At 40.5% G+C, this 115,343-nt stretch carries 103 protein-coding genes and 2 pseudogenes (1 of these 105 running past the window's edge); 51 read left to right on the forward strand and 54 right to left on the reverse strand.

Annotated features, from left to right (window positions below; genetic code table 11):
• The first annotated feature begins 629 nt into the window (after positions 1–629).
• From Q4533_RS07080 to Q4533_RS07095, 4 genes are all read left to right on the forward strand, one after another.
• Entirely contained in the window at positions 630–1,004 is a 375-nt protein-coding gene (locus Q4533_RS07080; RefSeq protein ID WP_133149353.1) for a hypothetical protein, read from the forward strand.
• Between the two features lie 142 nt (positions 1,005–1,146).
• The gene (locus tag Q4533_RS07085) at positions 1,147–1,755 is read left to right on the forward strand and encodes an NAD(P)H-dependent oxidoreductase (protein ID WP_303502506.1); all 609 of its coding nucleotides are present in this window, start codon (positions 1,147–1,149) and stop codon (positions 1,753–1,755) included.
• Positions 1,756–1,784: 29 nt separating this feature from the next.
• The gene (locus Q4533_RS07090) at positions 1,785–2,147 is read left to right on the forward strand and encodes a hypothetical protein (protein WP_102436174.1); all 363 of its coding nucleotides are present in this window, start codon (positions 1,785–1,787) and stop codon (positions 2,145–2,147) included.
• A gap of 145 nt (positions 2,148–2,292) precedes the next feature.
• A complete protein-coding gene (locus Q4533_RS07095) occupies positions 2,293–2,730 on the forward strand; it encodes a hypothetical protein (RefSeq protein WP_303502507.1) in 438 nt (145 codons plus the stop codon).
• Between the two features lie 255 nt (positions 2,731–2,985).
• Here Q4533_RS07095 and Q4533_RS07100 read toward each other — a convergent pair.
• From Q4533_RS07100 to Q4533_RS07120, 5 genes and pseudogenes are all read right to left on the reverse strand, one after another.
• A pseudogene (locus Q4533_RS07100) lies at positions 2,986–3,132 on the reverse strand (IS91 family transposase); the annotation flags it as partial.
• 844 nt (positions 3,133–3,976) lie between these two features.
• Positions 3,977–6,337 (reverse strand): fatty acid cis/trans isomerase, encoded by a 2,361-nt coding sequence (locus Q4533_RS07105; protein ID WP_303502508.1) that lies wholly within the window; start codon positions 6,335–6,337, stop codon positions 3,977–3,979.
• A gap of 756 nt (positions 6,338–7,093) precedes the next feature.
• Positions 7,094–8,284, reverse strand: coding sequence for a class I SAM-dependent rRNA methyltransferase (locus Q4533_RS07110; protein WP_102436505.1), 1,191 nt, complete (start codon positions 8,282–8,284; stop codon positions 7,094–7,096).
• A gap of 374 nt (positions 8,285–8,658) precedes the next feature.
• Complete coding sequence (locus tag Q4533_RS07115) at positions 8,659–9,087, reverse strand: DUF2057 family protein (protein ID WP_303502509.1); 429 nt, start codon at positions 9,085–9,087, stop codon at positions 8,659–8,661.
• Positions 9,088–9,361: 274 nt separating this feature from the next.
• Complete coding sequence (locus tag Q4533_RS07120) at positions 9,362–10,282, reverse strand: LysR family transcriptional regulator (RefSeq protein WP_102530663.1); 921 nt, start codon at positions 10,280–10,282, stop codon at positions 9,362–9,364.
• A gap of 212 nt (positions 10,283–10,494) precedes the next feature.
• Between Q4533_RS07120 and Q4533_RS07125 the strand changes: the two genes are divergently transcribed.
• Together Q4533_RS07125 and Q4533_RS07130 are read left to right on the forward strand one after the other, a co-directional pair.
• The gene (locus Q4533_RS07125) at positions 10,495–11,184 is read left to right on the forward strand and encodes a type 1 glutamine amidotransferase domain-containing protein (protein WP_102476261.1); all 690 of its coding nucleotides are present in this window, start codon (positions 10,495–10,497) and stop codon (positions 11,182–11,184) included.
• Positions 11,185–11,206: 22 nt separating this feature from the next.
• Positions 11,207–12,364 (forward strand): iron-containing alcohol dehydrogenase, encoded by a 1,158-nt coding sequence (locus Q4533_RS07130; protein WP_303502510.1) that lies wholly within the window; start codon positions 11,207–11,209, stop codon positions 12,362–12,364.
• Between the two features lie 41 nt (positions 12,365–12,405).
• Here the strand turns inward: Q4533_RS07130 and Q4533_RS07135 are convergent, their stop codons facing one another.
• On the reverse strand, positions 12,406–12,573 hold the full coding sequence (locus tag Q4533_RS07135; RefSeq protein ID WP_303502511.1) for a hypothetical protein: 168 nt from the start codon (positions 12,571–12,573) through the stop codon (positions 12,406–12,408).
• A 199-nt stretch (positions 12,574–12,772) separates the two neighbouring features.
• On the opposite strand from Q4533_RS07135, the gene Q4533_RS07140 reads away from it, so the two are divergent.
• Genes Q4533_RS07140 through Q4533_RS07150 form a run of 3 tightly spaced genes read left to right on the forward strand, consistent with a single transcriptional unit; the run spans position 12,773 to position 17,899 of the window.
• The gene (locus Q4533_RS07140) at positions 12,773–13,441 is read left to right on the forward strand and encodes a TetR/AcrR family transcriptional regulator (protein WP_102436515.1); all 669 of its coding nucleotides are present in this window, start codon (positions 12,773–12,775) and stop codon (positions 13,439–13,441) included.
• Between the two features lies 1 nt (position 13,442).
• On the forward strand, positions 13,443–14,795 hold the full coding sequence (locus tag Q4533_RS07145) for an efflux RND transporter periplasmic adaptor subunit (RefSeq protein WP_303445784.1): 1,353 nt from the start codon (positions 13,443–13,445) through the stop codon (positions 14,793–14,795).
• Complete coding sequence (locus Q4533_RS07150) at positions 14,792–17,899, forward strand: efflux RND transporter permease subunit (protein WP_303502512.1); 3,108 nt, start codon at positions 14,792–14,794, stop codon at positions 17,897–17,899. Before Q4533_RS07145 ends, Q4533_RS07150 begins: the two co-directional genes overlap by 4 nt.
• A 183-nt stretch (positions 17,900–18,082) precedes the next feature.
• On the opposite strand, the gene Q4533_RS07155 is transcribed toward Q4533_RS07150, so the two are convergent.
• From Q4533_RS07155 to ppsA, 4 genes are all read right to left on the reverse strand, one after another.
• A complete protein-coding gene (locus Q4533_RS07155) occupies positions 18,083–18,499 on the reverse strand; it encodes a MarR family winged helix-turn-helix transcriptional regulator (protein WP_102436521.1) in 417 nt (138 codons plus the stop codon).
• A gap of 329 nt (positions 18,500–18,828) precedes the next feature.
• Positions 18,829–19,269 carry a DUF1285 domain-containing protein gene (locus tag Q4533_RS07160; protein ID WP_241901000.1) on the reverse strand — a complete coding sequence of 147 codons (441 nt, stop codon included), beginning with the start codon at positions 19,267–19,269 and terminating at the stop codon, positions 18,829–18,831.
• A complete protein-coding gene (locus Q4533_RS07165; protein WP_303502513.1) occupies positions 19,262–22,339 on the reverse strand; it encodes an FAD-binding and (Fe-S)-binding domain-containing protein in 3,078 nt (1,025 codons plus the stop codon). Before Q4533_RS07165 ends, Q4533_RS07160 begins: the two co-directional genes overlap by 8 nt.
• Before the next feature lie 115 nt (positions 22,340–22,454).
• Positions 22,455–24,824: a phosphoenolpyruvate synthase gene (gene ppsA / locus Q4533_RS07170; protein WP_102519685.1), complete on the reverse strand. Its 2,370-nt coding sequence runs from the start codon at positions 24,822–24,824 to the stop codon at positions 22,455–22,457.
• A gap of 124 nt (positions 24,825–24,948) precedes the next feature.
• On the opposite strand from ppsA, the gene Q4533_RS07175 reads away from it, so the two are divergent.
• Together Q4533_RS07175 and Q4533_RS07180 are read left to right on the forward strand one after the other, a co-directional pair.
• Positions 24,949–25,767: a pyruvate, water dikinase regulatory protein gene (locus tag Q4533_RS07175; RefSeq protein WP_102476252.1), complete on the forward strand. Its 819-nt coding sequence runs from the start codon at positions 24,949–24,951 to the stop codon at positions 25,765–25,767.
• A gap of 192 nt (positions 25,768–25,959) precedes the next feature.
• Positions 25,960–27,024, forward strand: coding sequence for a 3-deoxy-7-phosphoheptulonate synthase (locus tag Q4533_RS07180; RefSeq protein WP_102476251.1), 1,065 nt, complete (start codon positions 25,960–25,962; stop codon positions 27,022–27,024).
• A 78-nt stretch (positions 27,025–27,102) separates the two neighbouring features.
• On the opposite strand, the gene Q4533_RS07185 is transcribed toward Q4533_RS07180, so the two are convergent.
• A complete protein-coding gene (locus tag Q4533_RS07185; RefSeq protein WP_303502514.1) occupies positions 27,103–28,383 on the reverse strand; it encodes an HD-GYP domain-containing protein in 1,281 nt (426 codons plus the stop codon).
• A 287-nt stretch (positions 28,384–28,670) separates the two neighbouring features.
• Here Q4533_RS07185 and Q4533_RS07190 point away from each other — a divergent pair, with 287 nt between their 5' ends.
• From Q4533_RS07190 to Q4533_RS07230, 9 genes are all read left to right on the forward strand, one after another.
• Entirely contained in the window at positions 28,671–29,750 is a 1,080-nt protein-coding gene (locus tag Q4533_RS07190; protein WP_303412540.1) for a TonB family protein, read from the forward strand.
• Between the two features lie 308 nt (positions 29,751–30,058).
• Positions 30,059–30,670, forward strand: coding sequence for a histidine phosphatase family protein (locus Q4533_RS07195; protein ID WP_198589282.1), 612 nt, complete (start codon positions 30,059–30,061; stop codon positions 30,668–30,670).
• A gap of 203 nt (positions 30,671–30,873) precedes the next feature.
• Positions 30,874–31,308 (forward strand): acyl-CoA thioesterase, encoded by a 435-nt coding sequence (locus Q4533_RS07200; RefSeq protein WP_102438169.1) that lies wholly within the window; start codon positions 30,874–30,876, stop codon positions 31,306–31,308.
• Between the two features lie 288 nt (positions 31,309–31,596).
• Positions 31,597–32,259, forward strand: a complete 663-nt coding sequence (locus tag Q4533_RS07205) for a response regulator transcription factor (RefSeq protein WP_076537614.1) — start codon at positions 31,597–31,599, stop codon at positions 32,257–32,259.
• Positions 32,229–32,870, forward strand: a complete 642-nt coding sequence (locus Q4533_RS07210; RefSeq protein WP_303502542.1) for a DUF938 domain-containing protein — start codon at positions 32,229–32,231, stop codon at positions 32,868–32,870. The genes Q4533_RS07205 and Q4533_RS07210 overlap by 31 nt, the downstream gene beginning before the upstream one ends.
• 189 nt (positions 32,871–33,059) lie before the next feature.
• On the forward strand, positions 33,060–33,905 hold the full coding sequence (locus Q4533_RS07215) for a D-hexose-6-phosphate mutarotase (protein WP_102438173.1): 846 nt from the start codon (positions 33,060–33,062) through the stop codon (positions 33,903–33,905).
• A 205-nt stretch (positions 33,906–34,110) separates the two neighbouring features.
• Positions 34,111–37,347: a YdbH domain-containing protein gene (locus Q4533_RS07220; protein WP_303502515.1), complete on the forward strand. Its 3,237-nt coding sequence runs from the start codon at positions 34,111–34,113 to the stop codon at positions 37,345–37,347.
• Positions 37,348–37,374: 27 nt separating this feature from the next.
• Positions 37,375–37,557 carry a YnbE family lipoprotein gene (locus tag Q4533_RS07225; protein ID WP_241901002.1) on the forward strand — a complete coding sequence of 61 codons (183 nt, stop codon included), beginning with the start codon at positions 37,375–37,377 and terminating at the stop codon, positions 37,555–37,557.
• Between the two features lie 17 nt (positions 37,558–37,574).
• Positions 37,575–37,907, forward strand: coding sequence for a YdbL family protein (locus Q4533_RS07230; RefSeq protein WP_102476248.1), 333 nt, complete (start codon positions 37,575–37,577; stop codon positions 37,905–37,907).
• Positions 37,908–38,063: 156 nt separating this feature from the next.
• Here the strand turns inward: Q4533_RS07230 and Q4533_RS07235 are convergent, their stop codons facing one another.
• From Q4533_RS07235 to Q4533_RS07245, 3 genes are all read right to left on the reverse strand, one after another.
• Positions 38,064–38,471: a hypothetical protein gene (locus tag Q4533_RS07235; protein ID WP_102438181.1), complete on the reverse strand. Its 408-nt coding sequence runs from the start codon at positions 38,469–38,471 to the stop codon at positions 38,064–38,066.
• Between the two features lie 13 nt (positions 38,472–38,484).
• Entirely contained in the window at positions 38,485–39,123 is a 639-nt protein-coding gene (locus Q4533_RS07240; protein ID WP_102438183.1) for a GNAT family N-acetyltransferase, read from the reverse strand.
• Positions 39,124–39,346: 223 nt separating this feature from the next.
• Positions 39,347–41,242 carry a choice-of-anchor I family protein gene (locus Q4533_RS07245; RefSeq protein ID WP_303502516.1) on the reverse strand — a complete coding sequence of 632 codons (1,896 nt, stop codon included), beginning with the start codon at positions 41,240–41,242 and terminating at the stop codon, positions 39,347–39,349.
• 264 nt (positions 41,243–41,506) lie between these two features.
• Here Q4533_RS07245 and Q4533_RS07250 point away from each other — a divergent pair, with 264 nt between their 5' ends.
• Positions 41,507–42,718, forward strand: a complete 1,212-nt coding sequence (locus tag Q4533_RS07250) for a multidrug effflux MFS transporter (protein WP_303502517.1) — start codon at positions 41,507–41,509, stop codon at positions 42,716–42,718.
• Positions 42,719–42,771: 53 nt separating this feature from the next.
• Here the strand turns inward: Q4533_RS07250 and Q4533_RS07255 are convergent, their stop codons facing one another.
• On the reverse strand, positions 42,772–43,377 hold the full coding sequence (locus Q4533_RS07255) for a LysE family translocator (protein WP_303502518.1): 606 nt from the start codon (positions 43,375–43,377) through the stop codon (positions 42,772–42,774).
• Between the two features lie 411 nt (positions 43,378–43,788).
• On the opposite strand from Q4533_RS07255, the gene Q4533_RS07260 reads away from it, so the two are divergent.
• Positions 43,789–45,507, forward strand: coding sequence for an acetolactate synthase 3 large subunit (locus tag Q4533_RS07260; protein WP_102438190.1), 1,719 nt, complete (start codon positions 43,789–43,791; stop codon positions 45,505–45,507).
• Positions 45,507–46,001, forward strand: a complete 495-nt coding sequence (gene ilvN, locus Q4533_RS07265) for an acetolactate synthase small subunit (protein WP_076537586.1) — start codon at positions 45,507–45,509, stop codon at positions 45,999–46,001. The genes Q4533_RS07260 and ilvN overlap by 1 nt, the downstream gene beginning before the upstream one ends.
• A gap of 396 nt (positions 46,002–46,397) precedes the next feature.
• On the opposite strand, the pseudogene Q4533_RS07270 reads toward ilvN, so the two are convergent.
• Positions 46,398–46,565, reverse strand: a pseudogene (locus Q4533_RS07270) (transposase); the annotation flags it as partial.
• 205 nt (positions 46,566–46,770) lie between these two features.
• Here Q4533_RS07270 and Q4533_RS07275 point away from each other — a divergent pair.
• Entirely contained in the window at positions 46,771–48,192 is a 1,422-nt protein-coding gene (locus Q4533_RS07275; protein WP_102476243.1) for a DEAD/DEAH box helicase, read from the forward strand.
• A 160-nt stretch (positions 48,193–48,352) separates the two neighbouring features.
• Here the strand turns inward: Q4533_RS07275 and Q4533_RS07280 are convergent, their stop codons facing one another.
• The 3 genes from Q4533_RS07280 to Q4533_RS07290 form a co-directional block, all read right to left on the reverse strand.
• Positions 48,353–48,745 carry a VOC family protein gene (locus tag Q4533_RS07280; RefSeq protein ID WP_102476242.1) on the reverse strand — a complete coding sequence of 131 codons (393 nt, stop codon included), beginning with the start codon at positions 48,743–48,745 and terminating at the stop codon, positions 48,353–48,355.
• A gap of 83 nt (positions 48,746–48,828) precedes the next feature.
• Positions 48,829–49,248, reverse strand: coding sequence for a VOC family protein (locus Q4533_RS07285; protein ID WP_102438333.1), 420 nt, complete (start codon positions 49,246–49,248; stop codon positions 48,829–48,831).
• 27 nt (positions 49,249–49,275) lie between these two features.
• Positions 49,276–49,518: a hypothetical protein gene (locus Q4533_RS07290; protein ID WP_102476241.1), complete on the reverse strand. Its 243-nt coding sequence runs from the start codon at positions 49,516–49,518 to the stop codon at positions 49,276–49,278.
• A gap of 115 nt (positions 49,519–49,633) precedes the next feature.
• On the opposite strand from Q4533_RS07290, the gene soxR reads away from it, so the two are divergent.
• Positions 49,634–50,083: a redox-sensitive transcriptional activator SoxR gene (gene soxR / locus Q4533_RS07295; protein WP_303502519.1), complete on the forward strand. Its 450-nt coding sequence runs from the start codon at positions 49,634–49,636 to the stop codon at positions 50,081–50,083.
• A 234-nt stretch (positions 50,084–50,317) separates the two neighbouring features.
• On the opposite strand, the gene Q4533_RS07300 is transcribed toward soxR, so the two are convergent.
• The 4 genes from Q4533_RS07300 to ushA (Q4533_RS07315) form a co-directional block, all read right to left on the reverse strand.
• The gene (locus Q4533_RS07300) at positions 50,318–50,785 is read right to left on the reverse strand and encodes an Hsp20 family protein (protein WP_303502520.1); all 468 of its coding nucleotides are present in this window, start codon (positions 50,783–50,785) and stop codon (positions 50,318–50,320) included.
• 306 nt (positions 50,786–51,091) lie between these two features.
• Positions 51,092–52,768 (reverse strand): bifunctional UDP-sugar hydrolase/5'-nucleotidase UshA, encoded by a 1,677-nt coding sequence (ushA, locus tag Q4533_RS07305; protein ID WP_102519677.1) that lies wholly within the window; start codon positions 52,766–52,768, stop codon positions 51,092–51,094.
• A gap of 337 nt (positions 52,769–53,105) precedes the next feature.
• On the reverse strand, positions 53,106–53,780 hold the full coding sequence (locus tag Q4533_RS07310; protein ID WP_102519695.1) for an alpha/beta hydrolase: 675 nt from the start codon (positions 53,778–53,780) through the stop codon (positions 53,106–53,108).
• A 148-nt stretch (positions 53,781–53,928) separates the two neighbouring features.
• Entirely contained in the window at positions 53,929–55,641 is a 1,713-nt protein-coding gene (gene ushA / locus Q4533_RS07315) for a bifunctional UDP-sugar hydrolase/5'-nucleotidase UshA (RefSeq protein ID WP_303502521.1), read from the reverse strand.
• A gap of 473 nt (positions 55,642–56,114) precedes the next feature.
• On the opposite strand from ushA (Q4533_RS07315), the gene Q4533_RS07320 reads away from it, so the two are divergent.
• Complete coding sequence (locus Q4533_RS07320) at positions 56,115–57,122, forward strand: glutathione S-transferase family protein (protein WP_303502543.1); 1,008 nt, start codon at positions 56,115–56,117, stop codon at positions 57,120–57,122.
• A gap of 37 nt (positions 57,123–57,159) precedes the next feature.
• Here Q4533_RS07320 and Q4533_RS07325 read toward each other — a convergent pair whose 3' ends face one another.
• The 3 genes from Q4533_RS07325 to Q4533_RS07335 form a co-directional block, all read right to left on the reverse strand.
• Positions 57,160–57,387 (reverse strand): DUF3389 family protein, encoded by a 228-nt coding sequence (locus Q4533_RS07325; protein ID WP_102438220.1) that lies wholly within the window; start codon positions 57,385–57,387, stop codon positions 57,160–57,162.
• 83 nt (positions 57,388–57,470) lie between these two features.
• Positions 57,471–57,953: a peptidylprolyl isomerase gene (locus Q4533_RS07330; RefSeq protein WP_102476237.1), complete on the reverse strand. Its 483-nt coding sequence runs from the start codon at positions 57,951–57,953 to the stop codon at positions 57,471–57,473.
• A 220-nt stretch (positions 57,954–58,173) separates the two neighbouring features.
• Positions 58,174–59,388 (reverse strand): lytic murein transglycosylase, encoded by a 1,215-nt coding sequence (locus Q4533_RS07335; protein ID WP_102438224.1) that lies wholly within the window; start codon positions 59,386–59,388, stop codon positions 58,174–58,176.
• A gap of 197 nt (positions 59,389–59,585) precedes the next feature.
• On the opposite strand from Q4533_RS07335, the gene Q4533_RS07340 reads away from it, so the two are divergent.
• Positions 59,586–59,945 (forward strand): DUF2750 domain-containing protein, encoded by a 360-nt coding sequence (locus Q4533_RS07340; protein WP_076537554.1) that lies wholly within the window; start codon positions 59,586–59,588, stop codon positions 59,943–59,945.
• 100 nt (positions 59,946–60,045) lie between these two features.
• Positions 60,046–60,684 (forward strand): hypothetical protein, encoded by a 639-nt coding sequence (locus tag Q4533_RS07345; RefSeq protein ID WP_102476236.1) that lies wholly within the window; start codon positions 60,046–60,048, stop codon positions 60,682–60,684.
• A 69-nt stretch (positions 60,685–60,753) separates the two neighbouring features.
• On the opposite strand, the gene Q4533_RS07350 is transcribed toward Q4533_RS07345, so the two are convergent.
• Entirely contained in the window at positions 60,754–61,695 is a 942-nt protein-coding gene (locus Q4533_RS07350; RefSeq protein WP_102438227.1) for a chemotaxis protein CheV, read from the reverse strand.
• 218 nt (positions 61,696–61,913) lie between these two features.
• On the opposite strand from Q4533_RS07350, the gene Q4533_RS07355 reads away from it, so the two are divergent.
• The 5 genes from Q4533_RS07355 to Q4533_RS07375 all read left to right on the forward strand — a co-directional run bounded on the left by Q4533_RS07355 (position 61,914) and on the right by Q4533_RS07375 (position 65,442).
• On the forward strand, positions 61,914–62,462 hold the full coding sequence (locus Q4533_RS07355; protein ID WP_198590872.1) for a lipocalin family protein: 549 nt from the start codon (positions 61,914–61,916) through the stop codon (positions 62,460–62,462).
• Between the two features lie 85 nt (positions 62,463–62,547).
• On the forward strand, positions 62,548–63,096 hold the full coding sequence (locus tag Q4533_RS07360) for an LON peptidase substrate-binding domain-containing protein (protein ID WP_102438229.1): 549 nt from the start codon (positions 62,548–62,550) through the stop codon (positions 63,094–63,096).
• Positions 63,097–63,344: 248 nt separating this feature from the next.
• On the forward strand, positions 63,345–64,007 hold the full coding sequence (locus Q4533_RS07365) for a sigma-70 family RNA polymerase sigma factor (RefSeq protein WP_303502522.1): 663 nt from the start codon (positions 63,345–63,347) through the stop codon (positions 64,005–64,007).
• Complete coding sequence (locus Q4533_RS07370; RefSeq protein WP_102519673.1) at positions 64,000–64,677, forward strand: ChrR family anti-sigma-E factor; 678 nt, start codon at positions 64,000–64,002, stop codon at positions 64,675–64,677. Before Q4533_RS07365 ends, Q4533_RS07370 begins: the two co-directional genes overlap by 8 nt.
• A gap of 591 nt (positions 64,678–65,268) precedes the next feature.
• On the forward strand, positions 65,269–65,442 hold the full coding sequence (locus Q4533_RS07375) for a hypothetical protein (protein WP_102438235.1): 174 nt from the start codon (positions 65,269–65,271) through the stop codon (positions 65,440–65,442).
• A 231-nt stretch (positions 65,443–65,673) separates the two neighbouring features.
• Here Q4533_RS07375 and Q4533_RS07380 read toward each other — a convergent pair whose 3' ends face one another.
• Entirely contained in the window at positions 65,674–66,669 is a 996-nt protein-coding gene (locus tag Q4533_RS07380) for a 1-aminocyclopropane-1-carboxylate deaminase/D-cysteine desulfhydrase (protein ID WP_303502523.1), read from the reverse strand.
• A gap of 243 nt (positions 66,670–66,912) precedes the next feature.
• Between Q4533_RS07380 and Q4533_RS07385 the strand changes: the two genes are divergently transcribed.
• Complete coding sequence (locus Q4533_RS07385; protein WP_076537536.1) at positions 66,913–67,326, forward strand: YccF domain-containing protein; 414 nt, start codon at positions 66,913–66,915, stop codon at positions 67,324–67,326.
• Between the two features lie 108 nt (positions 67,327–67,434).
• On the opposite strand, the gene Q4533_RS07390 is transcribed toward Q4533_RS07385, so the two are convergent.
• Together Q4533_RS07390 and Q4533_RS07395 are read right to left on the reverse strand one after the other, a co-directional pair.
• Positions 67,435–67,890 (reverse strand): EVE domain-containing protein, encoded by a 456-nt coding sequence (locus tag Q4533_RS07390; protein WP_303445803.1) that lies wholly within the window; start codon positions 67,888–67,890, stop codon positions 67,435–67,437.
• A gap of 44 nt (positions 67,891–67,934) precedes the next feature.
• Positions 67,935–68,867: a LysR family transcriptional regulator gene (locus Q4533_RS07395; RefSeq protein WP_102476231.1), complete on the reverse strand. Its 933-nt coding sequence runs from the start codon at positions 68,865–68,867 to the stop codon at positions 67,935–67,937.
• Between the two features lie 248 nt (positions 68,868–69,115).
• Here Q4533_RS07395 and Q4533_RS07400 point away from each other — a divergent pair, with 248 nt between their 5' ends.
• The gene (locus Q4533_RS07400; protein ID WP_102476230.1) at positions 69,116–70,276 is read left to right on the forward strand and encodes a homogentisate 1,2-dioxygenase; all 1,161 of its coding nucleotides are present in this window, start codon (positions 69,116–69,118) and stop codon (positions 70,274–70,276) included.
• A 72-nt stretch (positions 70,277–70,348) separates the two neighbouring features.
• Positions 70,349–71,389 carry a 4-hydroxyphenylpyruvate dioxygenase gene (gene hppD / locus Q4533_RS07405; RefSeq protein WP_102438245.1) on the forward strand — a complete coding sequence of 347 codons (1,041 nt, stop codon included), beginning with the start codon at positions 70,349–70,351 and terminating at the stop codon, positions 71,387–71,389.
• Positions 71,390–71,467: 78 nt separating this feature from the next.
• Here hppD and Q4533_RS07410 read toward each other — a convergent pair whose 3' ends face one another.
• The 10 genes from Q4533_RS07410 to speE form a co-directional block, all read right to left on the reverse strand.
• Positions 71,468–72,184 (reverse strand): RluA family pseudouridine synthase, encoded by a 717-nt coding sequence (locus Q4533_RS07410; RefSeq protein ID WP_303502524.1) that lies wholly within the window; start codon positions 72,182–72,184, stop codon positions 71,468–71,470.
• 164 nt (positions 72,185–72,348) lie between these two features.
• Positions 72,349–73,227: a RimK/LysX family protein gene (locus Q4533_RS07415; protein WP_102438249.1), complete on the reverse strand. Its 879-nt coding sequence runs from the start codon at positions 73,225–73,227 to the stop codon at positions 72,349–72,351.
• A 54-nt stretch (positions 73,228–73,281) separates the two neighbouring features.
• A complete protein-coding gene (locus tag Q4533_RS07420) occupies positions 73,282–73,632 on the reverse strand; it encodes a DUF3802 family protein (protein WP_102438251.1) in 351 nt (116 codons plus the stop codon).
• 57 nt (positions 73,633–73,689) lie between these two features.
• Positions 73,690–74,265: a YceI family protein gene (locus Q4533_RS07425; RefSeq protein WP_076537515.1), complete on the reverse strand. Its 576-nt coding sequence runs from the start codon at positions 74,263–74,265 to the stop codon at positions 73,690–73,692.
• 131 nt (positions 74,266–74,396) lie between these two features.
• Entirely contained in the window at positions 74,397–74,846 is a 450-nt protein-coding gene (locus tag Q4533_RS07430; RefSeq protein ID WP_102438255.1) for a YaiI/YqxD family protein, read from the reverse strand.
• A 60-nt stretch (positions 74,847–74,906) separates the two neighbouring features.
• A complete protein-coding gene (gene pdxH, locus Q4533_RS07435) occupies positions 74,907–75,545 on the reverse strand; it encodes a pyridoxamine 5'-phosphate oxidase (RefSeq protein WP_102438257.1) in 639 nt (212 codons plus the stop codon).
• A 205-nt stretch (positions 75,546–75,750) separates the two neighbouring features.
• Positions 75,751–76,683 (reverse strand): agmatinase, encoded by a 933-nt coding sequence (gene speB, locus Q4533_RS07440; protein ID WP_102519666.1) that lies wholly within the window; start codon positions 76,681–76,683, stop codon positions 75,751–75,753.
• 30 nt (positions 76,684–76,713) lie between these two features.
• A complete protein-coding gene (locus Q4533_RS07445; RefSeq protein WP_102438261.1) occupies positions 76,714–77,643 on the reverse strand; it encodes an adenosylmethionine decarboxylase in 930 nt (309 codons plus the stop codon).
• A gap of 50 nt (positions 77,644–77,693) precedes the next feature.
• Complete coding sequence (gene speA, locus Q4533_RS07450; RefSeq protein WP_303502525.1) at positions 77,694–79,607, reverse strand: biosynthetic arginine decarboxylase; 1,914 nt, start codon at positions 79,605–79,607, stop codon at positions 77,694–77,696.
• A 28-nt stretch (positions 79,608–79,635) separates the two neighbouring features.
• Positions 79,636–80,514: a polyamine aminopropyltransferase gene (gene speE / locus Q4533_RS07455; RefSeq protein WP_198589280.1), complete on the reverse strand. Its 879-nt coding sequence runs from the start codon at positions 80,512–80,514 to the stop codon at positions 79,636–79,638.
• Between the two features lie 498 nt (positions 80,515–81,012).
• On the opposite strand from speE, the gene Q4533_RS07460 reads away from it, so the two are divergent.
• The 4 genes from Q4533_RS07460 to Q4533_RS07475 all read left to right on the forward strand — a co-directional run bounded on the left by Q4533_RS07460 (position 81,013) and on the right by Q4533_RS07475 (position 84,490).
• Entirely contained in the window at positions 81,013–81,846 is an 834-nt protein-coding gene (locus Q4533_RS07460) for a S1 RNA-binding domain-containing protein (RefSeq protein ID WP_102438265.1), read from the forward strand.
• A 78-nt stretch (positions 81,847–81,924) separates the two neighbouring features.
• Positions 81,925–82,587 (forward strand): YceH family protein, encoded by a 663-nt coding sequence (locus Q4533_RS07465; protein WP_303502526.1) that lies wholly within the window; start codon positions 81,925–81,927, stop codon positions 82,585–82,587.
• Positions 82,588–82,757: 170 nt separating this feature from the next.
• Entirely contained in the window at positions 82,758–83,591 is an 834-nt protein-coding gene (locus Q4533_RS07470; protein WP_303502527.1) for an ABC transporter permease subunit, read from the forward strand.
• Positions 83,588–84,490, forward strand: a complete 903-nt coding sequence (locus tag Q4533_RS07475) for an ABC transporter ATP-binding protein (RefSeq protein ID WP_102438269.1) — start codon at positions 83,588–83,590, stop codon at positions 84,488–84,490. Before Q4533_RS07470 ends, Q4533_RS07475 begins: the two co-directional genes overlap by 4 nt.
• Positions 84,491–85,188: 698 nt before the next feature.
• On the opposite strand, the gene Q4533_RS07480 is transcribed toward Q4533_RS07475, so the two are convergent.
• The 3 genes from Q4533_RS07480 to Q4533_RS07490 form a co-directional block, all read right to left on the reverse strand.
• Entirely contained in the window at positions 85,189–85,395 is a 207-nt protein-coding gene (locus Q4533_RS07480; protein WP_012155714.1) for a cold-shock protein, read from the reverse strand.
• 279 nt (positions 85,396–85,674) lie between these two features.
• Positions 85,675–86,544, reverse strand: coding sequence for a 23S rRNA (guanine(745)-N(1))-methyltransferase (gene rlmA, locus Q4533_RS07485; protein WP_303502528.1), 870 nt, complete (start codon positions 86,542–86,544; stop codon positions 85,675–85,677).
• A gap of 198 nt (positions 86,545–86,742) precedes the next feature.
• Complete coding sequence (locus Q4533_RS07490) at positions 86,743–87,582, reverse strand: hypothetical protein (RefSeq protein ID WP_102438273.1); 840 nt, start codon at positions 87,580–87,582, stop codon at positions 86,743–86,745.
• 283 nt (positions 87,583–87,865) lie between these two features.
• On the opposite strand from Q4533_RS07490, the gene sbcB reads away from it, so the two are divergent.
• From sbcB to Q4533_RS07510, 4 genes are all read left to right on the forward strand, one after another.
• Positions 87,866–89,278 carry an exodeoxyribonuclease I gene (gene sbcB, locus Q4533_RS07495; RefSeq protein ID WP_303502529.1) on the forward strand — a complete coding sequence of 471 codons (1,413 nt, stop codon included), beginning with the start codon at positions 87,866–87,868 and terminating at the stop codon, positions 89,276–89,278.
• Between the two features lie 42 nt (positions 89,279–89,320).
• Positions 89,321–90,211 (forward strand): cytidine deaminase, encoded by an 891-nt coding sequence (cdd, locus tag Q4533_RS07500; protein WP_102531167.1) that lies wholly within the window; start codon positions 89,321–89,323, stop codon positions 90,209–90,211.
• 238 nt (positions 90,212–90,449) lie between these two features.
• Positions 90,450–91,073: a LysE family translocator gene (locus tag Q4533_RS07505; RefSeq protein ID WP_303502530.1), complete on the forward strand. Its 624-nt coding sequence runs from the start codon at positions 90,450–90,452 to the stop codon at positions 91,071–91,073.
• A gap of 46 nt (positions 91,074–91,119) precedes the next feature.
• Positions 91,120–91,431: a putative quinol monooxygenase gene (locus tag Q4533_RS07510; protein ID WP_303502531.1), complete on the forward strand. Its 312-nt coding sequence runs from the start codon at positions 91,120–91,122 to the stop codon at positions 91,429–91,431.
• 83 nt (positions 91,432–91,514) lie between these two features.
• Here the strand turns inward: Q4533_RS07510 and Q4533_RS07515 are convergent, their stop codons facing one another.
• Positions 91,515–92,699, reverse strand: a complete 1,185-nt coding sequence (locus Q4533_RS07515) for a GNAT family N-acetyltransferase (RefSeq protein WP_303502532.1) — start codon at positions 92,697–92,699, stop codon at positions 91,515–91,517.
• Between the two features lie 89 nt (positions 92,700–92,788).
• On the opposite strand from Q4533_RS07515, the gene ggt reads away from it, so the two are divergent.
• From ggt to Q4533_RS07545, 6 genes are all read left to right on the forward strand, one after another.
• Positions 92,789–94,543 carry a gamma-glutamyltransferase gene (gene ggt, locus Q4533_RS07520; protein ID WP_303502533.1) on the forward strand — a complete coding sequence of 585 codons (1,755 nt, stop codon included), beginning with the start codon at positions 92,789–92,791 and terminating at the stop codon, positions 94,541–94,543.
• A gap of 754 nt (positions 94,544–95,297) precedes the next feature.
• Positions 95,298–96,914: a methyl-accepting chemotaxis protein gene (locus tag Q4533_RS07525; protein ID WP_102476217.1), complete on the forward strand. Its 1,617-nt coding sequence runs from the start codon at positions 95,298–95,300 to the stop codon at positions 96,912–96,914.
• 68 nt (positions 96,915–96,982) lie between these two features.
• Positions 96,983–98,182, forward strand: coding sequence for an outer membrane protein (locus tag Q4533_RS07530; protein ID WP_102476216.1), 1,200 nt, complete (start codon positions 96,983–96,985; stop codon positions 98,180–98,182).
• A 14-nt stretch (positions 98,183–98,196) separates the two neighbouring features.
• Positions 98,197–98,589, forward strand: a complete 393-nt coding sequence (locus Q4533_RS07535) for a phosphate ABC transporter substrate-binding protein (protein ID WP_102476215.1) — start codon at positions 98,197–98,199, stop codon at positions 98,587–98,589.
• A 272-nt stretch (positions 98,590–98,861) separates the two neighbouring features.
• Positions 98,862–101,054 carry a M3 family metallopeptidase gene (locus Q4533_RS07540; protein WP_303502534.1) on the forward strand — a complete coding sequence of 731 codons (2,193 nt, stop codon included), beginning with the start codon at positions 98,862–98,864 and terminating at the stop codon, positions 101,052–101,054.
• 397 nt (positions 101,055–101,451) lie between these two features.
• On the forward strand, positions 101,452–103,530 hold the full coding sequence (locus Q4533_RS07545) for a bifunctional 2',3'-cyclic-nucleotide 2'-phosphodiesterase/3'-nucleotidase (protein ID WP_303502535.1): 2,079 nt from the start codon (positions 101,452–101,454) through the stop codon (positions 103,528–103,530).
• 59 nt (positions 103,531–103,589) lie between these two features.
• Here the strand turns inward: Q4533_RS07545 and Q4533_RS07550 are convergent, their stop codons facing one another.
• Together Q4533_RS07550 and cobB are read right to left on the reverse strand one after the other, a co-directional pair.
• On the reverse strand, positions 103,590–104,018 hold the full coding sequence (locus Q4533_RS07550) for an AAA family ATPase (protein ID WP_303502544.1): 429 nt from the start codon (positions 104,016–104,018) through the stop codon (positions 103,590–103,592).
• A gap of 23 nt (positions 104,019–104,041) precedes the next feature.
• Positions 104,042–104,788 (reverse strand): Sir2 family NAD+-dependent deacetylase, encoded by a 747-nt coding sequence (cobB, locus tag Q4533_RS07555; RefSeq protein ID WP_102438297.1) that lies wholly within the window; start codon positions 104,786–104,788, stop codon positions 104,042–104,044.
• Between the two features lie 290 nt (positions 104,789–105,078).
• On the opposite strand from cobB, the gene fur reads away from it, so the two are divergent.
• A complete protein-coding gene (gene fur, locus Q4533_RS07560; protein WP_076537462.1) occupies positions 105,079–105,510 on the forward strand; it encodes a ferric iron uptake transcriptional regulator in 432 nt (143 codons plus the stop codon).
• Positions 105,511–105,594: 84 nt separating this feature from the next.
• Here the strand turns inward: fur and Q4533_RS07565 are convergent, their stop codons facing one another.
• The 8 genes from Q4533_RS07565 to sdhD form a co-directional block, all read right to left on the reverse strand.
• Positions 105,595–106,095 carry a GNAT family N-acetyltransferase gene (locus tag Q4533_RS07565; RefSeq protein ID WP_303412640.1) on the reverse strand — a complete coding sequence of 167 codons (501 nt, stop codon included), beginning with the start codon at positions 106,093–106,095 and terminating at the stop codon, positions 105,595–105,597.
• 198 nt (positions 106,096–106,293) lie between these two features.
• Positions 106,294–107,166, reverse strand: a complete 873-nt coding sequence (gene sucD, locus Q4533_RS07570) for a succinate--CoA ligase subunit alpha (protein ID WP_102438301.1) — start codon at positions 107,164–107,166, stop codon at positions 106,294–106,296.
• A complete protein-coding gene (gene sucC, locus Q4533_RS07575; protein WP_076537457.1) occupies positions 107,166–108,332 on the reverse strand; it encodes an ADP-forming succinate--CoA ligase subunit beta in 1,167 nt (388 codons plus the stop codon). The genes sucD and sucC overlap by 1 nt, the downstream gene beginning before the upstream one ends.
• Before the next feature lie 79 nt (positions 108,333–108,411).
• Complete coding sequence (odhB, locus tag Q4533_RS07580; RefSeq protein WP_102438303.1) at positions 108,412–109,602, reverse strand: 2-oxoglutarate dehydrogenase complex dihydrolipoyllysine-residue succinyltransferase; 1,191 nt, start codon at positions 109,600–109,602, stop codon at positions 108,412–108,414.
• A 27-nt stretch (positions 109,603–109,629) separates the two neighbouring features.
• Complete coding sequence (sucA, locus tag Q4533_RS07585) at positions 109,630–112,452, reverse strand: 2-oxoglutarate dehydrogenase E1 component (RefSeq protein WP_102438305.1); 2,823 nt, start codon at positions 112,450–112,452, stop codon at positions 109,630–109,632.
• Positions 112,453–112,706: 254 nt separating this feature from the next.
• The gene (locus Q4533_RS07590; RefSeq protein ID WP_076537448.1) at positions 112,707–113,414 is read right to left on the reverse strand and encodes a succinate dehydrogenase iron-sulfur subunit; all 708 of its coding nucleotides are present in this window, start codon (positions 113,412–113,414) and stop codon (positions 112,707–112,709) included.
• A gap of 11 nt (positions 113,415–113,425) precedes the next feature.
• On the reverse strand, positions 113,426–115,192 hold the full coding sequence (gene sdhA, locus Q4533_RS07595; RefSeq protein ID WP_102476208.1) for a succinate dehydrogenase flavoprotein subunit: 1,767 nt from the start codon (positions 115,190–115,192) through the stop codon (positions 113,426–113,428).
• A protein-coding gene (sdhD, locus tag Q4533_RS07600) for a succinate dehydrogenase, hydrophobic membrane anchor protein (protein WP_076537444.1) crosses the window boundary here: on the reverse strand, positions 115,193–115,343 show its end. 197 nt of this gene lie beyond the right edge of the window; only the last 151 of its 348 coding nucleotides appear in the window; its start codon lies beyond the right edge, outside the window; its stop codon occupies positions 115,193–115,195.

The raw sequence follows: 115,343 nt of genomic DNA on the forward strand, positions 1-115,343 counted from the left end.
GAAATATTGAGTTGCACAGGCTCCTCACTGATCTTTAGGTTCAGGCCTTCACCATGTCCCAACCATTACGATGGGCGTTCGGCTACTATGCCGTCTGCTGACTTCTGCTTAATCACACGCCGAGTTACCCCGTTATGCGCTATCGGTTTTCATCTGGTTCGCTCTTTTCAGTCGATGACGCTGAAAAGCCAAGGCACTTATAAACCAGAGCCTTACTGGTTAATTACCGATCGCGTGTTAAGTAGATCTCCCCAGATAAGAACATGAACTTTCTTTGCACTGCTGCATCATTTACGGTGGCCATTAGATCACGTGGTTTCGTCGTCTTGTGCCAACTCACCTCTAGCCTACGCCTCATATGATGTTCTTGTTCATCAGCTCGCAAATTTGCTAGCGGCTTCCTCCAGACCAATCCTCGCGGGTAAGCCCTTGCCATTCGCTAGTAGTTAACGTTTAATAACAGCATGTTAATAAACGGTGACCTTCCTACAGAGGACTTTCACCTCATTAGTTCATGCCCATGCTGGGCGTACACAAGGCCATGCACAGGATGTCAAAAAGCTACGTTCGTTTCACTCACTACACTTTTTGCCACCTGTGATGGCGGCGTTATGATCACAAGGGAATGTATGAAGAAGCTCATTATCACGTACGTAGTAACCGTTATTTTAGGTCTAGTTACAGCGATTACTTCTGCCTCATATTTACTCCAAAATGCAGTAGACTCATTTACTGTAAACAAAGCCATCGACATTCAGTTACATCAAATTAGTTATAGTGTTTTCATCGATGATTCTATTCAAAATATAGAATTGGCAGAATCGAACCAGTTGAATAAACTCATTGAAGAGAATTGCAAATCAATAGCTTTTGCCTCACGTACAATAGAAAAGTATGGGACTGAAAAAGGCTATTTATATGAGAAGCAACTAGCAAACTCGGTTTCGAAAGCGAGAGAAAAGCTGAGTAACCTCCAGCTAGAAGGAAAGTGTGTTGGTCTATAAGGTAATCATAACAAGCTGCTAAATTCAGATTCACCAAGGCTGTCATGCCATTTGCTGAGCAAATCGCCCGCCAGCAATCGGTTCACTTATTAGCAGGGCGTTAGATTTCAAAATTACAGTAATCCCATGGAGTCGGGTATATATGAAAATTGGAGTTATCTTTTTCTCAAAAACAGATGTGACAGGAGCATTAGCTACATCTTTGATAAATGGCCTTAGTGCTTTTGGCCAAGCCACGATTATTAAACATCAAATTAAAGGTGGTGAAATTGTCGAGGGGCGATTTACAAACTTAGAGATCATCAAAAAACTATCTTCATGTGATGCAATTATTTTTGGAACTCCAACATATATGGGCGGTGTTTCGGCGCAATTTAAAGCTTTTGCTGATGCCACAAGTGAGCTTTGGTGCGAACAAGAGTGGTCGGGGAAACTTGCAGCGGGCTTTACTAGTGGTAGTGCAATGAATGGAGATCAAACAGGAACTCTTCAATACCTTGTAACCCTGTCAAATCAGCATGGTATGTTATGGGTTGGCCTAGATTCAGCGCAAGGATATAAAGATCATGGCATTAACCGTATGGGTTGCCAGCTCGGAGTTATCGCGCACTCACCAGATGGTAACGTTAATAAAACCGACCTTGAAACTGCTTATTATCTCGGTAATCGAGTTTTTGAACAGGTCCTACGTATGAATCCAAAATCTAACAAATCAAGCCAGCAGGACGTAGCAAGCTGCGTCTCTGCTTGAGGCGTTAGGTAACCAAGGAAGGGAGTCTTATGGAAGGTTTTAAATTTAGTCCCAAAAGCAAAAAAATTTTGATGCTGCTAGTTATATTAGCCCTTACTCCATTTGCACCTGAATTACTCTTGTTTATGGATGTTGCTGGTGTAGAAGTAGCCTTTACATGCCTCCTCATCATGATTAAGCCCATGAAGCTTTGGGTTGAGTGCCAGATAGTTAAAATTAAAGAGTTCAGCCGTGTGATGATACTTGCTGTAAAGCAGCACCCCGTAAGTGATGCGCGAGTGTTTGCTGGTCATTATTTTGCCTTTTCTTTAACACTCCTATTAACAAGCTCACTATTTGTGTCAAGTTCAATATGGTTGCCGATTTTAGTCATGGGTAGGTATATAGCGTAAGGATACCTAACAAGCTGCTAAATCCAGATTCACCAAGGCTGTCATGCCATTTGCTGTGCAAATCGCCCGCCAGCACTTGGTTCACTTATTAGCAGGGCGTTATATTGCTAAAAAAGTAAAGTGTATTTTCAGCATCGGAGAATAAATGAATAAGGAACTTACAGATATATTTGAAGTTGACTCAGTTCTAAAGACTCTCGTTCTTTGCGTGCTCACAATAGGTTCGTATTTAATATATAAACTTTACCGTTTTTCAAACCAAATCAACGGGCATACAGAGCTTAAAATATCTAAATATTTTATCCTTACTACTGTAATTTTATTTGCCATTTCATTAGCTAGTTTAATTTATGGTTTAGTTAATATTCACGATTTATCCATTTTAAAAAGCTCAATTGTTATTCATTTGGTTTCAAGTGTTTTTGATGTAACGTGGATAGTTATGGTCCGCAATCGTATAAACCAAATTTCAGGTTCAAATAAAGGTGACATACTTTGGTTAAATCCATTTATTACATCAATTTTTCATGTAATCTATATGCAACATAAAATTAATCAAAGCTTGGTTAAAGCCGCAATATAACAGATAAGGATAGGCCGCGCGTAGCCGCGTCCTTATCCCAAGTGTTGAACAAGCCCGAGTGATACCTTTATAGTGTAAATATCGGCGTAAGATATTACGCTTTTTCGATGTGTGCAGAGCAGTTACATTTTTTACTAGCCGCATAGATCCCTTAGCATCGTCAGCTAATTTCTTTACATAAAATATCAATGCCTTAGCACCTCCTGATACTTTTCTTGTTCCGCATCTTAAGTGTTAACTTTCTAATTCCTCGGCTTAAACAGTGGCGTTAGATGTCGTTGATTTTTGCCTAAAAAAGCTTGTCAGTCGTGCATGCACTTTTTCATCCCTTTGTTGCCAGCAACCCATAATTATCATCGGTTGTCGGCAGCATGGGCAAGGTCGTATGGCTTGCGTTTTAGAAAATTAACTGTGAAACCCATAATTAATTTTTCCCAAATCTAGTTTGTCATTTTGAATAAATCAAAATAGTGATATTAGGTCACATACAATTTAAAACGTTGGTTTAATTGCTTTATTTACAAACTCCGTTTGAATTAACGTCGTGGTGCTTCGCCCATACCAGAGTCAAGGGGGAAACTGCTTGTCCCCCTTAACAATCCCTCAGCACCCCGACGAAAAATGCTGAATAACGCATGATTTTCGATGGGGATTGATCCAGCTTTTAACTTCATCTGTATCCCTCTTCGGTCATTGTCGAAAAGCCCTAACGCTTCCGATAGGCCATCCCTGGCCTAACGATAGCTAGCTTGGCATCCATGCCAAGCTCACGGCCTTTTCTCGATGACCTCAATTCAAATTGAGTCTTTTAGAATTTTAATTTCAGATGTATTTATTTTTATTGTCATAAATACCGTCAAATCGAAGAGATAATAAACCCAGTGTAGATGCAGCAGTGAGCTTCCAAAACATGGATGTTTTGGCAGAGCTTACAAGGACGTACTTGCAGCGTCTCGCAGTTGTATCTGCACATAAGCCTGCGGCAGGCAATGGGTTAGATGGAAGTGATGGTCATCAGTAACTGAGTGAATATAAATAAAGTATAACGTTGGTGCTGGTAACACGTTTATGTCCTGAAATAAGCTAGCTCGGTTCTAAATGAGTGACCATTCCCCCTTGGCCACTCAAACAAAATGATGAGTTAAATTGATAACAAATTTCTCGGAAACAACAGTTAAATTATTTTAAAATCATATACAAGAATACTAGTAATATTGAAGCCAATTATCTTTCATCGCTAATATGATTATCTGTTTTGAATTCGATTGTAATCAAGTATGCCTGCATCTATTGGATGATTTTTTTTGTATTGCGTCATCAAGGTGTCACTGAATGCCCAAAAAGCAGGGTCAGTTCTTCGAACGCCATAGTTATCTAACAATCTTTTGTAATCAGCATTGATTTTAACCTTGAGAACTTGAGCGACTAATGCTGGCAGCTCAGCTTCTTTTACGCGCCAAAAAGCATTGGGGTAACTTCCAAGTAGGCCGTTAACCAGTGTCACATTATCGCGTTTATATAGCCGGTTGGATTCTTCATCAAATAAGCTAGAGATGTTTTTATGGGCACTGTTTCTTATTAGGGTGAAAAGCTGAGGTTCAACAGAGGTATCTGCAGCTTCAATCACAATATAAGTAAGTTCAGGGAATATAGATGCATTTTCCCCTTGTAGATGATTAATCCTTTGAAGGTGCGCCTTACTCTCATCTGAAAGCTGGGTTGACTCAAGTGCATAACGAGTTGGCGTTACCTTTGCGACTCGCTGTTTGAGCATTTGCAATAATTCATGCTTAGGGTCGTTTGTCGTATAAATAACTTCTGTGGGTTTACTGAACTCATTGATATTGCCTTCAAGATGATCTGTTAAATACAGACTTGCATCTTGATACCAATCAGCAAGCTCTTGGTGACGGTTTTTCGTTGGTAACAAGGTTAAAAAGTTCGACTCACCTTCCATGCGAAGAAGATCCATGTACATGCGAGTAATTAATTGATGGCCAAAATTACCATAGACATCATAACCAGCCACAAGCAGGTAATGAATGCGCTCTAATAACGAATAACTGATAACCCAAGCGGTTTTAGGTTGCTCACCGATTAAGCCTTTCACGACTGATGCATTATCAAAATGGCGAAATACCGTTAGGCTAGCATTAGCATTCGTACCATTGCCGTCCCAAATAAGCTGAGTCGTTAAGTGCTCATTATTTTCGAATTCTTCTTCCAAGAATGCATTTTTAGCCCGAAGAAAGCGGCCCTGTTGTCTAGCATATTTAATCCAATTACTAACCGGTCGCAAAGTATTGCTTTCCTGCTCAGCAGGAAGGGTCAGGTTGTCGGCCTGTGAGCGATAAAATTCATTTAATTGTGAGAGGTTAGACATATCAGGGTCGACAAAAAACACCCAAAATCTGTCATTAATAACATCAAGTGCAAGCTGTCCTCGACATACCGGGCCTTTTATATACGCCATAATGGTATTTTGCGCATTATCAAGCAAAAACTTATAGCGCGCCTCTACGGGTAATTCTGTGAAGGCGATAAGCGGATTTGCAGCAACTGATGGTTTATAGCTTGGTAAAGCGCTAACTGTATAATTTGGTTCAATAAACAATGACTTTATACGCTCAAGCTTTTTATCGCTAAGTGCATATGGCATATGTGTTTTATCGACAATGGTTTCGCGCACTTGCTCTAAGCGATAGAAAAAAGAATCTGTCTTTGGATCATCGTAAGGTCGACGTGTTGCGATGACATCGACGACTTCCCCAGGGGCGGTTTTCGATCTAACCAATTTAAAAAAAGTGGGTACCCCTTGCAGGCCAATTTCCTCGTTCTCGAAATATAAATGTGAAACAAACAAATGTTCAAATATATAGCGACTTGATAGTTGTTGTTTTAATGATTTTTTATTAAGGAATGTTTCCCATTTCTGCACCGCTGTAAGTTCATTGCTTGAAGGAGGAGCGACAGCTGTCATTGGTGCTCCATCCACAAGCCACTGCAACAAGATATTATTTTCATTGTTTGATATTTGCGGTAAGCCATAAGGCATCCCCCATTTAGGGAAATCCTCTTCATAGCTGTCCATTTCTTCAATCGATGGGCACTGTTGGTTATGATCAAGGGAGAAGTCCCACGAGTCATCAAGTATGTCTTCTGTTGGTAAAGGATGGCTTTGTTTTAACAGTAGCATTCGCGCAATAACACCGGCTTGTATATTGGCTGCTGGTGATTGTGAGCGTTCATTCAATACTGGAGCAAAGCCTTTATCACGCCATTGCGCCGTTGTTTGGGCATCGAGAAACATGCGAGTTGTATTTGCAGAAAGTAACCGCGTACTTTGGTACACTTTATCTTTATTCGCACCACGGTCTATACCTTCAGCGGATGACATCTTAAGTTGACAAGGCGCATCGTAACAAGCATGGCAGACAACACATCGGTTATCGATTATAGGTTTAACATCATTAATATAGCTTTGAGCCTGAACTGAATTTGTTTCTACCATGCGCTGTTGGGGCTGCGCTTTACCGTATAACTTATCGTAATTAAAACCCACAAAAATCGCGCAACCTGACAAGATAACACAAAGAAAAATTACCATTGTGCGGCTGTAGTACTTCAAAAAAAAATTATACATAGTCAATTGGCAACCTCTTGGTTTGTTGCGTTTGCATCAAATGATTATTGATGGTTTTGTGGCAAAAAATTTGCTGTTGCTTCAGGAATAATCTTTCCCATCTCATTCAGCGATTCAATTAATCAATGATAAGGAATGAATTTGAATAGAAATATTTTGTTATTGAGTTTAACCTTTGCTGCTTGGGTTGGTATGGCTTGTCACCAATGAGTTATCTCTATCTCATTCTGTCATAGCGAGTAATTTGCCACTCCTTCAATCACTTGGCGTGGGTTTATTGAATATGCGCCTATATGGCCTAACAAGCTAGTTCAATATCAATTTATCTCGAACACATCGAGGTCCAGAACGACAAAACCTAGCCTAAAAGTAGTCTAGTTATACTGTGCTATCAATAAACACAGTAATAGCCTAGTAAAATTGAGCAGATCATCACAGAGCGAATCCAGGCATAAACAAGTGTTATATAAGTGATAGGGTTTTACGCATTCTAAAGCCAGCGTATTTTTAAGTGAAAAGACCACTGAGGGCAGATAAAAAGTCTAACTTTTTTATTGGTTAGTTGAATCATATCTTATGATTCAAGATGCTGCTGTGAAGACAAAAAGTCTGACCTTAATATCTGCCTACTTCAAGTTATTTTTGGCATAAAAAAAGGCTACCAGAAAGTAGCCTTAAATCCCCAGCTCTGAAGCAAGCTTCAGCGCAAATGGTGTAAAATTAGCAGACTCTAGCAACTAAGCCTTTTAAATAGAATCCTTCAGGGAAGCCGCTACCGATTGGGTGATCGCTGGCTTGGCTTAAGCGGTCAATAAACTGTACATCACGCTTGGCATCTAAGGCTGCATCTGCCACAACCTTTTGGAATAAGTCCGCAGGCATCAGCCCAGAACAAGAGAATGTCAGTAAAATGCCGCCTGGATTTAATAACTGCATCGCAATCATGTTGATATCTTTGTATCCGCGACAAGCACCGTTTAGTTGGGCTTTATTATCGGCAAATTTTGGTGGGTCTAATACAATAACATCAAAGGTTTTACCCTCGTCACGGTACTGGCGTAATAGCTTAAATACATCAGCTTCATGGTAATTAACATGGTCATCATTAAAGCCATTGATTTGCATATTTTTACGGGCGGTATCTAACGCTAACGCCGACACATCAACGTTTTCAATGCTCGATGCGCCGCCTTTAGCGGCGTATAAGCCAAAGGTGCCGGTGTAACAAAAACAGTTAAGTACTGACTTGTCTTTTACAAATCTGGCAGCAATATTGCGGTTATCACGTTGGTCTAAATAAAAGCCGGTCTTATGACCTTTAGTGACATCAACTGCGATTTTAATGCCGTTTTCTTCAATGATCACTGGCATTTCTGGCAGCTCACCATGAAGTAAACCCGTTACCGGCTTTAACCCCTCTTTTTTACGAGAGTCAACATCTGAGCGCTCATAGATAGCGCAATCAGGATAAAGCTCAGCGAGGACTGATACTAAGGTATCACGCCAGTAATCTGCGCCCGTGTTAAGTAACTGGCACACTAATACATTAGCGTATTTATCAATGGTTATGCCAGGCAGTCCATCTGACTCAGCAGCAACCAGTCTGTAACCGGTTAAACCCTGCTCAGCAATTAATGCTTCACGGCCTGCTTGGGCTCGTTGAATGCGGCGAACAAAAAAGTCTCTATCGATAGCTTCTTCTTTATCAAAGCTCCAAATACGCACTTGAATTTGCGACTCTGGTGACCAAGCACCACGACCTAACCAATGACCATCATGGGCTACAACATCAACAGTTTCACCAGCTTGTGGTTTTCCTTTAATATTGTGTATACCACTTGCAAAAACCCAAGGGTGTTTACGTTCAAGTGATTTCTCACGCTTTGGTCTAAGCTTGATTCTGATAGCCATGATGTTGCCTTTTTCAAATTGGGATACGGATGATAAGGATCCTCAGAAAGGAACGCAAGAAACAATAGTAAAATATAGCGTATAGCAGGCTTTAACGGATTAAAAAGCAAGATGATGTTGCTAAAATGATGTTACTAAAATGAGGTCTAGCATCGCTAAATTTATACACGGCTGATTATATTTTACCGAGTGTAAGCAGTCATTAGGTTATTTTCTTGTTTATATTTACAGCTCAAATATGAGCTCTCTCATTTTTATATCATTATTCTCCTTTAAATTTACAACCCAAAAAACGCTAGTTAAAATAAATTCAATAGCGTTTTTAAATAATTTGAAAATTGAAACAGCAAATTGCAATAACAAAATATTAACCATTACTTTTCATGTAATAACAGGGTAAATAATTGAGATTGGCTTAATAAGGTAATATCTTTATAATTATTACCATCTGTGGTTAATGAAATAATCGGGTTTTGTAGAAAGTCTTTGGCATCATCTGCAGAATACAATTCTGGTATGTCTAAATGATATGTTTCACTGCCCTGTACATCGAGTCTTAAATATAGCGGCTCTGATTTTACCCAATAACCTGAGTCATCGGCATTATCTTGAAATAAATCACTATAGCTAATTTCTAACAAATGTAGCCCTTGGCCTAAGTCTACCTCACGCTGAAACTCTACAATAACACCATTAACGCTATCGACATCAAGATCGTCATGAAAGGTTATGCTGGCGGACTGGGCTGTAAAACTGCTGAGTAATAATCCCATAGCAATCGCTAATGTTAATTTAGTCTTCATGTTCAACTCCAATAAATTAATAGTTAATGTCACTTATATTCAAGCTAGCAACTGTGCTTTCACAACGGTCATTTAATTAGACCTAATGCCGTCATAAAAAATTTCACAAATACACTATTTAATTTATTTGAAGACGAACAATACAATCATTAAAAAATAAAACCTGTTGATAATCAACATCACAAACAATAATAAAATCTGATCAACACTTAAATGTTTATCAAAATTTTAATATCGTTAAACATCGCTGCAGATTTACCTAATAGGCTTCAACTCACAAAATCGATTGCTCAAGATTACGTATTTTTTTATCAAAGTACGCTTTTAAGAAATCTAGCAATAAGCGCACTTTTTTAGAGTCTGTCGCCCCGGGTGGAAATACCCCATAAATGGTAATGTCACTAAATTGATAATCATCCAATACGGTTTCTAAACTGCCCTGTTTCACTTTTGGCCAAGCATCATAGGTTGGCACTCGCCCTATCCCATGGCCGCCTTCAATGAATGCGGTACGCGCTGAGGCGTTATTGGTGGTAATTGAGCCTTTCATTTCAATACTAAATGAGCGTGAACCCTTATTAAGATGCAGCACTTTTTTTTGTGGTTTATACATCACCCAGTCATGGGTGGATAAATCAGCTGGGGTTTCTGGCCTGCCGTATTTATTAAAATACTCAACCGAGCCACATAGGCAAGTTTTGAGCACACATAATTTAGTTGCCTGTAAGCCTGAGTCAACCAAAGGCGCACCACGAATCGCTAGATCAATGCCTTGATTGATAATATTAACGATTTCATCAGTTAACATCACATCAAGTTCAATTTTTGGGTACAAACGTTTAAATTCATTAAGGGCTGGCACTATGGTTTCTAAGCCAGCGTTGACAGGACAGGTGATCCTAATCAAACCCATAGGCTCACTTTTCATATTCTCAATTTGCTTGTTGGCCGTGTTAGCTTGATCGGCTATCACTTTACAAGATTGATAATAGGCTTCACCTTCTTCGGTCAAACTAATACTTCGAGTAGATCGATTTAACAGTCTTACCTCTAAATGCGCTTCAAGCTTTTTTATGTGATAACTCACTACCGCCCTTGAAAGACCAATATGCTTTGCTGCGCCGCTTAAACTGCCCTGTTCAACAACTTGGGCAAACACCACCATGCTTTTCAACTGCTCAAATGACACATTCATATTTTAATATCCAAGAGTTTATTTACTGGAATATTGTATCAATTATTTAAACAATGAAGTCAATTATATCTGCATTGTCAGATGCTAATTGGCTTTCTATACTGTAGCCACTTTCAACAAAGAGATAATGACTTTCTCTTTTGAATCACTCTACATCAGAACTTATGCAAGCTTTGTACTTGCCGTAATAACTAAAATAAAAGGGTTTTAAAATGACACAGAAAAAAGTATTAATGGTGCTTACCTCTCATTCAGAACTAGGCAACACGGGTAACAAAACTGGTTTTTGGGTCGAAGAATTTGCCGCTCCATATTATGTGTTTTTAGATGCAGGTTTTGAAATCACCCTCGCATCGCCAGCAGGCGGACAACCACCGATTGATCCAAGCAGTGAACTAGAAGGCTTTCAAACCGCTGACACTCAGCGCTTTGATGACGATAGCCAAGCTAAAATGGCACTGGCTAACACCAACGTATTAGCTGATATTGATGCCAGTGATTACGACGCGGTATTTTATCCTGGCGGTCACGGTCCACTGTGGGACTTAACAGATAATGCAGACTCTATTAAATTAATCGCGCAATTTATTGCTCAAAACAAACCTGTTGCTGCGGTATGTCATGCAACGGCAGCGTTACTTAACGTAAAACAAGATGACCAGTACCTTGTAAAAGGTAAAGCGGTAACTGGTTTTACAAATAGTGAAGAAGATGCTGTGCAATTAACTGATGTAGTTCCTTTTTTATTAGAAGATGAATTACTAAAACGTGATGCAGATTACCAAAAAGCAGCTGACTGGCATGCGTTTTCAGTTCAAGATGGGCTAGTTATTACAGGCCAAAATCCTGCAAGCTCATCATTAACAGCACAAAAATTAGTTGCTCAGATCACTGAGTCATAAATTCGTTATTTAGGATATTCTCATGCTTAATTTTACATTCCAAAATACCACTAAAATTCATTTCGGTGAGGGCCAAATTAGCGCTATCTCAAAGAAAATTCCAACATCAGCTAAAATATTAGTTGTTTATGGCGGCGGCTCCATTAAATCAAATGGTGTTTATCAGCAAGTGTCTGATGCGCTCAAAGATCACACATGGTTTGAGTTTTCAGGTATTGAGCCTAATCCACAATACGATACGTTAATGAAGGCACAAACCATCATTGAAGCTGAAAACATCGATTACTTGCTAGCAGTCGGTGGCGGCTCAGTGGTCGATGGGGTTAAATTTATTGCTGCTGCTGCGAAATTTGAAGGTGATGACCCTTGGGATATCGTCGCAAAAGGCGCCAAAATTGAACAAGCATTACCTATTGGTGCCGTATTAACCTTACCTGCTACGGGTTCTGAATCAAATGGCGGCTCTGTTATTACTCGTAATGGTAATAAATTGCCTTTTGGTAGCCCATTAGTACGTCCGTTATTTGCAGTGCTTGATCCTTCAGTCACTTTATCTTTATCAGACCGTCAAATTGGTAATGGTGTTGTTGATGCTTATATCCACATCATGGAACAGTATTTAACCTTTGATGTAAACGCTAAAGTACAGGACCGTTTCAGTGAAGGTTTACTACAAACCTTAATTGAAGAAGGCCCTAAAGCCCTTGCTGCTGAAACAAAAGACGATTTAGAGATTAGGTCTAATATCATGTGGTCTGCCACTATGGCGCTTAACGGCTTGATTGGCGCCGGTGTACCACAAGATTGGTCTACACATATGATTGGCCATGAACTAACAGCAAGCCATGGTATTGATCATGCGCGCACCTTATCAATCGTGCTTCCTGCGGTAATGAAAGTGCGTCGTGAGCAAAAACATGCAAAATTAGTTCAGTATGCTGAACGTGTATTTGGCATCACAACAGGTAGCGATGAGCAAAAAATTGATCAAGCTATTGAGGCTACCGAAAACTTCTTTAAGTTAATGCAAGTCCCTACACGCCTAAGTGATATTGATCTTGGTGCAGAGCAAGTTGACGTATTAGTTGCTGCACTTGAAAGCCATGGCATGACTAAACTTGGCGAACATGGCGATATTGACTTAGCAGTAAGCCGCGAAATTCTCACCACTGCGATCTGATCTATAACTCAATTGACCATTTAGATAAAAGGCTAGCATTGCTAGCCTTTTTTAATGGCAGTTTTTATCTTTACTCTTAATAGCTCACTGTTCTTTGCTTCTTTGCTTCTTTGCTTCTTTGCTTCTTTGCTTCTTTGCAAAATAACACCACTAAGTTTGCCAAGTGGTTTTATAGGTAAAATTATGCTTCGACTTGTAGCTTTAATCATTGACTTCATGGCAGTAAATAGCTATTCCGCTAATCCCAGCCTTCACTAGCGCTTGTATTTGTGATCTAGTTAAATAATTCATCAGATGATGAATATTGAAGAATTAATTCACTAAAACAATCCGCTGCATTGCTTTACCATATTCTACACTTAATGAATTAATGGATACGCTAAGTATCTTCAAAGCTGTGTTGAATTTATGCCTAAAAAAATAATGCCAGTTAAAAAGCCAGTCGGTAGGCCAGCTGTCAAAGCAGATAATCGCTGCGCACTTATCAATGCAGCAAAAACCTTATTTGTCGATAATGATTACGATAAAGTCTCTATTCGAGCCATTGCTGCTAAAGCAAAAGTGGATGCAAGTTTAATCCGCTATTATTTTCAATCTAAATTGGGGCTTTTTGCCGAAATGCTCAAGGAAACCATTGAGCCAGTTCATGCCCAATTAAATAATTCCAAGGAAAAATCGACTCAAGATTCACCAGAAAAAATATTACTGGCCTTTTATAAAATTATGAGTCAAAACCCAGATTTTCCGAAACTCATATTTCGCACCGCCAGCCTTAAAACCACCAAGAAAAACCAAGAGCTGCAAGCCAATTTATTGAGTTTATTCCCGAAAAATAGGTTAACCATTTTTGAAAAGATGCATCAGCAAAACCGTCTACAGCAAGGTATTGATCCAATGTGCGCCAAAATGAGTTTTATTAGTTTAATGGTATTTCCATTCTTAATGCCTGACATATTTAAACAAGCATTGAATATTAAAACCTCAGCAGAATTTTTACAGCATTTAGCTAAGCAAAATGCACAAATATTACGTCATGGGCTTATTGCCAATGAATCTCAACTCAGTCAGGACGCTTAACATGACCCCGTTAAAAAGACACTATGTTTTTCCAGGCATCATCGCCGGTATTATCATCTTTATCGCTGCGATATCATTACGCTCGTCACCAGAGTTGCAACCCAACCATGATAAATCACGCCTGGTCGATGTTATTAGCCTGACAAAACAGCCCGTACAACCTGTGATCAAAGCCTATGGTCGTGTGGCTCCAAAGCATATCTGGCAAGGCATTGCCGAAGTGGGCGGCAAAATTACTTATCGCCACCCTGAGCTTGAAACGGGCAGATTGATCAAGGCTGGCACCTTAGTGTTAACCATTGACCCTCTTGAATACCAACTAAAACTTGCTCAAGCTGAAGCTAACTATAATTCAGCTCAAGCGCAGTTAGTACAGCTAAATCAGCAAGAAATAAACTTACAATCAAGCATAGAAATTGAGCGCCAACGACTGACCTTAGTTGATCAAGAATATAAACGTAAACAATCGTTAAATAAGAAAAACTTGATCTCAAAATCAGAACTTGAAACCCAAAAACAAGCTTTACTGGCCCAGCGTAACTTAGTGCAAGACTTAACCAGCAGCTTAAGCTTGTTGCCTGATGATAAAAAAGTCACTGCGGCGCAAGTTAAGGTTAATCAAGCTTTACTGGAAGATGCCCAACGTCAACTCAATAATACTCGCTTTACTTTGCCTTTTGATGCACGCATTGCCGAGGTCAACATTGAGCAAGCTCAAGCCGTCACCAATGGCGCTGTGTTGTTCGAGGCCCATCAATTAGGCGCAGTTGAAATAAAGGCTGAATTGTCATTATTTGATGCCGAAACCTTAATTCATTCAATTAATGAACTGCCAAGAGATACCTCTGCATTACCTTCAATTGAAAAAGTTAATTTTGACACTCATATCACGGTCAATATGGGTAAAACCTTACACCAATGGCAAGCTAAATTGACTCGCGTTGCCGATACCATAAACCCAGATCAAGCGACGATAGGTTTTTATCTTGAAGTTGATCAAGATTTCAACCAAATGAATTTGTTAGCTAAACCGCCATTAACCAAGGGCATGTTTGTCACCTCCTATATTAAAGGTTATCCCTCAGAGCATTACGTTATCCCAGAAAAAGCCTTACATGGTGAGCAAGTTTATTTAATGGATCAAGACAACAAGCTGGTTATTAAACAGGTTGAAGTGCTATTTAGAACCGACAATGGCGTCGCCATTAAAGGCGATATTCACCAAAATGACCGTGTGGTTACCAATGACTTAATTCCTGCCATTAATGGCATGGGGCTTAAATTATCAACAGCGAACGAAACCACTACCCCAGTAACAAGTGATCTAGCGAATGACGAGGAGCAGGCACTGTGATTAATTTTTTCACTCGTCACCCCACCATTGCTAACTTAATGATGTTGGCATTTTTTGTCATGGGCTTAAGCAGTATTGGTAACATTAAACGTGAAACCTTTCCTGAATTTAGTCCGCCTTACATTATCGCCAGTGTGGTTTACCCCGGCGCATCTCCAGCAGAAGTGGAAGAAAGCCTGTGCCTGCGTATGGAAGATGCCATTGATGGCTTAAGTAATATCGAAGAAGTGAAATGTGACGCCCAAGAAGGGATTGCATCATTGACGGTAAAACTTAATGGCGAAGCCGACATTGGCCGCAGTTTGGTTGATATTCAAACCGAAATTAACGCCATTAAAGACTTTCCGGCGCAAATTGACCCACCAACGGTCAAAGAGCTTGATTGGGCTGAACCGGTTGTAGATATTGCCATCGCTGCAGATGCCAGCTTGCCACACCTTAAATCCTATGCTGAGGATTTAAAGCGACGGTTAAAAGTCGAGGCGGGCGTGAGCTTAGTGAGCGTGTCTGGCTTTTCAGATCATCAAATACGAGTCGAGTTAAACGAAGCGGATATTCGTCGCTTAGGGCTAACAGTAGCCGAAATAGCTGATAAAGTGGGCAGGCAAAATGTCCAAATGCCCGCTGGCAGTATCGAGCTTTCTGATAAAAACCTGTTGATCCGTTTTGATGAACGACAAATCACCCCTGATAACCTCAGTAAAATCATCGTTTCCTCTAATACTGAAGGCGGCGTGGTTACCTTAGGCGACATTGCTACCATCACCGACTTATTTGAGCTTGAGGAAGAACATACCATCTTTAATGGCCAACCTGCGGCCATGCTTAAAGTGCAAAAAAACAAAGCCGATGATGCCTTAAGAATTAAGTCCAGAGTCACTGAGTTTATCGAACAAGAACGGCTTATAGCCCCCGATGGCGTGACCCTAACCTTAACCAACGATTTATCTTCACTACTGCAAGACCGATTATCAATGCTGCTGCGAAATGGTTGGCAAGGTATCATCTTAGTGTTCTTTTCGATGTGGTTATTTTTCTCGTTACGCTATTCGTTTTGGGTTTCAGCAGGCTTACCTGTAGCCTTTATGGGCGGCTTGTTCTTAATGAGCATGTTTGGCGTGTCAATCAACATTATGAGCCTAGTCGGCTTACTAATGGCCATTGGTATTATGATGGATGATGCCATTGTTATTGCCGAATCCGTTGCTGCCCATGTTGAAAAAGGCTTACCCACCAATGAGGCGGTGATCCAAGGGGTAAATAAAGTCGCCCCAGGCGTATTTTCATCATTTTTAACCACAGTGTTTATTTTTGGCAGTTTATTGTGGTTAGACGGGCAAATGGGCGCGGTATTGTCGGTGGTGCCACTGGTATTAATCATGGTCTTAAGTGTGAGCTTAATTGAAGCATTCTTGATTTTACCGAATCACTTAAGTCACTCGCTAAAATCTAATAAACAGCAGAAACCACCGTTAAAGTTTAAACGGGTCTTTTTAGAAAAGTTTGAACACTTCAAAAACAACACCTTAGTTAATGCCGTTACCTTTGTGGTGAAATGGCGCTATGCCAGCCTTGGGCTTACACTTGGCGGTTTAATGCTGTCTTTTGCCTTAGTGGCAGGTGGCGCGGTAAAGTTTGTCGGCTTTCCTGAACTCGATGGCGATATTGCTGAAGCAAGAATCATTTTGCCACCAGGTTCCACTTTAGAGCAAACCAAAACTGTCGTTAGTCACTTGGTTGCCGCAGCCAATACCGTTGGCGATAAATTAACGCAACAAAATGGCGAACAGTCGAATCTCATCCGCTACGTTACCGAGCAATATAATGTCAATGCGGATGCGGGCGAACAAGGCCCACATGTGGCAACGGTAAGATTAGATTTGTTATCAGCTGAAACCCGCGAAACCCTGATTGATAACTTCATTTCAGCATGGCGCAGCGCCAGTGGTGATATTGCAGAGCCCATCTCCTTGGTATTTAAACAACCGAGTATGGGCCCTGCTGGCCGTGATGTTGAAGTCAGACTGCAGCATGATAATTTAGCCACGTTGAAACTGGCCTCCGTTGATTTGCAATCTTACTTAAGTCAGTTTTCTGGGGTTAATGGCATTTTAGATGACATGCGCCCAGGCAAAGAAGAAGTACTGGTAAAATTAAAAGATGGCGCTGAAAATTATGGTGTTGATGGTGAGATGGTAGCATCGCAACTGCGTGCGGCATACTTTGGCCAAACCGCAGATGATGTGCAATCAGGCCCTGAAAACATCGAAATACAAGTCAGGTTGAATAAACAGCAAGCAGGTAATCTGCAAGCGTTAGCTAACTTCCCAATCATGTTAAGTAACGGTAATCAGATACCATTAAGCGCAGTAGCAACATTAGACTTTGAACGATCTTATGTACGTATTCAGCGCATTGAAAGTCAGCGCACTGTAACCATTATGGCTGACATAGATAATGCCAAAGCCAATGGCAGCGAAATTGTCGCCAAAGTGCAAAATGAATACGCTAATGAATTACGCCAAAAGTATCCGGGACTAAAAGTTGATTATGAAGGCGCAGCCAAAGAAACCGCTAAGACTGGCGCTTCTTTCTTACAGGGTTTTATTATCGGTTTATTTGGATTATTTGCGATTTTAAGTTTTCAATTTAGAAGCTATTTAGAACCTTTTGTGGTGATGTTAGCCATTCCTTTAGCACTCATAGGTGTGTTTTGGGGCCATTTACTCACAGGCCATAATCTATCAATGCCATCAATTCTTGGCTTTGTATCTTTAGCGGGTATTGTGGTTAACGACTCCATCTTGTTGGTGCAATATATCCGCCATCACGTGGATATTGGCGATGATATTCAGCAAGCGGTAATTAAAGCGTCTCGAGACAGGTTCAGAGCAGTATTTCTCACCTCACTGACCACGGCTGCGGGACTATTGCCATTACTGTTAGAAACCTCGCTACAAGCGCAGGTTGTAAAACCCATTGTAATATCAATTGTGTTTGGAATATTTACCTCAACCTTGTTGGTACTGTTTATTATTCCCTGTGCGTATGCGGTGTTAGCAGATTTTAATTTAGTCCATAAACACGAGGATTTAGAGGCCTAGTGCTTACTAGGCTATAGCTCTCAGACAAAGTTACAAGCTAAAAATAATGGCTAATTAATAACCCGCAAGCTGTATTAATGGCTAGCGGGTTATTTTTACATGTGTAGATATATGAAAGAGCTAGAAGCTTTAGCTATAGGTTGGCGCTTTAGCCTAACGATCAATAAGCCCCAAACAATGATGTTAATCTGGCTTATTGATTTTATTTAATAATCTCATGAAAGTTTGTTGCTCTTCATAGGATAAGCCACTTAGGCATTTTTGATTAACCCACTCAGCTTCACCAATAAGATCTTGCTCTAAGGCCTTACCGGCATCAGTTAAAAAAATCTGAAAGGCGCGGCGGTTATCAGACTCTTGATGGCGAGTGATATAACCCTGTACTTGCAGTTGATCTAATAGCCTAGTCATAGTGTAATTAGCCACATCACACACTTTAGACAGTTCAGTTTGGCTAATGCCCTCTTCTTGCCACAGTGAAAACAGCACAGGCCAAAGCTTAACGTCAAGTTGGTAACGTTTTAAGCGTTCATCTAGCTCGTTTTGCAGCGTAAGATTAAGATGCGAGATTTGATAATATAGGCTTTCGTATCGTTTCATATAACCACTCCTACAGGCTCATCAATCCTTAGTTAAGCGCAAAAGTTAATCATCAACATAAAATACTTGGTGGCTGGTGCGTAAAAGAACTAACCAAGTTAATCAATGTTGCCCTAAAAATGTAATTGCTACTAATCATTGGTGCTATCACTAACGGATGTGACTAACATAAACAGGCTTAAGTACTGATATTATTTATCTTTATACTTATTAAGCTTGTTAACGTGTAAGTCAGTAAACCCTTGCGGAGCTGCTTTGTTATACCACAGCTTGCTACACTGGCCAATTAGCACCTCACCCTCTTTGTACGTATAAGACCGCTTTTTTAGTCAATCTATTACAAACTGATTTATATAACGGTAATAGCAAGCCCGCCCCAAACAAGCGATGATGCCTCGCTCGATGGGCACTTCAATGGTGTTTTCTAATAGTTTCACAGCCTTAATATCAACAATCTGATGCTCAGTGCCAATGCTACTTATTAAGGTTAGTCCATTATTTGCTAGCGGCTCATAGTCAACGATAAAAATTGCATGGTTATCTACGCTGACTTTAACCTTTTCAACCGGGGTGATAAGAAAATATTCATTATCAATACAATGAAGCACACTGGCAAAAAGCTTAGCAAATTTTGTCGGTAAAGGACTGGCTAAATAGAACCAATCCCCATGATGGTCAATATAAAACAATGGCTCAGTGCTACATAAATCAACTTCTGCACCTAATTGACTGGCAATACTCAATGGTTCATCATTTTTATGTTTAGTCATTAGCAACGTGCTCATCGGCAGCAATCAGTAACTGAAGTAAGGCTTCTACTGGGTGTTTTGGCTTAAAGCCCGCAAAACGTTTCACTTGGCTACGGCAAGAATAGCCTGATACCAATATTTGGCTTTTCTCAGCGATACTGTCTAAGGTTGGCTGCCAAGACATAGCAAACAGCTTAGATGAGCGGCCCATATTATCCAGTTCATGGCCATAGGTGCCCGCCATACCGCAGCAACCCACGTTGATCATTTCAAACTCAGCGCCAAAATGATTAAATACCGCTTTCCATTCGTTGGCCGTAGCCGGTTTTGCGGTGGATTCAGTACAATGACTAAACCAACTAAATGACGCGCTGGTTTTGTCTAACGCTGGCATGAGTTGAATCGCATCGGTTAACCACTCATTAGCTAACAGTACTTCAAAATTGCCTCGCTGCGCCCCTAGCACCTCTTGATATTCATCTCGATAACAAAGCACTAATGCAGGGTCTAAGCCAACCATCGGCATATCAAGTTGATAAACTTGATTTAAAAAGTCTGCACTTGATTTGGCAGTCGCGGCAAATTTATCTAAAAAGCCTTTAATGTGTGATGGTTTACCATTGGGTTTAAACGGCAATAACACCGGCTTTAAACCTATTTTTTCTATTAATTGTATAAAACGATAAACCAGCTCAGCATCATAAAAACTGTTAAATGGATCTTGCACCACCAGTACATAATTGCCACGCTCTGATGTTGGAATACTTTGCAGCGCCTCTAAATCATAACCACGGCTTGGATGGCCATCCAGACGCTGTTTTAATGTGGGAACTGATAATGCAGGTGAATCTATATAACCAATAGATTTTTTGATAACCCACTGACTTAATTTATTTTGCGAGGCAAAATTGGTTACTTTTGGCATAGCAGCCATAAGCGGCAGCATGTCTTCAATACCTGCAACTAAATAGTCTTTTGCTGGGCGCATATATCGTTTGTAATAGATATTGAAAAATTGCGCGCGAAATTTAGGCACATCCACTTTAACAGGGCACTGCCCTGAACAGGCTTTACAGGCTAAACAGCCTTTTAACGAGTCCATGACTTCATGTGAATAATCATAATCTCGGCCAATGTGAAAGCTGTTTTGCGCTCGCTGCATAAAGCTTAAAGGTTTAGATTGAGCCAGTGCCTCTACATCAACGCCCTCTGCCTCCAGCAGCCTTAACCATTCCCGCATCAAGCCACTTCGGCCTTTAGGTGAATGGATCCGATCGCCGGTAACTTTAAATGACGGACACATGAACGAATAGCTACTGTAGTTAAAACATAAGCCATTACCATTACAATTCATTACATCAGGAAATGCATCACGGACTTGAATCGGAATTTGTCTATCAAAGGTGCCGCGCTTAACGCTATCAACATTAAACATCATTGGGCCACTGCCTTTAGGCGCGACTAGTTTGCCCGGATTTAATCGATTGTCAGGGTCAAATAAGCCTTTAACCTCTTCAAGTTCGCCATATAGTTCATCACCAAATACGGCTGGTCCATATTCACCACGCACCCCTTTACCATGTTCGCCCCACATCAAACCGCCATATTTAAGCGTGAGTTCAGCAACTTGATCGGATAACACTTTTAGCAGCTTTTCATCCGCTTCATCGCACATATCAAGCGCGGGACGCACATGCAGCACTCCTGCATCAACGTGACCAAACATGCCATATTGCAATTTATGGCCATCTAATAAGTCCCTAAACTCCATGATAAAGTCAGCTAAATTTTCTGGCGGTACGGCAGTATCTTCGGCAAATGGCAGTGGTTTTCTGCGGCCTTTAGTTGCGCCTAGCAAGCCTACGGCTTTTTTACGCATGGCGTAAATTTTATTAATACTGGGCTTATCTTCAGTAATTTGATAAGCCACAACCCCAGCTTGTTCGCTAGCCAATTGTGCCGCCAGTGTTTTTTCAAGGGCAGCAATGCCTTGCCTAATATCAGCCTCATCCCCAGCGAATTCAACCATATTGAGGCCTTCAATGGTTTTATTGGGTACTGATTCAATGAGGTGAGACACTGAGTGCCAAATAATATCTTCACGGGCCAAATTCAGCACTTTTGAGTCTATAGTTTCGACCACGGTAGCATTGGCTTCAACCAATGATGGTGCATGACGCAATGCTGATTCAAACGAGTCATATTTAATATTTACCATCATCCGCGTATGTGGCAATGGGGTGATATTTAATTTGGCCTCTGTTAATACCGCCAGTGTACCTTCAGAGCCTGCAAGTATGCGTGATAAATCAAATTGGCTTAAATCATCATTCCATACATGTTTTAGATCGTATCCGGTTAAAAAACGATTTAATGGCGGAAACTGTTTTAGAATAAGCTCACGCTTGTCGCGGCAACGCTTGGCAATCGTGCTAATAATATTGGCAGCAAAGCTATTGGTGTTTACGGATTGGGACTCTGACTGATTTAACGCCTCATCTGCCGCTATTGGTGTGCTTGAAAGCACACTACCATCAACCAATACGCTGGTAAGGCCAAGGACATGATCAGATGTTTTACCGTAAACCAGTGAACCCGCACCCGATGCATCAGTGCTGACCATGCCGCCAACCGTTGCACGATTAGAGGTTGATAAATCTGGACTGAAAAAGAACCCATGTGGCCTAAGGGCATCATTAAGTGCATCTTTTACCACACCAGCTTGTACTCTTACCCAGCCTTCTTCTGCATTGACTTCCAGTACTTGATTCATGTGCCTTGAGACATCAAGTATTAAGCCGTGGGTCAGTGATTGTCCGTTAGTGCCAGTACCGCCACCACGGGCACTAAAAGTCACTTGTTTATATTGAGGGTCTGCAGCTAATGTCATCACCAGCTCAACATCCGCCTGAGTGAGAGGATAAATAACCGCTTGGGGTAAAAACTGGTAAACAGAATTGTCGGTCGCTTGAATTAAACGCGCACTATAACGTTTATCAATTTCGCCAGAAAACGAAGATGCTTCGAGCGCATCAAGAAAGCTTAAGTAAATTGGTTCTAACGTCTGTTGATGTGATAGCAGCGGTAACATAGTCAATTTCTGTTTATAGTAATTTAAAGTCATTATAAACAAAAAAAAAGCCGCTAAAAGCGGCTTTTTTTCATGTTGATAAATTAGTTAACTAAAAACTAACTTTTCAAGCATATTAAGCATGTTCTTCTGCTAAATATAACCAAGTGTCGATGACTGTATCAGGGTTAAGTGACACAGTATCAATACCTTGCTCTACTAGCCATTGTGCAAAATCTGCATGATCAGATGGGCCTTGGCCACAAATACCAACATAAGCACCTTTGGCTTTAGCCGCTTTAATCGCTAATGAAAGCAATGCTTTAACAGCATCATTTCGTTCATCGAATAAGTGACTGATAATGCCAGAATCGCGATCTAGACCCAAAGTTAATTGAGTTAAATCGTTAGAACCGATAGAGAAACCATCGAAATGCTCAAGGAATTGGTCAGCTAATAATGCATTAGACGGTAACTCACACATCATGATGACGCGTAAACCATCTTTACCACGCTCTAAACCTTGCTCTTTTAATAATTCGATAACTTGCGCGGCTTCATCAACGGTACGAACGAATGGGATCATAATCTCAACGTTCTTAAGGCCCATATCATTACGCACACGTTTAATTGCTTCACATTCTAGAGCAAAACAGTCACGGAACGATTCAGAGATATAACGACTAGCACCACGGAAGCCCAACATTGGGTTTTCTTCTTCAGGCTCGTAACGGTCACCACCAACAAGGTTAGCGTATTCGTTAGACTTAAAGTCTGACATACGTACGATAACTTTCTTAGGATAGAACGCACTACCAATGGTTGCGATACCTTCCACTAGACGAGCGACATAGTACTCAACTGGTGATTCGTAACCTGCAATCATTTCATTGATTTCTTGCTGCAGCTCAGCAGGTTGTGAATTAAATTCAAGCAGCGCTTTAGGGTGAATACCAATCATGCGATTGATAATAAACTCAAGACGCGCAAGTCCCACACCTTCATTAGGTAAACGGGCGAAATCAAATGCACGATCAGGGTTACCGACGTTCATCATGATTTTCATTGGTAGTTCAGGCAAGGTATCAACACGGTTAGTAATAACTTCAAACTCTTGCTTACCATCGTAGATGAAACCGGTATCGCCTTCAGAACAAGATACAGTCACTACTTGGCCATTTTTGATACTGTCAGTAACATCACCACAACCAACAACTGCAGGAACCCCAAGCTCACGCGCAATAATTGCTGCGTGACAAGTTCGGCCACCACGGTTAGTGACAATTGCGCTAGCGCGCTTCATGATAGGTTCCCAATCTGGATCAGTCATGTCAGTAACGAGTACATCACCTGGCTCGATTTGATCCATGTCTTCGATAGAGGCTAGCACTTTAGCTACACCAGTACCGATTTTATGACCAATCGCGCGTCCTTCTGAAACAACAGCACCTTTGGATTTTAAGTGGTAGCGTTCAATTAATTGCACGTCTTCACGGCTACGAACAGTTTCAGGACGAGCTTGAACGATATATAACTTACCGTCGTTGCCATCTTTTGCCCATTCGATATCCATTGCACGGCCATAATGTTGTTCAATGATCACCGCTTGCTTTGCAAGCTCCATCACTTCTTCATCATTAATAGAGAAAGTGCCGCGTTCAGCTGCTGCAACATCTTCGATTTTAACTTGCTTGCCGTGAGAAGCATCATCAGAGTAAACCATCTGAATCATCTTGCTACCGATATTACGGCGCACAACGGCTTTATGCCCTTGCGCTAAAATTGGTTTGTGAACATAGAATTCATCAGGGTTAACAGCGCCTTGTACTACCATTTCACCTAAACCAAATGATGAAGTGATAAAGACAACGTCGTTGTTACCTGATTCAGTGTCCATGGTAAACATCACACCAGAAGACGCTTTATCTGAACGTACCATGCGTTGTACGCCAGCAGATAATGCCACACCTTGATGCTCGTAACCTTGGTGAACACGATAGGAAATTGCGCGGTCGTTAAATAGCGATGCGTAAACATGCTTAATCGCAAGCAGTACAGCTTCAAAGCCTTTAACGTTTAGGAAAGTTTCTTGTTGACCCGCAAACGAAGCATCTGGCATATCTTCAGCTGTTGCTGATGAACGCACTGCAAATGAAGCTTCTTGAGTCTCGCTAGAAAGTTGCTCGTAAGCTTCACGAATCGCATCTTCTAGTTCTGGTTGAAATGGGGTGTCGATAACCCATTGTCTGATCTGCGCACCAACTTTTGCAAGTTCGTTTACATCATCAACATCAAGGGTTGCCAAGATGTCGAAAATTTTCTGGTTAACACCACTTTGCTCTAGAAACTCATTAAATGCATGAGATGTAGTCGCAAATCCGCCAGGTACTTGAACACCGGCATTAGCCAGGTTACTGATCATTTCACCAAGTGACGCGTTCTTGCCGCCAACCTTGTTTACATCACCCATGCCTAATTCTTGATACCAGAGTATGTATTGCTGCACAGTTATCTCTCCACAAGTTTATTTCAATGGCCCCTTCACACGAGGGCAGAGGCATTCTACACTCCCCCTCAACAACCGTAAATGTATAATTTTATTTGTAATTTTATTACTACAAGAGGCTGAAATGACACCAAAAGTATTCTATATCTCAGATGGGACCGCGATCACAGCAGAAGTATTTGGCCATGCTGTCCTATCCCAATTTCCAGTTGATTTTGAAGCACTTACAATTCCATTTGTTGACAGCATTGCTAAAGCTGAAAAGGTAAAACAACAAATCAATGATAGTTTTATTACAACAAGCTTAAGACCCGTTGTGTTCCATTCCATCGTAAATTCCGACATTCGCGATATTATTTTCTCCAGTGAAGGTTTAGATTATGATTTTTTGAACACCTTTGTTTCGCCATTAGAACAACAACTGGGTATAAAAGCTGCGCCGGTGATCAACCGAACTCACGGTAAAAGCACGACTAACGAATCTTATGATAATCGTATTGATGCGATTAATTTCACTTTAGATAATGATGACGGTCAAACCATGAAACATATGGATAAAGCTGACATTATTTTGCTAGGTGTTTCTCGTTGCGGTAAAACGCCATCGAGTTTGTATCTTTCTATGCAATTTGGCATTAAAGCAGCAAACTACCCTTTTGTTGAAGATGACATGGATAATCTCAAGTTACCTGAAGCGTTAAAACGTAATAAGTCCAAATTATTTGGCTTAACCATTGATCCCCAACGTTTACATGAAATTCGCCAAGGCCGCATGGAAAACAGCCGCTATTCATCACTAAGACAATGCCGGATTGAAGTGAAAGAAGTAGAAATGATGTATAAAAAAGAACGGATCCCGTTTGTTAATACCACATCTCATTCTGTAGAAGAGATTTCAGCTAAAATCCTCGATATTACCGGGCTGAAGCGTCACATGTTTTAATTTTAATGTCGCTGTGGTTATTTAACTGTTAAGCCGAAAATGTGAAATTCATAACATTTTCGGCTAACTTATGTGAATAAAATGATATTAGTTCAAAAACCTGCATTATTTGTCCGTGTCTAACGCCTGCTAATTAGTTATAATCTCGAGCAATATGATGTTAATTCATCGCAAACATGCTCGGTAAAGTGAATGACTATTAAAACAGACGAACTACGTACATCCCTTTTATGTAAGGTTATTTCTCCTGCGCAACTCGCATCTGAATACCCACTGACGCAAGATGCTGCCGATTATTTAGTTGAGCAACGTCATGAAGTTGAAGCCATTATTGCTGGCGAAGATCAACGTTTATTGGTCATCATTGGTCCTTGTTCAATACATGACACCGACGCCGCTTTAGATTACGCCCAGCGGTTAGCCAAACTTCACCATGAGTTAAAAGACGACTTATGCATTGTGATGCGGGTTTATTTTGAAAAGCCGCGTACTATTGTTGGCTGGAAAGGATTAATCTCAGACCCTGATCTTGATGGTAGTTTTAGCCCAAACAAAGGCTTACGTATGGCGCGTCATTTACTTCAGCAAATCACTGAATTAAAACTGCCTATTGCCACTGAGTTTTTAGATATGGTCAATGGTCAATATATTGCCGATTTAATTACCTGGGGCGCTATTGGTGCCCGCACCACTGAAAGCCAAATTCACCGTGAGATGGCGTCGGCTTTATCTTGCCCTGTTGGCTTTAAAAACGGTACTGACGGCAACATTAATATTGCAGTCGATGCTGTTCGCGCCGCCCAAGTACCACATATATTCTATTCACCAGATAAAGATGGTGCTATGGCAGTTTATCGTACACACGGTAACCCGTATGGCCATATCATTTTACGTGGTGGTAAAACCCCGAACTATTCAGCCGAAGATGTTGAAATCGTCCGCGCCCAGCTCGAAACCGTTGGCGTAACCCAACGTATGGTGGTTGATTTTAGCCATGGTAATAGTGAGAAAAAACATAAAAACCAGCTAAAAGTTGCTGATAGCATCATGGCGCAAATGCGCGCTGGCAGCACTGCGGTTGCAGGGATTATGGCAGAAAGCTTTATGATTGAAGGCAACCAGAAAGTCGTTGAAGGCCAGCCATTAACATACGGTCAAAGTATCACTGATGCTTGCCTGCATTGGGAAGACTCAGAAAAATTATTACGTGATTTAGCCCAAGCCTCTAAAGAACGTAAAGCACTTTTAGCCAAATAACGGCTCAAGTATTAACTTATAAAAAAGCCAGTTAGGGTAACCTAACTGGCTTTTTTATCGCTTTAACTGGTACTGACGTTAACTCACTTTTTGTGCCGACGGCTCCACTGCTTGTAAACAAGGAACATTGGTATAAGCGGGATCGTCATCTAATGAGCTTAATGATAATTGCTGAAATTGTTCATGTACGCTCATGAAGCTCTCAACCAACCTTGGATCAAAATGTTTGCCCTTTCCTGCAACTATCACTCTTACCGCTTCATAATGACTAAAGGGCTTTTTGTAACACCGTGGTGAAGTCAGCGCATCGTACACATCCACTAGCGCGACTATTCTTGCAGACAATGGGATCTCGAGACCTTTTAGCCCTTTAGGGTAACCACTGCCATCCCACTTTTCATGATGCCCACCAGCAATATCACGGCCCATTTTTATAAAACTGCATTGAGGCGCAAATTCAATTAGAGAATCTAACACTTCTGCGCCAATCACTGGGTGAGCTTTAATATTTTCAAACTCTTCAGGGGTTAGTCGACCCGGTTTTAATAAAATAGCATCGGCAATCCCCACTTTACCAATATCATGTAATACAGCTGACAGAGTTATTTCTTCTACAAATGAGCCAGTTAACTCATTAGGCGCATCTTTGTCTAACCCTCTTTGGTTTGCCAATAACGCGGCATAGTGCTGCATACGTAATAAATGAGCGCCTGTTTCATTGTCGCGATATTCTGCCAATTTGGCTAAACCAATCACAGTTGCTCTTCTTGAAGTTAATGTTGACTGTAACGAACTGAATAATTTTTCTAATAAATAACTGATAGAAAGCGTAAGAATGGCATTAGCTGCCACAAAATTAATGCATACAACCGCCCAAATAATACTGTTGTAGCCTTCAATACTCGGCCAAGGCAACCAATTATAATGACCGCAAATACCAACAATAACTAACGACATGGCATTGAGTATTTGCGCCCAATAACTGGCATTACGACCTAATAACACCCCTGTTAATGGAGGAAAAAGAAATAACCAGAAAAAACCGGCACCACTTGGGCCTATCGCCAGTAAGAAGCCTGTTCCAATCATATAGGCAAGTAAGCAACCAATGATGAATCGCAGTCTATTTGCTAAGTTGTTTTTATAAATAATCAGCAATAAGGTGGCATAAACCACTGTATTAAAGATCGCCATCGGCCATAAGCCTTGAACAATACACAAATAAACACTAGTAAAGTAAACGGGAATACAAAGGAAGGCTAACGTGGTAAATATCCGGTCAAATACCACTTTACGCCAAATGCATAATGATTCATTTGATGCGGTGAGCTCTCTTAACAAGCCTGCAAATGGTGACATACTTCATCCTTGAATCGTTCATTGGAACAACCAACCTTGCCTTTTTAAAACAAAAATATGATGCTTTAAGCTTTAAGTATTGTAGAGATAGCGGGAATAGCAACATAAATTGCCGATAAAAACCTGTTACCTATAAATAGATTTGCCGCCACAGCCTTAAACAATTATTGCCCCATGAGCTCAATTTTTTTGCCGCTAACAGCTTGCAAGTTTGACTCAGGTAAAAAAAACCGCCAGCTTAAAGGAAAATATCAAGCACAAAATATTGATTATTTAAAAGGATTTACATGAAATCATCATCATCTCTTAAAACCATAGCTGTACTTGTTAGTAGCTTACTTTTGCCTGTGACATCTTTGGCTGCTAACAGCGATTTTAATACTGCATTTAAAGATTATAATTTAGCATTAGAAAATAATGATGCGGTGTTAGAACTACAATATGCCCGGTTAGCGTTTGATTTAGGTAAGCTCAAATTTGGCGAGGATAATATTAATAGCGCTAATTTAGCCTTAAATTTAGCTACTGCGTTAACTAAAAACGCGCAAAAATCACAAGCAATGACTTTTTACCAATTGGCCTTAGATATTTATCGTACCAATGGTGACGCCATTGACGATATAGAATTAATTGATCCACTCACCTTACTGGCCGATGCCACTACAAATAACAAACAAGCAAGATCTTTACTCAATGAAGCAATAAATATTAGTGAAGACTCTGGCAATCCACTATTACATGCTAAAACCTTGATGCTGGCATTTAAACGCTTGGTGAATACTGAGTTTTATACTTCTAGAGTTAAGCAATTTCTAATTGATGCTGAAACGATATACGTGCAGCATTTACCGGCTAATTCTGCAGATAGAGTCGATGCTACCTATCTGCTCGGCTCAGTATTACTTTGGGAAAAACAATACTCTGAAGCTGAAACTAAACTTTTACAAGCCATTAAAGAGTACAGCGTGCTCGATTATGACCATCCCTTCGAGTTAAGTGCTCACGCTAAATTAGTTGAAATTTACAGCTTGCAAGATGAGCCAACCAAGGCTACCGAGCATTGCGTAGCCATTGGAAATATGACGCCATGGGAAGCTAATCAAGAGCAAACACCACTATTTAGATCTAACCCTAATTATCCCAGATCAAAGCTGATTCAACGAAAAGAAGGCTTAGTTCAATTGTCATTAACGATTGATAAAAATGGCTTTGTCACCAATCCTAAAGTGATAAAATCCAAGGGTGGGAAATCCTTTGAAATAGAAGCATTAAAAGCACTTGAGAAATGGCGTTATGCGCCAAAATTTGTTGATGGCAAACCCGTTGAAGCAGAAACCACCCTGCAACTAGATTTTTCCATCGGATAAATTATTGGACATTCTACTGTTCTTTAAAGTCAGCCATCGCTAGCCACTTGAGTTATTTATCTAGGCTAAGACAGTAATAATAGTCTCGTTAATTGCTGTCCTAGTCTAATGTTAAGTGACTAAAGTTAAGTGCCTCATGTTACTTTACTAAAGTTAAGTGACTCATGTTACTTTACTAAGGTAAAGTGACTCATGTTATTTGACTAATGTAAGGTGACTCATGTTACTTGACTAAGGTTAAGTGACTAATATTAAGCGACTCTCGTTAATTACTTAATCAACAACTCCCCCCGAAAAGCGATAATAAAATGATGAGCTACCCTTCAGTAAAAATTATATTTCAGTTAAGCATCATATCGATAATTTTCATTGGATTAAGTTCGCCAATTCTCGCCACAGCCAATGAAAAAAACGCCGCAGTAAATAGCCATAATACTCCTGCTATGTCTAACGCTAGCGCATCAACGTCCCATAAAACCAGCACCATTTTTTTGGTTCGCCATGGTGAAAAACAAACTGGTGAAGATCCACAATTAACAGAACAAGGTAAAAATCGCGCCCTTGCTTTAGCGAATACCTTATCAGCAATTAAGCTTGATGCCGTTTATAGCACTCAATACCAGCGCACAGAGCAAACAGCGCTGCCAACAGCTAACTCACAATACCTCAAAATCAGTTACTATAATCCCAGAGAGTTAGCTGAATTTGCCAGCCAATTACAGCTTAATAGTGGCGCTAAGGTATTAGTGGTTGGACACAGCAATACCACCCCTAAACTGGTGAATTTACTGGGCGGCGAACCCGGCACTGAGATTAATGAAAAATCTGAATTTGACCGTTTATATATAGTAACGATATTTGCCCCAAGCAGTTCAGAAAAACCAGCAGCGCAGGTTAGTACCACATTGCTAAAGTATTAGCCTACTAAAGACCTGTGTTATTGGCCTTGTTGATTTAACCTAAAACAAGTTAGAGGCTCATGAAACTTGTGCATATTATTAATTAAACTTTGCTAATCTAAGGCTACTACTCCCTCGCACAGCTACCCTTTATTCCCGCTTAAACGTATAATCGCGCCACCTTGGCGAAGCCGCCACATAAAAGCATAATATTAGGTCGTTATATGCCCTCCACTAGTCAAACAGAAATCACATCACAGCTTAGTTTTCATGAAGATGTCGCTAAGCGAATCGAACAATCAGAGTCGCGAGTGATTAAAGCAATTTTCCCTTCCAATACCAACCATCACAACACCCTTTTTGGTGGCGATGCATTGGCGTGGATGGATGAAACCGCCTTTATTGCGGCCACCCGTTTTTGCCGTAAGTCTTTAGTTACTGTTAGTTCTGATCGCATTGATTTTAAAAAAGCGATACCGGCAGGTAGCTTAGCTGAGTTAATTGCCCGCGTTATCCACGTCGGTAACACATCAATTAAAGTTGAAGTGAATATATTCCTTGAAGATATGTATCAAGACAAGCGTGAGCATGCCATACGCGGGGTATTTACATTCGTCGCCGTTGATGAGCAGCGCGCTCCAACTCAAGTGTGGCCATAAACTCAAATTGCTATAAAAAACTGCCCATCATAAATCGTGATTGACCCTATTCAATGGCGAGTTGCTTATCAAAAAGCAGGTTTAAGTAACGGAATGACTCTTTCGCTCCGTTACTTTCTGTTTTTACGTACAATCATGCCTTTAACCCATAAGCTTATTAGACAAAAGTCTAAAATAATGAGTTAAATTGTTCGTTTGCCGCTTTGTATTTGATAAACCCTAGAATTTTATCTTACTTATCTGTTACATTAAATCTTCTTCACGTGCAAACAAGACTATTAAAAAGCCATGAAGCTACATAACTTAAATATAATTATTGCCGATGACCATCCATTATTTCGAAATGCATTAAGACAAGCGTTAAGTAATGCCTTTCAAGGTACCAATTGGTTTGAAGCAGACAGTGCTGAAGCGCTGCAACATATACTTGATGATAAAGCCAGTGAGCTTGACCTCATTTTACTTGATCTTCAAATGCCGGGATCCCATGGGTACTCTACGCTAATACATTTACGTGGCCATTACCCTGACATTCCTGTGGTGGTGATTTCAGCTCACGAAGATATCCAAACCATCAGTCGTGCTATTCATTACGGTAGCTCAGGCTTTATTCCTAAATCGGCATCTATGGATACCCTTAAAGAAGCCCTTGATGGCGTTCTTCAAGGAGATATTTGGCTGCCTAAAGGAACTGAAGTACTCCCCGTTTCTGATGATCCTTCAAGCCAAATGGCCAGTAAGCTTTCAGACTTAACCCCGCAGCAATATCGGGTATTGCAAATGTTTGCAGAAGGCTTACTCAATAAGCAAATCGCCTATGACTTTGGTGTATCTGAAGCAACAATTAAGGCCCATGCCACAGCAATATTTCGTAAACTCGGGGTGAGAAACCGCACCCAAGCAGTTATCGCATTGCAGCAATTAGAAATGGAAAAGGTCGACCTATCTTAAGCGAACTCTCTCAACTGCCGTTTTCCCAAGCTTGTGAAAATAATAAAAAACCGATTTTAACTGAGTTAAAGTCGGTTTTTTCAAGTTCAACACAAGTATTAGAAATCGGCAGTGGTACTGGTCAGCATTGTGTTTATTTTGCTAAACATTTACCTCGCTTAATCTGGCAAGCTAGCGATCAAAGTGATTACTTAGCCCAGCTTAATAGCCGCATCCACATTGAAGGCCCTGAAAACCTACTAGCCGCAATCGAACTTGATGTCACCAAGGCTTGGCCAAGTGCACAAATTGCGACAAACATTGATGGTTTATTTAGCGCCAATACTCTTCACATTATGAGCGAATCTATGGTAGTCGCCTTTTTTGAAGGCTTAGGGCAATATCTTAATTTACATGCTAATGTCGCAATTTATGGGCCGTTTAATTATCAAGGTCAATTTAGTAGCGACAGTAATGCGCAATTTGATATGTGGCTTAAGCAAAATAACCCTCAAAGCGGTATTAGAGATATAGAGTGGATAACATCACTTGCAAGCGATCAAGGCCTAAGCTTACAAGCCGACACCTCAATGCCGGCCAATAATCGCTTATTACATTTCAGCCGCAGCTAAATTAAATGATTATATTAAAGCGCATCACTTAATACTTAATCTCGGCAACATTAGCATTATTGCTTATCGCTTTTGCCGAACACTAAAACCATAAAATCAAAGCCCAAATAGCTTAAGTTATGTCGCAAAACTTTGTAAGCTAGAGCTTAGTTATTTCTCTAACGATATCTACAACAAGGAACACGCATTATGGGTTCGGTTACCACTAAAAAACACCCAAACGGTTTGGAATTTGTCGAAGTTAATACCCCACTTTGTCAGGCACGTATATTTCATCAAGGGGCTCAAATAGATTTTTTCCAGCCCAAAGATAAAGCGCCTTTGTTATGGGTCTCTGATGCTGATGATTATCAGCCGGGTAACGGTATTCGCGGCGGCATTCCAATATGTTGGCCATGGTTTGGTGCCAGTGACATTGAAGGTTTCCCGCAGCATGGTTTTGCCCGCACCAGTTTATGGTCTTTAGCATCCGTTAAAATGCGCAATCAAATTGTTGATTTAGTGTTTACCTTGAAAGTTTCAGCCGAGCAGCAACAGTATTGGCCACATGATACTGAGGTAAGTGTATTATTTTCACTGTCTGAAACGTTAACTGTCAGCATAGTGAATAAAAACAATGCTGATTACCCAATTAACTTTACCCAAGCATTGCACAGTTATTTTCCTATTGAGGATATTCATCAACTTAAAGCCTCAGGCTTTAAAGATTCCAAATACATAGAATTTGCCAAAGGCCCTTTTGCCCAAGAGTCTGACGACGTGTTATTTGACCGTGAAACTGACCGAGTTTATACAGGTTTAGCACAAACCCAGGTACTGCATACTGCAGCTGGTGATATTGAAGTCAGCCGTGAAAACAGCCAGTCTGCGGTGTTATGGAATCCGTGGATTGATAAGTCCCAGCGTTTATCTCGCTTTAATGATAATGACTATCTCACTATGGTTTGCCTTGAAGCGGCTAACGTATTAGAAGATGAAGTTCACTTGCAAGCAGGTGAAAGTCATACCCTCACAACCCACATTCGCTGGCGATAAGCATAATTTGCATCAGTTATTTCCCTGTTAATAGCACAGCTTAACCTGCTGTTGTTAACAGGGTGATATCAGCGAGTAAACTGCTGTGATAAACTAGCTTACAATCAATATCTTAAAAGACTACTCAGCCCAAATGACAGTTCGCCTTTTTACTGTTAAACGATTCTTTATCCTATGCTTTTTTACCATTGCATTAGGCTTGCTTGTGCTGCAACAAAATTTTCGCCCTATCGCCTTAAAAGTACTTAACACCCTCACCTCGGCTTATGATATTCAGGTTAAAGATCTCGCGGTTAGCTTTGATACTGTTAATAAACTCAATTTTAAATTTATCTCCCTTGAGTATGAAGATAGTGTAATTAGCTTACACAATGCCGAGCTAAGATTAGTCGATGGCTATGGCGCATTAAAAAACATGGCTCTGACAATACAAGATTTTGAGGCTGTTACAGTAGAAAGAATTGATGTTAACTTAGGTTATTCATTTCTTAAGCGCCGTTTTGTGGGTAAAGATAACCAAGCAACAACTGACGCTGATGTCGGCCTGAGTATCAATCATTTGCCGTTCATTGAGCTGGCTAAGATAAATATTTACTGGGCTGATGATAAAGACTTAACTCAGCCGTTAATCGAGGCGCATAATTTAAGCCTTGCTGCCAGTGGTCAAAATCAAAACATAGCAGTTAATCAAACAAGTCGTAAAAAAAGCGCTGCTACATCTTTTGCTACTTCAACTTCAACAATACTGACAGGTAAGCTGTTGCTTATGCAGCAAGAGTTTATTGATATTGCGCTAAGCCTAAATCCACGTGAGTGGCAGCTTAATTCCGATGTCGATATCAATAAAGTGCTCCAAAGCCTGCAATTGCTGGAACAGTCAGTGACTCAGAGAATAACGGCCACCACGAATACAGATGAACAGCAGGGATTACAACTATTATCCCAAGCTTTAGCCCCTGTAATAACGCCTATTTCAGCGGCAAATTATCAATTTAATGGCAACTGGTTAGGGCAAACACGATTAGATTTACCAAGTGGGTCAATCAGCAGTCATCACGAAATTAGCAATATTGAAATCGCGCCAACTGCTGACAATAACGTTAATAGTACTATTAGCTTTAAACCTGAAATGCCCATCAGCCTCGAGGTTAATTATCAGCCACAAGATACACATAATGCTAATCAGCGGGTATCAATTTCTTTAGCGCCGTTTTCGTGGCAGCAATCCACCAGCCCAAAGGCGCTTATAAAACTCAGCGGTTACTTAAATGATATTCAAGGTAATCGTGCAGATAGCGTTGCCAACGTAAATCAAAAAGTCGAAGATCGCCAAAATCTCGAAAAAAACCAAAGTGAGAACAATATACAGTCATTACTGACTCAAGTTGCTAAGCTTAGCGCCGAGACAAATACAGGATTACCTAAGGGTGACGCCACTATTGACTGGTCTTTGGCGTTTAACTCACCGACTTACATGGATATCACACTGGCTAACGATAGCCCAAACTCAAATAGCCATTATGATTTACATATAGCTTCATTCAATGCACAAATAGCCCATCCACTGCTTACTACTCAGCTCATTTTTACTGATAACAGCGCCGCTATTGCTAATGAAAACTACCAAGTAAAAAGCGCAATAAATGTTGATATCAACCAAGTTAAACCAATTGATTTAAGTCACTTAGATAATGTCGACAGTACTTTAATTATTGATGGCGCAAGCTTAACAGGCCAATTAGCTGTTGAGCATCAGCTAAGTCAAAATCACCCCACAACCAAAGTTAGCCTCAAACAAAACGCTCAATTACAGCTTAGTGATTTAAGCTTAATATCTGCCAACAAACTTATCGCCTTTGAGGGACTTAACTGGCAACAACAAGGGGCTAGCGAGCTTAGTTCAACCATTGACGGCAGCCAAATAAAGCTCAATGACTTCTCATTCGGATTTGATAAGTTTCATCTTCAAGATCTAAGCACGGCAACTGATACGATTAACGCCAAAGAATCGCTTGAAATACATTTAGGCCAATTTGCTGTTGATGCTAAACAAGCAATTGAGTTATTTATGCCAGCGACGTTACCCGTGGATGAATTAACCTCAAAGCTCTTACCTTCAAGTATGAACCAGCCTAAGAATCTAGCTAGTAACAATTCAACTAATGACATCAAAAGCCAACCAAGCTTACTTACGTCATTATTAAATCAGCGCAATAGCAGTGATTTAATCTGGCAATTAAACGATATCCGCATCGATAAATTGATCCCGACTAAATCAAAACTGCGCCGCTATCCACTACTGCGATTAGACAGCTTAACCCTTGAGCAAAACCTGCAGTTACACAGCCAGCTGCTCACAGGTAAAGAGCTTTGGCTACTTGATGAGCTAGCACTATCGAGCTACCACCTACTGCAACTACCTAAAAATAATAACCCTTTATCATTAGCCGGTCAGTGGCACACTGACTCTGATTTAGCCCCTCTGCTTGGAGTGTTAGCGCAAACTCAAATGCTGCCGAGTGATTTATCCATTGCAGGCCATAATAAATTGGATGCTGGTTTTGCCCTTGTTGAAAGCCAAGGGGTATCCTTATTTGAAATGAAATTTACTCAGTCACTCTCTGATGTTGAGGCGCAGTACAACGAAATGTTTTTTGATAATGGCAGTATCAATGCCCAATGCCAATTTAACTGGCAACAAGCCCATAGCTCACAATTATTAGCAAAAACCTACAGCCAAAGTCGATTATTGTGTCAACAAACTGAGCTAAACATTGCTAACGCCTATGTCGGCATAAACTTAGATGAACTCAATCTCAAAGCCGATATTTCATTAGGTAAAAATGAGCAAATACCTGCCAAGAACTGGTTACAAGAAATCACAGGTTTAAGTGATACAGACGTCAACTTAACAGCACGGGGCAATTTACTGGATGGCGAGTTTTTAATACCTGAGTTTTTTTTAAAATTACACGATAAGTCAGAAGGCTATTTGATGCTTAACGGCATTAGTTTACAAACCTTACTGGCAGCACAGCCTCAAGTAGGCGTATATGCCGATGGGATCTTTGACGGAGTCTTACCCGCGACTTTAGTTGATGGAAAAATTAATATTGCCGGAGGCCATTTAGCCGCCCGAGCCCCTGGCGGCTTAATCAAAGTCTCTAATAACCCAGCACTTGAGCAAGTGAAAGCAAGCCAACCTCATTTAGAGATAGTGGCGCAAGCATTAGAACACTTGCAGTATTCCGAGCTAATAAGCACACTTGATATGCAACAAAATGGCGATGCCCAATTAGCCGTTCAAGTAAAAGGACAAAGCAAAGATATTGAACGACCTATTCATTTGAACTACTCTCATGAAGAGAACCTATTTCAATTATACAAAAGCACGCAGATTGGTAACCAACTGCAAAATGATATTGAACGTTCCGTGAAGTAAAAGGACACCTTTGTGAACACTCAGTCGATTTACCGAATATTTCTTATTGCCGCATCAGTACTGCTGATAGGCGCCTGTACCCCAACCGTTAAAATTGAGCCACCAGATAAGCCTATTGTCATTAATCTTAATGTAAAAATTGAGCATGAAATCATTATAAAAATCGATAAAGAGCTCGATATTCTTTTAGAAGATGATGAGCTGTTTTAATCAATAAGGAAGCAATAATGAACACAAAAATCATGGCTTTAGTTTTAACGTTACTTCTAGGGTTAACACTGAGTTCAAATGTAGCTGCGTTGACATTGCAACAAGCTAAAGACCAAGGATTAGTTGGTGAGCAAACTAATGGTTATCTTGGTTTGGTGGTCAATGATAACGACGCAAAAACATTAATAACTGAGGTAAATAGTAAGCGAAAGCTACATTATCAAAAAATTGCCAAAAAGAATAAATTATCCACTGAAGATGTCGCTGCAAGAGCCGCGCAAAAAGCCATTGCCGCAGCCAGAAAAAGTCATTTTATCCAAACAGCTAAAGGGAAATGGACTCAAAAATAAATGACTAAATACCGATTTCAGTCGATCGATTATGGCTTGGAGCTTGGTATGAGAATTAACTGCATGAGGGATAATTGCATTATATGTACTAGCTCAGACTTTAACAAAACTAACGCGCCTTGGTTTAAAATACCTTGGCGCGCCGCAAACTTAAAATTACATAGTGACCATTGCCCAGTAATCGAGACGCGCCTTAGGATCTAACACCGCTTTTTTACACACTTCTTTGTATTTATTCATTAACGGACCTAAGCCGCTTTGGCCTTGTAAACTGGCAAGCTGCTGGTTTTTCGCTTCTGTGACCGCTTTAGCCGCCTTTTCGGCACTTAAGTAGCCCGCGGCTAATTTTTCAGCTTCAACTGCTGATGTTTTCAATCTTTCACCAACCGGTTTCATCTGCGGCGCATTCATACCCATAATCATGCTAGAGCTAATTTGATAATATGCGGCACATTGGACTAATTCATTAGTAAATGCGGCTTCAGCTTTATCTTGCGCCTGTACGCTTAAGCTAGTGGCAACTAACGTGATCGCAGCGGCGAACTGATATCCTTTTTTAAACATACTGTATCCTTTCTTAGTAATTAATTTCTGAGTGCGCAATGCTATTGCTAAATTGTTGTTGGTAATGAGCTAAACGATGCTTTAAATGCTGCTTAACCGTTGGCCATTCTGAATCAATAATGGAGTAAACAACTGTGTCTCTGACTGTGCCATCTTTCAAAAGTTTATGGTTTCTTAACACCCCATCTTGCTTAGCCCCAAGACGCGTAATTGCCTGCCTTGATGCTTGATTGTGCCAATGGGTGCGAAATTCCACCGCCATGACATCCAAGGTTGAAAACGCATAATCGAGTAATAACAATTTGGTTTCGGTGTTAACACCGGTGCGCTGGGCACGTTTTGCATACCAAGTGTAGCCAATTTCTAAGCGACGATTAGGTTGATCCCATTGGCAGATACGGGTGCTACCGATCACCTCACCTGATGTTTTGTCCCGCACGGCAAAAGCCAATGCTTCGCCAAGTTGTTCTTGGGCTATGGCTTTTTCAACATAAGCTTTCATATCATTGGCATGTGGAACCGAGGTATACCAAAGCTCCCATAAGTTGCCATCAGCAGCTGCAAGACTTAGCGCTGGCACATGCTCGAGTGTTAACGGCTCTAAAATGACATGTTCACCCATTAAAAAAGTATGACTGTCTGCGTATGCCATTGAGTGCTCCTAGATAAATAGTTAACTTGATCAAACAATGACAGAATACATGATCTAGATCAGAATAAAATCACCTTTTTGCTATTAAAAACAACAATAATGTCTTGTCTCATACGAACCAAAAAACCAAAAAGACCAATATCAATTGATATTGGTCTTTGGAGTAAGTGTTCTGAGTCAAGATTGCTGCTCGAGTGTAACGATGGATTTAGCTTATTTTGTGCTAATTAAAACTTATTTGATAAACACTGGTGCTGCCGCTTACTTCATTGCCAATAATTAATAATGGCAAACCTGTAGGGCTATCCTCAGCTAGAATAAATTTCATCCCTTCTGGGCCTAAATCACCCACAAGCTCAGGTTGCCCACTCATGGTTTCGCCGTCTATTTCAAAGTCGATATCAAAATCACGGTTCACCACATAGTCAATAAAACTGACGTCAAAAGGATTAGTAATATCGTAAATCATTATCCCAGATGTACGCTCTAAGCCGATGAAAGCATAATTTTTATCACCGATTCTACCTATCGCTAGCGCTTCAGGCTCAGGACCTTTATCATCACTGCGACTATCGCCTTTGCTTTCTTCATTATGATTGTTGAAGTTTTCACCTAGCACTGCTGCGGTAATCCTCTCAAAGTCATTACCACTATCAAAGACTAATTGACCAGCATGACTCCAGATAGAAAATGAGCGGCCACCATAAGATACAATTCTATCAAAATCGCCGTCATTATCATCATCACCCATGCTAGTGGTAACCTTTAATCGGCCTAATTGAGTTTTATCTTGGGCGGCTAATATTTGCGGGTGGCTTGAGTCTAAAATCAAATCATCGGCGCGGGCTTCTTCAGAAAAACCATCATAATCACGAGCATCACCTTCATTGGCTGTGACAATAAAGTCTTGTCCATGCCATTGATAACTGGCGATAGTGTCAGGCTGATACATCCCATAGACACCAGCATAATTAACGATATTAATGGCATCATCTTTGTCGCTGGCATCAAGCTCATTACCTGCTTTACCGTAATCTTTAAGGCCTAAAGCATTAATGGCTTCGACGGTATTATTCTCTAAGTTAATCACTGCGATAGCATTGTTTTCTTGTAAGCTGACATAAGCAAACTGATTATCTTTGGACACTGCAATATACTCAGGCTCAAGATCCTGTGAAACTGAAGCGTTTGGTCCATTAATCTTAATCATATTACTAAGCTCATTATGGCGAGCTTCACCTAGATTAAATTCATTAAAATCAATCAAAGTAGCAGTATCTGCTGGCAGACCATCGGTAATCTCTATCAACGCAATAGTACCTTCTGGGTCAACGCTATAATCAGAGTTTGGCTCACCTTCATTTGCTATAACCAGTTTGGCACCATCATGGGTAAAAACCACATTATCCGGTAATGCCCCTACTTCTACGGCCTTAATAAATTCAGGCTCTGCAGTGGCTGATAATTGATAAAATGCAACGATACCCTTGCCTTGGGTCGCATTGCCGGCACTATCAGCTCTTTCAACTGCAGCGGCTAATAAGTCGCCATAAATACTGACACTGTTGACGCTGCCTAAATCATTAATTTCAGCATCTTCAGCAACGTTTACACTTAAGGTTTTAGTAAGGTTGTTTAAAGTAATCGCAGTTATGTCATCGGAACTAACCCTTGCTAACGAAGATAAGTCTAGGACATCTAACATGCCACTTTGTGCATTAACTACATATACGCTGTTGCTAGCCTGATGAAAGTCAACAATTTCTGCTGCGCTTTGGCCATAAATTCCTGATTCATAACGACCGATTAGCCCTAACTGCAATTGACCTTGAGCTTCAGCACATAGTATTTGAGTTTGGCCAGCAAGCACTTCATCTGTGTCTAAAACACCATTTATGTTTACATCAATCCCCGTGTCGATCTGTTGACCACCAAATGGACACTGGCTATTGCCAGCAGTTAATTCAGTGATTGAGATTAACGAGCTTAAACCATTCGTACCATCAACACCTTGAACGCCATTAAGACCATCATCACCATTACAGCCTGCTAGCAGCATCATTGACATTACTGTGGTTAACGGCAAAAGTGTGGTTAACGGAAAAATTTTCGTTTTCATGCTTTAGTCTCTATTAAGTAATTGTTGCAAAGTTGGGCGCTAAGCTACTCAAGTTCGATGACACTAAAACGACAACAATGTTACTTTAATGTTAAGCCTCAACAGTCTGATTTAGTAAAGATTAAAATACACTTAATTCCTGATATTTTTCGATGCTGATCACCTTTTTCATGGTAAAATTTTGCCAGAATTTCGTACTCTCTTTCCTATAAAATTCTTCGATGTGATCCTATTTTATGTCTATCCAATGAGGTTTTTGTCAGCATGTCTTCTAACTCTCCTTCTGTGACCTCGGCGCAGAACTCCCCAAACCTTGCCATGCTTATTCCGATGCTGGCTGCGATTGTGGCCATAACCCCATTAGCCATCGATATGTATTTACCAGCAATGTCTGCCATTGCTGACAGCTATTCAACCCATGTCACTACAGTGCAGCAATCGTTAAGTATTTACCTTGCGGGCTACGCGCTAGGGATGCTCACTTTTGGCCCGCTTGCTGATCGCTTTGGCCGTAGGCCCTTGGTCATTTTTGGCTTAAGTGGGTTTACCTTAATCAGTTTCTTTATTTCTATCACCGCTAATATTGAGTTATTTTTAGCGCTGCGTTTTTCCCAAGCATTTATTGGCGCAGCTGCCACGGTTGTGGTACCTGGTTATATTAAGGAAGTTTATGGTGACAATACTGCCAAAGGAATGTCTTACGTCAGCTTAATAATGATGTTAGCGCCGTTACTTGCGCCCAGTGTAGGCAGTTTAATTTTAGAAGTGGGTGAATGGCCGTTAATCTTTTTAAGCCAAAGTTGTTATGCTATATTTTTGCTTTTGTTGGTTATTTTTAAATTAAAAATGCCCAGCGACAAAGCAAAAGATGCCCGCAGTAATAAGTCTTTTTTAAACGCCTATAAAACCGTGCTGAGCCGCCAAGGTGTGAAACTCAATATTAGTTGCGGAGTACTGACTTCCTTTGCGTTTTTCTGTTATTTAACAGCTTCGCCTTTCATTTATATGGAAGTCTTTGATTTAGATAAAACCTTATTTTCAATATTATTCAGTACTAATGTCGGCGCTCTGATGTTGGCGAACATTTTAAACTCTCGAATTGTCGGGCGTTTTGGCTCAAACAGAATGCTGTTTGCTGCAACCGTGTTTGCCACCTTAGCAGCCGCAGGTTTGTTGCTGGTGAATCTTTTAGGCTTGAGTTACCACTTTACTGTCGCCATGCTGATCCCATTAATGGGCTGTTTAGGAGTGATGTCAGTTAATGCCGATGCCATTGTGTTGATGAAATTTAAAAAAGAAACCGGTACTGCAACGGCTGTAATTGGCACTCTGAGATTTGGCTTTGGCTCATTAGCTGGTCCTTTATTGGCTTTCTTTTATACTGGCACCGCGGTGCCATTTTCGGCGATGATGTTGTTATCAGTAATGCTGGTAATGGGTTGTTTATTGTTTCAACGTACCCAGCCAAGAAACTAATCATCTAGCGGCTTGAACTTGTAATAAAACGGCTCATAAAGAGCCGTTTAAATTCACACTAACACCATAGGTAATGTGCTTAGTAACATCGCCGCCATCAACCAATTAAAATTTCGCTGACGAATAGGTGTGTTTAACTTCTGACTGATAGAAGAGCCTATCAGTACCCAAAGCAATGACATTAGTAGCCCTACAATATTGAATACCAGCACCCCACCAATTGCCGTTGTCCAATATAAATCACCACTAATAGTAAATGCGCTTAATAAGCTAATTGAAGCCATCCATGTTTTAGGGTTTATCCATTGGAAAAAGGCCGCTTCAACTAAGGTTATCGGCTTAGCCCTTTCGCTGGCTTGATTGCGTCCATGTTGCGTGGCTATTTTGACTGCGAGATAGATCAAATAGCTAATGGATGCATATTTTAACATCTGATGTAGTAGCGGCCATGACTCAAATAAAGACCCTAAGCCCAATAACATAGCCACATGTAAACTTGTTTGGCCTACACGGATCCCAATCATATGCGGCACTGTTTGTTTAACACCAAAATTAGCACCAGAGTTAGCCAATAGCACATTATTAGGACCGGGTGTGCCCGTCATGGTCGCGCAAAATAGTGCGGCCGATAACATCAACATGACAACAGATGGGTCCATATATTTCCTATTTAAACATTTTAATAAAGTCGCCTTAAACTCAGCAAATACCTGTCCGAAAAACAACACAATACAAGCAAGCGTAATATACTCGGTTTAATTCAAGTTTCTGCAGTTTTCACGCTTTTTAATTAATTTAAAACGCCTAATTGTCATTTATCTTAAACAATCATGAAATACTTTCATCTAAATTACTTTAATTCAACAAGACACTTGTATCGTGCTCAAAAATAAATATGATGAAGGTATCTTGGAAATCAGCAAGATACATATTTAGTCAAATTATCTGAGGCGGTTTTCTACTGCGTAGATAAGCGAGTTCGAATTACCGTTCGGGCTTATTTTTAGAACGATTACCGTCGTTGTAGCAAGATACTGTTTACCATAACGGTAACTTAAGAGGATTTAGCAATGGAAAAATTATCCGGCGCCAGCATGATAGTGCGCTCGTTAATCGATGAAGGCGTAAAACACATTTTCGGCTACCCTGGTGGCTCAGTTTTAGATATTTATGATGCGCTGCACAAAGATTCTGGCGTAGAGCATATCCTAGTAAGACATGAACAAGCAGCTGTGCATATGGCTGATGGTTATGCCCGCGCCACCGGTGATGTGGGTGTCGTACTGGTAACCTCTGGTCCTGGTGCTACTAACGCCATTACCGGTATTGCTACCGCCTACATGGACTCTATTCCTTTAGTGGTTTTATCAGGCCAAGTTCCGAGTAATTTGATTGGTAATGATGCTTTCCAAGAATGTGACATGATTGGGATCTCACGCCCTATTGTCAAACATAGCTTTTTAGTTAAAGATCCCCGTGAAATCCCCGAAATCATCAAAAAAGCTTTTTATATTGCAGCAACCGGTAGACCTGGCCCTGTCGTAGTTGATTTACCAAAAGATTGCTTAAACCCTGAAGTCCTGCACGAATACATTTACCCTGAAAGCGTTAATATGCGCTCTTACAATCCGACAACAGCAGGCCACAAAGGTCAGATACGCCGTGGATTACAAGCGCTGTTATCGGCTAAAAAACCTGTGTTATATGTGGGCGGCGGCGCTATTATTTCAGGTTGCGACCAACAAATTATTCGCCTAGCTGAAAAGCTCAATATTCCAGTCATTAATACCTTAATGGGCTTAGGCGCATTCCCTGGCACTCACCCACAATGTTTAGGTATGTTAGGCATGCACGGTTTGTATGAAGCTAATATGGCGATGCACAACTGTGACTTAATTTTTGGTATTGGGGTGCGTTTTGATGACCGTACCACCAATAATGTAGAAAAATATTGCCCTAATGCCACCATTTTGCATATCGATATTGATCCGGCATCTATTTCTAAAACCATACGAGTGGATATACCGATTGTTGGCTCTGCTGAAAATATCCTCGATAGCATGTTAGCTTTACTTGATGACACCGAAAAAACCAACGACAGCGAAGCGCTTGATGCTTGGTGGGTTGAGATTAATCAATGGCGCGAAAAAAATTGTTTAGCCTATGACAAATCAAGTAATCGCATAAAGCCACAGCAAGTGATCGAAACACTGCATAAATTAACCAATGGCGATGCCTACGTCACCTCTGATGTGGGTCAGCACCAAATGTTTGCCGCGCTTTACTATCCATTTGATAAGCCACGCCGTTGGATTAACTCAGGCGGGCTTGGCACCATGGGCTTTGGTTTACCTGCAGCCATGGGCGTAAAAATGGCGATGCCAGATGAAACCGTAGTGTGTGTTACGGGTGATGGTTCAATCCAAATGAATATTCAAGAACTTTCAACTGCGCTGCAATATGACACCCCAGTAAAAATCATTAATTTGAATAACCGTTTCTTAGGTATGGTTAAGCAATGGCAAGACATGATTTATTCAGGTCGTCATTCACACTCTTATATGGATTCAGTGCCTAATTTTGCCAAAATCGCTGAAGCTTATGGCCATGTTGGCATGACGATTAGTGATCCTAACGAATTAGAGTCAAAGTTAGCTGAAGCATTGGCAATGAAAGACAAGTTAGTCTTTGTTGATATTAGCGTTGATGAAACAGAGCATGTTTATCCAATGTTGATCCGTGGAGAAGCAATGAAAGATATGTGGTTAAGTAAAACGGAGAGAAGCTAATGCGTCGTATTATTTCTGTATTATTAGAAAACCAACCAGGGGCATTGTCTCGTGTGGTTGGACTGTTTTCTCAGCGTGGCTACAACATCGAAAGCTTAACCGTTGCGCCAACAGAAGACACCACCCTGTCACGCCTTAATATTACGGTGAATGCTGAAGCTGATGTTCACGAACAAATTGAAAAGCAACTTCATAAGTTAATTGATATTTTAAAAGTCTCTAACATAACTGAAAATGCCCATATTGAGCGAGAACTGGCATTGGTCAAAGTTAAAGCCCAAGGAGAGATGCGTGAAGAAGTCAAACGCACTGCTGATATCTTCCGAGGTCAAATAGTGGATGTCACCGCCAGCTTGTATACCATTCAAATGGCCGGTACCAGCGAAAAAATAGATGCCTTCATCAGCGCGCTTGCTGAAGTCACAAAGGTAATTGAAGTTTCTCGCTCAGGCGTTGTAGGTCTTGCCCGTGGCGAGAAAGTCATGAAAGCATAGTGTTTACTTTTTACATGGCTAGTAACAAGTCTATGTATAAAAAAGTGTCACAATAAAGGGAGCTGATTAGCTCCCTTTTTTATGCTTATTATTGTTAACTTATAAATTTGACCTAATTGATTCACTGTTCATGTTTGAGAGCAATAATGTTTGATCAGAAATGGCAGGGGCTTGCTTATTTATTGAACTTCGACTTGATGAAGTTTGATCGTTTTCACTAGCTGAAGTGAAGTTATTGTCAATTGAAAACAATATCGTTTGATCATTTTGTAACTCACCTCTGGACATTTCCGAGTTAGATCTCTAAATCTAATTGGTGAATTTAGGATTAAAATTTCTATGCTAAGTGAGTTCAACTACAAATGAGTGGCCAAATTCACCTTGTCACTACACTAAACGTTCATTTCCTACAAATGCCAGTAACTCTTTGGGTTGCTCACCTTTAATCGCTGAATTTATGCATCGTTGAATACTAGTGTAATCTGAAGTTTCAGGTGTTGCAGCCATTTGCGCGCGAATTGGATTCAAATCAACGTAGGCCATACAGGCAAGAACTGCTGCGTCAAAACTTTATTGACTGCCGACAGATCATATTGATTCACCTTGTTAGCTTTACGCTTAAAGCGAAAACAGCCCTACCCTATATTTTGCTCACTCTGTTATACTAACCAGCTATTCTTTACCACTGCGCCATGATTAACGCTAAGCCAAACATTAATCATTGCTGACAGTGTTGTTAATTATCATTTTACTTTACCCGAGATTACACATGCCATTTTCGAAGCTGGGATTAAGCGATCCAATAATCAGTGCACTTAGTTCTTTAGGTTATACCAAGCCGACTCCCATTCAATCTAAGGCTATACCTGTTGCTTTATCGGGTAAAAATATCATTGCCGCGGCGCAAACCGGCACCGGTAAAACAGCCAGCTTTGTACTGCCTATTATCGAACGCTTTAAAGCCCCCCATAAGGTACGTGGCAAACGCGTCAAAGCACTGGTATTAGCACCTACCCGTGAACTGGTGATTCAGGTTGAGCAAAACATCAAAAAATACAGCCAGAACTTATCAATAAATTCAATGGTCATGTATGGCGGCGTTGACAGTAATGCCCAAAAGCAAAAGCTCATTGAAGGCATTGATATCCTGGTGGCAACGCCTGGCCGTTTGCTGGATATGTATACTCAACGTGCCGTTAACTTTGACGAGCTTGAAGTGTTAGTGCTTGATGAAGCCGATAGAATGCTGGATATGGGCTTTATTGAAGACATTAACCGCATCATCGAATTGTTGCCTGATGAACGTCAAAACATGTTGTTTTCAGCCACTTTGTCTAACCAAGTTCGCGCTCTGGCTAAATCAGCTATGCGTAACCCAGTGCAAATTTCAGTGGTTGAAGATGCTGACGCAGCGCCAAAAATTGATCAATGGTTAGTTACCGTTGATAAAGAAAAGAAGTCAGCATTACTAAGCCAGTTAATTAAAGACAACGATTGGAAACAAGCGCTGATCTTTATCGAAACTAAACACGGTGCAGCAAAGCTGGTGACTCAATTAGAAAAGCGCGGCATTATTGCAGAGTCTTTTCATAGTGGTCGTAGCCAGCCGATACGTGAGCAATTACTTAAAGATTTTAAAGATGGAAAAATCACCTATCTTATTGCCACTGGTGTTGCTTCTCGTGGTATTGATATTGATGACTTACCTATCGTCATTAACTACGACTTACCATACCCTGCTGATGATTATGTGCATCGCATTGGTCGTACTGGCCGTGCTGGGGCGTCTGGTATTGCAGTGTCATTGGTGTCAAAAGATGACTTTAAAAATCTCTGCGCAATTGAGCGCCGTTTGGGTCACTTAATTGTCCGTAAAGAAGTTGAAGGCTTTACTACGCGTAAAGAAGTACCGATTTCAATCTTAGATTTTGTCCCTAAGAATGCCAAAGTGCCAAAAGCGAAAACTGATGACAAGCCAACGCTTTCTCGTGGCAAGTCAGATAAGCCAAAGAATAATCATTACGATAAAAATAAAGCCAAACGCTTTAACAAAGAAAGCGCAGCTAAAAGCCCATATAAAACTAGTGACCGCGGCGAGAATAGAAGCTCAGACTCTCGCAAGCCTAGTAAAAATAACACCAGCAGATCAGTGCCCAATGGCACTGGTGCTGTAAACCCTTGGGGTAAATAGGCTGATATTTTTATAGCCGCTAGGTTAAAAGCCACACTTGGTCAATATTGTTTAAAGCGCCGCTAATTTAATAGCGGCGCTTTTTTAATGCTGATTACCTCAGTATGAGTATCTGTAGTTAATGGTTAATGGTTAATGGTTAATGGTTAATTGTGGATGGTTATTTATCACGAATAGTCACTCGCCACGGTGGATTTAATCGATTCTCTCCTGCCCAATACAGCTTTATCTTATTACCTGCAGGATCAAACAGCCTTGCTTCACGCCATAAATAGTCTTGATCTGTGGGCAAAGTTTCAAATTCGATGCCTTTTTTAATCAGCTGATTAACCCATTCATCTAGTTGCTCATGTTCAAAATAGATAACGGTTCGGTTATCACTCATATTCAATTGCAGCTCATCTAAGGTTAATGAAAAACTGGCCTCACCATCAGGACACATAAAACGAGCGTAATGGGCAGTATTAACGATTTGAGTAAAACCGAGAGTTAAATAAAACTCACAGGCTTTAGTCATATTATTAACCGTTAAGGTAACTTGATTAAGATGCATACTGACTCCGACTTAAGATAAATCTCCAACTAATACTGTTCGTTTTTACTGTTGCTTATACTATTTATAAGCGCCAATGAAACTTAAACATAACGATTTCGTTCACTGGGAATATCCGTTAAATACTGGACAAACTCTACCTCAATGCCATCAGGGTCAAGATAATAAACACTGTCAGAGTAAGTATCTTCACGGCCTTTAATCGCTATTTCAAAACCAGCTTGCTCCATTCTTGCCATTAAACTTTTAAGATCTGACACCACATAAGCAAAATGGGCTAAGCCTAAATCATAACCTTCATTGGGACGCATTTTTCCTTTACCGCCATCGTTAAGCGATAAGTAATTATATTCATCACCAAAGTGCAGCCATTTACGCTGCACCCCATGCCACTCACCTTCACCACCGCCGCGAACTTGCCAATGGGGAAAAGCTGCCCGATAAAACGCTAAGCTAGCGTCTAAATTTTGTACTACTAAATTTAAATGCTCTAATCGCATAATCATATTCCTTGTTTTAAAAAGCTGACATTACTTATTAATCATCACTTGATTGAATAGGGTTCGGCTTAGTTCAATAACCGCTGTGATTGCGTTTTCTGCTGACAAATCATGATTCTTAGCGCCACTTGGGGAGCGGCTTGGGTCATCTGAAGCATCATAAGCTTGCTCAGTGACCACTTCCTTAGAGGGTTTGATTACTGTGGTAACCGGAGTTGTTGTTCGATGACTGAATGTATTCACTTGTTCAGTTTTAAAAATTAAATACGTCATTTTGCCTCCTGCATTGCAACGATTTTTAAATCAACTTGTTGTAATATAGTGCCACTATAAAACCTCAACCTTGGTTGAGGTAAAGTATTATTTTTACTGTAATAGGAATATTTTGATGCTTGATGAAATTGATTTAACAGTCGGGCAAGTGGCCAAGCGTTGCGGCATAAAAGTCTCAAGCCTGCATTTTTATGAATCAAAAGGCTTGATCACCAGTTTGCGCAATCAAGGCAATCAGCGCCGCTATCGCCGAGATGTGATCAGGCGGATATCCGTGATAAAAGCCGCCCAAACCATGGGAATAAGCTTGCAGGATATCAAGCAGGCATTTAGCCACCTTCCCAATGAACGCACCCCAACCCCTGAAGACTGGGCGTTGCTATCGACCAAGTGGCAAAATCAGTTAACTAGAAAAATCAATTATTTGACTAATTTACGTGACTCTCTAGATGGCTGTATTGGTTGTGGATGTTTATCAATGAAAAACTGCCCCATATACAATCCTAATGATGAACTGGGTAACAATGATGCTGGTGCGGTCATTTTAGATAGAGCGCTTAAATAGGGGCTTGTGACTTTTACGAGCAGTGCTTTTATTGAAAGCGACGTTATCGCGAAGTGCTTTTGTTGAGAGTGACTTTAATGTGGGATCAATAATGTGGCGTCAATTTGTTGTGAGGGGCTTTATAAACAGTCATAAGGCAAAAAGCCCAACTAGGAAAATGAATCTAGTTGGGCAAAAATCAGGGAAGAGATGAAACTAGTGCCCTTTATTATTTACCTAAAGGGCGGTAACGCATTAACTTTCAATCGTATTACTGGTAGCGCTGCGCGCAGAATTGATTTGAATTTTACGTGCTTTTAACGCTTCAGGGATTTCTCTTAATAAATCAACATTTAATAAACCATTTTCTAATTCAGCACCAACAACCTTGACATGGTCTGCTAACTGGAAAGTGCGCTCAAATCCACGCTCTGCGATACCTTGATGTAAGTATTTACGTTCATCGTTTACTGCAGCCACTTTACTGCCTTTGATAAGTAACTTGTCACCTTCGCTAGTGATATCAAGTTCTTGCATACTAAATCCAGCAACCGCCATAGTGATACGGTAGCGATTTTCGCCAAGTAATTCGATGTTGTATGGAGGGTAACCGGTGTTACCATTTTGTACTGCGGCGTGTTCAGCCATTTTAGCTAAACGATCAAAACCAATCGCACTACGATAAAGAGGAGTTAAATCTGGAGTTAAATTAAATTTACGCATTGTCATATCCTTGTCTAAAGCAATATGTGAAAAATAAAATGCCATTATTGGCTGTTTGTCATTACCCTTGCGGCGTAATGCTAGTTAGTACCTCTATTGAGCGTGCCTAACTTACAACTAGATATGAGAACGATATTTTATTTTTCAAGTAAATTAGCAAAAATAATTTTTCCTTCAGCCAATAAATTTAAATATAACCATTAATAATCAATATCTTAAAAAGATAAAAATTTTCAAATAAAAAGACAACCAAGTGGTTGCCTTTAGGTTTAAATGCTAACAGAAGCTAACATTAACTCATGGATACTAATAAATACTGCAGCCTAATGAACTTTTAGATTGGGTAAATTTCACTTCATTTTTCGGATTATAATCCTCAATTTGAATATTTTTCTCTTTCTTAACGTATTCATAAAGCTCAATGGCATCTACATAACCCGCTTCAAGAATATTAATCTTAGGGTAATTGTCACCACCTGCTGCGCTAAAACTTGGAATAGAGAACTGATAGGTTGCCGATATATCAAAAGGCTGACCATTAATACTATGAATTTCAACGTCTTGATCACGACATTTTACAGTCATATCAATACCGTAAAATTGCGCATAAGCACCGCTAGTTCGGGTATTGGTAGCCACTTTTGATAAATAGCTAATTAATTTGTCACCTGACATTTCTGCTAAACCAATAGTATTTGAAAATGGTTGCACCGTGAGCACATCACGATAAGCAATATTTCCTGCCGGAATAGAGGCTCTGACGCCACCAGAGTTCATGATACCAAAGTCAGCGCGCACTTTATTACTGTGTACTTTCGCAATTAACCTACCTAAATTGGTTTGCTGGGCACGCACCACCTTGCGATCGCCTTGTAATAGCCCATCTACTTTACCTATGATCACATCAAGCTCTGCGCTGCCTTTTTGCTGATAAGGTAATAACGCCGCTTCAACCTCAGGGTTACGCTCAACATGCTCACCTACTGGCCAAGCAAGCTTTTTACCAAAAGCCATTCGCTTTAAGTTAATTGGAATTAATCGGTAGTCCACTAAATACAATTTACCGTTAATGTATTCAAAATCAGCGCGGCCAACAAAGCGTCCCCACTCATGGGCTTGCATAATCCAAGTGCCATTTTGTTTGTCTGGACGACAAGAGTCACCCGCGGTGAAGGTTTTATCATATTCACTGTTGCGACCAGCCATACACACTGGATTTTGCGAGTGCCCGCCGATAATGGCGTCTAACTGCCCTTCCTCTAACGCTCTAGCCATCGTGACATCACCAGGGGCATTACTGCCAAAATCTGCATCCTGATAATGGCCCATATGGGTAGCTGCAAACACTAAGTCTACAGTTTCATTGGCTTTTATTTGCGGTAACAACTGCTTCATTTCCGCGATAGGATCGGTAAAAATCAACGATTCTGTATGCAATGGATTAGTTAGCTTTGGTGTGTCGTTAGTGGTCAACCCCACTACAGCAATGTCAATATCACCCACTTTGAACACTTTATAAGGTTCAAAATAACGTTGATTAGATTCTTTATCATAGATATTGGCAGCGAGCATTGGGAATGTCGCCAATTCAGCTTGTTCAGCTAATACTGATAATGGGTTATCAAATTCATGATTGCCCACCGCCATGGCATCATAACCAATCATATTCATGCCAATAAAATCGGGGATGGCGTTTTGTAAGTCGGATTCTGGTACACCCGTATTGATGTCGCCACCTGATAACACTAAGGTATGCCCACCATTTGCGGCGACCTCTTTACGAATACCATCAATGACAGTAAACCGCGCTGCCATGCCATACTCACCCGCTTTGTTATGCCAAAAACGACCATGATTATCATTGGTATGCACCACAGTAAATTTAGTGCAATTATTATCTTCGCAGTCAGGTTTTCGATCACACGCAGTTAAACTGGTTAATACACCGATGACGACCAGTAGACTCGGAATTTTTCTTATCATTATGTTATCCGTAAACCTTCAATTTAATACAAGTTGCCTGCAATTTGTTTGCAACTAGTTTCACTACATAAAACGAGCTGTATTTTAACAAAAGTTTACTAAATATTGTGATTTATTTTTAAGTTATCACTTTAAATAACAATGATTTAGTTTTTATTAATACACGCAGATTGTCCAATATAATAAAAAGGGATTTAGCCAAATGATTGAGCTGTTCGAATATAAAAAAGGCTCAGCGCCATAACAGCGCTAAGCCTCTTGTTTTTTATAGCATTTAACTATCACAAGTTAATAGTGACATTGTACTTAATTTGAAACAGCCACACTAAAGTGCCAGTTATGCTTTCCCGAGTTTATCGGTTAGCCATTGACCAATGTGGGACAACTGCGCAGGTATAACACTATGTGCCATAGGGTAAGTAAGCCACTTGCTCGAATAGCCTGCTTTAATTAAGGCATCATGGGCCATTTTTCCAGCAAATAATGGCACCACTTCATCTTGCTCACCATGGTTTTGTAATATCGGCGTATCACTGTTAGCTTCGCTTAAGCCCTCAGGTAAAGCCTCTCCTGCGGGTAAATAACATGACAATGCCATAATGCCTGCAAGTTTTTGCTCAAACCTCAACCCAGTAAATAAACTCATGACGCCACCTTGGCTAAAACCTGCCAGCACAATGTTTTGAGCGCTAATACCCGATTCAATTTGTTCATTGATCAGCGCTTTTACTGCGATTTCAGAGGTTAACACCCCATTGATATCGGCTCGATCATGTAAATCCATGCTTTTAATATCATACCAAGATCGCATGATATAGCCGCCATTTATGGTCACCGCTTGTTCTGGTGCATGGGGAAAAACAAATCGAATACTATGATCACTTGGTAAACCTAAAACAGGCACGACGGGCGCAAACCCGGCTCCTGAGTCTCCTAAGCCATGTAACCAAATGACACATGACTTCGCAGGTGTAGCTGGTTCAACTGTTATACGTTCTAGTAGGGTTGTCACCGACGACATAATTAAATCCTTTATGATGAATTGCGGCTATCTTATACCAATCCATAAGCACCGTTAAGCTTGAAACAAAAAAGGTAGCCGTAGCTACCTTTTTCAATTTACACCGTTTTTAACTTACTCATTAGTTAATCAAAAGAAATTATTGAGCACAACTTTTCACTAACGCGCCATTACGGTAGAAATTTAATTGACCTTCTACAGGTGCATAATCGGCAGCTGATAATACAGGGTTTGCCACAAAGTACTCACGAAAAACTGCTGCATCGGTTAATTGGGTATCTATGTAGTTTTTATGTTGATTAATAACTGGATAATCGTCACCACCAGCAGCACTGAAATGGATTAACGAGAAGGTATAATCATCTTCTAAATCGAAACTACGGCCACCAAGAGAAGCAATATCGACGGTTTCAGCATCACAATTCACATCCATAGCTACATGGTTAAATTGTGGGAAACCACCACCGCTTTTAACTGCCACAGCAGCTAAATAGTCTTCAACTTCCGCACCCGTCATAGTGACATAAGATACGAAATTACCAAATGGTTGTACAGTTAACACATCACGATATGAAATATCACCTTCAGCGATAGAAGCACGGACACCACCTGAATTCATTACGCCAAAGTCTGCAGTGACATTGAAGTTATTGCTAACAAATTCAGAATAAGCTGTAGTGAGCAGGTTACCTAGGTTTGTTTGCTCAACACGTACGACTTCACGATCGCCTTCAAACTTACCATCAGTATAGGAAATCACCACATCTAACAATTCTTGACCGCGCTGTTGATATGGCAATAAGGTGTCATATACTGTTTGGTCTTTTTCAATTTCTTCAGTAATGAAAACTAACTCGCCACTTTCATCTTCTTGCTTTAAGTTAATTGGGATGAGTGAGTATTCTGCCAGCGTTAGCTCTCCATCCATGTATTCAAAATCAGCACGTCCAACGTACTTGCCCCATTCATGGGCTTGCATGATATAAGTCCCATTTTGCTGATCAGGTTTACAGTCATCACCTGGAGCAAAGTCGGCGTACTCATCCCCTTCCATACATACTGGGTTTTGTGAATGACCACCTATAATCGCGTGCAGTTGACCTTGCTCAACTGAGCGAGCTAGCATCACATCACCAGCGGCTTCTGTACCATGATTACCGTCAGCATAATGACCCATATGGGTTACAGCAAACACCATATCAACGTCTTCATTGGCTTCGATTTCAGCAAGAACAATAGGCAGCTCGTCTTGAGGATCGGTAAATGTCAGTCTGTCGACATTTTCTGGATTAACAATTTTGGGGGTATCAACAGTGGTAAAACCGATAATCGCAATTTTTACGCCATTAATATCAAACACTCGGTAAGGTTCAAAATAGCGCGCGTCTGCATTTTTGTCATAGATGTTAGCTGCAAGCATTGGAAAATTAGCCAATGTTGACTGCATATCAAGTGTGCTTAGAGGATTGTCAAACTCATGGTTACCCACTGCCATAGCGTCATAACCTAATAGGTTCATCCCCATGAAGTCAGGAATGGCTTGCTGCATGTCTGACTCAGGTACACCAGTGTTAATATCACCACCAGATAAAAGAATGGTTTCACCGCCAGCACGCTCTACTTCATGTCGAATTTGATCAATCACAGTTTTACGCGCAGCCATACCATATTCGCCATTGCTGTTTTCCCAAAAACGGCCATGATTATCATTGGTATGAATAACAGTAAAGCTAGTACATGCATCACCAGCAGCTTCACAAGCTGTTAGGTTTTTATCATCGTCATTACTACAACCTGACAATGTCGCGAGTACAGCAGAGGCCACTAAGCATTTGCACAAGATGTTTTTCATGATCTAACCCTTAATCAATTTAATTTTTATAATGTACGAGCTATCCAGCCCATTGCTGAATGCTAGCAAACATTGCATAAATCTCATGTCAGTTTGATTACAAAAAACCACAATTTACCCAGCCACAACAACAAGATACATCTTGGCAAACATTAAAATCAAAAACAAAACACTCGCACAAAAAAAACAAAACAAGTCAGACATTTCAAGCTGTAACAACACAAATTGTATCTGGTTGATATTTGAACCCATATAGCCATATTTTTCTATTGATGTGAGTTTTTTGTTAAAAGCACCGCAATTAAAGCAACCAATACTCGCTATTCCAATTCAATATTTTCAGTAACAGTAAATACATTTAGGCTCAAGCAGCTTCGAATTAATCGAACGATATAGCCCATTTAATCCGCTTTTTTTGCTAAAATTTATCACTTAAACTCAGTCATAGAAGTTGAAATTATCAGGTGGCAATGATGGGGTTATTACAAAATGGACACTGGGTCGATCAATGGTACCCAACGAAGGAAAATGGCGGCAATTTTCACCGAGAAGATGCACAATTTAGGCATTGGATCACACCAGACGGCAGTGCTGAAGTAAGTGGTGATGCAGGCTTTAAAGCTGAAGCTGGACGTTACCATTTATACGTTTCATTGGCTTGTCCTTGGGCTCATAGAACCTTAATTTTTCTACAACTTAAACAGTTAACCCAAATGATTGATGTCACTGTGGTTGAGCCGCACATGCTCAGTAACGGCTGGGAGTTTGCAGGATCTAATCAGTCGGCAGCTGCTAATGCCATTGAAGACGCTAATACCGATCCTTTGTTTAATAAAGATTACCTGTATCAAATTTACCAAATGGCCAAAGCTGATTATAACGGTCGTGTCACTGTGCCCGTATTATGGGATAAACACACTAATACCATAGTCAGTAATGAATCATCTGACATTATTCGTATGTTTAATCGGGCGTTTAATCATCTTACGGCTAACCATGACGACTATTATCCAGCAGCACTACGTCAAGATATTGATGAACTGAATGTCATGATTTACGACAACATTAATAATGGTGTATATCGCAGTGGTTTTGCTACTACTCAACAAGCATATGAAGCAGCAATAACGCCACTGTTTGCCAGCTTAGCGCAATTAGAACAACGCTTAGCAACAAAACGCTACTTAATGGGAGATGTGATAACTGAAGCAGATTGGCGTTTATTTACCACTTTAATTCGCTTTGATTGTGTTTATGTAGGCCACTTTAAAACCAATATTAGAACCATTGAGTCCTACCCTTGCCTTTCTGGTTACCTCAGGGACTTATACCAACAGCCTGGCATTGCTGACACGGTAAACTTTGAGCACATCAAGCAGCATTACTACTTTAGCCACCAACAAATTAATCCAACCCAAATCGTGCCAGTTGGCCCAGAGATTGACTATAGCAGTCCCCATAACCGAGATTCACTAGCCTAGGTGTTCCTGTAGTGAAGCTTGTCGCAGCCGAATCAGATTATTCGGCTGCAATGCCCATTATTTCGATGGCTTCATAAAATTGCTGGGCATTATCCAATTTTAAACTCCAGCGCACAGCGCCAGCATCTGCGATTAACATTAAACTGTCACTAAGACATTTCATGTCATCGACCATTGCGGTCAAGACGATGTTATTGGTATTTAATCGACACTGGATTTCAAATGGCGTGACCACTAATTTACCTTGGGAAAATTCAATTATCATTCGGATGCTTCTTTTATTTCAAACAAAAATCCCAAGTATATTAACTACACTTGGGATTACATTTGGGGTAATGCAGCAATAAATTAGTGCTGATGACCACCCTCACCGTGTGAATGACCGTGGGCAATTTCTTCATCAGTTGCATCACGAAAATCAACCACTTCGATATCAAAGGTTAACTCACGACCGGCTAATGGGTGGTTAGTATCGATGGTCGCCATGAATTTACCCATTTTAACGATAGTCACTTGGCGTTGGCCTTCTTCAGTATTGACAATAGCAGACATGCCCACTTTCCATACTTTAGCGCCTTGTAGGTGTTTTACTGAAACACGTTGCTCAGCACCTTCCATACGCTCACCATAGGTCTCAGCAGCTGGTAATGTAACGGTGAACTTTTCACCCGCATCTTTGCCAGCAATGGCATTTTCTACACCTGGCATCATGTTGTCATGGCCATGTAAATAGGCGATTGGAGAACCACCTTCGTTACTTTCAATCACTTCACCTTGTTCGTCACGAAGGGTGTAGTTGAATCGAACTACCATATTGTCTTGAGCGCTCATCGAATGTCCTTAGTTTACTTCGATATCAATAGTTTCCGCAGCTTAACAAATACCCGTTTAAGCTGCCAGTAAAAGCCGAGATAATCGATTGCTATGCTTTTAGCTTATGCTTTTAGCTTATTCTTTAAGCTTATGAACTGAGTTTAAGCACTAAGCCTGCGAACTGGCAGAGAATAAACTCTCAGCGATGCAATCATTATTTTTTAATTGAAGCTACGGATTATAAACTGATCTTAATACCTAACGCGGCGAAGGTTTTTTGATCGGGAAAGCCATCAGCAATCAAGTTTTTACTGCGCTGAAATGCCTGCACTCCTGCAATCGAGTTTCGCCCGAGTACACCATCTGGCTTACCAACATCAAAACCCAGTTCATTTAATTTTGCTTGCATAAGCTTAATGTCGCTGCGATTAAATAGACCATGATCCGGCGCACTTACTCTCAGCGGCGCTGCACCATTCACCCTATCGGCTAAATGGCCCACGGCAATGGCGTAAAATTCAGAGCGATTCCAGCGCATAATGACATCAAAGTTATCGTAACCTAAGAATGCTGGCCCGGTATGACCAGACGGGACATACAATGAGGCTTCCATCTCTGGAGTCGTCAACGGTGTGCCATTGGCTTGCTTGAGGTTTAATGCAGCCCAATCGGTTAACGGTTTAGGGTGCTTGCGGCCAAGGTATTGGTAATCATAATTTTCAGGCAATAATACTTCTCTGCCCCAGCGTTCATTCGCTTTCCAGCCCAGTTGCTGCAAAAAGTTTGCCGCAGACGTTAGGGCATCGGCAGTGCTATTCCACAAATCGACTTTACCGTCACCATCACCATCAACGGCATATTTAGCGTAATTGGTTGGCATAAATTGAGTATGCCCCATCGCGCCAGCCCAAGAGCCCACCATAGTCGCATCATCAAATTGATACTTTTCTTTAAGCTTTAAAGCTTGCATCAATTCATTGGTAAAATAGCTACTACGACGAGGATCGCAGGCTAATGTCGCTAACGAATTTAACACTGACATTTTGCCCTTATAGCCACCAAAGTTGGTTTCCAGCCCCCAAAAAGCAATGATATATTGGCCTGGTACCCCATACTCAAGGGTAAGCTTATTTAATAATTCTCGATGCTCGGCTAATAAACGCCGCCCCTCTTTAACACGCCAATCAGTCACACGCTTATTGAAGTAATTACCAAAGGTGGTGCTAAACTCTGGCTGCTGATTATCAAGCTCAATCACTCTAGGAATGTACTTTAGATTAGCGACACTAGTATTTATCGTTTGCTCGGATAAGCCTTCACTGCGGGCTGTAACTTTAAGCTTATCCACACACTGGGAAAAATCATCGGACGCTGCAATTGCTTGAAGACTAACAAAGCAGCTAGAAACCACTACAGCCGATTTTAGTAACGCCGGAAATTTGAAACTCACCATAAAAAGAATACTTCGACTAATCAATGAATAGCCACATCCTGACTTATCAAGCAAAAGGAAACAAGATCAAAACCCGCTAAAACTGTGATAATTTGTATTTGTTTATTTCATTTTGCGATAGAAGATTAATAGTGTTTTGTATTGTTTAGCGTTAACGTATAATGCATCAGTTAATTGAAATTTCTAAGAGACTAATCATGATTGAACTAACCCCTGCAGTTGTAAGCTTTATTGAAAATGTGAAAAAGCATCAAGTCCTTTGGGGCTTAGCGGATGAGACTGGTGAAGGTTGGGTTGTCTGTGACTCTTCTGAATTTGAACAAACTGATGTGATGCCTTTATGGTCAACACAAGCTGCGGCGGCAAGCCATTGTACTGAAGAGTGGGCAGACTATGTCGCTGTTGAGATCAGTGTGAATGACTTTTTAGAATTTTGGGTTGGCGATTTAAATGAAGACGGTGTATTAATCGGTCTTGATTGGGTTGCAAACGAAGAATGTTTAGAAGTAGATCCAATTGAATTAGCTAAAGAGCTAGTTGATATTGAAGCCGAATAATTACATTCTTGGCTAAATTAAGCTGCTGCAGTTCGTTACGAACTAAAGCAGCTTTTTTATAAGAAAAATTTACTTGCCAGTTATAACTTAAAGGCCTGTTTTGAATCATTTACCTCCCCTAATTGATATCCCTTTCGATCTTCGCCATCAATGCTGGTTTTGCGCCGAGCCTAGTAACGATGTGTTCAGTTATTATGCTAAAGCATCAACCCCGCACCCTTCATTAACACTGCCAGCATGCAGTGAGTGTGCAAGGTTAGCTAAAAAGAATTTACTGACTTCTATTTGGGATTGCAGAGACGCAGTAAAAGATGACTTAATGCAGATTTATCATAAAGATCTCGCCATTGGCATTAATTGGACCGAAGAAGAGTTGGCTGAGTCAGGTTTTGATTGTCGAATATTATCTGGCTTTAAAGAAAGCGCATGGATGATGTACAACATTGCCAAAGGCCGCATTAATGCAAAAGGTTGGCCCTTGGTGCTCAATGGCATTGATATTGAACAAGGTTATAGCGCGGTATTTGAGTTTGATGGTTTACAGTTTAATAGCCTAAATAAGGCAATTAATCACTATTGTGACACCTTAGCGCTCAACAAATCGCTGTTATGTGAAATACTCAATATTGTCGGCAAAGACAAGTTTTCTTATGCGGTAAGGTTATGTCGAATGAACATTGGCATTACCAAAGAGCATCAAAAGCTGCTTATCGAACAGGTTCAAGAAGAGTTTACTTAAATTTGAGCGACTAAAACAGTAAGCCACAACAGAGCGAGCGCTAACAACCGCATCGCTCTGAAGATACACTTAGTCAAGGATCATCTTTAAGCGCTGCTGCACCGCATCAACCAATAAGTCTGGCTGGAATTTAGAAATAAACTTGTCACAGCCCACTTTTTCAACCATAGCATTATTAAAGCTGCCACTTAACGAGGTATTAAGGGTGATATACAGTGACGCCATGCGCTCATCGGCGCGCACTTCAGCTGTGAGTTTATAGCCGTCCATTTCAGGCATTTCTGCATCGGTAATCATCATCAATAACTCATCGGCAACGCTTTTACCTTCTGCTGCCCAACCTTTAAGCATATTCAATGCTTGCAAACCATCAGAGGCCTCTATGATTTTAATCCCCAGTTGACTGAGGGTGTCGCGTACTTGTTTTCTAGCCGTGGCGGAGTCATCAACAATTAATACTTTTCGGCCCGGCATGTGCGCCACTAATTGTTGATCAAGTACGCCTTCTGATAAGGTAATGTCGTAATCAATGATCTCAGCTAGCACCTTTTCGACATCAATAATAGAGACCAATCTTTGTACATCATTATCTTGCAGTTTAGTGATAGCCGTTAAATAGTTATTAGCCCCAGCAGACTTTGGCGGCGGCATAATATCGCCCCAGGTCATATTGACAATATGCTCTACCTTGCCAACTAAAAAGCCCTGCACACTGCGGTTATACTCAGTAATAATCAAATTACAGTCATCTGAGACTGGCATAGGGCTAAAGCCAATAGCACCGCGCAAATTAATCACTGGAATAGACATACCACGAATGTTGGCAACACCACTAATGTTTGGGTTACTGCCAGGTAATGCGCTTAAAGGCGGAAGCTTAACGACCTCTTTGACTTTGAACACGTTAATAGCAAATAATTGGGTGGCACTAATTTTGAACAACAGTAACTCTAAACGGTTCTCACCGACTAATTTAGTACGTTGATCGACTGAATCCAGCATTTTTTTCATTATTATTTCTCGTTAACTCGACCTTGGTTCTACTAGCCATTAAAAAATTTTTAGCGGATACAACAGCGACATTGACTAAATAAGATTGGCTGTAAAACATCATTTAGAACAGATATTAACCTAATAAATTTTAATATAGATCTTATCGGCAGCATCGTACGTAACATGAGTAATTAGTGCAAATTCAACTCAAGATAAAACTATAGGGATCACAACAAATGACATCGACCAAGGTTTATAACAACATAAAAAGCATCGCCTTGTGTGCCTTGCTAGTTAGCGGAACAAGCGCTTGCACTATGCTCGATAAAAAAGTGACTGTGGTTGAAAACTTTAAACTCAACAATTACCTCGGTAGCTGGTATGAAATCGCCAGACTTGACCATTCATTTGAAAGAGGCCTTTCAAAAGTCACAGCCAACTATTCTGTTGATGACGATAAAGTTGTGGTCATCAATCGAGGTTATTCAGACGAAAAAGCACGTTGGAGTGAAGCAGAGGGTAAAGCCTACTTCATTGAAACGGACAATATTGGCCGTTTAAAAGTCTCTTTTTTTGGGCCGTTTTATGGTGCCTATCAAATCCATGATTTGATGGAAGATAAAAACGGAAACTATATAAGTTCGTTAGTGATAGGTCCAAACAATGATTATGCGTGGATTTTATCGCGCACACCTAACATCTCTGCCGAGCATAAACTCAGATTCACAGAAAAAATGACCGCATTAGGCATTGATACTCAGCAATTAATTTGGGTAAAACAATAGTGATCATTACCCTCAATATCACCGTATAAACTATTGAAAACATGAATACTACATTCATCATTAAGTTAGTAATAAAGGTGCTGTTATGAAATTGCCTCTGTTCCCATTATCCATTTGCTTGTTACCTCAAGGCTTCACGCAATTGCGCATTTTTGAACCAAGATATAAACGTTTAGTGACTGAATCACTTAAATCAGGTGAAGGTTTTGGCTTATGCATGCTAACCAGTGACAACCAACTCATGCCTTTAGGAACTTGGGTTCATATTATCGATTTTGAAACGCTAGACGATGGACTATTAGGTATTAGTATCGAAGGTAAACAGCGGTTTAAAATCAATCAGTTCGATACTGAAGCTGATGGTTTAAAAAGAGGTGATGTCAGTTTAATCCCCGATTGGCCGCAAACAGATATAAAGCCCAAACAACATTTTTTAAAGAAAACCTTACAAGAGATTTTACAGCAGTACCCACAACAATTATCTCACTATAAAGATGACGACTTTAATAATTTGTCATGGGTCTGTCAGCGCTGGTTAGAGATAATGCCCATTAGCCCAGAGGAAAAGTACCAGTGCATTAATAGTCATAATCACGAAATGACCCAAGCCTTGATCACCAGCATTATTAAGTAATCTTAACGCATTCAAAATCAGGTGGTTAGCGACTTTAACTCAAAGCAAACCACTCAAATTTTTAACTCTTAGTAATAAATGATAAAAAAGTTGCACATTTTTAAGCCTTTTTTGAACCATCTTTCATCCTTTTGCGTATCAACAAGTAACTTTCGGATTTAGTCAGCTTTTAACCTGCTATATAAAACAGATTAATGCAATATATGTGACTAAAGCTCTCTTAACACTGACGATGCGAGTGAAAATAAATGCAAAATTTTCAATCACAAACGGTTCAAAGTCGTTATGATAAAGGTATGTTATCTAAAAATACAAAAGCAATAGATACTGCCATGAAATCAACCGATAACAATGATGACGAAGCCCAGATGCTTGCAGGCTTAATGCTACGTGTTGCAAATCATAGAGATAAAGCTGCTTTTGCTAAGCTGTTTGCTCATTTTTCGCCCAAAATACGTTCTTTTGGGATCCAACGTTTGAGCCAACAAGGCTTAGCCATGGACTTAGTTCAAGAAACCATGACCCGAGTATGGACTAAAGCCCATCTTTATAATGTTGATAAAGCTGCAGTAAGCACTTGGGTGTTCACAGTCATGCGTAATCAGTGCTTTGACATGTTGCGTAAAGTGCAACATAACCGTGAAGATGCGTTTGGTGACGATATTTGGTCTCTATTCGATTCTGATGGCAGCGATGAAACTGAAAATGACTTCAAATTGTCTGCCACCTTGCTTAAACACGTTGAGTCACTACCGCCGCTGCAAAAACAGGTGGTGCAAGGCATTTACATGCAAGAGCTCACTCAGCAAGAACTGGCAGATAAATTAAAAGTGCCCATTGGCACGGTTAAATCAAGACTCAGATTAGGATTAGAGAAGTTAAAAGGCTTCATGGAGAAACATTATGATTAATTATCACCCCGATGAGCAATTACTTTCTCTCCATGCCAAAGGAGAACTGCCATTGTCTCTATCATTGGCCGTGTCAGCCCATTGTGAACTGTGTCGTCATTGCGCCGATAAAATTGAGCAACTAACTTTGGTTGCTGCTGAAAACAGCTTAAATGCGCAACCCACAGCATCACTAGATTCAAGCATAAATGAAGCTATGGATGCAGAGCTTGAAGCCATGCTTAACACTATGATGCAAATGGATGATGCCGTTGATGTATCGCCAAAGCAAACCAAGGTCGCAGTCAAGGTCAAAGGTCAGCAATACAATTTACCGGCTGCATTTCGCCAGCAAGTAGAAAACCATTGGCAAGGTATAGGTAAAGTCAGTCGGTTAAGACTCGACACCGGCGAGAAACAAGCAAGAGCGAGTTTACTGCATATTGATAAAAACGGCGAAATCCCACAGCACACCCATAAAGGCCAAGAGTTGACCTTGTTGTTAGCAGGCGAATTCAGCGATGAATACAACACCTACAGCGCAGGTGACTTTTTGTTACTTAATAGTGACCATGAGCACAGCCCTAAAACAGTTGAGGGGTGTTTATGTTATACCGTTGTTGATGCGCCTTTATATTTTACTAAAGGGATCAGTAAGCTACTCAACCCAATAGGCGAACTGATTTATTAATCAACGGCTTAACACTGACTCTGATTTTAAAGATAAAAGAGTGCTTTAATGACACAAAGCACTCTTTTTTTTGCGGTTTTTATAACAGTTATGCTTATCGTCGACTTAGCTAGATTATTTACCCTAACTGAGGATAAGTCGCCACAAAGTACAGTGTGTTGCTGCTTTTGTTGGATAAATATTCAGATAAAGGGCGATTAAGTTCACCTTTTATCCATTAATTGTCCTGAATTGTAAAAAATGTATTGCTATATAAAAAATATATGACTAATATCCTCTGTGTATTTAAGTTTTCTTGTAATTATTTGTTTACCCTTCTGTTAGTCACTCACTACATGCAGTAAACCCACACTACAAGTCATTTGCTAAGTTGTTCTCTGTCATTTGTTTGTCATATGCCTATGTTCAACTAACTACAGCAAGTAAATTGGCGATTAAAAATAGAATTGATCAAACCAGCCTACTTGTAAGTGTAATAAGCACAGTGAACTTAAGCACATAAATCTAAACTTACGCAACACAACTGCTTAAGGATAAATATTGTTATTACTTACTCACCAAAAAGGTGAAAATTAAAAAGGAGTGTGGCACATGTCATACAACATAAATGGTCATGAAATTACAGTTAATTTCCCTGTTAATTCAATATCATCAAATAAAAACTCAATAGCTTTTACCGATAGCCAAGGTAAAACTAAAACAACTTTTTCTAAGCGCACTGAAGCGTTAACATTTATGAAATGGTTACTTACGGCTAACAAGTAAGACTTTTAACGCTTGCGTTATTCATTTGCTCAGTTACTCAATAGACATCGCTTCTCGGTATTTCCTCTCACACCTTACCGGACGTTTATTAGAACTGAGCAACATGAAGTTACCCTCACCCAAGAGCACTTTTCAAATCCTTCTCTAAGCAACTCTCCAACGTCATAATTCAAATCAATTTTCAATATTGTCTCTAATGAATGCTTATCTAGCCTAGATATAAACCCGCTATCATCCTTGCTGTTGATATTTCCTTTTGTAGCGCGCTAACATGCTTGGATTACCCAGCAAGCCCCCTTGATGTAAATACATCACAGGAACAGCAGCACCTTTGTTTAAGTCATCGCCGCTTAGGTTTGCAGTATTTAGATAATGCTCCAGCATGATGAAACCAACTGGGTCATACAACAATTCAAATTCAATACCTTGCTTATTGACGTGTTGCCACATGTCATAACACTGACGGTTCAACTTACCAAAATGATACTTTTTACCATTAGAGATGATCCTTGGATGATAGTCAGTATTATCGGTTAATTGATAAAACTGCTTAGTGAGATATTCATCACCGCCAACACAGCTGCAGGTTAATACCGTTACACTGGGCAGCGAGAGGTCTGATCTGCTGGCTGTTTTACTGAATTCGACAAAAAAACGTTGTAAGTAAAGTGCCGTGGTACCTGTACCTGAAGGAAGAAATAGCTCTAACTTTTTCATATTATTTTGTTTAAGCCATTCAATAATCTCTCGCCCTAGTTGATCAAGCCCTAGCTGAGCATATTCACAACGCCCGCCTTCGGGAACAAACACCGTACTCTTAACGACAAGCTGTTTGTTCGATTCATACGGCGCTTGAATATCTTGTTGTACATAAGTCTCTAGGTTCAGCTCAATACCCGCTGGCTTTTCAATGATGTTGGCGCCGTTGTCTAAGGCCGCTTTATAGTTTCCTTGGGGGTTTTGCTTAAGATAGCCAGCTATATGGTCAACATAATAATCAAGTTGCCAGCCGCGCATTTTGGTTAAGGCAGCTAAAGAGTGCAGCGAATTTGCTTGCGCTGAGCCATAGCCAACCAGTTTTTTTACTAGAGGGAAATCTTGCTCGAGAAAATATTGAAATTTTCGCGCTTTGTTACCACTGAAATCCGGGTGGAGTAAATCATCGCGTTTTACAAATATTGCCTGCTCTGCAAATCGAATGGTTTGTACTGGTGTGGTGGCAAACATGTTTATCTCAACATCAATGAGTAGAGTTATTATTTTAACTAAAAAATGTTGTTTTTAACTAACCTATTTATGCTGAGAGTTTAAGAGACAATATACCTTATAGAATTATCGTTTAAATTCAGCAAGATAAAAAATATATATAATGTGGCACAGATTTCGCTTCAATAGTGCATAGTTCGACTAACAAACTGTACAAAGCACGATTAAAAATAGTAAGTTATTACAACAAGTAAGGGATTTTAGATGTCAGTATTAAGATTAGTTTTTAATATCGCTTGGTTCATCATGGGCGGCTTTATAATGGGCTTAGCTTGGTGGCTAGCTGGGCTCTTATGTTTTATTAGTATTATCGGTATCCCCTTTGGCCGAGCCTGTTTCGTCATTGGTGAAATGGCATTTTGGCCATTCGGCCAAGAAAATGTAAATCGTAAACACCTATCAGGCACAGAAGACTTTGGTACCGGTCCATTAGGGATGATAGGTAATGTAATCTGGTTTTTATTTTTCGGTATTTGGTTGGCCATCGGTCACCTCACCCATGCTCTAGCTTGTTTTATCACTATCATTGGTATTCCGTTTGCTATACAACATGTGAAGCTGGCTTTATTGAGCCTCACGCCGATTGGACAAACCATAGTGGCAAAAGAAAGCTATTAATCTAAACCAATTTTAATTGCTGTTACTATTGAATGTTAAAAAAGGAGCGCTAATTTATTAGCACTCCTTTTTTATGTTTAAGGCATTTATAAAGCATTTATAAAGCATTTATAAGGCAACGATATAGTTGAACTCTTCTTCTGTCACAGGCTGAACACTCAACCTAGCGCCTTTACTTACCAATACCATGTCAGCAAGTTTTGGATCAGCTTTTAACTGCGCCAAGGTAATAATGCGGGTTAACTTTTGATTAAAACGAATATCTACTGCAACCCATCTCGGTTTTTGTTTATCTGATTTAGGATCAAAATAAGGGCTTTGATTATCAAAGGCGCTTAAATCAGTCACCGCATCTGAGGTCACCTCGGCAATACCCACAACAGCGGGAACTTTACAGCTGGAATGGTAAAACAGCACTAAATCTCCTGTTTTTACCTCATCCCGTAAAAAGTTTCTCGCCTGATAATTACGTATCCCTTGCCAGGGTTCTGACTGTGGTAAACATGCTGCTAAATCGTCAATGCTGAACTCATCAGGTTCCGATTTCATTAACCAATACTTCATTTAAATCCTTAACAGTAAAACGATAATACTTATGCAATCCATAACTAACCAATGGCCGAATGACTAATTTTTTGATCATTAGTTGATTGATTAAAAGTTGCAAATTCTTCTGAAATTAACTCAGTAAATAATCGACCCGCCCGCCCAAGTGGCCTTTCTAGGGTAGATACTAACTGCGGGGTAAATCTAAATCTATGGCCACCAACAAAATCTACTATGGCTAAATTCTTGCCCGTAAGCTCATCATTAATAAGAAACTCCGGCATCCAGCCAAAACCTAGCCCTTTTAGTAAGGCATTTTTCTTCATAATAAAGCCTGATAAGTAAAACACTTTGTCGCCGCCAAACTGTAACTCGTCTCGGTGTAGTTTTTGCGGCGATGAGTCTTCAATGGTTAATTCTACATGTTGCTGCAGATCAGTCAGGGTAACACCGGATAACTCAGCAAGAGGATGCTGCGATGAGCAAACCAATAAACTGGTCACTGGTGGCAGTTGTTGGGCAGAAAAATAAGGCCCTGCAAGGTAATCCTTAACCAGCATTAAATCGGCTTTATCTCGCTCAAAACGATGTTGAACGCCGCCTAAAAATTCCATGTTAAGTTGTATCTTGGTAGGAATATTATGCTCAGACATGCGCTTTAACGCTGTCATGATAGGCTCCATTGGCAGCGCGCCGTCAATCACCAATTCAAGCTTTGGCTCCCAACCTTCGCTAAAACGACTGGCTAAATGTTCAATATTGGCTAAATGTTGCAGTAACCGTTGGCCTTCAGCCAAAATCACTTTGCCTTCTGGGGTTAATTCAGCCCGATATTGAGACCGATTAAATAAAGTCACCCCTAGGTGTTGCTCGAGTTTTTTTACTTGATAACTTACTGCTGATTGCGCTTTGTGTAGCCGCTCAGAGGCTTTAGCAAAACTTCCTTCTTCAACAAGTACTTGTAGCACATTAAATGCTTCTACATCGATTTTCATTTAAGCCTCCATGTCCCTATTCTGCCTTTAAGTGTTCTGCAGTCGTGACACTTATGTAAACTTTTATTAACCATCTAAAAATTAGATTAAGTTAAGTGGTTTATTATTCTTTTTTTTGTCCATCCTAGCAACTAAATTGTTAACTAGATCACAAATAGTTTATTAACGCTGCGCTAGAAAAACATTAACAAAGCAGATTAATGAAGCTCAATAACGACAACCAAACGAATAAGAGTTGAGGAGTTACGATGCCGGTTTATGTTCAACAAGGACAAATACCTTCTAAACGCCATATCGCTTTTAAAAAAGACTCTGGCGAGCTTTACCGTGAAGAACTGTTTTCTACTCACGGCTTTGCCAATATTTACTCCAATAAATATCACCATAATATGCCGACTAAGGCATTAGCGGTGGCTCCCTATGCTCTTGAGCACGGCGACGAGTGGCAAGACTCGTTAATCCAAAACTACAAACTCGATTCGCGCCAAGCTGATTGCAGCGGCAACTTTTTCAGTGCCCGTAACAAGATTTTTTATAACAGTGATGTGGCCATGTACACAGCCAAAGTCACTGAAGATACGGCTGAGTTTTACCGTAATGCCTATGCTGATGAAGTGGTCTTTGTCCACCAAGGTGAAGGAACGCTGTTAAGTGAATATGGTCAACTTCAAGTTAAGCAATGGGATTACTTAATCATTCCGAGAGGCACGACTTACCAGCTCAAGTTTAATGATTACAGTAATGTACGCTTATTCGTTATTGAATCAAACTCAATGGTTGAAGTACCCAAACATTTTAGAAATGACTATGGGCAAATGCTGGAGTCAGCGCCATATTGTGAACGTGATATTCGCACCCCTGAACTTACTGATGCTACCGTTGAAAAAGGTGAGTTTCCTTTAGTCAGCAAGTTTGGCGATAAGTATCAACTCACCACCTTAGAGTGGCATCCATTTGATTTAGTGGGCTGGGATGGCTGCGTCTATCCTTGGGCATTTAATATCACCGAATATGCACCTAAAGTAGGAAAAATTCATTTACCACCTTCTGACCATATCGTGTTTACGGCTAACAATTTTGTGATATGTAACTTTGTACCGCGTCCCTATGACTTCCACCCAGAATCAATTCCAGCGCCTTATTACCACAACAACATCGATAGCGACGAAGTGCTGTATTACGTTGACGGTGACTTTATGAGCCGCACAGGTATTGAAGCAGGTTACATGACCTTGCATCAAAAAGGCGTGCCACATGGGCCACAACCTGGGCGCACCGAAGCCTCTATCGGCAAAACCGAAACTTACGAATATGCCGTAATGGTTGATACCTTTGCGCCACTTAATTTAACCACCCATGTCAAAAACTGCATGAGTGATGATTACAACCGCTCTTGGATTGAAGATTAATCACCAACAGCATCCCTATTACACATCACCATAGAGTGATGAAAAATAAAGATAATTATTAAGGAAAACACCATGGCTAGCGAAACAAACCCACTTGGACTACTAGGTATTGAATTTACTGAATTTGCCAGTCCTGATACTGATTTTATGCATCAAGTGTTTGTCGACTTTGGTTTTTCAATGCTTAAACAAGCTAAACATAGCGATATCGTTTACTACCAACAAAACGATATCAACTTCTTATTGAACAAATCTAAGCAAGGCTTCTCAGCTGAATTTGCTAAGTCTCATGGCCCCGCTATTTGTTCTATGGGCTGGCGTGTTGAAGATGCACAATTTGCTTACACTGAAGCTGTAGCGCGCGGCGCAAAACCGGCTGATGATACGGCTAAAGATATGCCTTACCCTGCTATTTACGGTATTGGTGATAGCTTAATTTACTTCATCGATGTATTTGGCACTGACAATAATATTTATGCTAATGATTTTGAAGATTTAGCTGAACCTATTATTGTAGAAGAAAAAGGCTTTATGGAAGTCGATCACCTGACCAACAATGTTTATAAAGGCACCATGGAAAAATGGGCCAACTTTTATAAAGATATTTTTGGTTTCACTGAAGTGCGTTATTTTGATATTAGTGGTTCACAAACTGCGCTTGTATCTTACGCCCTGCGTTCACCTGATGGCAGCTTCTGTATTCCGATTAATGAAGGTAAAGGCAATGACAAGAACCAAATTGATGAATATTTAGGTGAATATAATGGCCCAGGGGTTCAGCATTTAGCCTTTAGAAGCCGTGATATTGTTGGCTCTTTAGATGCAATGGAAGGTACCGCAATTAAAACGCTGGATATTATTCCTGAGTATTACGACACTATTTTTGACAAGCTACCACAAGTCACTGAAGATAGAGATCGCATCAAGCATCACCAAATTTTAGTTGATGGTGATGACGATGGTTACCTATTACAAATTTTCACTAAAAACCTGTTTGGGCCAATCTTCATTGAAATTATTCAGCGTAAGAACAACCTAGGCTTTGGTGAAGGTAACTTTAAAGCGCTATTTGAATCAATTGAGCGTGATCAAATGAAACGCGGTGTGCTTTAAAGCCTGTTCAGCAGTTTTAATTTGTAAACAAAGCCAGCTTAACTGCTGGCTTTTTCATATCTGAATTTTACTGGAATGCTAAAACGGTGCTTCACACACCATATCAATCATTTCATGAGTTACTGGGTGCTGAAAACGCAGCCTTTGGGCATGTAATAATAGTCGTGGGCCAAAGACTTCTTCTGCAAGCGCCTCTGAAGTGGCATTTTTATATAAATCACAGCCCAAAATAGGATGCTTAACATAGTGACTGTGCAGCCGTAACTGATGTGTTCTACCGGTAATAGGCACAAATTTCACTTTAGTTATTGGTATCGCTTCTTGTAAATGAACTGACTCTATCTCTAACCGCTCTATCACTTCAAATTGACTCTGTGATGGTTTGCCCTTTTCATGGCAAATCTTCATAAACGGAAAATTATCAACATCTTTAGCAATTGGCGCATCAATATAGCCAATTTCTTTATCATGTTGCTGCAGCCCAAAAACATGGCCGAACAAAATCGCACTGTAGGTTTTACTCACAGTTTTATTTTGAAATTGTTTGGTCAGTAAGCCATTAATGGTTTTATTTAACGCCACCAGCATGATCCCTGAGGTACCAAAATCGAGTCGATGGACTAATGTCGCATTGGGAAAGTCCTGCACTAAACGGTAATGAACAGAGTCTTTATTAAGCGGGTTCTTACCCGATAAACTCAGTAAACCGCTAGGCTTATTTATCAGTAATAAATGCTCATCTTGATACAAAATAGTGATGTGTTCTGAACACGGCGGTGCAATAAATTCAGACATGCTGGCCTTTTTTTTGGGGGGGCAAGGGTTAAGTTTGAAGTTTATGATAGATACAAGCGTTACACTAAATGCTGATGTAAAAATAACAACTTAACGCTAATCGTTTAAATAATATCGACAAAAAAAAACCGCTCAACTGAACGGTATTGAATCTGTAAACAGGCTTACATGTCCACATCGACAATATAGTGGCCTTGCAGCCAATTACGTCCAATAAGCAATTTATAGGTCATTTTACTGCGATCACGTAAATTAACATCAACTTTGAACTCTTGGCCAGGTTCACCTAGCGTCAAGGTCACCATATAACGGATTTCACTGCCTTGTGCATTACGGATTAAGGAAGTGCTATGAATTCGAGCTGTGACCTGTGCTTTTTCACCCTTCTCGTTCATGGTGGTAAAAGTGACATCTTTACCGACATTGTTCTCCATGTTGCTTTTGTCTTCACCAATAATATGCAGGTTAGTAGCGTGTAATGAATTCTCAACGGCGCCGGTATCAATGCGGGTATCAAATATTAACCCTGACTCTACAATGCTAATGTCTGCAGTAGGGCCAATTAGTTTTTGCTCTGAAACATCAACCACATATTTACCTTTTAACCAATTGCGACCTATGAGTAATTTATAATCCATGGAGGCACGATTACGAAGATTAACCTTTACCGTACGGGTGCTGTCACCGAATGTTATAGGTAACTTAACCGCGTAGCGGGTTTCAGTGCCTTGGGAGTTACTGACGGTCGAAGTACCAACAATTTTGGCACTAACTTGCTGCTGCTGACCCTTTTCGTTTTCTGTGGTAAACGAAACGGTTTTACCCACATTATCCTTCATTTTCTTTGCACTGCCGCCTAACACCTTTATATTAAGTGCATGCAATGAAGAGTTTACCGCTCCAGTATCCATACGAGCCTCAAATACAATGCCGCCTTGGCTCACTGACATCATTTCAGTTTGCCCCAACACTTGTTTTTCAGCCGCCACTGATGAAAAAGACATACAAATGAATAGCATTGCACCAACAAGAGATTTAAACATGCAGGTTCCTAATAATGAATATAAATAATTAAAATAATGACGTTAAAAATAGGTTTATCTGAGAAGTTGCTCGATTTCTTTATCGAATAAGTTCTTAATAAGCCCTGAGAACTCAGTGATAAAAATACTCTGCTCCGCCGTAGCATTATGCTTAGCGACACTGGCGAGAATTTCTTCAAGATCATAAACAATGGCATCAATTTCTCGAATGATGTCATTTCTTTGTTCAAATGAAAGCTTGGGGTTTTGACCACATACCATGATGATTTGGGCTGATAACTGATCTTCAAATAATTCTAAAACCGTTTGATTGTTAATGCTGCTGGCTTCAGACTTTTCAAATAGGCCTAAATGTTCAGTTAAATATTGAATTAGATGAATATAACCGTCTTTATCTGTGACCATTACTTACCTTAATGAGGTGGCTTTTGTATGTGATTCACACAAAAGCCACAATTCGTTTTATTGCGATAACGTTAATACAAACGACACGGGTACCGCTAAGCTTATACTGCCAAGGCCAGCGATTTCGCGCAACTTATTCACCCCGTCAGTTAAACCAAAATCTGCCGCTTGCACAATGACAGGAGACATACTGGTCACTACCATTTTTGTGTCTGATAATTTAGCGATCAACACATCAAATGATTGTTTCTTGGTTTTACCATGTAACTCAATTGTGCCATCAATTTGGGTCACTAACGTTGAGCCAACACTCAAATCAGCCACGAGTTGTGGATTAACCATCGAACTTAACTGTAGTTGCGGATATTTAGCCACTTCAAATAACATGGCCTGCATGCGTTCATCACGTATTTCAATACCGGTATCAACACTGACCAAATCAATCGTTAAGTTAAAGGCCCCTGCTGAGGTCAAATTACCACTGACTTGTTTAAAATCATGTACTTCAGCAACATCGGCTTGTTTAATTGAAATGAAGCTCACTTTTGAATGCGCTTGTTTCACTTGCCAATCTGCGGCCAACACTGAGGTGCTGAGTAATACTAATGGTAATACTGCGATCCATTTTTTCATCATTAATCCTTTTTGTGAATAAAAACAGTTAAATTATAGATTAAATTTTCTTAACTGGCTGGAACGCTATTATTATCACCATGATTCCGGTAAGGGTGAAACCTTGCTCTATACAACGACTCAAGAAATTTTTACAAGCGACTCAACCATTTATCTAATGCTTGCCCAAAAGCGTGTTTATCGGCTTGTGAAAAACTATTGGGCCCTGCAGTATGCACGCCGCTGCTTCTTAGCTCTTCCATAAAATCTCTCATGGTCAAACGTTGTTTTATGTTATCAACGGTATAGATATCACCGCGGGGATTAAACACCACGGCGCCTTTTTCAATGGCATCTGCCGCTAACGGAATATCACCGGTAATAACTAAATCACCACTATTTAATTGCTTAACAATGTAATTATCAGCTTCATCAAAACCTGAGCTGACTCTGACCACAGAAATATTAGCCGATGCTGGCACGCGGATCAGTTGATTGGCCACTAATATTAATGGCACTTTTTTGCGGTCGGCGGCGCGAAATAGCATTTCTTTAACCGGATTAGGACAGGCGTCGGCATCAACCCAAATTGTTTTACTCATTCATTTTCTCGTCAATTTTTATCAGTACACATCAAACTTGCACGCAATTTAAGCCGTTTATCAAGGCGCAAGTCTATCGATAAGCCAATCGCTATCTTGTTTTTGATAAATAAAACGGTCATGCAAGCGGCGCTCGCCACCTTGCCAAAACTCAATACTGTCAGCTTTTACGCGGTAACCGCCCCAAAACTTTGGCAACGGCACTTCACCTTTGGCAAATTTATTCTTCATCTCATTAAATTTACCTTCAAGGGCTTGTCTTGCGCTAATTTTACTGGACTGTTTTGACACCCATGCAGCTATTTGACTGTCTTTAGGGCGGCTCATAAAGTACTTAGTCACTTCAAGCATGGATAACGGCTCTGCCACGCCAGTGACGGCGACTTGGCGCTCTAATGGATGCCATGGGAACAACAAACTGATTTTGGCATTGTGAGCCAATTGAGTGGCTTTACGGCTTTCTAGATTGGTGAAGAAAACAAAGCCATCATCATCAAACTTTTTTAATAGCACAATTCGTTGGAAAGGTTGCCCATGCTCATCAACAGTGGCTACGCACATAGCGGTTGGATCGGTTAATTGCGCGTCTTTGGCTTGCTCAATCCAAGTTTCAAATAACGTCATTGGATTAGCAGGGAGATCATTGCGCCTTAAACCACCTTGAGTATATTCACGGCGGATATCTGTTAAATCATTCATATCTTTGCTAAACCTCGTTAGATGCAACTGTCTTTGTATATGTTGCCATTATACTCACGAACACTGATTTATGATCATGACAATATTGACAAATATTATCAGCATTGAAAAACAATTCATTTCCGATAAAAAAACCAACGATGAACGTTGGTTTTATAAAGGAGCATTTAAAGTGTTTAGTCGTTAATTTAAGACTAATTTGCGACTATTTTTTTACTAAACCTTTGCCTGCAGCCCAAACGTGGAGCATTTCCAGCCCTAAGGTTGCCCCAGCTAAAGCGGTAATATCAGCAGAATCATAGGCTGGTGCTACTTCAACTACGTCCATACCAACTATGTTCATGCCACGTAAGCCGCGGATGATCTTCATCGCTTTATCACTGGTTAAGCCACCACAAACTGGCGTACCAGTACCTGGCGCGTAAGCAGGATCTAAACAATCAATATCAAAGGTCACATAAAGCGGCATATCGCCCACTCTCGCTTTAATTTGTTCGACAATTTGTTCAGCAGTTAAATCATTGGCCTGTGCAGCATCAATCACTTTAAATAGATGATCGGCGGCATTAAATTCAGTACGAATACCAATCTGAATTGAATTTTCAGGCGCAATTAAACCTTCATTAGGCGCATGATAAAACATAGTGCCATGGTCGTATTTACTGCCTTGGCTATATGTATCGGTATGTGCATCAAAATGCAGCAAAGCCATTTTGCCGTACTTTTTATGATGAGCACGCAGCAGTGGTAAAGTCACAAAGTGATCGCCACCAAAACTGAGTAGTGCTTTATCTGCATCAAGAATACGGGTGGCAAACGCTTCTAAACGGCTGGTGAAATCTTCTTGATCGCCACAATCAAACACTAAGTCGCCAGCATCAACAATATTGATGGTTTCGCTTAAGCTGAAATCCCATGGCCAACGAGTTTCTTCCCACGCAAGGTTGACTGATGCACGGCGAATGGCTTCAGGGCCCATGCGGCCACCAGAGCGACCCGTGGTGGCCATATCGAAAGGCAAACCAATAACCACCACATCGGCATCGGTTTCAGTGGGTTTAAAATCTAATGGCTGACGTAAGTAGCCAAATGCATTTGAATACAAAGAGTAATCTGCTTTTTCAGCAAAAGTGCTCATAAAAATCTCCGTAATGGCTTAAGCCAATAACTACAAATATTCTGGGATCAACACTTCATGACAAAGCTGCTGATAATGACTGAAATCAATGGTATAGCCTTGCTCAGTAGCTAATGAGCAACTTCCTAAACATAGATGTTCAGGGAACCCCTGAGTATTTCTCGGGGAGTTAAAGCCAATCACATCCCAGCTACCAGGGTTGAGAATGCCCAATAACTTGCCATAAACATCAACAGGATAATCTGCAAGATTGAGATTCGTTTCAAAGCTCACATAGGAGCTTTTTTCTTGCGGGGTGATATGAATGGTGAAATAGGACTCATCTTTGATGCCATTGATGGAATAACCAAAAGGCTCAAATAAAAAGTCATCAATAATAAAATCAGGAAATAGCACCGACAATTCAAGCAAGTCACGAATACCCTGTGCAGACTGATCTACGCCACGTAAATAATTCGCTGCAGCGCCATTAATGTGATACATCAATAGTTCATTAGTGACGTCAGTTGTTGGCGCAATAAATGGCTTTTTAGTACTGAACAAATAATGATGATGCGAGTCTAAGTGACCAATGCGATAGGCATTTCCGGTTACTGTTTGACGAATTTTAGTCAAATCTTCTTTAAATGAACTTGATTGTAAATGCGACAAATACTCGTTTTTACGCTGGTAACTGGCAAAAGCAATTGCTTGCTCCCCAACGTGGTCGATAAATGACATAACCGCATCAGCAAGGGTTGTCGTGCCGCACGTTAGCATCACAAAGCGATCATCCCAAACAAATAAGCTCGACTCGCTAAGCAAGTAGGCGTCGCAATAATCATTACTCACTGAAGATAAAATTTCAGCATTGGCACAAGCAACGATACCAGCCCAAAAAGGCTGGCCCAAATGCCGTAATCTAACATTGGAGTCAGCAATGATGACTTCAATTTTCTTTTCTGAACCTTCAAAAAACATAAATTAAACCTAAAACAGCGGCGCGCATTATCCGCGCCGCAAAAACACTTTTACGAGAAATCTTCTAAATAGGTATAACCTTTTAGACCTAACTGTAACTCTTCCAAAATTGATGTTCTTTCATCTTCAGCAATATGCTGATTCACAAGCTCTTCATAGGTACGCATAAATGCAACTGCATCAAGATTGACATAACGCAGCACATCAGCAACGGTATCGCCAGCCAACACAGACTCAATATTAGGTAAGCCATTGTCTTCTACACGCACAACCGCAGAATTGGTATCACCAAATAAGTTATGCATATCACCTAAAATTTCTTGATAAGCACCGACCATGAAAAAGCCAATCAAATATGGACTTTCAGCTGACCATGCAGGCACAGGTAACGTCGTTTCAATGCCTTGGCCATCAACATATTGATCAACAATACCGTCTGAATCACAGGTAATATCAAGCATGACCGCGCGTCTTTCAGGTGGCTTATCTAAACCGCTTAACGGCAATATTGGGAACACCTGATCAATCCCCCAAGCATCTGGAATTGATTGAAATAATGAAAAGTTAACAAAGAACTTATCTGCTAATTTTTCATTCAACTCATCAATAATAGGGCGATGGAAACGGTTATTATTACTTAATAAGCTTTTAAGTGCATGACAAACACGTAAATTGGTTTGCTCAGCCCAAGCGCGCTGCATTAAGGTCAATTGACCCATTGAGAATAATGAATGCGCTTCAGCAATATCACTTTGCGTATCATGATAAATTTCGATAATGGCGCGGCTATCTGGGCGCTCACTCATATCCGTCCATGACATCCACATGTTGTGCAGTAACTGCGGCGCACTCTCTTCAGGCGGAAGGATCTCTTCAGGATAGTATGACTCGGTGCCAATCACATCAGTAATTAACACGGCATGATGCGCGGTTAAATGGCGACCTGATTCTGAAATAATTCGTGGCATAGGTTGGTCGTACTCATTACAAATATCGGTTAACACATTAACGATATTGTTAGCGTACTCAGCTAAGCCGTAATTCATCGAGTTATTACTTTGGCTTCGGGTACCATCATAATCTACGGCTAAACCACCACCGACATCGAAAGTATCAATCAAGGCGCCCATTTCACGTAATTCACAATAAAAACGTGCGGCTTCACTCACACCTTGGCGAATATCGCGAATATTGGCAATTTGCGAACCTAAGTGGAAATGGATAAGTTGCAATGATTCCATCTTATCGACGCGCTTTAACTCATTGAGCACTTTTAGTACTTGAGCTGCAGATAAACCAAATTTGGATTTTTCGCCGCCACTGGCTTGCCACTTGCCTTTACCTTGGAAAGCTAAACGGGTACGTAAACCTAAACGTGGTGTCACTCCAAGTTTTGCTGACTCTTCGAGAATTAGTTTAAGCTCTGAATACTTCTCAATGACGATATAAACTTTATGACCTAGCTTTTCACCAATTAAGGCTAAGCGAACATACTCTTTATCTTTATAGCCGTTACAAACAATAACTGAGCTGGCTTTTTGCGCCATCGCCAGTACCGCCATTAATTCAGGTTTACTACCTGCTTCAAGGCCAAGTTGTGGCACTTCTTTAGACTTTTGACTGGCAAGAATTTCTTCAACTACGGTTTGCTGTTGATTCACTTTGATCGGATAAACTAATAAATAGTCATTCTGATACTCGTATTTTTGTATAGCGGCATTAAACGCATCACATAAGTTTTCAACTCGGCGATGCAAAATTTGCGGAAAACGCACTAATACAGGTAACGACACCCCAGCTTTAACCATATCTTTGGCGAGTTCATTTAAGCCAATGGTACAGTTTTGTTTGGATGGATCTGGAGTAACAGTCACTTCGCCATCATCTGCAATACCAAAATACTGCTGGCTCCAATGAGTCACGTTATAGCTTGCACGTGCATTTTCGATAGACCAATCTTTCATATTTTTTATTCCGTCTATATCAAGCAAATTATGCAGTGGTTACTTGCGCACTTTTGACTGCATTTTCTACAAAAGCTGGCAATGCAAAACTTGCCATATGAAGAGCAGGCGTATAATAACGAGTATTAATGTTTGCCGTCTCGAACCGTTGGGTTAATGTTGCTAAATCTTGCTGTCTGGCACACACATTATCGGTAGCCCACGCAAATGCCATGGTGCCACCAATATAAGTCGGTACTGCTGCAGTGTAAAACCAGCAGTCTTTTACATAAGGGCTCATTCTACGAACCGTATCTTGTATTTCTTCAGGCTGTAAAAAAGCCACACCGTTTTGGGCCACAAAAATCCCCTGCTCAGTTAAGCAGCGTTTACAATTTTCATAAAATGGTGAACTAAACAGTACTTCACCAGGCCCCACCGGATCAGTGCAATCAGAGATAATCACATCAAACTTGTCTTGGCACTGGGCAATAAAATGCATGCCATCATCAATGACCAAGTTTACTCTTGGGTCTTCAAACGCACCTTGAGAATGCTGCGGGAAATAGGTTTTACACATCTCAACCACATTAGCATCGATCTCAACCATAGTAACCTGCTCAATCGCGCTATGTTTAAGCACTTGCCTTAGCATACCGCCATCGCCGCCACCAATAATGAGTACTCGTTTGGCTTTACCATGGGCAATAATAGGTACATGAGTCATCATTTCATGATAAACAAATTCATCTTTTTCAGTGGTTTGAATCGCACCATTTAACGCCATAACACGGCCAAATGTTTTATTTTCAAAAATACTTAAATGCCACTGCTGTGTTTTTTGTTCAAACAAAACCTGCTCAACCTCAAAATACTGACCATAGCCAGCGTGCAATGTTTCGTAATAAATATCTGATTTGTTTATCATGTTATAAAAGTCCAACGTGGTTATTTTTGTAATAACACCACGTAGAAATAAGTGAGCAAAAAGAGTCATACAAAGCGACCAAAACGATGTGGTCATGAACGACTCAGTTAATAGCAAACAATCAAGCCTCAATACCTGCTGTGCGCTAGCCATAAACATAGCAAACAGTCTCACGGTTATGACACAACAGAAACTTGAAAAGTGCAAATAAAAAAGCGGCGCAATTAAACCCTGCTAACCGGTTAAATGCAAGCAAGAAAAATCCATTTTAATATAAAAATATCTTAATATTTAGCCACTGCAAATTGATGATGTTTTTTTTGTTAAATAACAAAAACTTACTAACCAATAGCAATAGCATGTTATCTGACAGTATAGATGATCGTCATCACCTAAAATTAACTTCAATGAGTTTGTTTAGAAACCCAAGTTACAAGCAAGCTGATTGCGTATATAATCAAACTGTTTTTTCATAACCTAAGTTAACCAGAGTCGCGAATGATACAGATCGGAAAGAAATACTCCCTAGAGGTCGTTAAACAAGTTAATTTTGGCGTTTACCTAAATGCTGAAGAACTTGGGCAAGTGCTGTTACCCAATAAATTTGCCCCTAAAGGCTGTCAAGTCGGCGATATGGTAGATGTTTTTCTTTATCTCGATTCTGAAGATATTGTTATTGCGACCACCCAAACACCTTATGCACAAGTGGGTGAATTTGCTTATTTAGAGGCCATTGCTACTGGTCCTTTTGGCGCATTTTTAGATTGGGGCTTAGATAAAGATTTATTACTGCCTTTTGGTGAGCAGCATCGACACATTGAAGAAGGTAAGTCATACCTAGTTTATGTTCATGCCAATAGAGCCGATGAACGCATTATGGCATCAGCAAAAGTCGATAAGTTTTTAGACAAGACACCTGCTGAATATCAAGTGGGTGAAGAAGTTGACTTAATCATTGGTGGCACCACTGATTTAGGTTTCAAAGCCATTATTAATAATGCCCATTGGGGCGTGCTTTATCAAAATGAAGTATTCCAACGCCTAAGCTTTGGTCAATCAATCAAAGGCTATATCAAGCTAGTTCGTGAAGATGGCAAAGTGGATTTAATTTTACAAAAAGACAGCCAACAAAGCTTTGATAAAAATGCTGAAACCATTATTAATAAACTGCACCGCGCAGGTGGTTTTTTACCATTAAATGACAAAACTGATTCAGCGATTATTTACGAGCAACTCGCCATGAGCAAAAAAGCCTTCAAACGCAGCATTGGCGGTTTATTCAAAGCGAAACAAATTAGCATTGAAGCTGACGGCATTAGATTACTTAAATAGCTGCCTAAATAGCCAAATTATTTGATAAAAAGCATGGTTCTGTTATAACAAACCATGCTTTTTTATTTGGAGTAATTTATGGAACTTAGCAATCTGGAAGCCCGCATTATTGGCTGTTTATTAGAAAAAGAAATTACTACCCCTGAGCAATACCCGCTTTCAATCAATTCAATTACCCTTGCCTGTAACCAAAAAAGTAGTCGTGAACCCGTCATGGCATTAAGCGAGACTGAAGTACAAACCATTATTGATGATTTAGCCAAGAAGCGACTTATCAGTGAGCAGTCAGGTTTTGGCAGTCGAGTGGTAAAATACAAGCATCGTTTTTGTAATACCGAGTTCAGTGACTTACAGCTTAGTAGTGATCAACTTGCAGTGATAATTGTGATGCTGCTACGTGGGCCACAAACGCCCGGTGAGCTCAAAACCCGCTGTAATCGACTACATGCTTTTGAAACGCCTCAGCAAGTCGAATCCACATTACAAGCGCTAGCCAGCCGTGAAGAGCCGTTAATCGTCCAATTGCCCCGCGAAGCTGGCCGTCGTGATAATCGTTACGCACAATTATTTTCTGATAAGCAATACCTTGAACAAGGCACAACATCATTCGATGCCAGTGTTGCAAGCACGCCATCATCAGCAGCAGATAAACAAGCCTTAGCCGCTAGAGTGGAGCAACTTGAAACCCAAGTCAGTGAGTTAACTCAGCGCCTTCAAGAACTCGAGCAATTATTAAACTAACACTGTTAATAAATAAGCATCTACACTCAAGCCACTTTTTATACTGCGTGCTCAGCAAACAACACTGTTGAGCACAGCTTGCCGGTAATTTAACAAAAATTAATCTGATAAATAGTAGCGATAAAGTATGATGACTAAAATATTATTGTATTTGCAAGGATTGATACTAAATGGATTCAACTCAAAGACCTTCAGCAATACGCCAATTATGGCTCATTGCCTCCTATGAGGTCAGTAAACGTTTTACCAATACCAAAGGCATTGCAGCATTAATCGCCTTTTCCTTGATCTGGGCGATTATCCTTTTATACCCAGTTAATAGTGCCTCTAGCTACCTACTCGAACCCGCAACCAAAGACTTGGTCCAAGGTCTATACGGCCCTGGCACCTTAGATCAATTATTTAATTGGTCTGTGGCTGAATTTGCAGTGTTTTGGTGTATTGCTTTATATCTGTTTCCTTTTTTCAGTATTTTCATTACTGCAGATCAATTTAGTTCTGATAAACAAAGAGGATCATTCCGATTTTTAAGCCTCAGAGTCAGTAGAGACAGTATTTTCTTTGGCCGTTTTTTAGGGCAAATGCTTATTCAATCAAGCCTATTACTACTGACCATTATCGCCACTCTTGTGATGGTAATAAGTCGTGATGCCAGTTTACTTGGCGATGCAGTAATTAGCGGCTTTGCGGTATTCTTGAGTATCACTATCGTCCTTTTACCCTATACCGCAGTGATGGCAGTGTTATCTTGGTACGCCAACTCTGCCAGAATGGCCAGCATTTATGCGGTAATCCTTTGGGCACTCAGCGGTATCGTCATAGCCATTATTAATAGTCAGCTACCTGCAGTTTCGTTCATTAGCTGGGTATTGCCGGGTTCACAGTTATCTTTAATGATTAATACTCAGGGTATTGGCTCGCTTATTTACGCCCCGATCCCAATCATTCAAGCCATAGTTATCCTTGCACTTGGCCGAATTTACATGCAAAGGAGTGCACTATGAAGTTAATTACCTGTACTAATATTTCTAAGCAATATGGCAATAAAGTGGCGCTATCTAATATCAATCTGTCACTTGATGCTGGTGCGCCTATCGCGCTTGTAGGCCCTAATGGCGCCGGCAAAACTACCCTTTTTAGCTTACTTTGTGGTTTTATTCATCCCAGTAATGGTGAAATAAGCATTTTTGGGGAAAAGCCAGGCAGTGCTAAATTACAAAATATTGTCTCAGCTTTACCACAAGACGCCGCGTTAGACCCCAACTTTAGTATAGTGTCGCAACTTACTTTTTTTGGTAAATTACAAGGTATGTCAGGTAAGAAAGCTAAGCAAGAAGCACTTAGAGTGCTTGAATTAGTTGACTTAACTAGCTCAGCGCAAATGTTACCTAAAAGCCTCAGTCATGGAATGAGTAAACGAGTTTCGATCGCTCAAGCGCTGATAGGTTCGCCTAAACTGGTGTTACTTGATGAACCCACTGCAGGGCTTGATCCTGTTAACGCAAAAAAAATCCGTCAAATAGTAAAAGACTTATCAGTAGAAACGACTTTTGTTATTAGCTCCCATAATTTAGAAGAGCTTGAAAAACTGTGCGATCAAGTTGTCTATTTAGAGAACGGTCAGCTACAACAATCGGTGTCAATGAAAGCTGATGCTGAAACCGCCTTTTTAACCTTGACGATGCAGCAAGCAGACATTAGTGCACTAAGTGATAAGGTGCGTTTACTGCCTAATATCCTCAATGTGAAAATTAACAACGATGAGCAAATAATTATTGAGCACCGTATAGATGTAAGCTTTAGCTTAGAGTTGTCATTACTAACATTATTTACCGAGCAAGGATGGCAATATAAAGCAATGATGAAAGGACGAAGCTTAGAAGAAACACTGTTTTCAAATTAAGCAGCATTAAGTTGATTAAATCTAACAAACCCAGCAATTATTGCTGGGTTTTAATTTTTAAAAACAATTAACAAAAACGTGACCCCCGTCACACCTAGCACCCTCAATAATTTCAAATCGCTCTTAATCTGCACTTGCTCCCAAAATAAAAATGTCGATTTTTTAACTGTAAAAACAACATTGAACGATGACTTTATCTGCTTAGTAAACCTGATAGAAGCGTATACATTTTGCAATTAGCTAAATCAAATCAACATAAGAAAACATACAGCTGAAACTGGCTGACTAGGACAAATCAGCAAATTGTAGATTTCCATAGGTGGCTATAACGCCCAAAATCCAAGGTTCAAATAACGAAAATAGAGTGAGAAACAGACTGGGAAAACACTAAGAAATCGGCAGTAACGAAATAGCAATCACAGTAAATAAATAGTAAAAGTATTTCAGATGCAGATAAAAGCGAGGCAAAAAATGGAGTGGATTGATGCTTCTAAGCTGATGGAATGCAACTAAAGAGAGAGTCACCAAATCAACATCTAAACTAGCAGAGCATACTGCAACAACAAGGGTTAAAACAACTTATCAACCTAAGTTATTGAAATAAAGGTATTTAAACAAAGGATAGTTAAAAAAAGCAAAAAAAAACTGTAGTCAAAGACTACAGCTTTATTAATTATACTAGCCGAAGCTAGAAATAATTAAACTACAGTAACGTTCTCAGCTTGAGGACCTTTTTGTCCTTGAGTAACAGTGAACTGTACTTTTTGACCTTCGTCAAGAGTTTTGAAACCGTCTGAGTTGATAGCACGGAAGTGAACGAATACGTCTGGACCAGACTCTTGCTCGATAAATCCGAAACCTTTATCAGAGTTGAACCACTTAACAACACCAGTAACTTGAGACATGATATAAATCCTGTATATATAAATTAAAGCCTTAACGGCAGTAGAGCTGAAAATGCCGGTTTTACTTATGTTCACAGGACGAAACTGGTCGTATTGAAACACATAAACTAAGCCCAACCTTCAAGCCCGATAGATTATGAACCTTTTTGCGGGTATGTCAACTAAATCGCTATATAATTTGATATAGATGCTACAACAACAATATTCAGTGCTCGGACTAACAAAATTCACAACTAAATATCAGATTCAAATAGTAAAATACCAGTTCTATATGACAAATCAATTACGGATGTGAATTTCGATACTAAAGTCTAACTCGCAGCTAAGCCCTTGATTTGAAATTTCAGCCTTTTGCTCAGCTGTTAATTTCCATGCATAGGGAGTCATATTCAAAAAGTTTTCAATATCAACGACTTTAGATAACTCAAGCCGATACTGTAATCGATCCTGATGTAAGCAGCTAAAGCCCTCAATCTGCGCTTTGGCTTCATCATGGGGTTTGGGCTCACTGTAAATAATTTTTTTCATTGCAAAATGGTGCATTGGCCCAGGTGCTACGGTAATTAAAATAGCCCCTTTTTTAAGTACCCGTTGCAACTCTTCTACTTTTGACGGTGCATAAATACGAATAGCCAAATCAAACGCTGACGCTGAAAACGGCATCTCATAAGCGCTAGCAACACAAAAGTCCATTTGTGGATAACGTTTAGAGGCGTAACGTATCGCAGACTTTGAGATATCTAACCCTTGTAAGTGACATGTTTGTTCAACATTGGCTTTTGGGGCGGTATCAAGCGAATTATTGCTTGCATTTAAGGCGCTATTTTCATTTAAAGCGCTATGAAGCCTGTTACTGTAATACCCCTCACCACAACCGATATCAAGCACGCATTGTGCATTAGCAGCATACTTAACCGCGAGCTGATTCACTTTCTCACTGAGCTTTTCATAATAGCCTTGGTTCAGAAATTCTCGGCGCGCTAGCATCATGTCTTTATTATCACCGGGGTCTTTGGAGTTTTTCTTCTGCACTGGAAGCAGGTTCACATAGCCCTCTTTAGCGCAATCAAATTGATGACGATTTTGACAATGCCATGATTTTTGGTGCAGTGATAACTCTGTTTGGCAGATTGGACAAATATATTGCATGACATAACTCTATAGAAATGAAAAAGGTGATTAAGTTGAATTCTAGCTTGTGATTTAAGTTATATTTAGAGATTAGTTAAGACTACAACTAATATAAATAGCACCGAAAACTCAAAAATAGTCTCGGTTACTTACAATGCAGTTACTTACAATGCAGTTACTTACAAATAGTGTCGATTGATCCGCTGTAGCAAATAACTACTCATGTTCTTCAGTTAATTTATCAACCATTTGGCTAACATCCGCCGGAGCAAGCAAGCTAAAGCATTCAAGTTTACGCTGAAGATCTTCAACATTTTTTGATAACTCATTGGCTGCAGTAGCAAAATTAGTGCGCTGCTGCGATTGACTATAAGTTCTGAGTAACCAGCGGTGTTTATGACTGAGTAGATTATCTAACTTTATCAGCTGAGCGGCAATCACTGCGTTAACCTTATTATGCTCTGATGACAAATAAGCGGTTATTTCAGCTCGCACTTGTTCGATCTCACTCATATTTATCGCAATGGTTGCCGGCGCGTCTTCATAGTTAAAGCTGCGGGCTAATATCGCCCTTGCATGCATTAATGCTTTAGGTTCTTGATTAAGTCTAAAATCATCTTCAAGTTTAATGGCATCACCAAGCTGCCCTTTTACCTTAATTTGTAGAGCTTCAGCAAATGAAAAGACTAATGTGGTTCCCTGCCTTAACATGGTCGCGGATTTTTTCGGTGCGACACCTGAGCGAGTATACAAACGAAAGCCTTGGCCTACGCCACGTTTTAGCTGGCTAATGAGATTGTGATCATTATCTACAATCGTATTGACTTGCTCTTGAACAGACACCTTAAAAAGTGGCTGACAAGTTAAAATGATAGTCGCACCTTGCAGCACATTCGCATTATTAAACTTCAGCTCTTTTACTATGACCTCAGCAATAGGCTGGCTCAATGCCGGTAATATCGCAAAATCACTTACTTCATCAGGTAGGCTAAGATGTAAAGTCTGATGCTGATCCACTTCATATTTAACGGGCTGACTTAATAAATGGTTATACATGTACTTACCTCTGATTTTTTTAAATTGTAACCAGCAAAATGATTTGCGTCACCAATTAATACTTAAGCCTATAAAATTAAGTGCTTTTTACATAATTCAGCTTTAATGACAAAGCGGTTTTTATACCATCAACAAGGTTTAATAATTTGCTCAAACGTCCCTTAAACCAGCAAAAATGCTCGATGCTAGAGTTAAAATCCAGCCAAACAAGTTACCACAGGTAAACATTCGTAATTAACAGTGCTAAGATGGCAAAACATGAGTTATAGGACAATAGTTAATTATGGCAAGCGCTTTACAACCTACTCTCTTCTGGCACGATTACGAAACCTTCGGGGTAAGCCCAGCAAAAGATCGCCCTTCTCAGTTTGCAGGCATCCGTAGTGATTATGATTTAAACATCATTGGTGAGCCTGAAAACTTTTATTGCAAGCAAGCAACTGATTATCTTCCTAAACCAGAAGCAATACTTGTTACAGGGATCACGCCGCAATTAGCCAATTTAAAAGGCATGGTTGAATCAGAGTTTATGGGGCGCATTAATACCATTTTCAGCCAGCCCAATACCTGTGTCGTTGGCTACAACTCACTAAGATTTGATGATGAAGTTAGCCGTTATGGTTTTTACCGTAATTTCATTGACCCTTATGCCCGTGAATGGCAAAACGGCAACACTCGCTGGGATATCATTGATTTAGTCAGAGCCTGTTATGCCTTTAGACCAGAAGGCATCAACTGGCCATTAAAAGAAGATGGCTCGCCAAGCTTTAAATTAGAACAGTTAACCCAAGCTAATGGCTTAAGTCATGAACAAGCTCATGATGCTATGAGTGATGTTTACGCCACCATTGCCATTGCAAAACTCATCAAAGAGAAACAACCTAAGTTATATGATTATTACTTTAACCTTCGTAATAAAAATAAAGTTGCCGAATTAATCCAAGGCGACTTTATGCAGCCTTTGGTACATGTGAGTTCTAAAATCAGTGCAGCTAAAGGATGTGTCACTTTAATCGCGCCTGTTGCGCCGCATCCATCCAATAAAAACGCCATGATTTGTATTAATTTGGCAATGGATATTAGCCCACTGATCGACTTATCGGTAGAAGATATCGTCGAGCGCATGTATACCTCACGTGCCGATTTAGCCCCAGATGAATTACCGATCCCGTTAAAGCAAATCCACGTCAATAAATGTCCATTTATTGGTACGCCTAAGTTACTCACTGAAGAAGTGGCAGCAAGGCACCAATTTGATATGGACTTTGCCCGTCAGCAATACAAACTGTTCAAACAGCACCCTGAGCTACGAGAAAAAATGCAGGCGGTATTCGAGGCGAATAATCACCCTGCAGCGACAGATCCTGATTTAATGCTTTATAGCGGCGGTTTTTTTAGCCGCGCCGATAAAGCCAAAATGGAAATGATCCGCAATACCAAAGCCGAAAACTTAGCCGCGCTTAATCTAGAATTTGACGATCCCCGCATTGAGCAGATGCTATTTCGCTATCGTGGCCGTAATTACCCAGAAACATTAAGCCACGATGAGTCATTAAGATGGCGAGAGTTTTGCCAACAACGTTTATCAGATGCCGATTATGTGATTAATCTCGAAAACTTGTTGGAAGAAACCAGCGACAATGAACATAAGCAGAAATTACTAAAAGCACTGTGCATGTATTTACAAGCCTTATAACGCAAGCTTTTAGTCATTAATCATTTTATAAAGGAATTGGTCATGCAAAATCGCTTTATTGATAGCATCACCCAACTACCCAAGCCACTGGCAAGCGCATTAATACCATTACTTAATGACGATTTTTGTGGCCATATTGATGCAAGCCAATTAGCTCAGCTCGTCACAGCATCGCAAATAGATGAAGAGCAATTACTACTGAGCTTGTTGCCAATTGCTGCCGCCCTCGCCAAGCCAAGTATTAGTGAATTTTATGTCGGCGCAATCGCCAAGGGTGAAAGTGGTGATATCTATATGGGAGCCAATTTTGAATTAGCTTCTGAAGCTCTATTTCATACCGTCCATGCCGAGCAAAGCGCGATAAGCCATGCATGGCTCAATGGCGAGCAAAAAATTATTGATATTGTTGTCAACTTTACCCCTTGTGGTCATTGTCGTCAGTTTATCAATGAATTGGTCGACGGCATTGGTATTAAAATTCACTTGCCAGGTCAGCAATCACAGTTACTTAGTCATTATTTACCCTATGCCTTTGGCCCTGCTGATTTGCAGGTGACAAAACCTTTATTATCAAAAAGTAACATTGAGTTTAGTTTAAACTCTGATGATCCCATGATAATTGAAGCCATAGATCAAGCAGGCCTAAGCTATGCGCCTTATACCAATAATTATGCTGCAGTGGTACTAGAAACCAAAGACGGCAAAACCTATTGTGGACGTTATGCTGAAAATGCGGCATTCAACCCATCTATGATGCCAATGCAAATGGCGCTATCTAATTTAATTCGCCATAACCGTGAATACAGTGATATCAACCGCGTTGTGCTCATTGAGTCATCAAAGGGCAAGATAAGCTTAGTCAATGCGTCTATGGATACCTTGCAAGCGGTGTGCGCCATAGAACTTGAACATATCGTGGTTGACCCAAGTTAACTTATTAAATCTAAGTGACTAAATCTAAGTGACTAAATTTAAGTGACTAAATTTAAACCACTATATTTAAGCCACTCAATTTTAAAAATAGCATTGAATACAATCCATCGGCACCTTTGCTATGGGTTGTATTCAAATAGCAATAAATTAAAACACAGCCACATTTACACTCACATCTTAAAGCCTTACACTCTGCTCTTCCTTACTCGCTTGTTTCTTTAATGACATTAGAACCTTCATGCCAGATTTTACCGTATTAGCTGTATTTATTCCCACTTTCTTTTTTGTATCGATCACTCCCGGTATGTGTATGACACTGGCAATGACCTTAGGTATGAGCATTGGCGTTAAACGCACCCTTTGGATGATGCTAGGTGAGCTTATTGGCGTGGCATTGGTGGCTATTGCGGCGGTGATGGGCGTGGCTAGCGTGATGCTAAACTACCCTGATATATTTGCAGTCTTAAAATGGTTGGGCGGCGCTTATCTTGCTTATATTGGCATTAATATGTGCCGTTCAAAAGGAAAAATGGCCATTATCGAAGGCCAGCAAACAGATACTAGCATCAGTAATTCCGCATTAATGTCACAAGGTTTTATAACCGCTATTGCCAACCCTAAGGGCTGGGCTTTTATGATTTCACTGCTGCCCCCTTTTATTAATGTAGACCAAGCTGTTGGAACGCAACTTTTCTGGTTATTGTCGATTATCATGCTCACAGAATCAGCTTCGATGTTAGCTTACGCCAGTGGAGGAAAGAGCTTGAGACTTTTTCTATCTCGTGGGGATAATATTAAATTAATGAATCGCATAGCGGGCAGTTTAATGGTCGGTGTTGGCTTATGGTTGGCCTTGGGATAATCTTATAAAACAGATAAGTACAAGACCTACGAACATGAGTAATGACATGAGCAATGCTATAAGTAATAGCATGAATAAAGTCAGCTTAACAGGCTATATACTAGTCCCTGAGGCTGAATTAAAAGCGGTGACTGAAGCACTTAAGGTGCATAGCCAACTCACAAAACAAGAACCTGGCTGCTTATCATTTTCAGTCACACAAGATGCAAGCAACCCTGTTAAGTTTTACGTCTCTGAAACCTTCAAAAACCAACAAGCTTTTGATCACCACCAGCAAAGAACAAGTCATTCTAACTGGGCCCTTGTGAGTAAAAATGTCAGCCGTCACTATCAATTCAATAGCCTCATCAAGGATTAAATAGCGGCTTGCAAAGCAGTCATTCAATATCCGTTGATAAAAAGCACACCATTTGGCTTAGTTTGTCAAAGCTAGCCAAAACGCTATTTATAAGGCGAACTTTCAGCTAACTGCTGTATGTATTGCTTTATGTGCCGTTGCTCCTGCAGGCAATAATCTTCGATAGCATTGCTAAAGCCTTGATGAGTAAGGTTATGATTAGAATAAGTTTCAATGGGGACAAAACCTCTGGCCACTTTGTGCTCACCTTGCGCCCCAGCATCAAACACCATAAGCCCGTTCGCTATGGCGTACTCAATACCTTGGTAATAACAGGTTTCAAAGTGTAAGCCGTCAATAAATTGTAAGCAGCCCCAGTAGCGGCCATATAAATGCGTATCAGTGGCAAAGTATAATGCAGAAGCGATTAATTGTGCCGGCTGGTGCGTTGTTGCATCTGACGCTTTTGTCACTAACAGCAACTTAATACTTGCGCCCATAGTCTTAGCGATTTGATAAAAAAACTCAGCAGATAAATAACCGCCATGACCTGAGCGTTTTAAATAGGTTTGTTGATAACAAGCAATAAAGCCTTGCCATTGCGCAGCGCTGGCTTTATCGCCATCAATAAACTCAAAATCCAAATTGTGCCTAGCTAAAGCCTTGCGCTCTTTAATGATATTTTTGCGTTTACGTGACACTAATTGCAGCAAAAAATCATCAAAGTGCTGATAGCTATGATTATGCCAATGAAACTGAGTGCCTAGCCTTGAAATATTATCTTGAGCTAAATTCAAATAATCAGCCTTGGGTAAAAACAAACAATGCCAAGAAGAGTAATACCCTTGCCCAAGTGTCTGATTTAGAAATTCACTCACTGCAGCGATGATCTCGGCTTTGTTTAAACTTGATTGACAGCAATCAAACCCAATACGCTCACCACTTACTGGTGTAAATGGCACCGCTAGCACTAACTTTGGGTAATAGCTTAAGTCATTACGCTCATAAGCCTCAGCCCACGCCCAATCAAACACGTACTCTCCCCAAGAGTGAGATTTTTCGTAACAAGGCGCAATAGCAACAATAACACCTGCTTGCTTTACCACAATATGTTTGGGCAACCAGCCCGATTGCTCTGAAACACATTGGCTTTGCTCTAATGCATTAAGGTAATCAAATGAAGTAAAGGGGTTTTGATCTGAAAAAATACGTTGCCACTCAGCTTTAGTAATAACAGACACCGAATCATAAAAGCCAATATTCAAGTCAATAGTGTGTGTGATAGACATATTCCCTTAAAAAGCACAGTTACATATTGTGTATTAGATCATAGTTATGGCACATTGCAACACATGATTAAAATTATAAAGGATTGAAAATGAGTTTCTTTTCAAAACTAAAACCGATCGTCATATCAACAAGTATTGCGCTGACGTTGAGCATATCATCTTTTACTTCCCTACAACTGCATGCTGCAAATGAACAATCGATTTATAGCCGTTCTGATACTTCACAACCAATTTGGGCCAAACATGGCATGGTTGCCAGCCAAGAATCACTTGCAACCCGCATTGGTGTCGATATTCTCAAACAAGGTGGTAATGCTGTTGATGCTGCTGTCGCGGTAGGGTTTGCATTAGCGGTCACCTTACCTAGAGCCGGTAATATTGGCGGTGGCGGCTTTATGTTAGTTCATCTTGAAAAAGAAGATAAAACCATTGCTATCGACTACCGCGAAACCGCGCCAGCAAAAGCCCACAAAGATATATTTTTAAATGAACAAGGTGATGTAGTAAAAAAACTTAGCCGTGAACATGGTTTAGCGGTTGGCGTGCCAGGCACTGTGATGGGGTTTGAACTTGCGCTAAACAAGTATGGCACCATGAGTATGAGCGAAGTCGTTAAACCTGCTATTGAACTTGCGCAAAAAGGCATTTTAATTAATTCAGACTTAGTAGATTCACTTGATGGATTAAAACGCCGTATTTCACAATGGCCAAGTTCTGCCAAAATATTTTATAAAAGTAATGGCGACAGTTTTGCCGTTAACGACACCTTAGTGCAAAAAGATTTAGCTCATTCATTATCATTAATTGCTAAGCATGGCAGTAAAGGCTTTTATCAAGGCGAAACCGCTGAGAAAATTGTGGCTGCGATTCAAGCTGCTGGCGGAATAATGAGCATGAATGATTTGAAAAACTATCAAGTCATTGAAAGAACACCTGTAACAGGCGAATACCGCGGCTATAAAGTGGTATCCATGCCACCCCCTTCTTCTGGTGGTATTCATATCATTGAAATGCTTAATGTACTCGAGCACTATCCTATTGAAGAGTTGGGTCACAATACTGCACAAACACTGCATTTAATGACGGAAACCATGAAGCATGCCTATGCTGACAGAAGTGAGTATTTGGGCGATCCTGATTTTCATAACGTGCCGACAGATAAACTCACTAGTCAAAAGTATGCTGATTCAATCGCTAAACAAATTGCCTATAACAAAGCCACGCCTAGTGCCGAAATTAAGCCCGGTGATTTATCCGTTTACGAAAGTAATCAAACCACTCATTACTCTGTGGTCGATAAATGGGGCAATGCTGTATCAAATACCTATACCCTAAACTTCAGTTATGGTTCTGGGCTGGTTGCTGCAGGTACCGGCATTTTACTTAACAATGAAATGGATGACTTTTCCGCAAAACCCGGTATTCCCAATGCCTATGGCTTAATCGGCGGTGAAGCCAATGCAATTGATGCTCATAAAAGGCCACTAAGCTCAATGAGTCCAACGATTGTGATGAAAGACGGTAAACCATTTTTGGTGACAGGCAGCCCTGGTGGTTCACGAATTATCACCACCACATTGCAAGTAATCATGAATGTCATTGACCATAAACTCAATATTGCAGAAGCCACTGCCGCAGCGCGAATTCACCATCAATGGCTGCCTGATTACATTGGTGTTGAAACCAGTTTAAATAACGATACGGTGACTTTACTGGAAGCCAAAGGCCATCAAGTTAAAACCAGTAGCGCAATGGGCAGCACTCAATCCATAGTGATAACCGACAAGGGGTTGTTTGGCGCATCTGATCCACGACGAGCAGGTTCAGAAACCCTAGGGCACTAAAAATAAACCTCAAACATCTGCATTAACTATTTATGGACAATCAGCTACAACATAAATAGTTAATGCGCCTTTGTAGCGCTAACATTCATTGTGCTTATTATTTAAACACCGCTATAAACAATAAAATCACTCAAGCTTTGTAGATTAAGCCTGCCGCTATTTTTCATATATCCCAGCAATCCTCCTAACTTTCTACTAATGATGATGTTCAAACTTATGCAATTACAGCTCTATTTATACGCAAGATTGTATTATCAACTTAAAACCCAAACGCAATGTTAATAATAAGTTAACCCAACAACAAAAACTAATTAAATTCCACTTCTTCGCAGCAGATTTTTATATCAATATTTTAACAACTCAAAAAAACATTAAATAAAACTTAAGTATTTGAACATTACTGCCGATATTGTAACAACAAGAACAGACTTAAACATCGTAGCAACTATAATAACCACAAGGTAACAATTTTTATTTATAGTTCAATATCCGTTATAGGTAATTTTAAGCAAATGATGGATGCCACAGCTCTAAGGTGGCAATAAGTCAATATGAAAGGCATTAATTTTAAATACTAAAAACGTTTTACAACTTGAGAAAATGAAGTTATCGCACACAAGCAATAGCGATTTGCAATCAAAGATAACAAAAAGTAAAAGTTTCATTTTTAATATCAGCTATTTACAACAGCCAATCATTATATAACCGAAACTTTAATGACTCACCTTTAGCTAGATAAGTAGGATTATTCGAAATGAAATTAAATAGCTTAAAAATAAAGCATCGGATCGCGTTATTAACCATTGTCGCAATATTTTCATTTATTATCTCGATATTAATTAACAATCAAAGCGTGCAACAAAATGCGCAACGGTTAAATGATCTTCAGTCTCAACTATATCCTGCGTTAAATTTAGCCACTATTAACGAAGGCCTGTTACTTCAATTGGAACAAAATATACAAACAGCGGTAACCACTGGCGAAGAAGAAAGCTTAGAGACTGCCGCCAATATGGTCAAACAAGTTATCAGCAACTTAGACGCAATTAAAAGCTTACTGCCTGCTGAGTCATTTGACGCTAATAATATGCAAAATGATTTATCACTGTATTTTGATAATGCACAACTTTTGGTCGCTGAGTTTTTAAAAAGTGATGTTGATTTTAATAAAATCACCATACAAGCGGCAGCCAATGCCAAACGCTATGAGCAACTTGTTGAAAAATTTAGTCAGAAACACTTAACTTTTTCTCAGCAGTTTGAATCAAGCATTGATACTACGCTGGCCAGTTCAGATACAGCAGCCAGTTCAATGCTTGCTATCGGTATCATTGCATCGATGTTTCTGATTGTGGTTGGTTTATTAGTTAACCGCTCAATCATTGTTACCCTTGAAAGTGTTACTCAGTCACTGCGTAATATTTCTGAAGGTGAAGGTGATTTACGCTCAAGAGTTGATTACCAAGGTAAAGATGAAATTGCAGATTTAGTCCATTGGTTTAACCAATTTGTTTCAAAATTACAGCTCAGCATTGCTGATACCAAGCAAACTACTGACAGTTTAGGGCTCGCTTCACAAACATTACTCAATAGCTGTAAAAATAGTGAACAAACAGTCAATGAGCAAAATCAATCTGTCGAACAAATATCCCATGCGATGAGAGAAATGTTCGTTAGCGTGGCCCACATTGCCGAATATGCCGCCAATGCTGCATCGGAAGCTGATAATGCCAATGAAGAAGCTTTACAAGGTCAGCAAGTGGTCAGTAAAGCCATTACTACCATTAACCAGCTCTCTGAAGAAGTCAGAACAACCTCCGTTGTGGTCAATCAACTTGAAGCCTTTACCAGTAATGTGAATGACATCTTGGATACTATCCGCGGGATTGCAGATCAAACTAATTTACTGGCACTAAATGCGGCGATTGAAGCAGCAAGAGCCGGCGAACAAGGCCGAGGCTTTGCCGTTGTCGCAGATGAAGTTAGAACGCTTGCTTCACGCACTCAAGCCTCAACACAAGAAATTCAACAAGTATTGCAAGAGCTTCGCTCTACTTCAACACAAGCGGTTGATGCAATGCAGCGTGGAATAGAAACCGCAGAAGAAGGCGTAAAAACCACTTCACTAGCAGGAGATGCATTAATCAATATCACTAATAAAGTCAGTGCTATATCCATAGTTAATGACCAAATTGCCGCGGCCACTGAAGAGCAACACAACACTTCAGAACTCATTCAACAATATGTCGCAGATATTGAAACCAATGCCGCTAAAGTAAAAATTACCACGGATGAAATGGGCGGGATTAGTCATGATATTGAAGGGGTTAGCCAACAGCTTCAATCCATTACAGGTCAATTTAAAGTCTAATAATTAGAAATATAAAGGTAGAAAATCACACTATTTCTGCCTTAAGAATAATAACCAGGAGTAACACTATGAGTTTTAATTTGAAAGCGCTACCTTTAGCAATTTCAGTCGCAATGCTACCAGCACTTGCAGTGGCCAATGACGCTACCGATGAAAAATTAGCCAAACTTGAACAACAAGTTAAATCATTACAAGCAAATCAAACTGCCAATTTGACCGAACGCTTCAAATTCAACGGATTTATGACGGGCGCTTTCATCACTTCCGATAACAACGCAGGTTATGCCGGAGCAACCACTTCAGCTAACTTCAATGAAGGCAGCAAATTTGGTTTACAAGGTACGTTTGCAATTACAGATCAGACTCAAGCTGTTATGCAGTTGATGATGAGAGGCGAAAATGATTGGGATGTAGAAGCTGAATGGGCTTATATCTCTCATCGCTTTGAAAATAATATCCAAGCTCGTGCAGGTAAATTACGTATACCACTGTATATGTACTCAGATTATCTTGATGTTGGTTATGCCCAGCCATTTGTACGTCCACCATCAGATGTATACGACCCAGTGCCATTTACCTCCTATACAGGTGGAGATGTTAGCTACGATGTTGAATTTGATGATTCAACAATGACCATTCAAGCTTTTGGTGGACAATCTGAAGCTGCTGGCGTTGACATGAAAAATATTTTAGGTGTCAATGTTACTTGGACTGATGAAACTTGGACTCTACGAGGCTTATACGGTGAAGCAATTTTAGACGGTGATGTTAAGCGTCAAATTACACAAGAACTAATGCCAAATACCGAGATCGATGTCACTGTTACGCTACTAGAAATAGATCGAGAAAAAGGCACTTTCGCGGGCGTTGGCGCTAGTTACGATAATGGATCTTTCTTAGCCATTACAGAGTTAACACGCATCGAAGTGGATGGCGCTTATCCTGATTCTGATTCAGGTTACTTAACCTTGGGTTACCGTATCAATGACTTCACACCTTATGTAACAGCTTCTTTCTTCGAAACTAAAGATAACGATAGCAGAACTATTATTGATGAGGCTTCAGCAATTCAAGCCGCAATTTTTAATGGCCAAAGAAAGTCATACAGTGCAGGCCTACGTTGGGATGCACTTGATAATTTAGCCATAAAATTCGACGTCACATACTCTAATGATTTTGGCGAAACATCTGGTGGATTAGAGACTAACATAGCAAAAGAATTTGATGATACTACCGTGTATACCGTTCAATTTGACGCAGTATTTTAATTAGGAGTGATGAAATGAAAAAATTATTATCTATTTTAGCGCTCAGTGTGAGCTGTGTGTTTTCTGTTAATGCTGCCGTAGTAGTGATCGGTAATCCAGCCGCTGCTGATATAAGCAAATCCGATGCTAAAAAAGCCTTTTTAGGCAAAGGTTCTTCATTTGTCGTTTATGAACTTGAAGAAGGCAACCCTATCCGCTCTGAATTTCATAGCGCAGTAACGGGTAAGTCTGATGCTCAGCTTAAAGCTTTTTGGTCAAAGCAGGTATTTACTGGTAAAGGCACACCACCAGCAACCATTGGTGACGCATCAGGCATGAAAGCTGCAATAGCAGCAGATGCTAATGCTATCGGTTATATTGACGAAGCCGATGTTGATGGCAGCGTGAAAGTAATTCTAAAACCATAACATTGCTCGAAATAGTGTGACTTAAACATAGATTATAAGCCTTGTTTACATATCACTAGTTAGTAATAAATAAAGGACTTAACTCTCGTTAGGTCCTTTTTTTATGTTTTGTTACAAAAGTAACCTAAAGGTATACGAAAGTATGATAAAAATTTGTTAATCTAGCAGCAAATCATAAACAAATAACAATGATGATTTGTGACTCTTTAACGGTTTATACATCGGCATAGGGTTATTTAGACAACCATTTCAAAGCAAACAGGGAAATAATTATGAAGGGACTAACCCTCACACCACTTTTTTCTGCCATGGCGTTAACTTTAGCGCTAAGTGCATGTTCAGATAATAACGTTGAAACCGTCCAAACGTCTCAAGCACCCAATGCGGTTGCAACGACTAGCATCACCCAAGATGCTAACAACCCTTTTTTCAAACCCTATGATACCTTTATGGAAATCCCAGATTTCGATAACATCAAAAATGAGCATTTTTTACCGGCTTTTGAAGCAGGCATTGCTGAACGTAAAGCTGAAATTAATAGCATTACCAATAACCCTGATGCTGCGACTTTCGCTAACACCATTGAAGCGATGGAGTTTTCTGGTGCGCTGCTCACTAAAGTATCGGGCGTTTTTTATAATTTAACCGGTGCCCACACAAACCCAGAGATACAAGCAATTTCAAAACAAGTCTCACCTATGTTGTCATCTGCTAGTGATGACATTTATTTAAATGATAAATTATTTCAGCGGGTAAAAGCAGTTTACAACCAAGCTGACACATATCAACTTAATACCGCTCAAACAAAGCTTTTAGAAGATACCTACAAACGCTTTACTCGCGGCGGAGCAAACCTATCAGCTGAAGACAAGAGCACTTTGCGTGCCCTTAATGAACAGATTGGTAAACTAAACTTAGAGTTTGGTGACAACTTACTGGCTGAAACCAATGCCTTTGAGTTAGTTATCGATAACAAAGCTGATTTAGCCGGGCTTCCTCAAGACGTAATCGACACTGCGGCAGCAACAGCTACAAAACGTGGCCATGAAGGCAAGTGGGTGTTTACCACGCAGCGTCCTTCAATTACACCATTTTTAACCTATGCTGAAAATCGCGATTTAAGAGAAGCGCTTTTCAAAGGTTATATTGAGCGTGCCAATAATAATAATGCCAATGATAACAAAGCAGGTTTAGCGAAAATTGCGGCACTTCGCGCACAAAAAGCTAACTTAATGGGCTATAAAACTCATGCTCATTTTGTATTAGAAGAACGCACAGCTAAAAGCCCAGAAAATGTTTACGCCTTACTAGATAAAGTATGGCCTGCAGCGCTCGCACAAGCTAATGCTGAAGTTGCTGATATGCAAGCCGTTATTGACTCACAAGGCGGTGACTTTAGCCTACAAGCTTGGGACTGGTGGTATTACTCAGATCAAATCCGCGTTGCAAAATACGACTTTAATGAGCAACAGACTCGTCCTTATTTTTCACTTGAATCAACATTATCAGGTGTATTTTATACCGCTAATCGCTTATTCGGCATCACAATGAAAGAGCGCACCGACTTACCTAAGTACCACCCAGATGTCAGAACCTGGGAAGTTTATGACAAAGACGGTTCTTTAATGGCTATTTTCTTGGGTGACTACTACGTGCGCGATAGCAAGCGTGGCGGTGCGTGGATGAATGCCTTCCGCTCACAATCTAATATGAACGGCGTTGAATCAAAGCCAATTATTGTCAATGTACTTAACTACCCTCGCCCAACGGGTGATGAGCCTTCACTACTCACATTTGATGAGGCTAGCACCCTATTCCACGAGTTTGGACATGCGCTACATGGAATGCTATCAAAGGTTGAATATGCTTCTCAATCAGGTACTTCAGTACCGCGAGATTATGTCGAGTTCCCTTCACAAGTGATGGAAAACTGGATGACGCAACCTGAAGTGTTAGCGCAGTTTGCAAAACATTATAAAACCGGCGAAGTGATCCCCACTGAACTTGTTAAGAAAATTCAAGCTGCCAGTAAATTCAACCAAGGGTTTGCTACCGTTGAATATATGGCAGCCACTAAGCTTGATTTAGACTGGCATACATTAACGGACACCAAACTAAGAGATGCCGCCGAATTTGAAGCTGAATCACTTGCCAATATGGGCTTAATTAAAGAAATTGCCCCACGATATCGCAGCAGTTACTTCTCGCATATTTTTGCCGGTGGTTATTCTGCAGGTTATTACAGCTATCTTTGGTCTGATATTTTAGGCGCCGATGCTTTTGAAGCATTTAAAGAAAATGGTATTTTTGACCCAGCAACAGCCCAAGCTTTTAGAGACAATATCTTGTCTCAAGGTGGCAGCGCCGACCCAATGCAGCTTTACCGTCAGTTCCGTGGTAAAGATGCTGGGATCGAGCCACTGTTAAGAAGCCGCGGCTTATTAGAAGATAACGCAGCAGAGTAACTTTATCAGAGTAAATCTGTAGACAATCCACTGCCTGCAAAGAACAAAGCCTGATGTGTTAACATCAGGCTATCTGAAAAAGCTCATCGTTCTCATCCAAAGCACCGCAGCTAAGCGGTGTTTTTTATGCTGATAAAGAAATACTTTATCGTCATTAAAGCGCTGCACGATCAATTTACAGCCCATTTAATCAAACACTAAGCCGATAACAATCAAAAAATATTCAACAAACTGCTTCTATAACCATTTTAGTTAACTTATCACCAATCAAATCATAACTTTGCAATATAGTTTCTGTATAATCCACTGCAATTAACTCACAAATCAAACCCGATGAGTTAACAAAAATAATAGAGCACAAAAATCAAGCTCAGGGTCAAAATAAGAGAGAAAAATAATGGTAAACCAAAAGCTAATAGTCACTATTATAGTTGGCGTACTAGGCGTCAGCGCTTGTGATTCATTGCATGATCAGGCGACAGAAGTTAAGTCTGATGATGTTCAGCCCCTCACCGTCAATTTACGTATTCTAGAAACATCGGATCTTCATGCAAACATCATGGATTTTGATTATTACAAAACAAAATATGATCCGACCATAGGCTTAGCCCGCACTGCAAGTTTGATAAAACAACAAGGTCAAAGTGCTGATAATTTTGTCTTAGTTGATAATGGTGATTTGCTTCAAGGCAGCCCTATGGGTGACTATGTTGCCAATAATTTTAAACAAAAAAGCGCTAACAGTGATACTCACCCAGCTTATAAAGCAATGAATACCCTGGGTTATTCAGTAGGAAATATTGGTAATCATGAATTTAACTACGGTTTAGATTTTTTACACCAGTCTATCTCTGGAGCCAATTTCCCTTATATTAACGCCAACGTATTATGTGAAGCCGACTGTTGGGATAACAAAGTCAAAGGCGATAACCTATTTACCCCTTATATCATTGAAGAAAAAAACGTCGTCGACACCAATGGCGATAAACACATAATTAACATCGGCTATATTGGCTTTGTACCACCACAAATTCTTTTATGGGACAAACAAAACCTTACGGGTAAAGTCACCGTAATGGGAATTATAGAAGCGGCTGAAAAGTTTGTGCCTATGATGAAAGCTCAAGGCGCTGACATTATCGTCGCTATTCCCCACTCTGGGGTCGGCAGCCCTGAAAACCCCATCGACATTAATGATGAAAATGCCACTTGGGCATTATCAAAAGTAGCGGGTATTGATGCCATTACCTTTGGTCATAGTCATTCAATATTCCCTTCAAGCACCTTTTCAGACCTTAAAAATGCCGATATAAACAAAGGCACCATAAATGGCGTTGCGGCGGTTATGCCAGGACGTTGGGGTGATAATTTAGGCGTCATCGATTTTAAATTAGCATTACAAAACGGTAACTGGACTGTCGTAGATAGTATGGCCAAAGCCTTACCTATCTTTGATAAAAGTGCGGCTAAACCAGAGCTAGTCACGGCAGATAAAGCCATCCGTGATGCTATTGCCACAGAGCATCAAGCGACATTAGATTATGTCGATCAGCCCATAGGTAAAGCATCGGCTGATATGTTTAGCTTTTTGACCTTAGTACAAGATGATCCCACAGTGCAAATTGTGTCAGATGCACAAATTGCTAAAGTGAAAGCTAACTTAACGGAGGCTTTAAAAGATATTCCGGTATTGTCCGCTGCTGCGCCATTTAAAGCAGGTGGCCGCCATAGCACTGCAGCAGATGCCGAGTCTTATGTGCAAGTCCCAAGTGGTGAGCTAACCTATAAAAATGCGGCAGATTTATATCTTTACCCTAACACCTTGGTTGCTGTTAAGTTAAGTGGCGCTCAAATTAAAGATTGGTTGGAATGCAGTGCAAATCAATTTAATCAAATTGATGTTAACTCTACTGAGCCTCAATACCTGATTAACTGGAATACCCACCGCACCTATAACTTTGATGTCATAGATGGTGTCAGCTACAACATTGATGTAACTCAACCAAATAAATTTGATGGCGATTGTGCATTAGTTAATGCCGATGCTAACCGAATAGTCGGGCTAAGTTACACTCACGGCGACACTGTTATCAGTGGTGCTGAATTTAATGCCAAAGAATTTATAATCGCAACCAATAATTATCGCGCATTTGGTGGTAAATTCGCCGGAACGGGTTCTGAATTCGTGGTAATGGAACTACCAGACACAAACCGTGAAGCCCTAGCTCAGTACATCACTGATGAAACTGAAGCCAATGGTTTAGTTGATCCAAGTGCTGATAATAACTGGGATTTCGTGACCATTAATTCGGCAACAAAGTTAGATATTCGCTTTGAAACCCAAAACAGTGAACTTGCTGATAAATTTATCAGCGGCTATCAAGTGCGACCTATGACAAAGCGCACTGATATCACAGATGAATTTGGTTTTGCGATTTATAATATTGACCTGCAATCCGCTGTTAAAGCTAAATAATCAACCTTTAACATCAAAAAAGGCGCCGCGGCGCCTTTTTAGTTAATCTTAAAACAAGTCTAATCATCAAGTTCAAACATTAATCCCATTTTAGCAATTTGTGCCAATGGCACCTTATGTTGATTACGTTTAGCGCATAATTTTTGATGTTCAACACTTTTAGGCTCACCAGTCACCACGACTCTTACTTGATAACCCAAGGCCTTCGCTGCGGCTTCATAAGCCGTATATTCCCAACGGCATACATTGGTATTGTCACAAATAACGTAAGGCTCGTTATGGGCCATCGCATTAATAAATGCGCTTAAATTAGCCTGGTGATACTGGGCGAGTTTTTTTGGATTAAAGCGGTATTCGCCATTACGAACAAAATAACTGTCAGTAGAGAAGTAACCATATTGCCGTATGTGTATGGCGTTATCTACACCTAACTGTTCAATGAATTCATTAACCCAAGTTGATTTACCACTACCCGGTAAACCGCGCATGATTATCGCAACTTTATCCCTACTCAAGCACTCATTTCCTTTGTCGCGACTTCACTGCCAAGGGTTTTACCGGCTAAAATTGACTCTACTAACGCAGGCACAACATCACCAGCTTTACCGGTAAAATGATATTGAAATTGGCTATGGCGATCTGCCGCTAACAGATTAACTTCTACTGTTTGTGCACCATGATGATTAGCGCTGTCGACAAAGCCCGCTGCGGGATAAACCGTCCCAGAAGTCCCAATAGCGATAAATAAATCACAGTTATCCAGCGCATCATGAATTCTATCCATACCAAATGGCATTTCACCAAACCAGACAATATGCGGCCTTAATCGTTTGGCAGGAATACAGCAGGTACAGCAATTGTCTTCACCAAAAGGTTCTCTAAGGACAAACGTTTGCAATGACTGTGGGCAGCGTCCTTTGGATAATTCTCCATGCATATGTAATAAACGTTTTGAACCTGCCCGCTCGTGTAAATCATCTACATTTTGAGTGATAACCAGTAGCTTGCCAGGAAACTCAGCTTCTAATTTTGCTAATGCTGCATGAGCGGCATTAGGATGAACCTCACCGCTATGGAGGTTTTCCCAACGGCTATTATAAAAACGTTCAACTAAATTGATATCGCGGGCATAACCTTCAGGGGTGGCCACATCTTCAATATGATGTTGCTCCCACAAACCGTCTTCATCGCGAAATGTTTTTATCCCCGATTCAGCGGAAATACCTGCGCCAGTTAAGACCACAATCTGCTGATACATGTGAATTCCTTGTTTTGATTATAATTATCATTACTGGGTACAAAGCTTGATAACCCTATTTAACATTATAGTGATATAAAAGCCGTTAATGCTCAATAATCCCTTAGTATAAGTAAGTTTATTAGGTGAATTTTAACCTATTGGTCAATATTGTATGGCTCATTGGCCAAAATCACTGCTTATATGACGATTAACTCATTTGAAAGGTTCCAGTTTCTGATTGCAACACATATAATGATCTTAATTATCCACGGAGGAACCGATAAGGTTCTGTAATCAAGAGATTAGCGATGACAGATGGAAATCAAGCACTCAAGAAAGCAGGTTTAAAGATAACACTGCCACGAGTTAAAATTCTAGAATTAATGCAAGCCCCTGAAAACCAACATATCAGTGCAGAAGATCTGTACAAAAAATTACTCGATATTGGTGAGGAAATTGGCTTAGCTACTGTTTATCGCGTATTAAACCAATTTGATGATGCGGGTATCCTTAATCGTCACCATTTTGAAAGTGGCAAAGCGGTTTTTGAAATGTCGACTCAAAAGCATCATGATCATCTTGTTTGCCTAACCTGCGATAAAGTAATTGAATTCTCTGATGAGGTCATTGAACGTCGTCAAGACGAAATAGCAATGCGTCATAATATTAAGCTAACTCACCACAGCTTATATTTATACGGTCACTGCACCAATGACAGCTGTGATCACGCTGACGAATAATTATCGCCAAGCCTGATAAATAGTCATTAAAAAACCAGCATACTTGCTGGTTTTTTGTTTTTACACTCGCCATAAGTTATGCCTTTATAAAGCCATTTGATACACATGTACTTTCGAGCCGAGATATTCGCTTTCTTCATGTATGCTCATACCGAGCTTTTTCGCTATCGCTTCTGAACCTGTATTGCCATGTAAAATAAGGGCTATGACTAAATCAATATCGAACTGTGGCTTTAGTGTATCAACTACCGCTTGCGCTGCCTCATTGCCTATGCCCTTGCCCCAATATTCTGGTAAATAGCGATAACCTATTTCTACTTTATCGTATTCAGGAAGATATTTAGGCCCACAAAAGCCAATGACTTTATTATCTTCCTTATGATGCACCGCCCAACGACCAAAACCATGCTTTTGATAATCAGCTTGAATAATTGAGGTAAAAATCTCTTTTGCTTCAGCTATGCTAGTAAGTGGCTCTTGGGGGATATAAGTTAATATTTCTGGAATACTGTTCATTAAAAATAATGCTTCTGCATCCTCTTCAACAAAAGGTCGCATGATAAGCCTTGGGGTTTCAGTAATAATACCAATCGGTTTTATGACGTTACTCATGATTATCCTTAATCATTTAAATACTAATATGGCTAGTTAAACACAGATTAATACTCAGTAAAACATATGATTACAGTTTTAAATTAATAATTTTGAAGAACATATTTAGCGATAGGAAACGAAAAAACAAAAAAGGCGCCAAATGGCGCCTTTTGATTAACTCACTAGAATTTACCAGCCAGTTTTAGTACGCAGTGCTTTACCGATGTCAGCTAAAGAGCGAACTGTGCTTACGCCAGCAGCTTCTAATGCAGCAAACTTATCTTCAGCAGTACCTTTACCACCAGCGATAATTGCGCCAGCATGACCCATACGCTTACCTTCTGGTGCAGTAACACCAGCAATGTAAGATACAACAGGCTTAGTTACATTTGCTTTGATGAATTCAGCAGCTTCTTCTTCAGCAGTACCACCAATTTCACCAATCATTACGATTGCTTCAGTTTGTGGATCGTTTTGGAACATTTCCAATACGTCGATGAAGTTAGTACCTGGAATTGGGTCACCACCAATACCTACACAAGTAGATTGGCCAAAACCTTCGTCAGTAGTTTGTTTAACAGCTTCGTACGTTAATGTACCAGAGCGTGAAACAATACCGACTTTACCAGGCTTGTGGATGTGACCAGGCATGATACCAATCTTACACTCACCAGGAGTGATAACACCTGGACAGTTAGGACCAATCATACGCACGCCAGTTTCTTCAAGTTTAACTTTAACTTGAAGCATGTCTAAAGTTGGAATACCTTCAGTAATGCATACGATTAGCTCAATGCCACCGTCGATTGCTTCAAGGATTGCATCTTTACAAAAAGGTGCTGGTACATAGATAACAGTCGCAGTTGCACCCGTTTCAGCTACAGCATCTTTAACAGTATTAAATACAGGAAGACCTAGGTGAACTTGACCACCTTTTCCTGGAGATACACCGCCAACCATTTTTGTACCGTAAGCAATTGCTTGCTCAGAGTGGAAAGTACCTTGGCCACCAGTGAAACCTTGACAGATAACTTTAGTATCTTTGTTAATTAATACGGACATTATTTGCCCTCCGCAGCAGCAACAACTTTCTCAGCAGCATCAGTTAATGACGCAGCTGCGATAATATCAAGACCAGAACCTGCAAGCACTTCACGGCCTAATTCAGCGTTAGTACCTTCAAGACGGACAACAACAGGAACTTCTACACCGACTTCTTTTACAGCGCCGATAATACCTTCTGCAATCATGTCACAACGTACGATGCCACCAAAGATGTTAACTAAAACAGCTTTAACGTTTGAGTCAGAAAGAATGATTTTAAATGCTTCTGCTACACGTTCTTTAGTTGCTCCGCCGCCAACGTCTAAGAAGTTAGCTGGCTTGCCGCCATGTAGGTTTACGATGTCCATAGTACCCATTGCTAGGCCTGCACCGTTAACCATACAACCCACGTTTCCGTCTAATGCAACGTAGTTAAGTTCAAACTTGGCTGCGTGTGCTTCACGAGCATCATCTTGTGATGGATCGTGCATGTCACGGATTTTAGGTTGACGGAATAAAGCATTTCCATCGATACCAATCTTGCCATCAAGACAATGGATATTACCTTCGTCAGTGATCACAAGCGGGTTGATTTCTAATAAAGCGAAATCATGGTCTTCGAACATTTTTGCAAGACCCATAAACACTTTAGTGAACTGCTTCATTTGAGTTGGGTTTAAACCTAACTTAAAGCCAAGATCACGTGCTTGGTATGGTTGAGGACCTGTTAAAGGATCGATAATTGCTTTGTGAATTAACTCTGGGGTTTCTTCAGCCACAGTTTCAATTTCAACGCCACCTTCAGTTGATGCCATAAACACAACGCGACGAGTCGCACGGTCAACAACAGCACCTAGGTAAAGTTCATTTGCAATATCAGTACAGCTTTCTACTAAAATTTTAGCAACAGGCTGGCCTTTTTCATCAGTTTGGTAAGTCACTAAGTTCTTACCTAACCATTTTTCAGCAAATGCTCTGATTTCTTCTTTATCGCCAGTGACTTTAACGCCACCTGCTTTACCACGGCCGCCAGCGTGTACTTGACACTTAACAACCCACATATCGCCGCCAATGTGACCAGCAGCTTCTACCGCTTCTTGGGCTGTATCGCAAGCGAAGCCTTCTGAAACTGGTAAACCATATTCGGCAAATAAGGATTTTGCCTGATACTCATGCAAATTCATGATGATCTATCCATATACTTCTTTATAAAATCCTACTGGCTCTAACGAGCCAGCTACGAGGGTATTGTCTAGTTGACTCTTAGAGGTCAAGCAATAGACGAGTTGGATCTTCAAGGAAGTCTTTAATAGCGACCAAGAAACCAACCGACTCACGGCCATCAACAATTCGATGATCGTAAGATAATGCTAGGTACATCATAGGTTGAATAACAACCTCACCATTCACAGCCATTGGGCGATCTTTAATAGCATGCATGCCTAAAATCGCGCTTTGTGGAAGGTTTAAAATTGGCGTCGACATTAGCGAGCCAAATACGCCGCCATTAGTCACGGTGAAGTTACCACCGGTCATATCAGCAACAGATAACTTGCCATCACGGCCTTTGATTGCTAATTCACGCACATTTTTTTCAATTTCAGCAAGGCTCATGGTATCGGTATCACGTAATACTGGGGTAACCAGACCACGTGGCGTTGATACCGCAATGCTGACATCAAAGTAGTTGTGATAAACCAGTTCATCACCGTCAATAGACGCGTTAACTTCAGGGAAACGTTTTAATGCTTCAGTCACAGCTTTTACGTAGAAAGACATGAAACCTAAACGAATACCATGACGTTTTTCAAATACTTCTTGGTATTGCTTACGAATATCCATGATTGGCTGCATGTTAACTTCGTTAAACGTTGTTAGCATTGCCGTAGAGTTTTTAGCCTCTAATAAACGATTAGCAATAGTCTTACGTAAACGCGTCATAGGAACACGTTTTTGAGTACGACCTTCAAGTGGTGCAATTGGCGCAGGCGCTGCAGCAGGTTTAGCCGCAGGTGCTGACTTCACAAATGCTTCAACATCTTCTTTAGTCACACGTCCACCAACACCAGTGCCTTTTACTTTGCTTGCATCAAGGTTATGCTCAGCAATGAGACGGCGTACAGATGGGCTTAATGCATCATTTGACTCATCTGTAGATTCAGCTACTGGTGATGCAGCTTCTGCTTCTGCTTTAGTCACTTCTTGGCCTGAAACTGCACCAGCAACGAAGTTTGCAATCACTTGCTCACCAAGAACAGTGTCACCTTCTTGGAATAATAATTCGCTAATAGAACCATCTTCTGGCGCAACAACTTCTAGTACAACTTTATCAGTTTCGATATCAACTAGATTTTGGTCACGAGAAACCTGTTCGCCAGGTTGCACATGCCATGTCGCGATTGTTGCATCTGCAACTGATTCTGGCAGAACGGGTACCTTAATTTCGATACTCATGGAAAGCTTTCCTTTTATAATTTTCTATTACGACAGTTTTAATGCGCTATTAACTAATGCTTCTTGTTGGCGTGCATGCAGAGCAGGATAACCACAAGCTGGTGCAGCAGATGCCTCACGGCCAGCGTAGGTTAGTTCAGCTCCGGCAGGGATAGCTGCCCAGAAATGATGTTGGCTACAATACCAAGCACCTTGGTTCTGAGGTTCTTCCTGACACCAAACAAAATCTTTAACGTGCTGATAGTCAGCAAGTGCGGCTTGCATTTCTTCTTGCGGGAACGGATAAAGCTGCTCCACACGGACAATAGCAACGTTAGTAATTTCTTGTTTACGACGCTTGTCGAGTAATTCGAAATACACCTTACCACTACAGAAGACAACGCGATCAACCTTGCTCGCGTCTAATGCATCAAGCTCACCAATCACACTTTGGAAACTTCCTTCAGCGAGCTCTTCAAGTGTAGAAACCGCTAATGGATGACGTAGTAATGATTTAGGCGACATCACCACCAGTGGACGACGCATAGGACGTACAACTTGACGGCGTAGCATGTGATAAACCTGTGCAGGTGTAGAAGGAACACACACTTGCATATTGTGGTTTGCACAAAGCTGTAAGAAACGCTCAAGACGAGCAGATGAATGCTCTGGGCCTTGGCCTTCATAACCATGGGGAAGTAGCATCGTTAGACCACATAATCGGCCCCACTTTTGCTCACCTGAAGATAAGAACTGATCGATAACCACTTGAGCACAATTAACAAAGTCACCAAACTGCGCTTCCCAGATGGTTAATCCGCCCGGCTCTGCTGTGGCATAACCGTACTCAAATGCCAGTACCGAGGCTTCTGATAATACTGAGTCAGTAATATCAATCTCGCCCTGTTCATCAGCGACATTACGAAGCGGCAAATAAGTCGTACCATCATTTTGATTATGTAAAACTGCATGACGATGGAAGAAAGTACCACGACCAGAATCCTGACCGGTAATACGAACGCGTTTTTTATCTTCCAAAATGGTGGCGTAAGCTAAGGTTTCAGCAAAGCCCCAATCAACCGGTTTTTCACCGTTTGCCATCGATACACGGTCTTTATAAATCTTAGCGACCCGTGATTGCAATTTGTGGCTTTCAGGAATATCTACCATCTTTTGCGCAAGACCAATCAGCTTGTCAAAGTTCATTGCACCTTGATAGCTTTCATCCCACTCACGATTAAGATACGGCGACCAGTCAACAGTGTGTAACGTCATTGGACGCCACTCTTTCACTACACAATCACCTGCATCTAATGCATCACGGTAGTTATTGACAAGGCCAGTAACGTCATCAGCAGAGATACTATCTTCTTGAATTAATCGATCAGCATAAATCTTACGCGGCGTAGGATGCTTCTTAATTTTTGCGTACATTAGCGGCTGCGTTGCACTTGGCTCATCAGCTTCGTTATGACCATGGCGGCGATAACACACTAAATCAATCACCACATCACGCTTAAATTCGTTACGGTAATCCACCGCTAACTGCGAAATAAAGGCAACAGCTTCAGGATCATCTGCATTGACATGGAAAATAGGCGCTTGGACCATTTTGGCAATATCAGTACAGTATTCCGTTGAACGCACATCGGCAGTATTAGAGGTAGTGAAACCCACTTGGTTATTAATAACGATACGAATACTACCGCCAACTTTAAAACCACGGGTCTGAGACATGTTAAATGTCTCTTGCACAATACCTTGTCCAGTAATTGCCGAGTCACCATGAATGGTAATTGGCATAACTTGTAAACCATCGCTACAACCACGTCTGTCTTGACGCGCTCGTACTGAACCAATAACCACAGGGTTAACGATTTCTAAATGTGATGGGTTAAAGGCCAGTGCTAAATGAACGTTTCCGCCTGGCGTTTCGAAATCAGATGAAAAGCCTTGGTGATACTTAACGTCACCAGAACCTTGGATTTCATCATGCTTACCGGCAAATTCATCAAATAATTCAGCAGGACGCTTACCCAGTACGTTAACAAGGACGTTTAAGCGACCACGGTGAGCCATACCGACGACAATTTCTTTGGTACCTGCTTCACCTGCGCGATATAAAATCTCACGCATCATTGGCACTAACGCATCACCACCTTCAAGCGAGAAACGTTTTGCGCCTGGAAATTTTGCGCCAAGGTATTTTTCCATACCTTCAGCAGCATTTAGGCCTTCTAGAATGCGTTTCTTAGTGGTGTTATCGTAATTTGCTTTACCCAAAGACGGTTCAAGACGTTGCTGAATCCAACGCTTTTCATCGGTATCGGTAATATGCATGTATTCAGCACCAATAGAACCACAATAGGTACTTTTTAATGCATGAACTATGTCGGCTAATTTAAGGGTGTCACTACCGTATGCAAATGAACCGGTATTGAACTCACGTTGCATATCTTCGGCATCTAAACCATGAAATGATGGGTCTAATTCAGATACTGGCTCACGGTGCCATAAACCTAACGGATCAAGGTTAGCATTTTGGTGACCACGAAAACGGTGAGCGTTAATTAACTGGAGGACTTTTACTTGTTTAGCATCTAACTCTGGGTCAGTAACACGGCTAGCGCCTTTGGCACGACCTTCTAATGCTAAACTGCGGAAATAATCACGTACTTTAGAGTGTGCAGTTTCAGGTAGATCTTGAGAAGTACCATTTACCGCAGGGAGATTATCAAAAACGACTTGCCAATCAGCGGTAACTGAACTTGGATCTTCTTGATAGGCTTCATACATCTCTTCTACGTAGGTCGAATTTGAGCCACTTAAATGTGACGATTCGAGCCAAGCTTTCATGATGCCTTGGTGCATTACTTTTCCTTCCAAACTTGATACACGTGCTTCGCCAATTTCATAATTGCGATACCTGGTTGCACCACAATCGAATCGTATTAACTCTTTCGTTTAACGCTGTTTATCAACTACGGATAATAGCGATATAACTATATAATTTAAACAGTTAATTACAAAGGTCTTCTAACACACACAAAAGAGTCATCCCCATAGTTGAAGATGACTCCCCAATAGAGCTATATAACAATAAATCCCAGCTCTATGTTGCGCATTTACACTGCTCGCTTCAGTAACATTGACTTAATGTGGCCAATGGCTTTAGTTGGGTTTAGTCCTTTAGGACACACATCAACACAATTCATAATACCGTGACAACGGAACACACTGTAAGCATCGTCTAAACCATCTAAACGCTCTTCAGTTGCCGTATCGCGGCTATCAATTAAGAAGCGATATGCATGCAGTAAACCACTTGGTCCGATAAATTTATCAGGGTTCCACCAGAAAGATGGACAAGCAGTAGAACAACAAGCACACATGATACATTCATATAATCCGTCTAAATGAGCACGCTCTTCAGGTGATTGTAAATGTTCACGAGCCGGTGTTTTCTCATCATTGATAAGAAACGGTTTAATTTTTTCGTACTGAGTGTAGAACTGAGTCAGGTCGACAATTAAATCGCGCACAACTGGCATGCCAGGAAGTGGGCGAATTTCAATTTTCTTACCTTTAAAAGTAGAAACAGGCGTAATACACGCAAGGCCGTTTTTACCATTCATGTTCATACCATCACTACCACATACACCCTCACGACATGAGCGTCTAAATGATAATGCAGGATCTAACTCTTTCAGCTTCATCAGTGCATCTAGTACCATCATATCGGTACCTTCTTCCACATCTAAACTGTAATCCTGCATATATGGTTTAGTGTCTACATCAGGATTGTAGCGATAAACTGCAAATTCCAATTTCATCGGGGCTTCTCCTAGTAGGTACGCTTGATAGGCGGGAATGCCGCACGAAGCTTAGGCTCCATGTTGACTTCACGCTTAGTCATTTCTTCTGTGACGGGGTCAAAGACGCTATGACATAACCAATTATCATCATCACGGTCTAAGAAATCCTCACGAGAATGCGCACCACGACTTTCTGTACGGAAGTTCGCAGCATAAGCTGTCGCAATTGCTGTCGCCATCAAGTTATCAAGCTCTAAACATTCAATACGTTGAGTATTAAATTCTGAAGAGTTATCAGATAACTTAGCATTCGCTAAACGATCGCGAATTGCTTTAAGCTCTTTAAGGCCTTCAGCCATTGCATCACCACTTCTAAATACAGAGAAGTTAAGTTGCATACATAACTGTAAGTCTTTACGAATAACAGCAGGATCTTCACCGTCTTTATTGCTTTCCCAGCGATTAAGACGCTCAAGTGATGCTGAAATTTGATCTTCAGATGGCGCTTTTGGATCCGCAGTCGCATCGAGTGCTTTACCTAAATGCTGACCAGCAGCACGTCCAAATACCACTAAATCCAGTAATGAGTTACCACCAAGGCGGTTTGCACCGTGTACTGATACACAAGCAATTTCACCTACAGCGAATAAACCCACGATATCTTGTTCAGTGCCATCAGCATTTTGACGAACAACTTGACCACTCACTTTAGCGGGTAGACCCCCCATCATGTAATGACATGTTGGCAATACAGGAATTGGGCCATCTGCTGGATCAATATGCGCAAAAGTACGAGAAAGTTCACAAACACCAGGAAGACGAGCTTCTAATGTTTCTTTACCTAAGTGATCAAGCTTAAGTAAACAATGCGGCCCTAATGGACCATCTAATCCACGGCCTTCACGAATTTCTGTCATCATCGAGCGAGCAACAACATCACGTGATGCTAAATCTTTTGCATTTGGTGCATAACGTTCCATGAAACGCTCGCCATCTTTATTTAAAAGATAACCACCTTCACCACGACAACCTTCAGTTACAAGCACACCTGCGCCAGCAATACCCGTTGGGTGGAACTGCCACATTTCCATGTCTTGCATTTGAACGCCAGCGCGCATTGCCATACCAACACCGTCACCAGTATTAATATGTGCATTGGTGGTTGAAGCATAAATACGCCCTGCACCACCGGTTGCTAAAATGGTTGCCTTCGCTTTGAAGTAAACAATCTCGCCAGTTTCAATTTCAATAGCCGTACAACCAACTATTGCACCGTCATCGTTTTTCACTAAATCGAGTGCATACCACTCAGAAAATACTTCAGTTTTGTGTTTAACATTTTGCTGATAAAGACAATGAAGTAATGCATGACCTGTACGGTCAGCTGCAGCTGCAGTACGTGCCGCTTGCTCGCCACCAAAGTTTTTTGATTGGCCACCAAACGGACGCTGGTAAATAGTACCGTTTTCAAAACGTGAGAAAGGTAAACCCATTTGCTCAAGTTCAATAACCGCCTCTGGACCTGTCTTACACATGAACTCGATTGCTTCTTGGTCACCGATAAAATCAGAACCTTTCACGGTATCGTACATGTGCTGTTCCCAGTGATCTTCATGAGCATTACCCAACGCAACGGTAATACCACCTTGCGCAGATACTGTATGAGAACGGGTTGGGAAAACTTTAGATAAAAGCGCACAGCTCTTACCTTCTTTAGAAATTTGTAATGCCGCTCGCATGCCAGCGCCACCAGCGCCAATCACTACTGCGTCAAATTCGCGAACTGGAATACTCACTTATACACCCCACACAATTAATATGCCTGCAGCTAGATAACAAAAAGCTGCTACGACAAAAACGAACTGAAGTAATCCACGCACTGATACGTTTTTAACGTAATCAGTTAACACTTGCCAAATACCAATCCATGAATGGATAAGTACAGCA

Origin of the sequence: Shewanella sp. 6_MG-2023, from assembly GCF_030547195.1 — a bacterium.
GTDB lineage: Bacteria > Pseudomonadota > Gammaproteobacteria > Enterobacterales > Shewanellaceae > Shewanella.

What these genes read in the sequence shown, in the direction of transcription:
- Q4533_RS07080 (WP_133149353.1), top strand. Translation starts at nt 630, where the DNA reads ATGAAGAAGCTCATTATCACGTACGTAGTAACCGTTATTTTAGGTCTA.
- Q4533_RS07085 (WP_303502506.1), top strand. Translation starts at nt 1,147, where the DNA reads ATGAAAATTGGAGTTATCTTTTTCTCAAAAACAGATGTGACAGGAGCA.
- Q4533_RS07090 (WP_102436174.1), top strand. Translation starts at nt 1,785, where the DNA reads ATGGAAGGTTTTAAATTTAGTCCCAAAAGCAAAAAAATTTTGATGCTG.
- Q4533_RS07095 (WP_303502507.1), top strand. Translation starts at nt 2,293, where the DNA reads ATGAATAAGGAACTTACAGATATATTTGAAGTTGACTCAGTTCTAAAG.
- Q4533_RS07105 (WP_303502508.1), bottom strand. Translation starts at nt 6,337, where the DNA reads ATGGTAATTTTTCTTTGTGTTATCTTGTCAGGTTGCGCGATTTTTGTG.
- Q4533_RS07110 (WP_102436505.1), bottom strand. Translation starts at nt 8,284, where the DNA reads ATGGCTATCAGAATCAAGCTTAGACCAAAGCGTGAGAAATCACTTGAA.
- Q4533_RS07115 (WP_303502509.1), bottom strand. Translation starts at nt 9,087, where the DNA reads ATGAAGACTAAATTAACATTAGCGATTGCTATGGGATTATTACTCAGC.
- Q4533_RS07120 (WP_102530663.1), bottom strand. Translation starts at nt 10,282, where the DNA reads ATGAATGTGTCATTTGAGCAGTTGAAAAGCATGGTGGTGTTTGCCCAA.
- Q4533_RS07125 (WP_102476261.1), top strand. Translation starts at nt 10,495, where the DNA reads ATGACACAGAAAAAAGTATTAATGGTGCTTACCTCTCATTCAGAACTA.
- Q4533_RS07130 (WP_303502510.1), top strand. Translation starts at nt 11,207, where the DNA reads ATGCTTAATTTTACATTCCAAAATACCACTAAAATTCATTTCGGTGAG.
- Q4533_RS07135 (WP_303502511.1), bottom strand. Translation starts at nt 12,573, where the DNA reads ATGATTAAAGCTACAAGTCGAAGCATAATTTTACCTATAAAACCACTT.
- Q4533_RS07140 (WP_102436515.1), top strand. Translation starts at nt 12,773, where the DNA reads ATGCCTAAAAAAATAATGCCAGTTAAAAAGCCAGTCGGTAGGCCAGCT.
- Q4533_RS07145 (WP_303445784.1), top strand. Translation starts at nt 13,443, where the DNA reads ATGACCCCGTTAAAAAGACACTATGTTTTTCCAGGCATCATCGCCGGT.
- Q4533_RS07155 (WP_102436521.1), bottom strand. Translation starts at nt 18,499, where the DNA reads ATGAAACGATACGAAAGCCTATATTATCAAATCTCGCATCTTAATCTT.
- Q4533_RS07160 (WP_241901000.1), bottom strand. Translation starts at nt 19,269, where the DNA reads ATGACTAAACATAAAAATGATGAACCATTGAGTATTGCCAGTCAATTA.
- Q4533_RS07165 (WP_303502513.1), bottom strand. Translation starts at nt 22,339, where the DNA reads ATGTTACCGCTGCTATCACATCAACAGACGTTAGAACCAATTTACTTA.
- Q4533_RS07175 (WP_102476252.1), top strand. Translation starts at nt 24,949, where the DNA reads ATGACACCAAAAGTATTCTATATCTCAGATGGGACCGCGATCACAGCA.
- Q4533_RS07180 (WP_102476251.1), top strand. Translation starts at nt 25,960, where the DNA reads ATGACTATTAAAACAGACGAACTACGTACATCCCTTTTATGTAAGGTT.
- Q4533_RS07185 (WP_303502514.1), bottom strand. Translation starts at nt 28,383, where the DNA reads ATGTCACCATTTGCAGGCTTGTTAAGAGAGCTCACCGCATCAAATGAA.
- Q4533_RS07190 (WP_303412540.1), top strand. Translation starts at nt 28,671, where the DNA reads ATGAAATCATCATCATCTCTTAAAACCATAGCTGTACTTGTTAGTAGC.
- Q4533_RS07195 (WP_198589282.1), top strand. Translation starts at nt 30,059, where the DNA reads ATGATGAGCTACCCTTCAGTAAAAATTATATTTCAGTTAAGCATCATA.
- Q4533_RS07200 (WP_102438169.1), top strand. Translation starts at nt 30,874, where the DNA reads ATGCCCTCCACTAGTCAAACAGAAATCACATCACAGCTTAGTTTTCAT.
- Q4533_RS07205 (WP_076537614.1), top strand. Translation starts at nt 31,597, where the DNA reads ATGAAGCTACATAACTTAAATATAATTATTGCCGATGACCATCCATTA.
- Q4533_RS07215 (WP_102438173.1), top strand. Translation starts at nt 33,060, where the DNA reads ATGGGTTCGGTTACCACTAAAAAACACCCAAACGGTTTGGAATTTGTC.
- Q4533_RS07230 (WP_102476248.1), top strand. Translation starts at nt 37,575, where the DNA reads ATGAACACAAAAATCATGGCTTTAGTTTTAACGTTACTTCTAGGGTTA.
- Q4533_RS07235 (WP_102438181.1), bottom strand. Translation starts at nt 38,471, where the DNA reads ATGTTTAAAAAAGGATATCAGTTCGCCGCTGCGATCACGTTAGTTGCC.
- Q4533_RS07240 (WP_102438183.1), bottom strand. Translation starts at nt 39,123, where the DNA reads ATGGCATACGCAGACAGTCATACTTTTTTAATGGGTGAACATGTCATT.
- Q4533_RS07245 (WP_303502516.1), bottom strand. Translation starts at nt 41,242, where the DNA reads ATGAAAACGAAAATTTTTCCGTTAACCACACTTTTGCCGTTAACCACA.
- Q4533_RS07250 (WP_303502517.1), top strand. Translation starts at nt 41,507, where the DNA reads ATGTCTTCTAACTCTCCTTCTGTGACCTCGGCGCAGAACTCCCCAAAC.
- Q4533_RS07255 (WP_303502518.1), bottom strand. Translation starts at nt 43,377, where the DNA reads ATGGACCCATCTGTTGTCATGTTGATGTTATCGGCCGCACTATTTTGC.
- Q4533_RS07260 (WP_102438190.1), top strand. Translation starts at nt 43,789, where the DNA reads ATGGAAAAATTATCCGGCGCCAGCATGATAGTGCGCTCGTTAATCGAT.
- ilvN (WP_076537586.1), top strand. Translation starts at nt 45,507, where the DNA reads ATGCGTCGTATTATTTCTGTATTATTAGAAAACCAACCAGGGGCATTG.
- Q4533_RS07275 (WP_102476243.1), top strand. Translation starts at nt 46,771, where the DNA reads ATGCCATTTTCGAAGCTGGGATTAAGCGATCCAATAATCAGTGCACTT.
- Q4533_RS07280 (WP_102476242.1), bottom strand. Translation starts at nt 48,745, where the DNA reads ATGCATCTTAATCAAGTTACCTTAACGGTTAATAATATGACTAAAGCC.
- Q4533_RS07290 (WP_102476241.1), bottom strand. Translation starts at nt 49,518, where the DNA reads ATGACGTATTTAATTTTTAAAACTGAACAAGTGAATACATTCAGTCAT.
- soxR (WP_303502519.1), top strand. Translation starts at nt 49,634, where the DNA reads ATGCTTGATGAAATTGATTTAACAGTCGGGCAAGTGGCCAAGCGTTGC.
- Q4533_RS07300 (WP_303502520.1), bottom strand. Translation starts at nt 50,785, where the DNA reads ATGCGTAAATTTAATTTAACTCCAGATTTAACTCCTCTTTATCGTAGT.
- ushA (WP_102519677.1), bottom strand. Translation starts at nt 52,768, where the DNA reads ATGATAAGAAAAATTCCGAGTCTACTGGTCGTCATCGGTGTATTAACC.
- ushA (WP_303502521.1), bottom strand. Translation starts at nt 55,641, where the DNA reads ATGAAAAACATCTTGTGCAAATGCTTAGTGGCCTCTGCTGTACTCGCG.
- Q4533_RS07320 (WP_303502543.1), top strand. Translation starts at nt 56,115, where the DNA reads ATGGGGTTATTACAAAATGGACACTGGGTCGATCAATGGTACCCAACG.
- Q4533_RS07325 (WP_102438220.1), bottom strand. Translation starts at nt 57,387, where the DNA reads ATGATAATTGAATTTTCCCAAGGTAAATTAGTGGTCACGCCATTTGAA.
- Q4533_RS07330 (WP_102476237.1), bottom strand. Translation starts at nt 57,953, where the DNA reads ATGAGCGCTCAAGACAATATGGTAGTTCGATTCAACTACACCCTTCGT.
- Q4533_RS07335 (WP_102438224.1), bottom strand. Translation starts at nt 59,388, where the DNA reads ATGGTGAGTTTCAAATTTCCGGCGTTACTAAAATCGGCTGTAGTGGTT.
- Q4533_RS07340 (WP_076537554.1), top strand. Translation starts at nt 59,586, where the DNA reads ATGATTGAACTAACCCCTGCAGTTGTAAGCTTTATTGAAAATGTGAAA.
- Q4533_RS07350 (WP_102438227.1), bottom strand. Translation starts at nt 61,695, where the DNA reads ATGAAAAAAATGCTGGATTCAGTCGATCAACGTACTAAATTAGTCGGT.
- Q4533_RS07355 (WP_198590872.1), top strand. Translation starts at nt 61,914, where the DNA reads ATGACATCGACCAAGGTTTATAACAACATAAAAAGCATCGCCTTGTGT.
- Q4533_RS07360 (WP_102438229.1), top strand. Translation starts at nt 62,548, where the DNA reads ATGAAATTGCCTCTGTTCCCATTATCCATTTGCTTGTTACCTCAAGGC.
- Q4533_RS07365 (WP_303502522.1), top strand. Translation starts at nt 63,345, where the DNA reads ATGCAAAATTTTCAATCACAAACGGTTCAAAGTCGTTATGATAAAGGT.
- Q4533_RS07370 (WP_102519673.1), top strand. Translation starts at nt 64,000, where the DNA reads ATGATTAATTATCACCCCGATGAGCAATTACTTTCTCTCCATGCCAAA.
- Q4533_RS07375 (WP_102438235.1), top strand. Translation starts at nt 65,269, where the DNA reads ATGTCATACAACATAAATGGTCATGAAATTACAGTTAATTTCCCTGTT.
- Q4533_RS07380 (WP_303502523.1), bottom strand. Translation starts at nt 66,669, where the DNA reads ATGTTTGCCACCACACCAGTACAAACCATTCGATTTGCAGAGCAGGCA.
- Q4533_RS07385 (WP_076537536.1), top strand. Translation starts at nt 66,913, where the DNA reads ATGTCAGTATTAAGATTAGTTTTTAATATCGCTTGGTTCATCATGGGC.
- Q4533_RS07390 (WP_303445803.1), bottom strand. Translation starts at nt 67,890, where the DNA reads ATGAAGTATTGGTTAATGAAATCGGAACCTGATGAGTTCAGCATTGAC.
- Q4533_RS07395 (WP_102476231.1), bottom strand. Translation starts at nt 68,867, where the DNA reads ATGAAAATCGATGTAGAAGCATTTAATGTGCTACAAGTACTTGTTGAA.
- Q4533_RS07400 (WP_102476230.1), top strand. Translation starts at nt 69,116, where the DNA reads ATGCCGGTTTATGTTCAACAAGGACAAATACCTTCTAAACGCCATATC.
- hppD (WP_102438245.1), top strand. Translation starts at nt 70,349, where the DNA reads ATGGCTAGCGAAACAAACCCACTTGGACTACTAGGTATTGAATTTACT.
- Q4533_RS07410 (WP_303502524.1), bottom strand. Translation starts at nt 72,184, where the DNA reads ATGTCTGAATTTATTGCACCGCCGTGTTCAGAACACATCACTATTTTG.
- Q4533_RS07415 (WP_102438249.1), bottom strand. Translation starts at nt 73,227, where the DNA reads ATGTTTAAATCTCTTGTTGGTGCAATGCTATTCATTTGTATGTCTTTT.
- Q4533_RS07420 (WP_102438251.1), bottom strand. Translation starts at nt 73,632, where the DNA reads ATGGTCACAGATAAAGACGGTTATATTCATCTAATTCAATATTTAACT.
- Q4533_RS07425 (WP_076537515.1), bottom strand. Translation starts at nt 74,265, where the DNA reads ATGAAAAAATGGATCGCAGTATTACCATTAGTATTACTCAGCACCTCA.
- Q4533_RS07430 (WP_102438255.1), bottom strand. Translation starts at nt 74,846, where the DNA reads ATGAGTAAAACAATTTGGGTTGATGCCGACGCCTGTCCTAATCCGGTT.
- pdxH (WP_102438257.1), bottom strand. Translation starts at nt 75,545, where the DNA reads ATGAATGATTTAACAGATATCCGCCGTGAATATACTCAAGGTGGTTTA.
- speB (WP_102519666.1), bottom strand. Translation starts at nt 76,683, where the DNA reads ATGAGCACTTTTGCTGAAAAAGCAGATTACTCTTTGTATTCAAATGCA.
- Q4533_RS07445 (WP_102438261.1), bottom strand. Translation starts at nt 77,643, where the DNA reads ATGTTTTTTGAAGGTTCAGAAAAGAAAATTGAAGTCATCATTGCTGAC.
- speA (WP_303502525.1), bottom strand. Translation starts at nt 79,607, where the DNA reads ATGAAAGATTGGTCTATCGAAAATGCACGTGCAAGCTATAACGTGACT.
- speE (WP_198589280.1), bottom strand. Translation starts at nt 80,514, where the DNA reads ATGATAAACAAATCAGATATTTATTACGAAACATTGCACGCTGGCTAT.
- Q4533_RS07460 (WP_102438265.1), top strand. Translation starts at nt 81,013, where the DNA reads ATGATACAGATCGGAAAGAAATACTCCCTAGAGGTCGTTAAACAAGTT.
- Q4533_RS07465 (WP_303502526.1), top strand. Translation starts at nt 81,925, where the DNA reads ATGGAACTTAGCAATCTGGAAGCCCGCATTATTGGCTGTTTATTAGAA.
- Q4533_RS07470 (WP_303502527.1), top strand. Translation starts at nt 82,758, where the DNA reads ATGGATTCAACTCAAAGACCTTCAGCAATACGCCAATTATGGCTCATT.
- Q4533_RS07475 (WP_102438269.1), top strand. Translation starts at nt 83,588, where the DNA reads ATGAAGTTAATTACCTGTACTAATATTTCTAAGCAATATGGCAATAAA.
- Q4533_RS07480 (WP_012155714.1), bottom strand. Translation starts at nt 85,395, where the DNA reads ATGTCTCAAGTTACTGGTGTTGTTAAGTGGTTCAACTCTGATAAAGGT.
- rlmA (WP_303502528.1), bottom strand. Translation starts at nt 86,544, where the DNA reads ATGCAATATATTTGTCCAATCTGCCAAACAGAGTTATCACTGCACCAA.
- Q4533_RS07490 (WP_102438273.1), bottom strand. Translation starts at nt 87,582, where the DNA reads ATGTATAACCATTTATTAAGTCAGCCCGTTAAATATGAAGTGGATCAG.
- sbcB (WP_303502529.1), top strand. Translation starts at nt 87,866, where the DNA reads ATGGCAAGCGCTTTACAACCTACTCTCTTCTGGCACGATTACGAAACC.
- cdd (WP_102531167.1), top strand. Translation starts at nt 89,321, where the DNA reads ATGCAAAATCGCTTTATTGATAGCATCACCCAACTACCCAAGCCACTG.
- Q4533_RS07505 (WP_303502530.1), top strand. Translation starts at nt 90,450, where the DNA reads ATGCCAGATTTTACCGTATTAGCTGTATTTATTCCCACTTTCTTTTTT.
- Q4533_RS07510 (WP_303502531.1), top strand. Translation starts at nt 91,120, where the DNA reads ATGAGCAATGCTATAAGTAATAGCATGAATAAAGTCAGCTTAACAGGC.
- Q4533_RS07515 (WP_303502532.1), bottom strand. Translation starts at nt 92,699, where the DNA reads ATGTCTATCACACACACTATTGACTTGAATATTGGCTTTTATGATTCG.
- ggt (WP_303502533.1), top strand. Translation starts at nt 92,789, where the DNA reads ATGAGTTTCTTTTCAAAACTAAAACCGATCGTCATATCAACAAGTATT.
- Q4533_RS07525 (WP_102476217.1), top strand. Translation starts at nt 95,298, where the DNA reads ATGAAATTAAATAGCTTAAAAATAAAGCATCGGATCGCGTTATTAACC.
- Q4533_RS07530 (WP_102476216.1), top strand. Translation starts at nt 96,983, where the DNA reads ATGAGTTTTAATTTGAAAGCGCTACCTTTAGCAATTTCAGTCGCAATG.
- Q4533_RS07535 (WP_102476215.1), top strand. Translation starts at nt 98,197, where the DNA reads ATGAAAAAATTATTATCTATTTTAGCGCTCAGTGTGAGCTGTGTGTTT.
- Q4533_RS07540 (WP_303502534.1), top strand. Translation starts at nt 98,862, where the DNA reads ATGAAGGGACTAACCCTCACACCACTTTTTTCTGCCATGGCGTTAACT.
- Q4533_RS07545 (WP_303502535.1), top strand. Translation starts at nt 101,452, where the DNA reads ATGGTAAACCAAAAGCTAATAGTCACTATTATAGTTGGCGTACTAGGC.
- Q4533_RS07550 (WP_303502544.1), bottom strand. Translation starts at nt 104,018, where the DNA reads ATGCGCGGTTTACCGGGTAGTGGTAAATCAACTTGGGTTAATGAATTC.
- cobB (WP_102438297.1), bottom strand. Translation starts at nt 104,788, where the DNA reads ATGTATCAGCAGATTGTGGTCTTAACTGGCGCAGGTATTTCCGCTGAA.
- fur (WP_076537462.1), top strand. Translation starts at nt 105,079, where the DNA reads ATGACAGATGGAAATCAAGCACTCAAGAAAGCAGGTTTAAAGATAACA.
- sucD (WP_102438301.1), bottom strand. Translation starts at nt 107,166, where the DNA reads ATGTCCGTATTAATTAACAAAGATACTAAAGTTATCTGTCAAGGTTTC.
- sucC (WP_076537457.1), bottom strand. Translation starts at nt 108,332, where the DNA reads ATGAATTTGCATGAGTATCAGGCAAAATCCTTATTTGCCGAATATGGT.
- odhB (WP_102438303.1), bottom strand. Translation starts at nt 109,602, where the DNA reads ATGAGTATCGAAATTAAGGTACCCGTTCTGCCAGAATCAGTTGCAGAT.
- sucA (WP_102438305.1), bottom strand. Translation starts at nt 112,452, where the DNA reads ATGCACCAAGGCATCATGAAAGCTTGGCTCGAATCGTCACATTTAAGT.
- Q4533_RS07590 (WP_076537448.1), bottom strand. Translation starts at nt 113,414, where the DNA reads ATGAAATTGGAATTTGCAGTTTATCGCTACAATCCTGATGTAGACACT.